We start from the raw sequence: 114038 nt of genomic DNA on the forward strand, positions 1-114038 counted from the left end.
TGGTCGCGTCGCTGGCCGGCCTGCCGGGCGTCGCTGGCGTGCGCCGCGATGGCGTCTCGCTGGACATCAGCCTGCACGGCGCCGCCCATGCCGCACCGGTGCTGCGCTGGCTGGATGAGCAGGGGCACACGCTGGCTCATTTCTCCACCGCCCGTACCAAGCTGGAAGACATCTTCCTTTCCCTGACCGGCCGCAGCTTGCGCGACTAAGGAATTCCGATGACAGCAATTATTGCAATGATCCGCAAGGACCTGATCCTCTACATCAACGACAAGCGCGCGTTGATGCTCAACTTGCTGATGCCGATCGTGCTGGCGGCCTTCTTTGGCTCGCTGTTCGGCGGCGGCGATAGCGGCAACAACAGCAAGATCGAAATCGGCCTGGTGCAGCAGGACAGCAGCGTGATCGGCCGGAAAGTCGGCGACTCGCTGAAGGCCGATGCCAACTTGACCGTCAAGGAAATGAGCCTGCAGGAAGCGCAGGAAAAAGTCCGTTCAGGCAAGCTGATGGTGGCCGTCGTGATCCCGGCCGGTTTCGGCGATGCTGCCGGCCAGTCGCTGTTCCAGTCAGGCAGCAAGCCTGAATTGCCGGTGTATTACGATCCTTCGCAATCGACCGTGCTGGCGATGGTGAAAGGCTTGCTGACGCAGCACGTTATGCAGGGCGTGACTGGTGAAGTGATGGGCGGCAGCGCGACGGGCGCCAAGTTCACCGACGACAGCCTGAAGAAACTGGAGAATTCTCCTGCGAGCGATGAAAAGGAAGCGCTGGTCGGCCTGTTGGGCAGTCTGAAGAAATTCCAGGAGCAGGAAGCGGCCAAACCGGCCAGGGAGTCGAGAGGCGGCGGTGGCTTGAGCGTGCCGTTTACCGCGAAGGATGAAGCCCTCAGCTCAGGCCCGAAGTACAACGGTTACGCGCACTCGTTTGCCGGAATGGGCGTGCAGTTCATCCTGTTCATGGGGATCGACCTCGGGATCGGCATCCTGCTGGCGCGCCGCATGGGGATCTGGAACCGTTTGCTGGCGGCGCCGGTGACCATGTCGCAAGTGCTGCTTGCGCGCGCGTTGTCGGGCGCGATGATTGCCGCCGGCCTGATGACAGCGATCTACTTCTGCGCGATGTTGATCTTTAAAGTGCAGGTAACCAATGTGCCGGGGTTTGCACTGGTGGTGGTGGCCTTCTCGCTGATGACTGCTTCGTTCGGCTTGTTGATTGCAGCGTTCGGCAAGACGCCCGAGGCGGCGCGCGGGCTGGCGGTTTTTGCCACCCTGATCCTGGTGATGCTGGGCGGGGCTTGGGTGCCGACGTTCGTGTTCCCTGCGTGGATGCAGCAGCTGACCATTATTGTGCCGACGCGCTGGGCGGTTGACGGCCTGGATGCCATGACCTGGCGTGGGCTGGGGATGGATGTGGCGCTGCAGACGGCTGGCGTGCAGCTTGCGTTCGCGGTGGTATTCGGGACGCTGGCAATCTGGCGCTTCCGAGCGCAGGCACGCTAATTCGACTAAACCGGTGCCTGCTTTATCGACGCAGGCACATCGCCGCCGTTTGATGCGCGGCGGATCAGGCATGAGCCGTGGATGAATCGGAAAGGCTTGTTGAGGTGAACGGGTGAAGGCGAAAAATGTGATCTTGGCTGCAGGGATGCTAATAGCACAAAGCTCCTTCGCGCTTGGCCAATGCCCTGGTGACGTAAAGGAGTGCGGGCCAAACCCGTTTTACATTCTGGCTGTCGGCTTTACCCAGGTTTGCTCAGAAGCGTATCCTGAACGTTCGCTAGACTACAAAGCCGCGCTTGCGAGAATGGTCTCGGAGAATACCGAGGCATATGCAAAGATCGATGCTGATGCTGAGTTTCAAGGCAAACTACGCGAGTTCAAGCGTGAAGCGCGACGGTTACCCGCCCTGGAATTGGACAAGGAATGTAGAGGACTGCTTTCGGGTGGGGCGACCTCCAGTAACGGCCAATAACGGAAGTTGCGAATCGATTAGGACTTCACATGCAATTTATATTGAGGAAGATGGAATGACATTTGACGAGCCCGCGCCGCGACTCGGATCGCTGGATACTGAACCAGTTTCAGGAGCGACTCCGTCGCCTTCTTATTCCCTTGAACGTTCAGACATCTCGACTGAGATCGTTCTCGATATACTCGGCCGGTATCAGGTGACGCTCGATACTCAAAGTTTTCCAGCGGCTCTGTATGCCGAGTCGCTGATCTACATGCTCTACTGGTTCCATCGCTTGCGTGATCCGATTCGCAAGCATGGCATCGAAGTCAACATTGCCAGCTATCTGAACATCGAACCTCGATCCGAGGTGATCGCTGCACTGCTTTCCCATCAAGAGCTCAAGAGGCGAGCGAAGGACCGAATTGAACAGGGCACCCTCGTTCGCAGGACCGTCGACGTACTAGTGATGCGCGAAAGGCCGAGCGGGAAGGAATTTCTAGTCCTGGACCGGGCCTTTTTCCCCACCGGCATGGCACTGCCAGGCGGTTTGCTCCAGGACGAAGACGAGCTGAACGACTTTGGAATCCCGGGCGACATTTTTGCTGCGCTAAGGATTACCGCATCCAAGGTGCTGCGAGCTGCCGCCATCCATTATGGAATCTCGGAACGCAACGGACGAAAATACTATTTTTCCGCGACCGAGACTGGCGAAGAAGCCCGAGTCTATATGGACAGGACCATATCGCACGGGTTTCGCGATCACCTCAGAGACATTACCGCGCCGTCGGACCCGCGCCATATCGTCGACACCATCGGCCTCCTCGTCGAGATCACGGATACGGACAAGGTTCAGGGCCGTTGGATCACTGAGAGCCTGGTTACCACACCCAACACGAGAAATGGCACATTCGCTTTCAGACATCACAAGCAGATTGTTGCCGCGCTCCTCGCAAAGAACTTCACGAAGACCAAAGGCGTTTCTCATCACGAATGGATACGGAAAGCGGTAACTAGTCCGCTGGACGTTTACCGGGATATCAGGGCACGGTTCAGCCAGAATAATGACAGGCCGGACACGCCGGTCATAGAATTATTGCCGGTCGTCGACTACGTCCGCAGCCAGATGACTTCCCCGTCGGTCGACGAAAGTTGCAGCGGCAACGCGGCACTGGAGATCATGCGAGACCAATTGCTGCACAAGCTTCATCATGTCACGATCGAGAACGGACCGATGTGTCCGTATGCGCCGACCTTGCGCGTCTTGTTCGAAGCAGTAGCCTTCTTCGACGTGGTATGGCGTACCAGAAAAAACTTGAGCACCCACTTTCAGAAGAATTACTGGTACCGCTACGAAAGCCTGATGAGCCGAATCCCGGAAGCAATCATCATTCCGACTTTTGATAACATCTCTGCGACGGACCTCATGAAGGTCCGGGGCGCCCCCATCTATTTCATTGGGGTGTCGACCGAGCCAGTGTATGTGGATGAGTTCTGGCAATCTCCGCTTGAGTTTCTCATCCATGACCTGAACCACGCATGGAAGATGCTCGATATGGATGACAGATTCTTGCGAGCACATCCGGACATGAGCAGGGACGCATTCATGGAGGCGTCCAATCGCTTCATTCGCGACTATTTGCCGACGATCGCCGTTCAGAAATCCGATACGGAGTTGCAGAAAGAGATCAAGAAGCTCAAGAAGATTCTGCTGTTCGAAGTCGGCCACGAAGATGGGCGACCGCTACTGCCAGGCATCATCGCCGAGACGCTTCTGGAAGCCGAGGGATACGAATTTCCGGACAATGTCGTTCGCTACGCTGACCGCGAAAGCCAGGCATATCTGGAAAGACGCATCATAGGTGGAATTACTGCGCTATCCTATGTTCGGCACAAGTTGCAGCACGGTTTCTTCGACCAGACCGACTCGCAGAATATTCAGATCGTCAGCCCAAAATTTCGGACGGTAGAATGGATCGTAACTGCGGCAGTTGAATTGCTGGAGGAAATGCATGCAGTGATCCCCCGAGAAATTCAGGCTGAGGGCTTAACGGAGTACCTGATGCGGCAAGCCTGCTCACGGGGCCCAACAATTCTCCATGCGCCCGAAAACCTGGATCCGGTGATTGAGAACTACGGCGATGGAACAATGTTCGACAGCAGCAGAAAAGTCGCCATCGATGAGGGCGAGCGGGCGGATATTTAATCGCCCTGCGTCAGGTAGACATTACTGAGCCGGTAAGTATCGTCCGCTGAGGGGCTGTACTTGGTTTACAGCCCACGCTTGGTTTGGCTTCCTGACTTCTGGCTGCTAAATGACACTTCTACTATAAGCCTTTGGTGGGCTTCAGGTACCTTTCGAGGTAGCGACCGTTCGCTTGGGGGCGGATGCGTCACTCAGACGAACGAGTACAATCGGCCAACAGCGAAAGTTCATCCTAATTTCGATAAAGATTTTTAATGCGATTTCGAGTAACTTCAATTACCTTCGAGGATGAGGCTAGGATTATTCTGGCGCCATTGTGCAGAATCGAGGATTGGCTAAATGCGGCGATGGCCGATGGAGACTTCGGGCCTGGCTTGGATAGTCTCATGATCGTGCTGATCTCTTACTATGTCGATGAACAAGGGCAGATAAATCAAGTTCCCAAGCCGTCGAGGTTGAGTAGGTATAAAGACCCAATAACTGGGAATGAACAACGCTGTTTGGCTCTGCATGTTTCTGTCGAAGACAAAGCGTTGCTTGCTGTAGGGCAGGAAAAGATGGTTGGCTATCTCAGTCAGTTGATTGCAGAGAAGTTGCCAGAGCGCCCATTACGGCTCCCAAAAGGGCTGGACTATGGCCGCTTAAAAACCGCCATACAGAAATGCGTCAGCTCTTTTGCTGAAGTAAGTTAGTCGGGCCGAGACCGGCCAGAAGCGGACCTCGGTCGAATATTTGAAAGAAGCTTAGTGGCCTATCATGTGTTGATTTTCACAGCGTCGACGACAGTTGAACCTACGGTCGACCTCTACTTAGGGTCTGCACAAACCGTCGATCTCTATTGGGAGTCGGCTGGCCGCGAAATCGGTCTGCGCAGTTGCATTGCGTGGCTTCCGGCCTCCCAAGATAACTGTTCATTCAGCAAACTCGTCGGCGCGAGAAAAGATGGTCGCAGGAATTCGAACCATCGAACGAATTGTCGCCGAGCGTCAGAGGTAATCTAACGCTACCGGCCAATAGTCGATGTCCAACAATTTGCGTAGTTAGTCGGTTTTGTTATACCTGCATCAGCACTAGGAGACAAACAGTGAAGCGCTTTATCGATGCAACGAAGTCGGCAGTGGCCGATCAAAACTGGTACGCGGCGCTGTCTCTTGCGCTTACAATGCCGGACATATGTGGCAGGCTCGAGAATCCGAAGGCGGGATCTCAAGCACGGTTTACAGCGTGGTTCGACAAATTCCTTCTTAAGCGCTACCAGATGAAAGTTGGACCAATGCGTGAGCTTCACACCTTTCTCTGTGGAGCGGATTGTTACGCACTACGCTGCGCGTTTCTTCATCAGGGCGAGTTCGGAATCGATGATCAGCGTGCGCAACAAGCGTTAGAAAGTTTTCATTTCATTGCGCCTCGAACCGGTATGCTCGTTCACAACAACAAATTCAACAATATCCTGCAGTTGCAGGTGGACGTGTTCTGCGTTGATATATGTAACGGGGTGGAAGAATGGCAAGCGTCCGTCGCCGCCGACGCCGACATCCAAGCGCGGTTAGCTAAGCTTGCAACCATCGGCCAGTTGTGAAGGATGGCCTTTAACCGATTCTTTGAGAGTACAGTCGCCGGCAAGCCGATGGCCGCCGCCAACGTTAAACATTCGAAGGGCAGCGAAGGGGCGAGAAGGGCCTCTCGGTGAGAGGCTCTACTGTTGCGGTTACAGGTTTGGTGCCAGCCAGTGCTCAAGCTGGTCCTTGGAAACACCGCGGCGAGCGGCCATGTCCAGCACCTGGTCTTCGTTGATCTTCCCGACGGTGAAGTACTTCGACTGTGGGTGCGCGAAGTAGAAGCCTGATACGGCGGCGCCAGGGAACATCGCGAACGATTCCGTCAGTTCCATTCCGATCTCGTTCGCGTTCAGCACGCGGAACACATCGGCCTTCACAGTGTGCTCAGGGCAGGCCGGATAGCCCGGCGCTGGGCGGATACCGCGATATTCTTCGTTGATCAGCTCTTCGTTGCTCAGCGTTTCATCGGCGGCATAGCCCCACAGGTCTTTACGCACGCGCTCGTGCAGGTACTCGGCAAAGGCTTCTGCCAGGCGGTCAGCCAGGGCCTTCAGCATGATCGACGAATAGTCGTCGTGCGCATCTTCAAATCGTTTCTCGTACTTCTCGATACCCAGGCCCGCGGTTACAGCGAACATGCCGATGTAATCCTGCTTGCCAGAGTCCTTCGGTGCGATGAAATCCGACAGGCACTGGTTCGGGCGCTGCACGCCATCGATCACAGGCTTCAGGCCTTGCTGGCGCAGGCCGTAGTAAGTGAACGCCACTTCCGAGCGCGACTCGTCGGTATAGATTTCGATGTCGTCTTCATTGACGGTGTTTGCCGGCAGGAGCGCGATCACGCCGTTGGCGGTCAGCCAGCGGCCTTCGATGATTTTCTTCAGTAGCGCCTTGCCTTCTTCAAACACCTTCGATGCGGCCTCGCCGACCACTTCATCGGTCAGGATGGCAGGGAAGGGGCCGGCCAAGTCCCAGGTCTGGAAGAATGGACCCCAGTCGATGTATTCGGCGATCGCCGCCAGGTCCACGTTCTTGAATACGCGGCGGCCGACGAACTTCGGGCGCACTGGCGCAAATTCGAGCTTGGCCTTGTTGGCGCGTGCGGCTTCCAGCGACACGGTAGGCAGCGCCTTCTTGTTGGCGTGCTGTTCGCGGATGCGGGCGTAGTCGTGGTCCAGTTCTTCCACGAATTTGCCGCGCTGTTCGTCGGTCAGCAGCGATTGCGCCACCGAGACGGAACGCGAAGCATCCGGCACGTACACGACCGGGCCTTCGTAGTTGTGGGCGATCTTCACCGCAGTGTGGGCGCGGCTGGTGGTGGCGCCGCCGATCAGCAGCGGGATCTTCATCATGCGGAAGTGCTCGTCGCGCTGCATCTCTTTCGCGACGTGGGCCATTTCTTCCAGTGACGGCGTGATCAGGCCGGACAGGCCAATGATGTCGGCGTTTTCCAGCTTGGCGCGCGCCAGGATCTCGGAAGCGGGCACCATCACGCCCATGTTCACCACTTCAAAGTTATTGCACTGCAGGACAACGGACACGATGTTCTTGCCGATGTCGTGCACGTCGCCTTTCACGGTTGCGATGACGATCTTGCCCTTCGGCTTGGCGACGATGCCGGTACGCGCTTCCTCCGCCTTCTTCTCTTCTTCGATGTAAGGAATTAGGTGGGCCACGGCCTGCTTCATCACACGCGCCGACTTCACCACCTGCGGCAGGAACATCTTGCCCTGGCCGAACAGGTCACCGACGATATTCATGCCATCCATCAGCGGGCCTTCGATCACATTGATCGGACGGCCACCGGAAGCGAATACCTGCTGGCGCATTTCTTCCGTGTCTTCGGTGATGAACTGGGTGATGCCGTGCACCAGCGCGTGCGCCAGGCGCTTCTCGACCGGCGCGTTGCGCCATTCGAGGTTGGCAGCTTCCTGCTTGGCGCCGCCTTTCAGCGTCGCTGCGAATTCGATCATGCGCTCGGTGGCGTCTTCGCGACGGTTCAGCACCACGTCTTCCACACGTTCGCGCAGTTCTGCCGGCAGGTCGTCGTAGACGCCCACCATGCCGGCGTTGACGATACCCATGGTCATGCCCGCCTTGATGGCGTGGTACAGGAACACGGTGTGGATCGCTTCACGGGCCGGGTCGTTGCCGCGGAAGGAGAACGACACATTCGACACGCCGCCGGAGATCTTCGCGTGCGGCAGGTTGTTCTTGATCCAGCGCGTGGCCTCGATGAAGTCGACTGCGTAGTTGTTGTGTTCTTCGATACCGGTTGCGATGGCGAAGATGTTCGGGTCAAAGATGATGTCTTCCGGCGGGAAGCCGACTTTCTCGGTCAGCACCTTGTAGGCGCGTTCGCAAATTTCGATCTTGCGCGCGAAGGTGTCGGCCTGGCCGGTTTCGTCGAAGGCCATCACGATCACGGCGGCGCCGTAGCGGCGGCACAGCTTCGCCTGGCGGATGAACTCCTCTTCGCCTTCCTTCATGGAGATCGAGTTCACCACGGCCTTGCCTTGCACGCACTTCAGGCCCGCTTCGATGACCGACCACTTGGAGGAGTCGATCATGATCGGTACGCGAGAGATATCCGGTTCGGAGGCGATCAGGTTCAGGAAGCGGGTCATGGCGGCCTGGGAATCCAGCATCGCCTCGTCCATGTTGATGTCGATGACCTGGGCGCCGTTTTCCACTTGCTGGCGGGCCACCGACAATGCCTCGTCGTATTGCTCGTTCAGGATCATGCGCGCGAAAGCTTTCGAGCCGGTCACGTTGGTGCGCTCGCCGACGTTGACGAACAGGGAGTCGTCGTCGATGGTGAAGGGCTCCAGGCCGGACAGGCGCTGTGCCACAGGCACGTGCGGCAGTGCGCGCGGGGTGGCGGTCGACAGCAGCTTGGCGACGGCTGCAATGTGGTCAGGCGTGGTGCCGCAGCAGCCGCCGGCCACGTTGATGAAGCCCGCGTCGGCGAACTCGCGCAGCAGGCGCGAAGTATCTTCCGGCAGTTCGTCGAAGCCGGTATCGCTCATCGGGTTGGGCAGGCCGGCATTCGGATAGATGCAGACGAAGGTATCGGCGATCTGCGACAGCTCTTCGGCGTAGGGACGCATCAGGGTTGCGCCCAGCGCGCAGTTCAGGCCAATGGTCAGCGGCCTGGCGTGGCGCACCGAGTTCCAGAAGGCCGGGACGGTCTGGCCGGACAGGATGCGGCCGGAGGCGTCGGTCACGGTGCCGGAGATCATCAGCGGCAAGCGCTCGATCCCTGGGCGCTCGTCGAAGTACTGGTCGATTGCGAACAGCGCTGCCTTGCAGTTGAGGGTGTCGAAGATGGTTTCGACCAGCAGCACGTCGACGCCGCCGTCCACCAGGCCGCGCACCTGCTCGTAGTAGGCGGCGACCAGTTGGTCGAAGGTGACGTTACGCGCGGCCGGGTCGTTCACGTCCGGCGAAATCGAAGCGGTCTTGGGGGTCGGGCCGAGCGCGCCGCAGACGAAGCGCGGCTTGTCGGCGCTGGAGTACTTGGCGGTGGCCGCCTTGGCCAGCCGGGCTGCTTCCACGTTCATCTCATAGGCCAGGTGGGCCATGAAATAGTCGTCCTGCGCGATCGAGGTGGCGCCGAAGGTATTGGTCTCGATCAGGTCCGCACCGGCTGCCAGGTAGCGCTCATGGATCTCCTGGATGACGTGCGGCTGGGTCAGCGTCAGCAGCTCGTTATTGCCCTTGACGAACAGCTCGCGGTGGCCGCTCCCTTCGGGCGCGGCGAAGTCGGCGAAGCGTTCGCCGCGATATGCTTTTTCGTCCAGCTTGTACTGCTGGATGATGGTGCCCATCGCGCCATCCAGGAACATGATGCGCTTCGCGAGGATCTCGCGCAGCTGGGCTTCGGTCTTGGAGGTTGGACGGGTCGTGTTAGTCATTTTGATATCGCGGATTGGGCAACGTGGACCTGAAATTATACGGCAAAGCAGCATTTTCCCTCGGCCACCGCCCCCTGCCGCCGAGACAAATTCGGTATTTGCTTATTCGGAAAAGGCATCAACTTTCACATTTGTGCTGAATCAGCACAAATCATGTGTTGCCAGAGTGCTACCAAAGCGTCAGCGGCCCGCCTAAGATGGCTTCATCAACCAACCACTTTGAAGAAGCTTCAAATGCCTATCCTGAATATCACCGTCAGCGGCACCCCGGAACAAGTGCCAGCCGGGAAAGTCACCAGCATCCTGATGAAGCACACCGGCGAAATCCTGCACAAGGCGCCGGCCCTCACTGCGATCGCGGTGCATTACACGCCCCGCGAGCAGTGGTTTGTCGGCGGCGAGTCGTTGGCGGAGCTGGGGAAGGCCAGCTTCTTCTTCGACATCAAGGTGACCGACGAGACCAATACCGCCAACGAGAAGTCGGCCTACATCGCGGCGGTCTACAAGGACTTGCAGGAGCTGCTCGGCGAACTGCATGAAGTCAGCTACATCCACATCGACGACGCGCGCCCGGCAGCCTGGGGCTGGGGCGGCCTCACGCAGCAGTTCCGCGCGGTTCAGAAGATGTTGATGTAAATGCTGGCGGCGTAATCGACGAAGGCGCGCACTTTAGGCGACAGGTGGCGGTTCTGCGGGTAGAGGGCGTACAGCTCGCGCGGCTTGGGTGTATAGCCGGGCAGGACTTCCACCAGTGCGCCGTTCTCAAGCTCTTCGCGAACGATGAAGGCGGCGGCGTTGGCAATGCCAAGGCCGGCCGCTGCTGCCGCTTTCAGGGCGACGTTGGTGTTGGCCTGCAGCGATCCGCGCACAGCGACAGCATGCTCCGCGCCATCCGGGCCGACCAGCGTCCATTCACTGGCGCGCGTCGCCGCCGTGTAGACGAGGCAGTTGTGTTGCGCGAGATCGTCCGGGACGGCAGGTGCGCCGTGCGCGCCCAGGTAGCCGGGGCTGGCGACAAGCACGACCTTGCTGGTGGCGAGGCGGCGTGCGACCAGCGTCGAATCGGGCAAGTCGCGCGCCAGCCGCAATGCGACGTCGAAACCATCCTCGATCAAATCGACCATGCGGTCATTGCATACCAGGTCGACCTGCACGCCGGGATGCTTCGCCATGAAGCCGGGCAGCCATTGCGCCACCTCGATGGTGCCGAAAGCCATCGGCGCATTGATGCGCAGGACGCCGGTGGGTTCGGCCTGGTGGCGGCCGACGTTGCGGTCGGCGTCATCCAGCAGGTCGAGCACTTCGCGCGTGGATTCGTAGTAATCGCGGCCGGCATCGGTCAGGGCGAAGCGGCGCGTGGTGCGGTTCAGGAGCTGGGCGCCGAGGTGTTCCTCGAGCTGGCGCACCTGGCGCGAAACGATGGTGTGGGAAATGCCGAGGGCGTCGGCGGCAGCCGTGAAGCTGCCCAGTTCAACAACGCGGCGGAGCGCACGCAGCGCCGCGAGTTGGTCCATTTACTGGAAGCGCTGCCCGTCGAGCGGGAAGCCTTTGATGAATTCGGCGGCCGGCAGGCGCTTGCCGCCCGGTTTTTGCAGCTGCGTCAGGCGCAGCGCGCCTTCGCCGCAGGCGACGATGATGCCGTGCTGCGCGTCGGCGGCAATCACCTGGCCGGGCGCGGCGCTGCTGCCTTCGTCCAGCACTTCAGCGCCCCACAGCTTGATCACCGTGCCATTCACTTCGCCGTGGGCGCCGGGGAATGGATTGAAAGCGCGGATCTTGCGGCTGATTTCGCGCGCAGGCTGGGTAAAGTCCAGCGCCGCTTCTTCCTTCAGGATCTTGTTGGCGTAGGTGACGCCTTGCTCGGGCTGCGGCACGGCTTCCACCACGCCTTTTTCCATCTTGTGCAGTACCTTGACCATCATCTGGGCGCCCATGGCGGCCAGCTTGTCGTGCAGGGTGGCGGTGGTGTCCTGCGGCGTGATCGGGGTGCGCTCGATCAGCAGCATCGGGCCGGTGTCCAGGCCTTCTTCCATTTCCATGATGGTGACGCCGGTTTCCGCATCGCCGGACTCGATCGCGCGGTGGATCGGGGCGGCGCCGCGCCAGCGCGGCAGCAGGGAGCCGTGGATGTTCAGGCAAGGCTTGATGTCGAGGGTGGAGCGCGGCAGGATCAGGCCGTAGGCGGCGACCACCATCACGTCGTAGTCGGTGGCCAGCAGGCGCTCGTGGGCGGCCTTGGCTTCCGCTGCGCGCTGCGGATCCTTGGCGTCCATGCGCAATGAGAGCGGCTGCAGCACTTCGATGCCGTGCTTGACGGCATATTGCTTGACCGCCGAAGGCTGCAGCTGCATGCCGCGGCCAGCCGGGCGGTCGGGCTGGGTCAGTACCAGGGGAATCTCGAAACCTGCTTCGTGCAGGGCCTGGAGGGCAACGGCCGCAAATTCAGGCGTGCCCGCGAAGATCACTTTCATGCTTCCCCCCGCAGGTATCAGTAACGGCGACCCGAAGCGCGCAACGCTTCTTCGCGCTGCATGCCACGTTCTTCTTTTTGCAGTTTGGTCTTGATACGATTGCGTTTCAAGGGAGACAGGTATTCAACGAATACCTTGCCTTTCAAGTGGTCCATCTCGTGCTGGATGCAGACAGCCAGCAGGCCGTCGGCGTCGATCTCGAACGGCTCGCCCTTGACGTTGTAGGCGCGCACCTTGACTGCCGACGGGCGCTCGACGCCGTCATAGATGCCTGGCACGGACAGGCAGCCTTCGTCGTACACCTGTTTTTCCTCGCTCGACCACAGGATTTCCGGGTTGATGAAGGCGGTCAGGCCGGTTTTGTCTTCGGTAACGTCAATGATGACAACTTGCTCATGCACGTCCACCTGGGTAGCGGCCAGGCCGATGCCCGGTGCGTCGTACATGGTTTCCGCCATGTCTTCCACCAGTTTTGCCAGGCGCTCGTCGAACACGGCAACGGGTTTTGCAACTTTGTGCAGGCGAGGGTCCGGATAGCGGAGAATATTCAGTTTCACGAGAGAATCTTATTTAAACAACAATGATTGTGCGGTAAACGGCGCATATTATGCGTGCACGATTGCTTCTGTGACACGAATTCCTTGCTTGATCAGGGTAATATGGGCAGAATTTGATTTCAGTGAGGCAAGCCTTTGTGGCCTTCCGTCATTGCCGCACCTAACGGATATATCAATGAAAAATTTTAGCACAAGCAGCAGCCGCCTGTTGGCCGCAGCCCTGTTTTGCGGTGTGACGGCCGTTTCGGCCCACGCCAAGACCATCGTCTGTGAATTCAAGCCGAACGCACCGGATAGCCATACCGTCGTCAAGGGAGATACCCTGTGGGATATCTCCGGAACCTTCCTCGACAAGCCCTGGTGCTGGCCGCAGGTTTGGGGCATGAACAAAGAAGAAATCGCCAATCCGCACTGGATTTATCCAGGGCAGATCGTCTGGTTCGACCGAGAGGCCGGCCGCCTGCGCCTTGGCAACAAGGTTGGCGGCGATGGCACCACGGGCGATATGCGCCTCGGCCCGCAACTGCGCACCGAAGGCCTGGGCAAGGACGCCGTCCAGTCGATCCCGTCCGGCGCGATCGAGCCCTTCCTCAGCCAACCGCTGATCATCGAAGAAGATGAACTCAAGAATGCCCCGCGCATCATTGCGACGCGCGGCGCCCGCGTCTTCATCGGCAAGGACGACAAAGCCTATGTCCGCGGCGACCTGAAGGGCAACACCTCGTTCCAGGTGTTCCGTCCGGGTAAGCCGCTGAAAGACCCGGTCACCAAGAAGACCATCGCCCTGGAAGCGTTCTACCTCGGCACCCTGAAGCTGGAAGCCCCGGCTGAAGCAGGCAGCGACGTGCATACCTTCATCGTCGCCAGCGCCAAGGAGGAAATGGGCAAGGGCGACTTGCTGATGGCAATGCCGCCGATGCCGATGCAGAACTACGTTCCGCATCCGCCGGAAGTCGAAGTCAATGCCAATGTGCTGGCCGTGTATGGCGGCGTCACGCACGCCGGCCAGAACCAGGTTGTCAGCATTAATCGCGGAAAGCTTGACGGACTCGATATCGGATCTGTGCTGCAGCTTTACCATAAGGGTGAAGTGGTGGCCGATCCGGGCGCGTCGAAAGGCCCGCTGAATCTGCGCAAACCGACGGTCAAGCTGCCGGATGAGCGAGTGGGCAGCTTGTTTATCTTCCGTGTGTTCAAGCACATTTCTTACGGCTTGATCATGCAGGTGACTGAACCTGTCGTAGTGGGGGATATCGCCAAGACAGCGGAGTAAATTCCATGGCCGTGCAAGTCACGGATGCCCCCAACCCCGCCCGCCAGGACTTCGAGCGCCTGGCGATGTGGCTGCGCCTGGCGAATACGCCGGGCGTCGGCCGCCACGGAGCCTTCAAGCTGCTCCAGCATTACCACTCTCCCCAGGCAGTTTTCACCGCCGCCAATGCCCGTCTCGCTGCGCTTCCCGCACAGGATGACGCTGCGCCGCTGCCATTGCACATGCTGAAGCAAGCCGGTGCCGACATCGTGCGGCCGGGGCGCGAGCGCGCCGCTGCCGGTGCTGCCGAAGACGAGATCTCGCTGGCGGCCGCACGCTGCCTTGCCGGTCCCATGCCGGAGCGGATACACGCGCTGGCGCATGCCTCGCTGGAATGGGCCGCGCAGGCCGGCAATCACCTGGTCTTGCTGGGCGACCCGGAATACCCGCCGACCTTGCAGCACATCGCCGATCCGCCGCTGCTGCTGTATGCCAAGGGCGACCTGGCCCTGCTCCAGCGCGAGGCTGTGGCGGTAGTGGGTGCTCGCAACGCCACCATGCAAGGCAAGTCGAACGCGCGCCAGTTTGCGCGGGCCCTGAGCCAGGCGGACATGCCCGTGATCTCCGGCCTGGCGCTCGGCATCGACGCCGCCGCGCATGAAGGCGGCCTGGAAGGACCGGGCAGTACCGTGGCCGTGATAGGCACCGGCATCGACCGCATCTACCCGCGCCGCAATGCCGACCTGGCGCGCCGGATTGCCGAGGAGGGTTGCCTGGTCAGCGAATTCGCGCTCGGCACGCAGGCGCGGGCCGAGCACTTCCCGATCCGCAACCGCATCATTGCCGGCATGACCCGCGCCACGCTGGTGATCGAAGCGGCCGCACGCTCCGGTTCCCTGATCACCGCGCACGCGGCCGTGAATGCCGGGCGTGAAGTCTTCGTGCTGCCAGGCTCCGTGCTCTCGCCGCAGTCGGTCGGCTGCCATGCCTTAATTAGAGAGGGCGCGCGCCTGGTCGCCACGCCGGAGCAACTGCTGGAAGACCTGGGCTTGCAGGCGCCGGGCGAGCCGGTGCCCCAAATGGACCAGGCCGCAGGCTGGCTGCTGGCAGCCCTCGGCCATGATCCGATTGGCGCCGATGAGCTTGCAACAAGGTTGCAACTTTCGCCAAGTGACATGCAGGCAAGCTTACTTGCACTGGAGCTTGCAGGTGTGGTGGAAAGGCTGCCGGGCGGCGCTTTCCAGCGCCTGAAAGGCTTCTGAACTGCCGTTATGCTTGTGCCCGGCTCACAGATGCTGCTAAAGTAGCGCCATGTTTGACATCCTGGTTTACCTGTACGAGACCTATTACCGCCCTGATGCCTGCCCTGAACCCGCAGCATTGGCAAAGAAACTCTCCGCAGTCGGTTTCGACGACGTAGAGATTTCCGAGGCGCTGGTCTGGCTGAATGACCTCGCCGCCATGGCTGGCGTCGAGCAGTCGCTGACGGCCGCTTCTTCTGGCACGCGCTTCTACGTGCGCCAGGAGCTGGACGTACTGGGCACCCCCGCCGTCGGCTTTATCCAGTTCCTGGAGAGCGCCGGCCTGCTGTCCCCGCTGCAACGTGAAATCGTCATCGAGCGCGCCCTGGCGCTGGACGAGGCACCGGTGTCGCTGGGCAAGCTGAAGATTATCGTGCTGATGCTGCTGTGGAGCCAGGGCAAGGAGCCGGACGCCCTGATGTTCGACGACCTGTTTGGCGCCGAAGAAGACCAGGCGCCTCGCCTGTTGCACTAAGCGCACTCTTGCCGGCGTTGCCCAACGCCGGCCGTTTCCGTAATAATATTTGCAGCATTGTGGCTTTCATACGAAGCCGCAAGCCAGCGCTTACTTGCGAATGTTGTATTATGCGCGCTGCCGCATACACCGACGAGAACTATAAATATGAGTAAAGCCCTCATCATCGCTGAGAAACCTTCTGTCGCGAACGACATCGCGAAAGCCCTTGGCGGCTTCAGCAAGCACGATGAGTATTTCGAATCCGACGACTACGTGCTGTCTTCCGCAGTGGGTCACCTGCTGGAAATCGCCGTGCCTGAAGAGCACGACGTCAAGCGCGGCAAATGGACCTTCACCCATTTGCCGATGATCCCGCCATACTTCGCGCTGAACCCGATCGCCAAGACTGAATCGCGGCTCAAGGTGCTGAACAAGCTGATCAAGCGCAAGGACGTCACTACCCTGATCAACGCATGCGACGCGGGCCGCGAAGGTGAACTGATCTTCCGCCTGATCGCGCAGAATGCGAAAGCCAAGCAGCCGGTCAAGCGCCTGTGGCTGCAGTCGATGACGCCGACCGCGATCCGCGACGGCTTCACCCACCTGCGCAGCGACGACGAGATGCTGCCGCTGGCCGACGCCGCGCGCTGCCGCTCGGAAGCGGACTGGCTGATCGGCATCAACGGCACCCGCGCCATGACCGCCTTCAACTCGAAAGAGGGCGGCTTCTACCTGACCACCGTGGGCCGCGTGCAGACGCCGACCCTGTCGATCGTGGTCGAGCGCGAAGAGAAGATCAAGAATTTCGTCTCCCGCGACTACTGGGAAGTGCGCGCAGAGTTCGTGTGCGCCGCCGGCATTTATGAAGGCCGCTGGCTGGACACCAGCTTCAAGAAGGACGAGAACGATCCGGAAAAGAAGGCCGAGCGCCTGTGGAGCAAGGCGGCCGCCGATTCGATCGCGCTGGCTTGCAAGGGCAAGCAGGGCAACGTCAGCGAGGAGTCCAAGCCGACCACCTCGATGTCGCCGGGCCTGTTCGACCTGACCTCGCTGCAGCGCGAAGCCAACTCGCGCTTCGGCTTCTCGGCCAAGAATACCCTGGGCCTGGCGCAGGCGCTGTACGAGAAGCACAAGGTGCTCACCTACCCGCGTACCGATTCGCGCCACCTGCCGGAAGACTACCTGCCGACCGTCAAGGACACGCTGGAAGTGCTGAAGGACAACCACAACTACAACCAGTTCGCCAAGCAGATCCTGGACAAGGGCTGGGTCAAGCCGAACAAGCGCATCTTCGACAACACCAAGATCAGCGACCACTTCGCGATCATCCCGACCGGCATCCAGCCGAAGGGCCTGTCGGAGCCGGAGCAGAAGCTGTACGACCTGGTGACCCGCCGCTTCATGGCGGTGTTCTTCCCGGCCGCGGAATTCCTGGTCACCACCCGCTTCACCGAAGTGGCCGGCCACCAGTTCAAGACCGAAGGCAAGGTGATGACCAACCCGGGCTGGCTGGCGATCTACGGCAAGGATGCCGCCGGCGACGACGACAAGGAAGGCAGCAGCGGCAACCTGGTGCCGGTGGCCAAGGGCGAGAAAGTCCTGACCGAGAAAGTCACGCCAAACGGCCTGGTGACCAAGCCACCCGCACGCTATACCGAGGCGACGCTGTTGTCGGCAATGGAAGGGGCGGGCAAGCTGGTCGACTCCGACGAGCTGCGCGATGCCATGGCCGGCAAAGGCCTGGGCACGCCGGCGACCCGCGCGGCCATCATCGAAGGCCTGCTGGGCGAGAAATACCTGCTGCGCGAAGGCCGCGAACTGATGCCGACCGCCAAGGCGTTCCAGCTGATGACGCTGCTGCGCGGCCTGGGCGTGAGCGAACTGACCGCGCCGGAACTGACCGGCGAGTGGGAATACAAGCTGTCGCAGATGGAGAAGGGCAAGATCTCGCGTGAAGAATTCATGCGCGAAATCGCCCAGATGACCCAGATCATCGTCAAGCGCGCCAAGGAGTACACCGACGACACGATCCCGGGCGACTATGCGACGCTGAAGACGCCGTGCCCGAACTGCAGTGGCGTGGTCAAGGAGAACTACCGCCGCTTCGCCTGCACCAAGTGCGAATTCTCGATGACCAAGGTGCCCGGCGGCCGCCAGTTCGAGATCGAGGAAGTGGAACAGCTGCTGCGCGACCGCACCATCGGCCCGCTGCAAGGCTTCCGCTCCAAGATGGGCCGTCCGTTTGCGGCGATCCTGCGCATCGTACGCGATGAAGAGATCAAGAACTTCAAGCTGGAGTTCGACTTCGGCCAGAACGACGAGGAAGGCGAGGACGGCGAAGGCGTCGATTTCACCGGCCAGACCCCGCTCGGCCCTTGCCCGAAATGCGCCGGCGGCGTGTACGAAATGGGCCTGGCCTATACCTGCGAAAACCAGGTAGCCAAGCCGAAGACTTGCGACTTCCGTTCCAGCCGCATCATCCTGCAACAGGAGATCCTCCCGGAGCAGATGGCCAAGCTGCTCAACGAAGGCAAGACCGACCTGCTGCCGGGCTTTATCTCGCAGCGCACCCGCCGGCCGTTCAAGGCCTTCCTGGTGCGCGGCAAGGACGGCAAGATCAGCTTCGAGTTCGAAGAGCGCAAGGCCAAGCCGGGTGCTGCGGCCAAGAAGTCGGCAGCGAAGGCTGACGGCGCGGAGGGTGCGGCCGAGGCGGAATCCGCAGCCAAACCGGCCGCCAAGCCAGCCGCCAAGAAAGCGGCCGCGAAAAAGGCCCCAGCGAAAAAAGCTGCAGCCAAAAAGCCGGCAGCGAAAAAGGCAGCCGCCAAGAAAACCGCAGCAGCGGAATAAACCAACGGGACCCGCGCGGTCCCGTTTTACTTTGTTCGACACCATGAAGAAATCCCGCTGGGCGGCGATTGCTGCCACCATGCTTGTAGCCGGCGCGTCGCAGGCCGCCGTCGAGCGCATCGAGATCACCGAACGCGTGCCGTTCGCGCCGGGCGTCAAGTTCGGCGAACACGGCGAGTATGAAAAGCTGCGCGGCATCGCTTACTTCTCGCTGAATCCCAAGGCCACGGCCAACCTGCCCATCGTCGACCTGAAACGCGCCCCGCGCGACAAGCGCGGCATGGTGCGTTTCTCCAGCGAGTTCGTCCTGCTGCGCCCCGTGAGCGGCAAGACCGGCACGCTGGTGTATGACGTCAACAACCGCGGCAATATCGTCGTGCTGGGCCAGCTCAATGGCAAGGCGCCGAAGAACAACGATCCAACGACGGCGGAAGATGCCGGCGACGGCTTCATGATGCGGCACGGCTTCAGCATGCTTTTCTCTGCCTGGACCTGGGACGTGGCGCCGTCGCCCGCCGGGGTGAAGCCCTTGATCTTCAAGGCGCCCGTGGTAAAAGGCCCGCGCGGCATGACGGCCAATGAATTCATCGTCGATGCCCCGGCCGAGGTGGCAAGCTACGCGGGCCTGCGCGGCATCGGCTACGAGCCTGCCATGCCGAACGACCCGGAAGCCGTGCTGACCGAGCGCACGCGCCAGGGCGACATCCGCCGCCCGATCGACCGCAACCGCTGGGAATTCGTGGAGCCGGAGCAGCCGGGCGGCCCGGGCCGCATCAAGCTGCAAGGCGGCTTCCAGCCCGGCACCATCTACGAAGTGCGCTACGAGGCAAAAGATCCGAAAGTGACCGGTGCCGGCCTGGCCGGCATCCGCGACCTGCTGGCCTACTTCCGCGACAACCAGGTGGAAGGCGGCTCCTTGCCCAAGACCGTGCTGATGTTCGGCTACAGCCAGTCGGCGCGCCTGATCGGGCGCATGCTGCACGACGGGCTGAACCTCGATGAGCAGGGCCGCATGGTGTTCGATGGCGCCTTGCTGGAAGTGCCGGGCGCCGGCGGATCGGGCGGTTTCAACAGCCGCTTCGTGCAGGTGACGCGCCACCCGTCGATGCTGGAAGAGCATGACTACCCGACCGACTCCTTCCCGTTCACCAGCACGCCGACGCGCGATCCGGTGACCGGACGCGTGGCGTCCACGCTGGATCACGCGAAGGACAAGCACGGCCGCGTGCCGAAGCTCCTGATTGCCAACACCTCGGCGGAATTCTGGAACCGCGGCGCTTCGCTGCTGACCACCGCTCCGGATGGCGTGGGCGATGCCGCACCGGCCGCCAATGTGCGCGTGTACGGCCTGATGGGCGCCCAGCACTATGTCGGCCGCTCGCGCACCCGCGCACCGTTCACCGCCTGCGTCTCGACCACCAACTACTACCTGTCCTTGCGCGCCCTGATGCTGGCGCTGGACGGCTGGGCCAGCAAAGGCACGGCGCCGCCAGCGAGCGCCTATCCGCGCCTGGAAGACGGCACGCTGGTCTCCGTAGAGGCCTACCGCAAGGCTTTTCCCGCCGTCCCAGGCCTGACACCGCCGGAGCAGAGCCTGCGCGAGCCGCGCCTGGACCACGGCGCGCGCTTCCTGTCGCAGGGCATTGCCGACCTGGTGCCGCCGGCGCAGAAGATGGCCTTTGAAACCCGCGTCCCGGCGCCGGACGCCGACGGCAACGACCGCGGCGGCGTGCGCCTGGTGGAGCTGCAGGCGCCGCTCGGCACCCACACCGGTTGGAACCTGCGCGCGCCCGAGACAGGCTTTGCCTGGGCCACCTCGCGCTACGACGGCAGCTTCGCCCCGTTCGCCCGCACCGAAGCCGAACGCAAGGCCGCCAGCGATCCGCGTCCAAGCCTGCAGGCACGCTACCCCAATCGCGACGCCTTCATCGCCGCCACCCGCGCCGCCGCCGCACGCCAGGTCGCCGCGCGCCTGCTGCTGCAGGAAGACGTGGAACGCACGGTCGCCGAGCGCGCCGGCCTGTACGACCGCATCCTGGCGCGCGACCCGGCCGACCCAAGCTGCAATTACCTGTATCCCAATCAATGAAGAAGCTCAAGCTCCCAAATACTTTCGTCCTGCTGTTCATGATCCTGGCGCTGATCGCGCTGGCGACCTGGCTGGTCCCGGGAGGCAAGTACGAAACGCACCTGGTCAACGGCAAGCAGCTGGTCGACCCGGACACTTTCCATTACATCGAAAGCAAGCCGCAGGGCCTGGCCGCCCTGCTCATGGCACCAATCAAGGGCTTCGCGGAGGCGGGGCTGATCATCGGCTTTGTCATGCTGACTGGCGGCGCCTTCAACGTGCTGCACAAGACGCAGGCGATCGATGCCATGATCAAGTCCATCGCCAAAGCGCATTCGCGTTCGAGCCTGGTGCGCGCGGCCCTGATCCCGGTGTTCGTGACGCTGTTTTCGATCGGCGGCGCCACATTCGGCATGAACGAGGAAGCGATTCCCTTCATCCTGATCTTCGTCCCGCTGGCGCTGGCGCTCGGCTATGACACCATCACCGGCGTATCGATTCCCTTCCTCGGTTCGCAGGTCGGCTTCTGCGCGGCTTTCCTGAACCCGTTCAATGTCGGCATCGCGCAGGGCATTGCCGGCGTACCGCTGTTCTCCGGCATCGGCTATCGCGTGATCGTGTGGTTCATTGCCACGGCCGTCACGATTGTCTTCCTGATGTGGTACGCAGCGCGCATCAAGCGCCATCCCGAAAAGAGCCCGACCTACCTGCTCGACATCGAAAAGCGCGCCGAAGGCGTGGTCGACTTCGGCGGCTTCGAAGGCATGACGGCGCGTCATCGCCTGGTGTTGTGGATCTTTGCCGCCTCGCTGGGCGGCATGGTGTTCGGCGTGGTCAAATTCGGCTGGTTCATCGAGGAGATCGGTGCGCTGTTCCTGGCCATGACCATCGTGGTGGCCCTGATCGGCCGCCTCGATTCCGATGAGGCGGTGGCAGCCTTCGTGCAGGGCGCGAAAGACCTGGTCGGCACCGGCCTGGTCATCGCACTGGCCCGCGGCACCATGGTGCTGGCACGCGATGCACACATCATCGACACCATGCTGCACGGCCTGATGCCGCTGGTCGCATCGTCCTCGCCAGTGTTCTCGGCGCAGAAGATGTTCCTGATCCAGTCGGTCATCAACTTCTTCATCCATTCCGGCAGCGGCCAGGCTGCGCTGACCATGCCGATCATGGCGCCGCTGGCCGACCTGGTCGGCGTGTCGCGCCAGACCGCCATCCTTGCCTTCCAGTTCGGCGAGTTCACCACGCCGATGATCCCGACCTCGGGCATCACGGTCGGCGTGCTGGCGCTGGCGCGCATTCCGTGGCTGACCTGGGCGCGCTGGATGGTGCCGCTGCAGCTGATTTACCTCGTCCTGGCGCTGGCCTTGCTGGTGCCGCCTTGCCTCATGAACTGGTAGGATGGCAGACATGGAAACCATCAAGCATCCGCTCTCCGCGCCCTATGGCACGGTGTATTACGAACTGACCAGCTACCACTTCGGCAAGGCGGGCGGCCCCAAGGCCTATATCCAGGCAGCGCTGCACGCTGACGAAGTGCCGGCCATGCTGGTGGCGCACGAGCTGCGCCAGCGCCTGCAAGCGCTCGAGGAGGCCGGCAAGGTCAAGGGCGAGGTGATCCTGGTGCCTGCGGCCAATCCGATCGGGCTGGCGCAAGTCATCAACGAGCGCCCGTTCGGGCGCTTTGACCTCAGCAACGGCATCAATTTCAACCGCGGCTACCCGCATTATTTCGAGCAGCTGAAGGTCAGGCTGAAGGGCCAGCTGGGCAGTGATGCCGACGCCAACGTGCGCACCATCCGCCGCCACCTGCGCGAACTGGCCGGCCAGTGGCAGCCTACATCGGATGCCACCACGCTCAAGAAAGCGCTGTTTGAAATGGCCATCGATGCCGACATCGTGCTCGACCTGCATTGCGAGAACGAGGGCGAGCTGCACCTGTACGTGGGCACCTCATTGTGCGAGGCGGCCCAGCCGCTGGCCAACCTGATGGGAGCCTGCGCCGTGCTGCACACCACCGGCGCCGGCGGCGAGCCGTTCGACGAAGCTTGCAGCCGCCTGTGGTGGGACCTGGCCGCGCATTTCGGCCCGGACTACCCGATTCCATCGGCCTGCATGGCGGCGACGGTCGAACTGCGCGGGGAAGTGGAAGTCAGCTACGAGCTCGCTGCACGGGACGCGGATGCCATCATCGGCTATCTGCACGTGCGCGGGCTGGTCGACGCGGGTGACGTCAAGGTGCCGCAGCAGGGCTGTGCGCCGACGCCGCTGGAAGGCACGCAGCGCCTCGATGCGCCGCATGCCGGCATGCTGGTCTACCTGAAGGAAGTCGGCGCCGCCGTGCGCGCCGGCGACGTGATCGCCGACCTGATCGACCCGGTCAGCGGCGATACCACCCAATTAAAATCGGAGGTCGACGGCGTGCTGTTCACGCGCCTGTCGCACCGCTACATCATCCGCGGCATGAACGTGGCCAAGATCGCAGGCGACAAGCCGTTCCGCAGCGGCAGCCTGCTGAGCCTCTAAGGCGTTTCGACAATCACGTTTTCGCGTGCGGCCGTGGTGGAGGCGATGATGCGCCACGGTCCGCCGGCCGTCTGGCGCCAGATGGTGATTTCAGCCGCCTTGTGCGGCTTGCCCGTTGCACGGGCGAGGAATTCGCCGCAGGCGATCTGGTACTGGATGCGGCCATCGTCCAGGACCATCCGGCTGGACGATACCGGCCCGCCGGCTTCGCGCCACCAGTCTTCCTTGTAGCTATCGTCCACGCCTGCTTCGTGCAGCGCATCTTCACGATCGAAGCGCATGAAACCGGCGTCCAGCTCGGGGCTCACAAAGGGGTAGGCGATCTCGGGGCGCCACTCGCAGCGTTCGCCCTCAACCACCGTGGTGCCGGCGAAACCGGTCATCGCCTTGCGGTCGGCCGGAATGCGCAAGTCGATATGGAAGTCGGCGGCCTGGAACCACCAGACCGGCGTCACCAGGTCGCTGCTGCCGTCGGCGCGCCAGATGCCCTTGCGGCGCCACAGCCCTTCGTATGCCTGCGGTACGCTCATTTCAAGTCTTCGGTTTCGAAATAGATGGTAGCGCCGACGGCTGCTGTATTCGCCTTCAGCGCCATGGCCAGGGCGTCGTTGCCGGCGGCCTTCATGCCCCATTTGCGCACCTGGACCGCAGCGGTCGGCGCACCCGGCTCGGCGTGGTAGGAAACGATATGGTCGAAGTCGGGACGGCCGTCGATTTCCTTGACGAGGAAGCGCTGTGCGCCGCTGCCGACTTGCATGTAGCGCGACATGCCGGCGTTGCGCGGCTTGCCGTCCAGCTGGCGGAACAACAGCACCTTGTCGATCACTACCGTGGCGCCTTTGTACTGGGCGCTGCCGCCGCGCTCGAAGTGGCCCTGCACCAGGTCGGCCTTGAATTCCTTGCGCGGCGCCTTGGCTTCCGGCGCCAGGGTGCTCAGCTCGAACTTCTCCGGGTCGATGGTCCACAGCGCATCCTTGCCGTCCAGGCGCTTGCGCAGTGCAGCATCGGTGGCCTGGTCGGCAATGTGGACTCGCAGGATCACCTGGTAGTCGTGTGGCGCATGAAACATCGGCAGGTGGGAGGCGTATAGCCCCTCCTGCCCGCCGAACAGAGCCATGCCGTGGGTGCCGTAGGTCTGGTCCGCCGCCTGCGAGGGCAGCAGCGGCAGGGTGCAAGTTGCCAGTATGGCGCCGGCAAGCGCGCGTCGGATGAAATTCATCCGGCCATTCTACCCCTTCAGGTCGGCGGGCACCTTGCCGCCATTTTCCTCCAGCTTGTGCATCACTTGCTTGTGCAGCCAGATATTCATGGCTGCCGAATCGCCGGAGTCGCCGGTGTAGTGCAGCTCCTGCGCCAGCTCCTTGCGGGCCTGCAGGCTGGAGTCGATGTCGAGCAGCTTGAGCAGGTCGACAATCGACGTGCGCCAGTTCAGCGGCTGGCCTGCCTGGGCGGCCTTGGCGTTGAGGATGGCTTCGACGTCGACCGGTTCCGCAGCGGCCGGCGCTGGGGCAGGCTGGGTCGGGATGGGGGCGGGCGTTGCCGCGGGCCCGCTCGGCGCAGTAGAGGGCGCACCAGAGGCCGGTGATGGGGCGGCCTCTTGATGCGACGACGGGAAAATCTTGTGGAAAATCTTGCTTAGGATGCCCATGTTTGCCTCGCTTTCATTTGCGGAAAAGCTTAACAAGCATGGGCTGGACGCAAAGTGCGCTGTCTAACCGTTGGAGCACCTTAGCGCGAGGTGATGTCCACGTTGCCCAGGTTATCGTCCGGCTTGCGGTCGATCAGTTTATTGTCCGGATCGATGCCTGCCTTGGCCGGGCGGCCGTTGACGACCAGCTTGAAGGTCGATTCGTTGCGGTCGACCAGCTTGCGTTCACGCAGCAGGACATTGCCGTCCTTGTCGTCGACGCCGATCTCGATCAGGTCGTGCAACGGGACTTCCTTTTCCGCACCCAGTTCGTCGGAACGCAGCTTGGCGGCATGCACCACCAGCGTGACATCGTATTTGCCGTCCGCGCGCTTCTGGGCGGTGGCGCTGACCAGGCGGTTGTCGAACAGCACGATGGCATTGAACAGGTCATCCACCAGGTAGGCCTGCTCCGGCGGCACGATGCGGCGCAAGCCGTCCACCAGCACCGTCACGCTTGGATACGGATCGCCGTGGTAGGAATACTTGCGCAGTAGTTCCGCCAGCAATTCGTTGACCTTGGCCTCGCCCACGATATCGGCCAGCAGGTACATGGCCAGGCTGCCCTTGTGGTAGTGGATGTAGTCCTGGTCTTCGTTATCGGCCAGCGGCAGTTCCTTCTTGTTCTCGGTGGCGCGGCCGAACAGGTATTTGTTCAGGTCATAGCGCAGGAAGCGGCGCATGCGCTGCGGGCCGAAGCTCTTCTTCATCACCATCAGCGCCGAGTATTCGGCCAGGGTTTCGCTCAGCACCGTGGCGCCGCGCGTGTTGCCCCCGATGAGCTGGTGCGCCCACCACTGGTGCGCTACTTCGTGCGCCGTGACGTAGGTCGGGTAGTCGATGTCTTTCGGGTTCTTGTCGTCCACGCGGGCGATAAAGCCCACCGCTTCCGAATACGGGATGGTGTTGGGGAACGATTGCGCATAGCGCTCATAGCGCGGGAATTCCACGATGCGCACGATCTTGTGCTGGTAGGGGCTGAAGTTGCGTGTGTAATAGTCGAGCGAATCCTTGACGCCCTTGACCATGCGCTCCAGGTTGTACTCGTGGCCCGGCTGGTAGTAGATCTCGATGCCGACATCCTGCCACCAGTCGTGCTTGACCGCGTAGCGGGCAGACTGGAAGGCGTAGAAGTTGAGGATCGGCTGTTCCATCTTGTAATGGAAGTAGCGGCGGCCGTTCTTGCGCCACTCCTTGACCAGCGCACCGGGCGCCACGGCAGTCTGGTCGCCGGCAGTGCCCAGGGTCGCTTCAAAGCCGACCCAGTCGGCATCGGCGCCGATGTAGTTGCTGGCCAGGCCTTTCGGATCGTCGCGCGGGAGCTTGCGTTCCTGCGCCGGCAAGCCGTGTTTCTTGCGGTCGCGCGGATCGGTCAGTTCGGCGTGGCGCTGGTAGCCGATGTGCGGCAGCACGGTGTTGTTGAAGAAGGTACCGTTGTTCATCACCGGCGTGGTCTTGCCGAGGTTGAAGAAGCCTTTCGGTTCGTAGCTCAGTACAAAATCCAGCGTGATCTTTTCGCCCGGTTGCAGCGGCCGCTCCAGGCGATAGCTGTAAAAGCCAAGCTCCGTGTCGTTCAGGACGCGGAACGCCTTGCGGCCGAATTGCAAGGGCTGCAGGTCCGCGTCGGTGTCCTGCTGCACGTAGATGGTGCTGATCGGCTGCAGGGTCTTGTTCTCGAGCTGGTACCAGCCTTTCACTTTCAGGGTGCGCTGCTCAGGGTACATGTCCAGGCCAAGGCGCACGTCGGTGATGCGCGGCTGGGCCACGTCCAGCACCTGCTTGTACTTGCGTTCATAATCGGCGCGCAATGCGTCGCGCCCGAAGTGGGTCTTGAAATTGTTGACGCACAGGTTGTAGGACAGCACGCCGCCGGCACCGACGAACACGGCCAGGCCGACGCCGAAGGCGCCCAGCACCGGCAGCGTCAATCCGTGGCGCGCCAGGCTGACGCGCTGGCGCCATTCCTCGTTGGTGCCGCGCGGCCAGAACACCACGGTCAGCACCATCAGCATCACGGCGGCGCCGGCCCAATACAAGTCGAACCAGCGCTCGCGCACCATGAAGTGGCCGAAGCCATTCATGTCGGAGTAGGGCAGTTCCGGCGTCACGCCGTACATGAGCAAAGGATGGTCGAGACCGAGGGTGGCGAAGGTGATCGTCGCCACGTAGTAGACGATCATCACGAAGTAGGCCACGTATTTGTGGTTCACCAGCACCTGGGTGGCGATCGCCAGCACGGCAATCAGGGCGCAGGCCGGCAGTTGCACGGTGAACAGCCATTCGAAATACAGGCCGGGCTGCAGGTTGAAGTAGCCGCGGAAAAGCTGAATCGACATGCCGACCAGCATGACGATGAACAGCAACAGCGCCTGCACGCCGATCAGGCCAAACAGCTTGGACAGGATGGGCAGCCAGCTCGGCACTGGCATCGCGTCCAGCATTTGCGACATGCGGTGTTCGCGCTCGCGCCACACCAATTCGCCGGCATAGAAGGTGGTCACCACCAGCATGAATAGCGAGAAGGTGTTCGTCACCATTTCCAGCACCAGGTAGGTGACAGGATAGGTGCCGGTGCCGTACATCGAGCCCATGTCCAGCGAACCGGCATACATGGTCAGCACGCCGGCCAATACGATGACGAAGAAGTAGATGTTCTTGGTGGTCTCGCGCAGGTTCAGGTAGCTGAAGCGCATCAGCAGCAGGCCAAGGCTGCGCGCCTTGAAGTCCGGTTTCTCGTTGGTCGAGGCGGCAACCTGGGTCAGGTTGGCCGGCAGGTCGCTGTCGGTGCGCGCCGCTGCGCCGCTATCGACCGTGCTGACGAAGTGGAAGCGCCAGTAGCCAAGCAGCAGCGCCACGAGCGCGAAGGAAGACCAGATCACGCGGTTCAGCAGGAATACGCCTTCCGGCAGCACCAGGCGCACGTTGCGTTCGGCGATCGGCCAGTATTCGGTGAGGCGGATCACGGCAGTGGTGCCGAATGGATCGATCAGCGCGGCCAGCGTCTTGTAGTCAAGGTCGCGTGCCAGGCCCGGCGCCACGATATAGCCAACCAGCATGACCACGCTCGACACGTACACCGGCAGCATGCGCCGCGTCAGCGCCGCCAGCACGAAGAAGATGGCGCCGAAGATGAACAGGTTGGGCAGCAGCGACAGCGCGTAAGGCAGCAGGTAGTGCAGCAGGTTGAAGGGGCCGAGGCGCTCCGGATCGATGCCCGGCACCTGCGTGCCAAGCCACACACCAAGCGGGATCGAGGCGAACACCACGCACAGCACCAGCCAGGCGCCGAGGAAGCGGCCCAGCATGTACTGGAATTTGCGGATCGGGGCGGAAAAGAAGAAGTGGTGCGTTTCGTACTCGAAGTCCTGCTGCACCGAGCGCCCCATCATGGCGGCGACGATGATCACGCCCATGCAGCCGAGGAAGGAGGAGGTCAGCATGATCGAGCGCGGCGCATTGATGAACACGCGGCCGCCGAAACTGACGATGGCTTCCTTGAACACGCCGCCGGCGGCGGCCATCCACAGGACGGCCAGCAGCAGGAACATGCCGAAGTAGACCCAGGTCGAGAACAGCTTCAGGCGCTGCTTCGCTTCAAAGAGGGCGATGGCGAACATGGCGGCCCCGGTCAGTCGCAGGCTTTGCTGACGTCGTGGCGGCCGAGGATGGTCGCGAAATACAGGTCTTCCAGGTCGCCCAGCGCTTCCTCGAAGCCGTCGCCCGGATCGTCGTCGTTGTAGACGTGGATCAGGGTGCGGCCGGACATCAGGCGGGTCGAGATCACGGCATGGCGCTGCTGGAAATAGGACAGCTCCTTCTTGTCGATGAAGCGCGCCCAGATCTTGCAGCTCACGTCATCGATCAGTTGCTGGGTGGCGCCTGCCACCATCAGCTTGCCCTTGTTGATGATGGCCATATTGGCGCACAGGTCGGCCACGTCGGACACGATATGGGTCGACAGGATCACGGTGCGGTCTTCGCCGATATCGGACAAGAGGTTGTGGAAGCGCACGCGCTCCTGCGGGTCCAGGCCGGCGGTCGGTTCGTCGACGATGATCAGTTTCGGGTCGCCCAGCAGGGCCTGCGCGATGCCGAAGCGCTGGCGCATGCCGCCGGAGAAGCCACCCAGGCGCTGGTTGCGCACTTCGAACAGGTTGGTTTGCTGCAGCAGGCCGTCGACCACCTCACGGCGGCGGGAACGATTGGACAAGCCTTTCAGGATCGCGAAATGGTCGAGCATCTCATAGGCGGTCACTTTCGGGTAGACGCCAAAATCCTGCGGCAGGTAGCCGAGCAGGCGGCGGATTTCGTCCTTTTCATCCAGCACATCCAGGTCGCCGAAGAACACCGAACCGGAATCGCACTCCTGCAGGGTGGCCAGGGTACGCATCAGGGTCGACTTGCCGGCGCCGTTCGGGCCCAGCAGGCCGAACATGCCGGACGGGATGGTCAGCGACACGTTGTCGAGCGCGACGACCCCATTGGCATAGGTCTTCGATAAATTCTTGATGCGCAATTGCATGGTGGCTCCGCTAACCCCTTTTCACATGATGGCATTGTATTGAATGCGCGACATATCGGTTGCCCGCATGCGATAGCCCGCACATTCAGCGCCCCAGGATGCACTTTCCGGGGAGCGAAAAGTGCGCTTCCGGCCTTGGTTTAGCACTAAAGTTTCAAGGGTAACAAGTCTGATACCCCCGCGCAAGGAACAAATCTGGACAAAAGTGCTATATAGTTCCTTGACATGCAAGTACACCATCCAAAACTCGACGCTGCTATACAGGAAAAGATCCTGACGGTGACCCGTTGCGGGCTGACGGCCAGCGAGTCCACCGGCTTTTTCCGCACCGCGATCGGGCTGTATTACCTGGCCAGCTTGATGACCAAGGAGCAGCTGGATTTCAAGGCGCTGGACAAGGCCTTCAACCGTTTCGTCTACCGCTCGATAGGCGGCGGGCATAGCATGACCAGCATCCTGCAGTTCCTGAGCGGCGGGAAGGTGGTGGAGGTGTTGGACTCGCCGCGCTTCATGCGGGCCATGGCGGACTACCTGCCGGAAGTGCCGGTCGATTCGATACCCTTCCTGCTGGGCCTGAACCTGGGCGTGGCAAAAGACATCTCCAAAATCGACGCTCGCGGCCCGGTGGCAGACTGGCTGGAGAAGCAGCGCATCCTGCGGGAGGGAAGTTGATTCTTGCTTGGGTTGGCCCCTGCCTTGGAAACCGCGAGTTCTGCCGAATTGCTAGCTTTGAATGCTGCGGCAGGGACGCTGATCGTGTAGCGCTCCAGCTGCGCCCAAGGGCCAATTGGCTATTGGCGTGATTGCGATGAAAAAAATGTTGAAGTATTTTGGTGTCGCGGCGCTGTCATCGCTGGTCACCGCAGTTTATTTTTGGGGGTTCGCGCCGTATCCGTTTTCGTCACAGCCGTGGCTCGGCTCAGGCTATGACTACATTCCGGAACTGGACACCACGGTGACTGTCTGGAGCACGAAGTCGCCAAAGCGTCCTGTCAGCCTCGTTGTCCTTCAGAAGGGCAATCGAATGGAGGAGAAAACATCGGGGCTGATGCGAGACGAGATGACCGGTTTGGTCAATGATTCGTATGCGGTGCTTTTCACGCCCTGCGATGTCGACGGCCGCGGTTCAACAATCAAATATATCGATGGCAGGATTGTGGTGGAGTACTACAACGTCCATCTTATCATTGATAAAGACGCAAAGTCGCTGCAATGCAGCGTGGTGAAAAATAGCTAGTGCCGGGCATATAATGTGGTTTTCCGAACAAGCTGGACGAACCATCATGAACCGCTACCACAATCCCCTCGACCGTTTCATCACTGGCGCCGACAAGGCGTTGCGCGTGCTGGCTGGCGTGCATTCGGCATCGCGCCCGAATCCGGCGGTGCATGCGGCAGATGCGGAGATGACGGAGCAGGAGCATCGCCACAGCGCGGGCCTGATGCGGGTGAACCATGTGGGCGAGGTGATGGCGCAGGCGCTGTACAACTCGCAGGCGCGCTTTGCCAAGAGCGATGAGGCGCGTGCGGCCTTCGACAAGGCCAGCCGGGAAGAGGAAGATCACCTGGCATGGTGTGCGCAGCGTTTGTCGGAGCTGGGCTCGCAACCGAGCTTCCTGAACCCCTTGTTCTATGCCGGCGCTTATGCGCTGGGCACGGCTGCTGCGCTGGCGGGCGATAAGCAAAGCCTGGGTTTCGTGGTGGAGACCGAGCGCCAGGTTGAAGCGCATTTGGCAAGCCACCTGGACCGCTTGCCGCCGCAGGATGCCAAGTCCCGCGCCATCGTGGAGCAAATGCGCGTCGATGAAATCGCGCACGGCAAGGCAGCGGAAGACATGGGCGCCGAGAAAACGCCGCTGCCTATCCAGCTTGCGATGAAAGCCATGTCGAAGGTCATGACTTCGACCACCTATTACATCTGATGGGGCATGTTCAGAAAAATCCGGCAGCTTTCAATGCCCACCCGATAATTGCCAGCAAGTTCGTGACTGTCAGGCCTGCGACCCAATAGATCAGTTTTTCGAAGTCTAGACGTAACTGAAGTTGTTCGGCGTGTATTTCGTTGAAACGTTCGTCGACTTTGCCTCGCAAAAGCGTGAGCTCTTCCTTCAAAGTATCCACAGTCACCTCTAGCTTAACGATACGTGGCTCGTAGTCCATATTGCCTCCCTTGACAGATTTAGACTCTGCCGCAGTTTGTGGCGGGAGGCTTTGAGCTTGGACAGGAAGGAGCGCGGAAAGTTCCGCGTCAGGTAATTGACGTGAATTCGCGGTTGAGCGCCGCGTGGTATTCGCTCAGTGCCTTGGCACGCGGCGTGCCTTCGTTTTCCCAGGCGATGGCGTTGTCGATGCGTTTGATCACGGTCGGCAGGGTGGCGGTCCAGTCATCCTTGCGCAGCAGGCGGCGGCTGGCGGAGTCCAGTTCTTCGGAAGGCGCGTTGCGCCAGCTGATGTGGCGCACCAGGTTCAGGGCGAACGGGGGACACGTCAGCGATTCGAAGGCCAGCGCGCCGACCTGCCGGCCAGTCAACTGCAAGGCGCCGCGCTTGAACCAGACGTAGGCCAGTGCGAGCAGCGCGGCTGCATAGAATAGCAGGATGCCGGCGGCGATTGCCACGTTGCCGTAGCGGGAGAACAGGCCGGCTGGGACAAGGCCGAACAGGGACAGCGCCATCAGCCAGATAAACGGCGCCAGCACCTTGTAGGGGCCGAACGAAGGCGGCGTCCAGCGCTGCGAGGCCGGGGCCGCAGCGACCACCTGCTGTTTCCAGCGCAGCGGGAACAGAGGGCGGTGCGGCAGCAGGGGATTCGGCACAAACGGCTCCTTGCCGCGCAAGGTGTAATGCTCGGCACCGAAATGCAGCGACCAGCGGCCACCCAGGGTGGCCGCCAGCACGCCTTCATTCGAATGCAGCAGCCGCGCCGAGTCGTACAGGTAGAGGCCAGCCATGGCCGCTACCAGCAGGATTTCGGCGTGGAAGGCAATCAATTGCTGGTTTCTTTCTTCTTGAACAGCGACTTCAGGCCAGCGACGGCTGCCACGCCAGCGACTGCAACCAGTTTCCACATCTTGGCCAGGAACAGGGCCGCGGCAGCCCAGAAGCCTTTCTTGGTCGCGATGACAGCGGCGCCGCCGGTCACCAGGGCGGCCAGGCCGAATTCGGCAACGTGGTCGCCCGGCTTGAACTCGGAGTACTTTTCACCGTCGTTGTAATCGAAGCCGGTCAGCACTTTGCGGAAGCTCGCCACGTCGGCGTCCAGCGTTTCAGGCGAGGACACCAGGGTCGCGCTCATCACGCCGCTGCGGCCCAGCAGGCGGATGGTGTAGTTCAGCGAAACGCCGTGATCCGAGCGCAGCTTCAGGCCCCATTCCAGTTGCTTGGTCTTTTCGTCGTAGTGCGGCGGAACGTACCAGCCTTCGGTGTACAGGGCTCCCAGGCCGAGACGCTTGCGTTCTTCGTTGGCTGGCTCGTCGCTTTCCTTCAGGGTTTTCAGCAGCGCGTCGGCATCGATCTTGTCGCCTTCCTTGACGTAGCCGCTCTGGTCGAAGGTGAAGGTGGCCCACCAGCCGCCCTCGGTGTCCAGGATGGTGTAGTTGCCGTCTTCCGGCAGGTTGCCGGTCAGCTCCAGGAAGCGACGCGAGTTCTTGTCGTCCAGGAATTGCACTTTATCGCTTGGCGTTTTCAGGGTGGCCTTGCCGGCGATGGCTTCGGCGCGCGGGCCGGTGTGCCAATCCAGCTTGTCGAATTCCGCCTTGCGCTGCTCTGCAGTCATGTCGGCCATGGCAAATACCGGCACCAGTGCAAGCGCAATCACCCAGTTACGAATCTTCATTGTTATTCCCCGTTGAGTTATTTTGGATAAACCCAAGAGGATAGCAGCAGGGACGCCGTCCAAAATGCGTACTTTCTCACATCCGCAGGCTGCGTTCAATGGCGCCGGAAGCCGCGGCCTTCAGCAGGCGCTGGAATTTTGGGCACTCGGCATGGCTCGGCGCAGGGCAGGCCGCCGCGTGGCGCAACCCTTCGCTCATCGCCTTGAGGCGCTTGGCCAGGGCCTCGATCTCTTCCGCCTTGGACAGAAGGAAGGCGCGGTCGATGGACGTGCCGCCGTCTGGCGTGAACATCGAGCCGATTTCGTCCAGCGACAGGCCGGCTGACTGGCCCAGCGAAATGATGGCCAGCGTGTCGAGCACGCCCGGCGCATAGGTGCGCCGCAAGCCGTTGCGGCCCACCGGCTTGATCAGGCCTTTTTTCTCGTAATAGCGCAGCGTGGAGGCGGCCATGCCCGAGCGCTGCGCGACTTCGGCGATATCCATCAAAAATCCCTTGACTTGAAGTTGACTTCAACTTCTACAGTGTGCACATCAACCACGGAGATTGCAATGGAAATCATCATCATCGGCATTGGCGCCACCATCGTGTTCGACTTGTGGCTGGTCCTGCTCAAGCGCATGGGCGTGAAGACTATGAACATGGCCTTCATCGGCCGTTGGGCCGGGCACCTGGCGCAGGGCCGCTTCGCACATGACTCGATTGCGGCTTCGCCGGCGGTCGGCGGCGAGCACGCGCTGGGATGGCTGGTGCATTACGCAACGGGCGTGGCGTTTGCCGGCGCGCTGGTAGCGGTGGCGGGCCAGGGCTGGCTGCATGCGCCGAGCATCGGCCCGGCGCTGGCAGTCGGCATCGCCACCGTCGGAGCGCCGCTGTTCGTGATGCAGCCTTCGATGGGACTGGGCATCGCGTCCAGCAAAACGCCGGCGCCGCTGAAGAACTGCCTGCGCAGCGTCGCCAATCACACCGTCTTCGGACTTGGTCTTTATCTTTCCGCCTTACTCATAAAAGGAATCGCGCAATGAAGAAACTCGCAGTGATCTACCACAGCGCCCACGGCCACACGGAGCATATCGCCTCGCATATCGCGCAAGGCGCAGCCGTCGTGCCAGGAATGGTGGTGCATGTGCTAAAGGCATCGGAGCTGGCAGCGGCGCCGGATGCGCTCCTGCAGTACGATGGCATGCTGCTTGGCTCGCCGACCTATCTTGGCGGCGTGTCGGGCGTGTTCAAGACCTTCATGGATGCCACCGGCAAGATGTGGCGCTCGCAGCAGCTGAAAGGCAAGCTGGCGGGTGGCTTCACGGTATCGTCGCTGCCAGCGGGGGACAAGCAATCGACGCTGGTGTCGATGTTCACCTTCTGCATGCAGCACGGGATGATCTGGGCCGGCAATCCCATCCTGCCGGAGCAGCATTCAGGCGTGCCTTACGACGAAGCTGCCAATCGCCTGGGGTCTTGGTCCGGCCTGATGGCGCAGGCCGGGCACGGCACGGCGGCGCATGAATTCCCTGCGGGGGACATCAAGACCGCCCGCATGTTCGGGCAGGGTTTTGCCGAGACCTTGATCAGGCTTCGATGATTTCGAAGCTGTGGGTGATCTGCGCCGTCTTGGCCAGCATGATGCTGGCGGAGCAGTACTTGTCGTGGGACAGGGTGATGGCGCGGTCGACCACTTCCGGCTTCAGGTCCTTGCCGGTGACGACGAAGTGGAAGTTGATCCTGGTGAAAACCTTGGGCTCGGTCTCGGCGCGTTCGGCTTGCAGCACCACTTCGCAACCGCGTACGTCGGCACGGCCCTTCTTCAGGATCAGCACCACGTCGTAGGCGGTGCAGCCGCCGGTACCCAGCAACACCATCTCCATCGGGCGCGGCGCCAGGTTATGGCCGCCGCCTTCCGGGGCGCCGTCCATGGCGACCATGTGGCCAGAACCGGTCTGGGCGCGGAAACTCATGCCCGACGGGCCATTCCAGCTAACTTTAACTTCCATCTGAACTCTCCGTTAAATGCGTCCGGGCATTATACGGTCATCATGTATTTCTCGCTCTTCATGCGCCGCTCGGTATACCAGACGCACAGCATGGCCAGCAGCAGGCTGCTGAAGAAGGTCTGCAGGAAGGGCAGCATGCCAATGCTGCCGCCCTTGGCCAGCTCGCGCAGCAGGGTCTGGTTGGACAGCACGGGCACCATGTACATCCACCAGCTATTGGTCAGGTTCATCATCGGCACCAGGATCACCGGAACCAGCGGCACGATCATGGTGAAGCTGACCAGGGTCTGGGCTTCCTTGAAGGAGCGGGCGTTGATGGCCAGGGCGATTTCCAGCGCCGCGGCGAATAGCGACAGGGTGGCGGAGGCCAGGCACACCATGGCCAGGTCGCGCCAGCCCAGGCGCCAGGACAGGCCGATTTCCTCCAGCGGCAGCCATTTCAAAATGCCGTGCGCGATCGCCAGCTCCAGTGTGATGCCGACAATCGACAGCAGCGAAGCCGCCAGCCATTTGCCGACGATCAGGTCGGCCGGCCGCAGGGGCTGCGCCATCAGCACCTCCAGCGAGCGCCGTTCGCGCTCGCCGGCCGTGCTGTCGACCGCGGTGCTCATGCAGAACATGAAGGCCGGGATGAAGAAGATGCCCAGCATGGTGCTGATGGTGTTGGCCGAACGCGAAGCACTGGTGCCGGCATCGTAGCGCTGCACCAGCACCGGGTTCAGGTTGACCGGCGACACGCCGTGCGCCAGCAGGCGCGCACTGGCGATATTGCGGCTGTAATCGCGCAGCACGAATTCCACTTCGTCGATCTTGCGCGAACTGTCGGAGGCGGAGTCGAACCACAGCTCGACCCGCGCCGGGCGCATGGCGTGGTAGTTCTCGGCGAATTCCGGCGTCAGGCGCAGCACGGCCGTCACGGTCTGCTTGCGCAGCAGGGCGTTGATGTCCTCTTCGCCCATGGCTTCAAGCTCGGTGATGTTCACGTTGCGCTGGCGTAGCTGGTTCATCAGCGTTGGCGCCTGCTCGCTGCCGATCACCGCCAGTTCCACGCCTTCGCGCTCCGGCTTGGTGGCGCGGTCGATTTGCCGCTGCAGCATGAAGCCGACCAGGATCGGATACATCAGCACGAACAGCAGCAGCAGGCTGAGGGCGCGGCGGTCGCGCAGGGTCTCCACCAGTTCCTTGCGCAGCACGATGGGGAATTTCATCCTCATAGCTCGATCCCTTCCTCGGTGCCGACCAGGCGCACGAAAGCATCTTCCAGGCTCGGCAAGCCGGCCTGTTCGCACAACTGCTGCGGCGTGCCTTGGGTGACCGTGGTGCCGTTGGCGATCACGATCACGTCGTCGCAGGAGTGGATCACTTCCTGCATCACGTGGGTTGCCATGATCACGCAGCAGCCGTCCGCCTTCAGCGCGGCCAGCGCGCGGCGCAGGGCGCGCGTGCTCATCACGTCCAGGCCCCGGCTTGGCTCGTCGAGCAGCAGGTGGCGCGGCCGGTGCAGCAGGGTGCGCGCCAGGGCGACCTTGATACGCTGGCCTTGCGAGAAGCCTTTTGCGCGGCGGTCGATGATGTCTTCCAGCGACAGCAGCTCGGTGACTTCCTTGGTGCGCTGTTCGATCGCGGCATCGGCCATGTCGTTCAACTCGCCGAAGTAGCGCAGGTATTCGCGCGTGGTCAGGCGTTCATACAGGCCGAACTGGTCGGTCAGCACGCCGACGTTGCGCCGTACCGCCATCGGATCGATGGCGGGATCGACGCCGTCGATGGAGATGGTGCCGTGGTCGCGCTGCAGCAGGCCGACCAGGGTGCGCAGCAAGGTGGTCTTGCCGGCGCCGTTCGGTCCGAGCAGGGCGGTGATGATGCCGTCGCGCGCGGTGAAGCTGGCGCCCGCCAGCGCCTGCACCTTGCCGAAGCGCTTGCAGAGGTTATGGACTTCGATCATGGCTGTGGCCCTGCACTATTGAGCTGGAAAGTCGGCGCCGGGATTTCGTTCAGGCATTCCGCCTTCACCGGGACGCCGGGCTGGTCGAGGAAGCCGCGCAGCAGGCGCGGCATGCATCCGAGCGGCGATACGATATGCCCGCCATTCTTCACGATCAGGTGCTGGGCATTCTTCATGTACTTGCGCGCCGCTTCGGCGCGGCGCGGCGGCGTGACCGGGTCGAGTGCGCCGGACATCAGCAGCACCGGCGCTTCGATCACAGTCGGCTCCTTGTAAGGCACGGCCGGCACGGCGATGGTTTCGCACATTGTCCCGATGCGCATGATCTGCGGCGCGCCGAGGAAGGAGCCTTTTGTATCCTCTTCCAGCAATTGCGGCGTCAGGCGCGGGAAGTCCTCGGCGCAGACCACGGCCAGGTGCAGCGGCATGGCCGGCCCGCCCTCGGAGGAGAAATCGCGCGACACATTGCTGCGCGCGATGAAGGGCTGCCAGCGGTCCTGGTAGGCGCTGTGGATGAGGAAGGGCAGGCGCCGGCTGTCCGCCTGCGAATACAGGATGTTATGCACGGTGCCGATAAAGCGCATGCTGGTCATTTCGACCTTGGTGGTTTCCGCCGTACGCGGATCGGGCAGCGTGAGCGATTGCGGCGCCTTGGCCAGGCGCGCCGCCAGCGCCTCGAACTCGGAGCGCAGGCTGGGGAAGGCGGTGGCGCAGACCGTATCGTCGGCGCACTGCTTGAACAGGGCGTCGAGCGCCGCCTGCGCATCGTGCGCGCCGGCCGGCACCACCTGGTCGGGCGCCGCCACGCCATCCAGCACCAGGGCGCGCACGCTGCCGGGGTACAGGCGGGCATAGGCCTGGGCCAGGCGGCTGCCGTAGGAGCCGCCCCAGACATTGATGCGGCCATAACCGAGGGCGCCGCGCACCGCTTCGATGTCGCGCGCCGCCTGTTCGGTCGTATATAGATTGAAGCGCTTGTTCAACCCCTTGATGCAGGCACGGGTCTCGGCCAGCAATTCGTCTTCCGTGGCCGTTTCGGCATTCTTGCCTGGTTTGCAATCGAGCTTGCCGGATAATCCGGTGCCGCGCTGGTCGATCAGCACGATGTCGCGCGTGGCGCGCACCTTGCGGAAAGTGGTGTTCAGCAAGGGCACCAGGTCGGAACCGGCTTCGCCAGGACCGCCGGCCAGCAGGAACAGCGGATCGCGCCGCGCCGATTCGCGCAGGGCGGGGGCGACGGCAACGTGCAGGCTGAGGGTGGCGCCCGGCGCATGGTGGTCGAGCGGCACCGCCAGGCGAATGCAGCGCAGGGCTTCTTCGGCGCCAGGCAGGTGGCAGCTTTTGCCTGGCTCGGCCTGCGCCATTGCCGGACCAAGGCCAAGGGCTAACAACGTGGCCAGCATAAGCGATCGCATGGCCGTCTCCTCTTGTGATTCTGGGGTTCCATAGTAGCTCGGCAATATCTGCTTAGCAACGGCAACTCGGTACAGGGCGGGGTTGACCCGGCGGGCCCGGCCGGGCTATAATCGCCAGCTTTCCTTTTCGCTCGGGAAAATTAAACAAGAAGGATGCGTCCGCTGAAGCACAGGGGCGGAACCACCGATAGAGCGTTTTTTATCTTTCACAGAAAGTTCAAACATGAAAACTTTTTCCGCTAAGGGCCATGAAGTCCAGCGCGATTGGTTCGTGATTGACGCGACGGACAAAGTCCTCGGCCGTGTTGCCAGCGAAGTGGCACGCCGACTGCGCGGCAAGCATAAGCCAGAATTCACCCCTCACGTTGACACCGGCGACTTCATCGTTGTCGTGAACGCAGGCAAACTGCGCGTGACCGGTACCAAAGCAACCGAGAAGACCTACTACCGTCACTCCGGTTACCCAGGCGGCATCTACGAGACCAACTTCCTGAAGATGCAACAGCGCTTCCCAGGCCGCGCCCTGGAAAAGGCAGTGAAAGGCATGCTGCCGAAGGGTCCTCTGGGCTACGCCATGATCAAGAAGCTGAAAGTGTACGCTGAGGGTTCCCACCCGCACGCTGCCCAGCAACCTAAAGCACTCGAATTCTAAGGAACTGACATGATCGGTAACTACAACTACGGCACCGGCCGTCGCAAGAGTGCAGTTGCTCGCGTGTTCATCAAAGCTGGCACCGGCCAGATCATCGTGAACGGCAAGCCAGCAGCTGAGTACTTCTCCCGTGAAACCGGCCTGATGGTGATCCGTCAGCCGCTGGAACTGACCGGCAACGTTGAACGTTTCGACATTAAAGTCAACGTGCACGGCGGCGGCGAGTCCGGCCAGGCAGGTGCTGTGCGTCACGGCATCACCCGTGCGCTGATCGACTACGATGCAGGCCTGAAGGGCGACCTGGCACGTGCCGGCTTCGTCACTCGCGATGCGCGTGAAGTTGAACGTAAAAAAGTTGGTCTGCGCAAAGCACGTCGCGCAAAGCAATTCTCGAAGCGTTAATCTTTACGCTCTCGTACAAAAAGCCGCTGGTCTCCAGCGGCTTTTTTTATTTTTAGAACCGGTAGCCTGCGGCCGCCGTGTATCAGGTGCCTGACCCTGCGGGTCAGGCACCGTTTTACCGGTTTTGATAAAATGGCCCCCTCACATAAACAACCCACGCAAGGAAAGAAAATGATCAAAGTAGGCATCGTCGGCGGCACTGGTTACACGGGCGTGGAACTGCTGCGACTGTTAGCCGCGCACCCTGAAGTCGAACTGACCGCGATCACCTCGCGCAAGGAAGATGGCTTGCCGGTGGCTGAGATGTATCCTTCCCTGCGTGGCCGCGTGAATATCGCCTTCTCCTCGCCGGACAAGGTCGACCTGACCCAGTGCGACGTGGTGTTCTTCGCCACCCCGCACGGCGTGGCCATGGCGCAGGCGCCGGAACTGCTGGCCAAGGGCGTGAAGGTGATCGACCTGGCGGCAGACTTCCGCATCAAGGACCGAGCCGTATTCGAAAAGACGTACAAGATCGACCACACCGCGCCTGAACTGCTGGAGCAAGCCGTGTACGGCCTGCCTGAGCTGAACCGCGAAGACATCAAGAAGGCAAACCTGATCGCCAACCCGGGCTGCTACCCGACCACCATGCAGCTCGGCTTCGTGCCGCTGCTGAAGGCCGGCCTGATCGATGCCGGCCACTTGATCGCCGACTGCAAGTCCGGCGTGTCCGGCGCCGGCCGCAAGGCGGAAATCGGCACCCTGTTCTCCGAATCGTCGGACAACTTCAAGGCCTACGGCGTGAGCGGCCACCGCCACACCCCGGAAACAGCGGCCCAGCTGCAGCGCTTCACCAGCGAGAAGGTCAACCTGATCTTCACCCCGCACCTGACCCCGATGATCCGCGGCATGCACTCGACCCTGTATGCGCGCCTGACCAAGGAAGTGTCGAACGAAGAGCTGCAAAAGCTGTTCGAAGACGCCTACGCCGACCAGCCGTTCGTCGACGTGATGCCATGGGGTTCGCACCCGGAAACCCGCAGCACCCGCGGCGCCAATATGCTGCGCCTGGCGCTGCATCGCCCGAACAATGGCGACACCCTGATCGTGCTGGTGGTGCAGGACAACCTGGTCAAGGGCGCATCCGGCCAGGCCGTGCAGTGCATGAACCTGATGTTCGGCCTGGACGAAGGCCTGGGCCTGCAAACCATCGCCCTGATGCCTTAAGTGGAAGGCCGCATGGAACAGGCGCGCGTGCCAATGCTGGCACGCGTGTTTGGCCTGGCTGCGGTCCTGGTCGCCGGCGGCGCGCTGGCGATGTGGGGCGTCGACCTGGGCAAGCGCGTGGTTGGCGTATCGAAAGGCGAATCCGGCCCTACCGTTGCAAAGCGACTCGCCGCGGCTGAGCTGGAACTGGCCCGTGTATCGGCTGAGCGCGATGAATTGGCTGCAAAGCTGAAGGCTGTTCCCGTGGCAGCGCCTGCACCGGCCGCTTCCGATGCCGAACTGGCAAAATTGAATGCCGACCTGGCCCTGCTGGAAGAAGCGCTGCCGCCAGCGAAAGCCGGTTCCGGCCTGCTCATCCGCGGCATGCAAGCCCGCATGGCGGCGCCAAAGCTCTTGCATTACACGGTTCTGCTCCAATATGGTGCGAAGAAGAAGGGCCCATCCGCCTTCTCCGGCCGGCTCAAGCTGTCGGTTGCCGTCATCCAGGATGGCAAGAAAGCGGTGCTTGAATACCCGAAGGATGGCGCCGAGCGCTACGACCTGAAAGTGGACCGCTACCAGCGCGTTGACGGCACGCTGGAACTGCCGGAAGGCCTGAAAGTGGTGGCAGTCAAGGTCAGCCTGTCGGAAAAGGGCAAAATCGTTGCCGATGAAACAACGACTGTGCGCAGCCTCTAAAGCGGCCAAGTCCGGCATGGACTATAATGGGACAACTGATTTTAAGTAGGAGTAACACATGACTGCAGTAGCCGAAGACGTGATCCCGGCACCGATCGTTTTCACCGACGCCGCGGCCGAGAAAGTAGCGCAACTGATTGAAGAAGAAGGCAATCCGGACCTGAAGCTGCGCGTATTCGTGCAGGGTGGCGGTTGCTCCGGCTTCCAATACGGTTTCACCTTTGACGAAATCGTCAATGAAGACGACACCACCATGGTGAAGAACGGCGTCCAGCTGTTGATCGACTCGATGAGCTACCAATACCTGGTAGGCGCCGAGATCGACTACAAGGACGACCTGGAAGGCGCGCAATTCGTGATCAAGAACCCATCCGCGACCTCGACTTGCGGCTGCGGTTCCTCCTTCTCCGTCTAAGCAAAGCCATTACGGCTCAGCCCGTGTCACACCGTGGGGTCACACCCCAAGAGTGACACGCTCTCTGCCATTGCACGGACGAGCCCGTGTCACTCTTCGGGGTGTGACCCCATGGTGTGACACGGGCTCGGCCGTTAACGGGGGTAGAGGACGCCGAGGATGCGCTCGCCGCGCGCGCCGGTGACGGAGGGCAGGTTGCCGGGCAGGCGTTCGCCGAAACGGTAGGCCAGCCACGCGAACACCATCGCTTCTACCCGGTTGGGCGGTACGCCCAGCGCGTCGGTGGACTGAACGTTGGTCGACTCTCCCAGTTCCGCTTGCAACTCGCGCATGAGCGTGGCGTTGTAGGCGCCGCCGCCGCAGACGTAGAGTGCATCCGCGCCGTGAGGGGCGACTTCGCGTGCCAGGCTGACTGCAGTCAGGCGCAACAGGGTGAACATCACATCTTCCGGCCTGGCTTCGGCGAAAGCCGCCAGGCGGGTGTCCAGCCAGTCGGCATGGAACAGGTCGCGACCGGTGCTCTTCGGCGCGGGCTGGGCGAAGTAGGGTTCGGCCAGCAACGTGGCCAGCAGGCCGGGTATTTCCTTGCCGGTGGCGGCCCAGGCGCCGTTGTCGTCGTATTCCACGCCTTTGTGGCGCGCGATCCAGGCATTCATCAGCACGTTGCCGGGACCGGTGTCATAGCCGCCAACCGTACCGTCTTTATGCAGCAGGGAGATGTTGGCGATGCCGCCGATATTGGCCAGCACGCGCATCTTGCCTTCCTTGCCAAATAGCGCTTTATGGCCTGCTGGCACCAGCGGGGCGCCCTGGCCGCCAGCTGCGACATCGCGCGAGCGGAAGTCGGCTATCACGTCGATGTCGCTCAGCTCGGCCAGCAGGGCGGCGTTAATGATCTGGCGCGTGAAGCCGAGCTCGGGGCGGTGGCGGATGGTCTGCCCATGCGCACCCACGGCGCGCACGTCAGCCGATTTCATTTCAGCCTTGGCCAGCAGCTCGGCCACGCAATCCGCATAGAGTTCGGCCAGCTTGTTCGCGGCCAGCGCTTCGCGCTCGATTTCGTTAGGAGAGGCGGCTTGCAGCGCCATCAGCTCGTTGCGCAGCGACTGCGGGAACTCCACGTACGCCGCCGACATGGTGCGCGCAGCACCGGCCCAAAAGTCCACGAGGACGCCATCCACGCCGTCCAGGCTGGTACCCGACATCATTCCGATATATAAGCTCATGGTCCTATTGTAGTTCGGGGGCAGTTGAGTCAAATAAAAAAAAGGCGCACCTTTGTGCGCCTTTTATTCCTTTGCCGCCGGATTACTTGGCGGCGAGGGTGTTGGTCTTGTCGTTCGAACGGAGCAGGGCGAAGCGGTGGATCATGTCGCCGGCCACCGATTTGAAGCGCGCCAGTTCGGCAGTCGTCAGCGGGGCTTGGGCCGTAATGTTCAGCTTGTTCGGGTCCTTGGCTTCGCCTGCGACGCGGAATTCGTAGTGCAGGTGGGCGCCGGTCGACCAGCCGGTGGTCCCGACGTAGCCGATGATGTCGCCTTGGTTGACCTTGGCACCCTTTTTCATGCCGGCGCCGAAGCGGCTCATGTGCGCGTAGGCGGTGGAGTAGTTGGCCCAGTGCTTGATCACGACCACGTTGCCGTAGCCGCCTTGCACGCCGGCGAAATCGATCACGCCGTCGCCGGCTGCGCGAATCGGGGTGCCGGTCGCCGCGGCGAAGTCGGTGCCTTTGTGCTGCTTCCAGTTGCCGGAGATCGGATGCGAGCGCATGCCGAAGCCGGACGAAATACGCGAGAATTCCAGCGGCGATTTCAGGAAGGCCTTCTTCAGCGATTTGCCGTCGAAGCTGTAGTACCCGCCGCCCGACTTGGTCAGCGGATCTTCAAACCACACGCTTTGGTAGGTGGTGCCCTTGTTGGTGAATTCGCCTGCCAGGATGCGGCCGGCGCGCACGAACTCGCCGTCCTGCCAGAAGGTTTCATACACCACGTTGAAACGGTCACCGCGCTTCAGGTCGGAACGGAAGTCGATGTTGGTGGAGAACATTTCAATGATCTGCGCGACGACGGTGTCGGGCAGGCTGCTGCCGTCGGAACTCGAGTCGGTCGCGGCATACAGGGATGTGGTGATTTCGCGCGCGCGCATTTCAATGCGGCGTTCCAGTTTCGCGGCGGTCTCTTCAGCCGTGAACTCTGCGTCGCCCGAGCGGGTGACCATAATATTCTTGACGGGATTGTCTTTGCCGTCCACAACGGTGGCCTTCAGCCACAGCAGGTTGCCGTTTTCGTCGGTCTGCGCCTGCACGCGCTTGCCGCTGCGCAGCTGCATGATGGCGCGCGCGGTCTTGTCTTTCTTGATGAAGGTTTCTGCAGCGTCGTCTTCCACGCCCAGGCGATTGAGCAGCGTCGCGAGGGTGTCGCCGGCGCGGATCTTTTCTTCGTGGACGTAAGTCTGGGTAGCTTCTTGCTTCTGCAGGGCGGTAATCTGCGAGCTCAGGTCCGGCAGCTGGATTTCCTGGGCAACGGTCTTCACGGGCAGGTCGCTTGGATCGGGGGCGAGCGGAGCCACGCCAGCAGCACCAAAAGCGCATACGGCAAGGAAGATCGCCGATGCGCTGATGATCCGCGCCTTACGCGTCGAACCTAGCAGATTGTGCAAGCCGGAGCTTGTGAACTTGTTTATAGGGTTCATGCAATCAGTTAAAATTTGCCGCTTGAACTTTCAGGATTCTTGGTATTTTGTTCTAAGTTGTTGATTTAATTCGTTTTCATCGGGCAAGATTGATGGGATCGGGCATTATAACAAAGTCCTGAGCCGTGCCAACAATTTGAGAGAATTTCGCAAAAATGGATACAGACAACAAAATCCTGCCGCTGACCGATAGCGTCCAGGAAGCCCTCGCCATCACCAAGCGTGGTGTGGACGAGCTCATCATCGAAAGCGAATTCGCTCAAAAGCTGGCGCGCTCGGAAAAGACTGGCGTGCCGCTGCGCATCAAATTAGGGCTGGACCCGACCGCGCCTGACTTGCACTTGGGCCACACCGTGGTGCTGAACAAGATGCGCCAGCTGCAGAACCTGGGCCACCAGGTGATCTTCCTGATCGGCGACTTCACTTCGATGATTGGCGACCCTTCCGGCCGCAACGTCACCCGTCCGCCGCTGACCCGCGAGCAGATCGAGCTGAACGCACAGACTTATTTCAAACAGGCATCGCTGGTGCTGGATGCGGCCAAGACCGAAATCCGCTACAACTCGGAGTGGTGCGATCCGCTGGGCGCGCGCGGCATGATCCAGTTGTCCTCGCGCTACACCGTGGCGCGCATGATGGAGCGCGACGACTTTTCCAAGCGTTTCAAGAACGGCACCCCGATTTCGGTGCACGAGTTCCTGTACCCGCTGATGCAGGGCTACGACTCGGTGGCGCTGAAGGCCGACCTGGAGCTGGGCGGTACGGACCAGAAGTTCAACCTGCTGGTTGGCCGCGAGTTGCAAAAGGATTACGGCCAGGAACAGCAGTGCATCCTGACCATGCCGCTGCTGGAAGGCCTGGACGGCGTCGAGAAGATGTCCAAGTCCAAGAACAACTATATTGGTATTACCGAGCCGGCCAACACCATGTTTGCCAAGGTGATGTCGATTTCGGACGTGATGATGTGGCGTTACTACGACCTGCTGTCGTGGAAGTCGATCGAGGAAATCGCGGGCCTGAAGAAGGCGATTGAAGGCGGGGCGAATCCGCGCGATGCCAAAGTGGCGCTGGCGCAGGAGATCGTGGAGCGCTTCCACTCGCGCCAGGCGGCGGAGGATGCGCTGGCCGACTTCGTGAACCGTTCCAAGGGCGGGATTCCGGATGATGTGCCCGAAGTTGCCGTGGCCGGCGCGCCGGTTGGCATTGGCCAATTGCTGAAGCAGACCGGCTTGTGCGCTTCGACCGGCGAGGGCCTGCGCATGATCGATCAGGGCGGCGTGCGTATCGACGGTACGGTGATCAGCGATAAGGCGCTGAAAATTGAGGCAGGCACCTTCGTGCTGCAGGTCGGCAAGCGCAAATTTGCTAAAGTGACCTTGTCGGCATGATCGGGCTTCTGCAGCGGGTTTCGTCCGCCAAGGTTGTTGTCGATGGCGAGACGACCGGCGCCATCGATGGCGGGCTGATGGTGCTGGTGTGTGCGGAGAAGGGCGATACGGAGAGGGAGGCGGACCAGTTGCTGGCCAAGCTTTTGTCGTATCGTGTATTTTCCGACGATGCCGGCAAAATGAACAAGTCGGTGACCGATGTCGCGGGCGGCTTGCTGCTGGTGCCGCAGTTTACGCTGGCGGCGGATACCAACTCCGGCACCCGGCCTTCGTTCAGCCCGGCGGCTGCGCCGGCGGATGGGAAGCGGCTGTTTGAGTATTTTGTGGAGCAGGCGCGTTCCAGGCACGCGGTCGTTGGCACGGGCGTGTTTGGGGCGGATATGAAGGTGTCGTTGACCAATGATGGGCCGGTGACGTTCTGGTTGCAGGTGAGTCCAAAATAAAAACCGGTAAACCTGGGTCTGACCCGCAGGGTCAGACCCAGTCTGAGCCGCTGCCAGGGGTGTTGGTTCTGGGCCTTTGAGGCCGCAGGCAGACGAGCTGACCGGGTCTGACCCTGCGGGTCAGACCCGGGTTTACCGGTTCAAAAAGCAAGCTGGGAGATAAAGATGAAAATCTGGAGCGATTCCTTCAAGGATGGCGCCGCCATCCCCGGCGATTTTGCTTTCGCGGTGCGCGACAAGGCGACGAAAGTGCGCCTGTCATCCAACAAGAACCCCCACCTGGCCTGGTCCGACGTCCCCCCAGGCACCGAATCCCTGGTCCTGCTCTGCATCGACGGCGACGCCCCCACCGACGGCACCCACGTCAACCAGGAGGGCCACACCCTGCCCGCATCGATGCCGCGCGCCGATTTCTACCACTGGTCCCTGATCGACATCCCGCCGAAACGCAGCAGCATCGCCGCCGGCGAATTCTCGAAAGAAGTCACGCCAAAGGGCAAGCCGGCCGGCCTGCCAGCGCCCCTGCGCCACGGCATCAACGACTACACCGGCTGGTTCGCCAGCGACAAGGACATGGCCGGCGACTATTACGGCTACGACGGCCCATGCCCGCCATGGAACGACGAGCGCACCCACCATTACATTTTCCGCCTCTACGCGCTGGACACCCCGCGCCTGGAGCTGGAAGGCCGCTTCACCTGCCAGGACGTGCTGGACGCCATCCACGGCCATATCCTCGACGAGGCGCAGGTAATCGGCAGCTACTCGCTATTTGAATGACAAGAATCCTGCTGATCCGCCACGGCGAAACCGCGTGGAACGCCGTGCGCCGCCTGCAAGGCCACATCGACATCCCCCTTAGTCCTACCGGCGAACGCCAGGCTGATGCCCTGGCGCGTGCGCTGGCGGCCGAGCCGCTGGAGGCCATCATTTCCAGTGACCTGGGGCGCGCCCTGCAAACCGCGCAAGCGGTGGCGGCGCACCATCCCCACCTGCCCCTGCACACCGACCCCGGCCTGCGCGAGCGCGGCTACGGCGCATTCGAAGGCCTCTTATATACAGAGATCGCCGAACGCTACCCCGTGGAGTTCGCGGAATGGCAGGCGAGGGACGTGGATGCCGTGATGCCGGCCGGGGACCGCGTGGCGGAAAGCTTCCGCCAGTTCTTCCAGCGTTGCCAGGACGGCATCGCGCGCTGGGCCGAACGCTATCCACAACAATCCATCCTGATCGTCGCCCACGGCGGCGTGCTGGAATGCGCCTACCGCGCTGCCCGCGGCCTGTCGATCGACGGCCCGCGCGATTTCCAGGTCAAAAACGCCAGCATCAATCGATTTACCTTTGATAAAGGGGTGTTGTCGCTTGAGCAATGGGGCGAGGTTGCGCACCTGTCCGCCAGCCTGGACGACATTGTTTAAAAAAGTGATTAGTTTTTGGGCAGCGCATCGGTTAAAATAGCCCCCTTTCCCGCACTGTCTTACGGATTTGTTAAGTGAATATCGGACCTCACGAGCTCCGCAATAACGTCTTTGTCGCGCCCATGGCTGGCGTGACGGACCGCCCGTTCCGCCAATTGTGCAAGGAACTGGGCGCGGGCTACGCCGTGTCCGAGATGGCCGCTTCCAACCCGCGCCTGTGGGCCAGCGAGAAGTCCTCGCGCCGTACCGACCACACCGGCGAGATGGAGCCGAAAGCCGTGCAAATCGCCGGCGCGGTGCCGGAAGAACTGGCGGAATGCGCCAAGTTCAACGTCGACCGCGGCGCCCAGATCATCGACATCAATATGGGCTGCCCGGTGAAAAAGGTGTGCAACAACTGGTGCGGTTCCGCCCTGTTGCAGCACGAAGACCTGGTCCAGCGCATCCTGGAAGCGGTGGTGCCGGCGGTGAACGTGCCGGTTACCCTGAAATTCCGCACCGGCTGGAACCGCGAGAACAAGAACGCCCTGCGCATCGCCCGCATCGCCGAGCAAGCCGGCATCCAGATGCTGACGCTGCACGGCCGCACCCGCGCCGACGGCTACACCGGCGACGCCGAGTACGACACCATTGCCGCCGTCAAGGCTGCAGTCAGCATCCCGGTGGTCGCCAACGGCGACATCACCACCCCTGAAAAAGCGCGGTATGTGCTCGACAAGACCGGCGCCGACGCCGTGATGATCGGCCGCGCCGCCCAGGGGCGCCCATGGATCTTCCGCGAAATCGACCATTTCCTGCGCACCGGCGAACACCTGCCGGCGCCGCTGGTGGCCGAGGTGCGCAAGCTGATGGACGAACACCTGCAGGCCCACTACGCCTTCTACGGCGAATTCCTGGGCGTGCGCACCGCGCGCAAGCACATTGGCTGGTATGTGCGCGACCTCCCGGGCGGGGAGGAGTTCCGTCAGGAGATGAACCGCCTCGAGTCGACCGCAGAACAACTGCGCGCAGTCGACAGTTTCTTCGAATCCCAATGGAAGTACGGCGAGCGGTTACAATACCGCCTCGCCGAAGAACCGCTGGCTGCGTGAACCGCGCCTGCATTGGCAAATATTTAGCAAGATCGATAAAAAAATGAGCAAAGAAAGCATTCAGGAAGTAGTCCAGAAAAGCCTGGAAGACTACTTCAATGACCTGGGCGAGCAGCAGGCATCGAACGTGTACGACATGGTAGTGATGACCGTTGAGCGTCCGATCCTCGAAGTGGTGATGGGCCGCGCCGACGGCAACCAGTCGCACGCAGCCCAGATGCTGGGTATTAACCGCAATACTTTGCGCAAGAAATTACAGGAACACGGCCTGCTGTAAGGCTGATTCCGCGTCCCGGTCCCTTTTGGCCGCGACGGGCCGTGGGGCTGGATGGTTTGTACCGATTTCCGTAACCTTCCCCCCACAGCTATGATCAAACAAGCTCTCATCTCCGTATCCGACAAGACCGGCGTGCTGGATTTCGCCAAGGCCCTGTCGGCCATGGGCGTCAACATCCTGTCCACCGGCGGCACCGCGAAACTGCTGGCCGATAACGGCGTGCCGGTCACCGAAGTGGCCGATTACACCGGTTTCCCGGAAATGCTGGATGGCCGCGTGAAGACGCTGCACCCGAAAGTCCACGGCGGCATCCTGGCCCGCCGCGACTTCCCTGAGCACGTCGCCAAGCTGGAAGAGCACAGCATCCCGACCATCGACATGGTGGTGGTGAACCTGTACCCGTTCCAGGCGACCGTGGCCAAGGCCGAGTGCTCGCTGGAGGACGCGATCGAGAACATCGACATCGGCGGCCCGGCCATGCTGCGCTCCGCTGCCAAGAACCACAAGGACGTGGTGGTGATCTGCGATCCGACCGACTATGGCGTGGTGCTGGCGGAGATGAAGGGCACCGACAACGCACCGGGCTACGTGTCGTACGAAACCCGCTTCAACCTGGCCAAGAAAGTCTACGCGCACACCGCGCAGTACGACGGCGCCATCACCAACTACTTCTCCAGCCTGGGCCCGGACCGCAAGCACGAAACCCGTTCCGCCTACCCGGCAACCCTGAACGTGGCCTTCGAAAAAGTGCAGGACATGCGTTACGGCGAAAACCCGCACCAGTCGGCTGCCTTCTACCGCGACCTGGCTCCGGTGGCCGGCGCGCTGGCCAACTACCGCCAGCTGCAGGGCAAGGAACTGTCCTTCAACAATATCGCCGACGCTGACGCAGCGTGGGAGTGCGTGAAATCCATGGGCTCCACCGCCTGCGTGATCATCAAGCACGCCAACCCGTGCGGCGTGGCCCTGGGCGCGAATGCGCTGGACGCCTACCAGCGCGCGCTGAAGACCGACCCGACTTCCGCTTTCGGCGGCATCATCGCCTTCAACGTGGAAGTGGACGGCGCAGCGGCAACCGAACTGGCCAAGCTGTTCGTGGAAGTGCTGATCGCTCCTTCCTTCACCGCGGAAGCGCGCCAGATCATGTCGGCCAAGCAGAACGTGCGCCTGCTGGAAATCCCGCTGGGCGAAGGCGTGAACGCCATGGACTTCAAGCGCGTGGGCGGCGGCCTGCTGGTGCAGTCGGCTGACTCCAAGAACGTGCTGCCTTCCGAGGTGCGTGTCGTGAGCAAGCTGCAGCCTACCCAGCAGCAGCTGGCGGACCTGATGTTCGCATGGCGCGTGGCCAAGTACGTGAAGTCGAACGCCATCGTCTTCTGCGGCAATAACATGACCCTGGGCGTGGGCGCGGGCCAGATGTCCCGTATCGATTCCGCGCGCATCGCATCGATCAAGGCGCAGAATGCAGGCCTGTCGCTGCAGGGTTCCGCCGTGGCTTCCGACGCATTCTTCCCGTTCCGCGACGGCCTGGATGTGGTGGTTGATGCGGGCGCGACCTGCGTGATCCACCCAGGCGGCTCGATGCGCGACCAGGAAGTGATCGACGCCGCCGACGAGCGCGGCGTGGTGATGCTGTACACCGGTACCCGACATTTCCGTCACTAAAAACCGGTGGTTCGGTGCCTGACCCGCAGGGTCAGGCACTGGTACGCGACCGTCGCGTGCAGGTGTCAGACCCTCGGGTCTGACACCGGTCTACCGGTTTCTGCCGTAAAATCCGGGAATGATAATTCTCGGCATCGACCCCGGCTTGCGCACCACTGGCTTTGGCGTCATCCAAAAAGTGGGCAACAAGCTGCGCTACATCGCCTCCGGCACCATCAAGAGCGGCGAGGGCGACCTGCCGCAGCGGCTAAAGGTCATCCTCGACGGCGTCGCCGAAATCGCGGCCACCTACAAGCCCGATTGCGCCGCGATCGAAAAAGTCTTCGTCAACGTCAACCCGCAATCCACCTTGCTGCTCGGCCAAGCCCGCGGCGCCGCGATTTGCGCCTTGGTGACGCACGAACTCAAAGTCGCCGAATACTCGCCAACCCAGCTGAAGCAAGCCGTCGTCGGCACCGGCCGCGCCACCAAGGCGCAAGTGCAGGACATGGTCGCGCGCCTGCTGGCGCTGCCCGGCCTGCCCGGCACCGACGCCGCCGACGCCCTCGGCATCGCCATCTGCCACGCCAACAGCCAGGCCACGCTGGCCGTCGTCACCAACGCCCATCCCGCCCTGTCTGGACTGCGCATGAAGCGCGGCCGCCTGGTGGGCTAATCGCATTCAAAGGAACACCATGATCGGACGTCTCACCGGCATCCTGCTCGAAAAGAATCCCCCGCAACTGCTGGTAGACGTGCAAGGCGTCGGCTATGAAGTCGACGTGCCGATGTCTACCTTCTACAACCTGCCCGGCGTGGGCGAGAAAGTCAGCCTGTTCACCCACCTGACGATCCGCGAAGATGCGCACCTGCTGTTCGGCTTCGGCAATGCCGAAGAACGCGCCGTATTCCGGCAGTTGATCAAGATCAGCGGCATCGGCGCACGCACTGCGCTGTCGATCCTGTCCGGCCTGTCGATCGCCGACCTGGCGCAGGCCGTCACGCTGCAAGAAGCCGGCCGCCTGGTGAAGATACCCGGCATCGGCAAGAAAACCGCCGAACGCCTGTTGCTGGAACTGAAGGGCAAGCTGGGCGCCGACATCGGCGCTGCCGGCGCGCACCCGGTCCACGATTCGCAAGCGGACATCCTGAATGCGCTGCTGGCGCTGGGCTACTCCGACAAGGAAGCGTTGCAGGCGCTGAAGACCGTACCTGCCGGCTCCTCGGTTTCCGACGGCATCAAGCAAGCGCTGAAAGCTTTGTCGAAAGGCTGAGAGCTGTCGAGGAATGAGGTCTCATGAAAATTGAGAGAATCCACGAGCGTCTGGCAAGCGCACTCGATCGCGAAGAGAACACGTTCATTTCCAGCGAGGTATTCGACATTAGCCTCGTCGATGGCGATATCCGGCTTAGCACCCGGACCGTAGAACCGTTCACCAAACGCTACGACGCGGATGATGAATGTGATGATGACGTTGAAGCCTACGGAGCATTTGTCGATGGTGGGCTGGCCGGCAAGATCGAGTTGGCAACAAGCTGGAATGACCTTGGGTCGATCGAGCACATCGTCGTCTCCCGCACGTTTCGCCAACGCGGTATTGCGACTGCGCTGATTCAGTTCGCCAAATCGTGGGCCCAGGACAGGCAGCTCAAGGGCCTGCGACTGGAAACCCAGACCAACAACGTCGCCGCCTGCAAACTCTATTTGCGGAATGGCTTCGAGGTGGGCGGCTTTGACCGATTCGTTTATCGCACCCAAGAGCAGGTCGCCAACGAGACCGCACTCTATTTGTACTGGTTTCCCGAACAGCGGACGTCGGAGTTGCAAAAAAGATAGTATGCTTCGGGTTTTCGAAATCAACTGAACGCCGCATGACATCGACTGTCCGCAAGTCCTTCCTCGCCTTACTGTTGTGCGCACCAATGCTCGCAAGTGCAGGCTCCAAGACATTGTCGGTTGCCTTCTTCGATTACTCGAACGGGATCGGCAAGACATCGTTCAAAGCATTGCGCGCGAGCGGATACGAACACCAATGCTGGCAAGAGAGCTTTGGAGAAATCGAAGGCATTGACACCGCTTACATAGAGAAACCACCGGCGAACCTTCAAAGGGACTTGCTGTTGCGCGCGGTACGCGGCGACGCAGCTGCTGCCGAACAATTTCGCCTGCAGCTAAACAACGCAAGGCTCAGCGGCGCCTATGCGTTTGTTCCTGATCCATCAGGAAGCTTTGCCACCATCTACGGCCTGGGCTATCAATCGATCGCTGTTACGTCGTCGGCCTCTGTTCGTCTTCCGGAAGATGGCAAGCCGATCGCGAACACCACGTTTTCCAAACGCCTGTGTGAAGCCAGCAAGGCGATGGACTGAACCCAGTTGTTTGATCGAAGCGGGGCGTGATAATCGGATGCTTTTAACTTTTCGTTGGGAGTGAAATGCTGCGTCTTTCTTTTTTCGTTTTTTTGACCCTTATCGCATCTGGCGTGCATGCCGAAGAAGATCCGTTTGCTGACCTGAAAAAGGGACAGCCTAAAGCTGTCGGAGCACTCGCCGAACGAATCGCCATGTGCACTCATTTCGCCGGCGAAGAACCTTACGACGCTGAGCGCCGGAAAGAGATTGCTGAGGCCATGAATACGTACCGCTGTGGAAAGATCGAGAGGGACGAGGCGGTCCTGCGCAAGCGCTATAAGGCCAATCCTGGAGTTTTGGGGGCGCTTCAAAGAGCCCATGAATGGTAAGAGCTAAATTACTTGCGCATCCCGTCCACCCAAGCCCATGGAGGCCTGAGGGCGCTGTGGGCTCTAGCCAGTGGTCCAGGGGACTGAGAACAGCATTGCCGCCGCGGTTGAGGAGGTGGCTTTTTCTGTTGTTCTTGTTCCTTTTCTTTGTTTCCTGACTCAAGAAGAACGAGCGATCCAACGGGGCTTAAAAGCTTTATATGCTGACATTGATGACGCAATTGTCTAACCCTCAGTTCCAACGGTCGCTTAACGGCGCCGCTGAACAGTCACGTTAAACCTACACTCATGCCCTTTAATCCTCCACCTATCTTTTGCAGTGAATCTTGTGAAAAGGCAGAACTGGTTCGCTCCTTTGGTGAGTGCCCTGACTGCAAGCAGAGCTGGAATGGTAATGCCGGAGACGGTACCGAGCACTACCGTAACAATGCCTGGAGCATCTGCAACTGGTGTTCAAATAATCAGCATCGTTGCGCGCATTGTGGCAAGGTTGTACCAAACGTCTAACCTTCTGCTCCAGCGGACGCGCTACAGCGGGCGAGGCCCGCTACCGCACAGCTGATCAATCACGTTGGATCCAGGTATGAAAATCCGAGGCTCAATTAAGAAGAACAATTGGGGTGAATCGCGGGAGGCCTTCTATCGTCAGGAGGCTAACAATATCGCGTACTCACTTAAGGGGAAGCTTGCAGTGCGTGGCGCCGATGTGTTTTTGCAGCAAGGCGGAAGTGAGGTGCACTTAGTTACCGAACGACAGACCACTGCACTCTGGTTCGATGTATGGACTGCGCTCAAAGAAAAATTTCCGGGCTTTTAGCATGAACGCCTTTGGCCCTACATCTCGATCAACTGCATCGCCACGTTAGCGGGAAAGTGTGGTGGAATTTAGTGAGCCTTTCTGAAACTTGGTAAGTTAAGATATGCCGACTTTTTCAGGAGCCTATTGATGTCCTTACGCCCAATCCTTGCCGCAGCGCTGCTGCTGCAGGTCTGCTTCGCACACGCTAACAATACCTCCCTGGAGGTGCTGCTGGATGCCCAATTGGCGCCCATGTTCAAGTCCGGCGCTCCCGGCGCCGCTGTCATTGTGATGCGAGATGGCGAGACGGCCTTCCGCAAAGCATATGGCCTGGCCGACCTCGACAAAAAGGTTCCGCTGCAAGCGGACATGCAGTTGCGACTGGGCTCGATCACCAAGCAGTTCACGGCAGTGGCAATCCTGATGTTGGCGGAGCAAGGCAAACTTTCGCTGCAGGACGACATTACGCGGTTCGTGCCGGACTATCCGACCAAGGGCAAGTCCATCACCATACACCAGCTGCTGCAGCACAAGTCCGGCATCCACAATTACACGGACATGCGTTCGTTCTGGTCGGTGGCGCGCAAGGATATGAGCGTCGCGCAGATGATCGACTTCTTCAAGGATGAGCCGCTGGACTACGCACCTGGCGAACGCTGGGCCTACAGCAACTCTGGCTACTTCCTTCTTGGCGCAGTTATCGAGAGAGCTTCCGGCATGCGCTACGCCGATTTTATTGCGCAGAATATCTTTGAGCCATTAGGTATGGTGGATACGGCCTACGAAGGCGCGGAGCGCAGCGCGAAGCGCCGCATTACAGGCTATCGCGGCGGCTTTTTCTCAGCCTATAGTCCGGCCGATCAAATCAGCATGTCGCTGCCCTATGCGGCTGGAGCGTTGGTTTCCACCGTTGACGATCTGGCGCGTTGGGATGCTGCCATCAGCGCTGGCAAGCTGCTGACGGCGGAAAGCTGGAAGCAGGCTTTCACGCCATGCACTCTGCCTGGTGCGGCGGCATGCAATTATGGTTTCGGTTGGACCATTGGCAAACTGCGCGGGCACCAGGAAATAGCGCACGGTGGCGACATCCCAGGCTTTAATGGCTACGTCATTCGACTGCCGGACGATAAAGTCTTTGTGGCTGTATTGAGCAATGGCGAACGCTCTTTGCTCAATTCGGAAGTGGTGGCGAAGCATGCTGCTGCCATTGCCATTGGCGATCCATTCCCTGAGCGGAAAGTCATCGCTCTGGCGCCGGAGGCGCTGGACGCTTTCGTCGGCACTTATAAGCTGCCCGACAACAGCACGCGCACGGTGCGCCGCAAAGGGGCAATGCTGACGTGGCAGCGCGAAGGCCGCCCGGCGACGGACCTGAAGCCGTATGCATCGACCAGCTTCTTCATGGAGGGGACGATGAATAGCGTTGAATTCCGGCGCGATGCCGGCGGCAAAGTTACCAGCCTGTTGATGCAGCAGACCATTGGCGACCAGGTTGCCGAGCGCATTGCGGATTAAGCGAATCGCGAATACGTTTTACCCGGATGCGGGAACCTCTATCGATCAATGAGGTACTTGACCGGCTTGACGAACTTGCTGGCTCCGACATCTGCGTTCGAGGGCTGCTGACCTTCGAGTTCGAAGATATTTCGATCACACATTCACCGCGCGCCGGGGGGGCGTGGAGGCGACGGGCTTCAATTTTGAAGTGCTCCCGTAAATGCATGACAAGTCATTCAACCGGGACGCGCTGATGCGCTCCGGTGTATCCTTGTGGACGTCCTAACCCACTCACTCTGCTGACTGTGCTTCCATCAATCGGGTGGCGATACGCGGCTTGCCGCGCGCAATCCACGATATCTGCTGGAGGCGGGCCGTCTCAAGTCAAGCCACTGTGGCTGGGCGTCAAGAGGAACCCGCGACATGTCACGCAACCTGTCCAAACAGCGAGGTCAACAATGAGCGAGCAGAAGACTGATCCTTCATGGTGGCAAACACTGCCGGGGGTGCTCACGGGAATAGCTGCAGTCATCACCGCTGTGGGCGGTGCGATTGCTGTGCTTCATCAGAACGGGCTCCTCGGCAAAGGAACTTCCAGCGCTGTGTCATCGGCTGATCATCGTGAGCAGAGCCCTTCCGCAAAGATCAGCCCCAGCGCGCCAGAAGCTCCCAAAGCGAACTCACAGCCCGCTGAATTGGGGGCGACCCGTGCCGGGCACTACGCTTTCAAGCTGCTGGATACCAAAGTGGAACCGTACTCAACGGACAAGGACGGCAAACTCCAAAAACTCGCCCTCCGACTCTCCATTCGAGTAACCGATGTTATGGGTATGAGTGACTATGTCGATAGAAGGACAATCCAGCTTTCGGTTGATGGCGCGCAGTTAATTCCGGAGAATTCGATCAATTTCTCGGTGTATGATCGACAGTCTGTCGACACAGAGGCCCTCTTCATCATGCCGGCCAATGCCTCGGCTATCGCGTTGTTGCTCGGTCGGCCAGAAGACACGGTTACGCGACTTCCTTTGCATCTGAACCTGAACACGAATCGTTGAATGCTGGCCTCCCGCTTTACGTTTAATGTAAATCTTTGGAGGAGCAAAATGATTAAGCGAAAAGTTGTTCGTGACTTGATCAGGCGGCGCTTGGTCCCCATGGTTCTTCTTTCGTCGCTAGGGATAAACGGTGCCATTGCGCAGGGCCCTCAGTATGTCGAGGAAAACACCGACAGGCCTGGACAGGACTACCGGAGCTTCGATGTGCCGAAACCGGTTCCAGGAACCTTCGGAGGCACGTGGGATGTCTGCCAGCGCATATGTGAGGGGGATAAAACGTGCCGTGCATGGACCTATGCCAAGCCGGGCATTCAGGGGCCGCTCGCGAAATGCTGGTTGAAAAGCTCTTTGCCGAATGCTCTTTCAAACAATTGCTGCATATCGGGGGTGGTGCCAAGACCACAGGAACCTGGTATTGATCGACCAGGCGGCGACTATGCAAACTTTGAGGTTCCGACCGGATTGACCTCGGAATGCCAGCACGCCTGTGAAAAAGACTCCAAATGCACGGCCTGGACCCAAGTCCGAGCGGGCGTACAAGGGCCTAACGCAAAATGCTGGCTCAAGAACACGATTCCGCCGGCGACCAACAATGTGTGTTGCTGGTCGGGTGTTGTGGAGCGGCCACCAATAGTGAGATAAATTGTGGATCACAAGGGACACAGTAATGGCTGACAGGAAGGGGCTTCCCCTTTGGTCAAGGGGACTGGGCTACGGCCAGCCTCTTCCTTTCTGAAGTGCTCCCGAAAATGCATATCAATTCAATTAACCGGGACGCGTTGGATTGCCTCCACGCTGCGGATTGAGTCAGCAGGTTGTCTCTCACGTTAGAGAGGAGCCGATGCGAGATCCGGCAAGAATTGACACGGTCCTATGCGAAGGCCTCAAACGTCTCGCGAAAATGCTCATTGAGCAGAAATGAGAGGAGAACCAATGTTTCCAGCTAGTGAATGGGTAGAGCGGCTATGAGCAGTTTTCGCTGACCAGCTCCAACCATGACGACGCTCGGTGCATTCGCTGTCATCTTCGACTCCGCGAATCGAGTTCTGCTCTGCCATCGAACGGACCGTGATTTGTGGAACCTTCCGGGCGGGCGCGTGGGTCCTGGCGAAGCGCCGTGGGAGGCTGTGGTTCGCGAGGTACGCGAGGAAGTGGGGTTGGAAGTACGTGTGGAAAAGCTGCTTGGCGTCTATTCGGTTCCTTCGCGGGACGACCTGGTTTTTAGTTTCAGGTGCCTGCTCGTGAGCGGGGAACTTGGTACTTCTGACGAGGCGGACGATGCGGCATGGTTCGCGTGCAGCGATATTCCCGCAAATACTTCTAGGCGACAGGTCGAGAGAATCCGGGACGCCTTTGAGCATCCGGGTGAATTGCTGTGCCGCGATCAGCCATAATGAACGGGTGAAAATTGTCGGCAAGGACAGCGCCAACGGCGCTCCTTGCCAGAGGGGAATGTCATGCTCAATCGAGTCAACGACGCAATCCGGACGCACTACGCCCGTTCCGATCTAGGGAACGCCATCCTTGCAGCGCTGGAAAAGGCCGGCAAGGACCTGAATCACCTCAAGCCCGAAGAGCTGGCGCCGGTGGACGAATTTCATATCCGCGGCAGGACAGCGACGCTTGAACTTGCGAGGGCGGCTTCGTTGGATGAGTCGAAGCGGGTGCTGGATGTCGGCAGCGGTATCGGCGGCACCTCGCGATGCCTGGCTAAGGAATTTGGCTGCCGCGTCACTGGCATCGACCTGACCGAGGAATACTGCAATGCTGCGGCGCTGCTCAGCGCCAAGGTCGGTCTTGCGGATCTTGTCGACTTCCGCCAGGGTGACGCAACCAGGCTGCCGTTCGATGACGCGTCGTTCGACGTCGTGTGGACCGAACACGTGGCGATGAATATTCCGGACAAAGCCCTGCTGTACCGGGAAATGCACCGGGTTCTCAAGCCGGGTGGCACCCTCGCGATCTACGACATTCTCGCCGGCCCGTCCGGTCCTGTTCTCTTTCCGGTTCCTTGGGCGCGCACACCCGATACCAGTTTCCTGGTGCAACCTGATGAACTGCGCCGGCTGTTGGAGGCAGAGGGCTTCAAGGTGACCCATTGGTCGGACACGACCGATGCGGCGCGCACCTGGTTCGTGGCGCTTGCCGAGAAAATACGTCGTGAAGGGCTGCCGGCAGTTGGTTTCCATATCCTTCTCGGACCTGATTTTCCGGCCATGGCCCAGAATCAGCGACGAAATCTCGAGGAAGGTCGGATTGTTCTCGCTCAAATCATCGCAAGCAAATGAAAACCATGGAGGCATCGTGACAGTCAAACGCATGGACAATGTTGGCATTGTGGTAGAGGACCTGGACGCCGCCATTGCATTTTTCGCCGAGCTTGGCCTCGAACTTGAGGGGCGTGCGCCAGTGCAGGGCGATTGGGCCGATGGCGTCACAGGTCTGCATGGCATGCGTGTCGAGATTGCGATGTTGCGTACGCCGGACGGCCATAGCCGGCTCGAGTTGTCCCGCTTCCTGGCGCCGGCGGTGGTTGCCGATCACCGTGCCGCGCCGGTGAATGCCCTTGGCTACCTGCGCGTGATGTTTGCTGTGGATGACATTGACGATACGCTGGAGCGGCTTGGCAGGCTGGGGGCGACAGTCGTCGGTGAAGTGGTCCAATACGAAAACGTGTACCGGCTCTGCTACATTCGCGGACCGGAAGGAATCCTCATCGGACTGGCCCAGGAGCTTGGCCAGGGGTGAGGCCGGGGCGGGCGGACTGCGTGCTAGAATTTGCAAAAAAATTAACCAGCGCCCACATGTCCCGCCGAAGCAAGTTCCTGCCCTTATTGATCCTTCCCTGCCTCGTCCTCCTTTCTGCCTGCGGCCAGAAGGCTGGTGGCGTATCCGATGAAGATATCAGGGTCTCCAGCCTCGAACCACTGCCAAGCATTGCAAGGTCCATGGTCGGGAAGGAGCGCCAGATCAAGCCGAGCGAGCCGGATTACGTTCCCGAGCCGATAGCGCAGTCGCTCAAGGCTCAAGTTGCGAAATGGCCGAAGGGGGAGAAGATTGCAGAAGCTCTTGGCTATTGTTCCGGCGCGCTGGTTTCCGAGCGCCTTGGCGCGAAGTCGGCCTGCGCAGGTGCTGATTTGATCTCCCCGGAGAGTTCGTGCATCGAAAAGCATGGCTATGGCAGGAAATCCATAGGCCAGACGCTTACCGCCGACCGCCAGGACCTCAATGGCGACGGCATCAAGGATTACATCATCTCCGACCGTTACTACTGCCAAAGCCTGTCCGCAAACGCGGCCAATGTGCACTTCGTGATGCTGTCGAATTCAAAGAAGGACTTCACGCTGGCTTATGCGGACTGGGCGTCGCTAGGCCTTGTCGTGGTGGATGACAAGGTCAAGGGCAGGCTGGTCTTGCTCGAGCAGGCCGTCAGGTCATACGGAACTTTCTCGACCATTTATGAGTTGATTGATTCGAAGTATGTTGCGAAAGCCTGCGTCCTGCGCGACGATGATGGCTACAGTGCCTGCGAAATTGTTGCGCCTCAAAGCAGGTTTAATTGAATTCGCCATGACTTGTCCAGCGCGATCAATTGGCTTGTTGCGCGCGCGGTGCTCTATACTCGCCACGATTTTATAATTCGCGCCGCGTATGGAACACCTGAAATGACCAACATCACTGCTACCCAAGTCCCTCCACGAATCCGTCGAAGGCAAAGCCTGGCGCTGGTGCTGCTGGTGGCGAGCGGGGTCATCAATTACCTGGACCGCGCCACCCTGGCGGTGGCCAACGAGTATATCCGCGCGGACCTCGGCCTGTCGCTGGGCGAAATGGGTTTGCTGCTGTCGGCATTCTCGTGGAGCTACGCCTTGTGCCAGCTTCCGGTCGGCGCACTGGTCGACAAGATCGGTCCGCGCTGGCTGCTTGGGCTGGGGCTGGTGCTGTGGTCGGTGGCCCAGGCAGCCGGCGGGCTGGCCTCGACTTTTGGCTACTTCGTGCTTGCGCGCATTGCGCTCGGGGTCGGGGAGGCGCCGCAATTTCCTTCTGCTGCACGCGTGGTAAGCAATTGGTTCCCGCTGCGCTCGCGTGGGACGCCGACGGGTATCTACAATTCCGCCTCGCCGTTGGGCGTTGCCCTGGCGCCGCTGTTGCTGCCGCCACTGATCGCGGCGACCAGCTGGCATTGGGCGTTTTACGCCACCGGCGCGCTTGGCCTGCTGGCTGCAATCGTCTGGGTGAGCGTCTATCGCGACCCTGTGCGCGAGGAATTGAGCGCGGAGGAGCGCGCCTACCTGGAGGATGGTGAAGCCAGCGAAGCCGCACCCAAAACCAGCTTTGCCGGCTGGCTGGCGCTGTTCCGCCATCGCGTGACGTGGGGCATGATGTTCGGCTTTTTCGGCTCGGTATACCTGAACTGGGTGTACTTGACCTGGCTGCCCGGCTACCTGCGCACCGAGCGCCATATGGACCTGGCGCATGCGGGCTTCGCATCGGCAATACCTTTCCTGTGCGGTTTTGCCGGCGCGCTGATCGCTGGTTGGTCTTCCGACCGCATCGTGCGTTTTGCGAACACCCCGATTTCGGGGCGCCGCAATGCGGTGGTGCTGGCGACGCTGGGCATGGTGATATTCACGATTCCTGCAGCGCTGGTGGAGAGCAATGTCCTGGCGGTGGCGTGCATTTCCATTGTGATCTTCCTTGCCAACGCCTCTTCGGCCTGCGCCTGGTCGCTCGCCACGGTGGCGGCGCCTCGCAGCCGCATCGCTTCGCTCGGCGCGATCCAGAATTTCGGCGGCTTCCTCGGCGGTGCGCTGGCGCCGGTGCTTACCGGGTATATCGCGCAGCAATGGTCCTTTGTACCGGCGCTGCTGGCCGGTGCCGCAATTGCCTTCCTTGGCGCCATGTCGTACCTGTTCCTGGTCGTGCGCCCCATTCCGGAAAACGACGGAGACAGTATTCATGCGTAAGGCTGCTTTCGCTCTGGGTGGGGCGCTGATTGGAATGGTCGCGGTGTCGTGCTGGATTGGCGGCGTCATCGGCTGGCAGCAAAGCGGGCAATGGCCGGCGTGGCTGGCGGTGCCGCTCGGCGTGGGCATGGGACCGGTCTATCTCGCGGCCGACCTGATGACCCTCGCAGATGGCAGGGCGCAGGACATGATCGCTCTGCCGCAATCGCTCCTTGGCGGCCTGGCCGGTGCAATCCTGGGCTTGGCGGCGGCCCGCATTCGCCGCTGAGAGGGCGGCGAGCAATTTTTTGAGAGAATTCGATGCGCTGCGGGCGCGTACAATCTTGCACCCATTCCCGCAAACGCGGCAGCGCTGCACTCAAAATGAAGACTCAATTTTTTACCGCGACAAGCCTTGATGGCTTTATCGCTACCGAAGACGATTCCCTGGACTGGCTGTTCCCGCTTGGCGATATCAATGACAGCAGCTATCCCGAGTTCATCGCCCGGGTTGGCGCCATCGCGATGGGCTCGTCCACCTACGAGTGGATGGTGCGCAATGCCGCAACGGTGGCGGCGGAAACGGGATCGCCTTGGCCCTATACGCAGCCGACATGGGTCTTTTCGTCGCGCACCTTGCCGTCGATTCCCGGCGCCGACCTGCGCTTCGTGAAGGGCGACGTCCGACCGGTGCACGCAGTCATGCGCGAGGCTGCGGGCGACAAGAATATCTGGATCGTGGGCGGCGGCGACCTGGCGGGGCAATTCCATGACGCCGCACTGCTGGACGAATTGATCGTCCAGGTGGGGTCGGTCACGCTGGGGCATGGCAAGCCGCTGTTTCCGCGGCGCCTGACCAACCCGCCGATGTTGCTGCAGTCGGCGCGGCAGATCGGCACCGGCATGGCCGAACTGCGCTACCTGGTCCCGGGACGCTGATCGCATGATTATCCGGCCTTATCAAGCTGCAGACTGGCAAGGCATCTGCGCGGTGCACGATGCCGCGCGCAAGTTCGAACTCGATTCCAGCGGCCTGGCAGATGCATTCCTGACGCTGGAGCAAACCGGCGAGGCAGAGGGGCTGTTCGAGGCGACGCTGCTGGTGGCGGAAATCGCCGGTGAAGTTGCAGGCTTTGCCGGCTTCACGGAAGATGAAGTCACCTGGCTGTACGTCGATCCTGCCCGCTACCGGCAGGGAATCGGCCGTGCGCTGCTCGACGCAGTACTGCGCGAGTCGGGCAGGGCCTTGTCGCTGGATGTACTGGTTGGTAACACGGCCGCCCTGGCCTTGTATCAAAGCGCTGGCTTCAAGATCGTTGACACGATCAGCGGCAAGCTGGCGGGCAACGAGCAGTTCGCCGCGACTGCACATGTACTTCATAACTCAAACTCACTACTGGGGAAATCAATTGCTGGACAGGACTAACTACTTCGTCAAGGAGCACGTCGGCGTGCTCAAGCTTTCGGACGCTTACGACATCATCGACCCCGATACCCAGCAGAACCTGGGCGTGGCACAGGAAAAACTGAGCTTCCTGGTCCATGCGCTGCGCCTGGTGATCGACAAGCGCATCCTGCCGACCAAGGTGGAAATTTCCGAGCAGGCCAACGGCCCTGCGCTGCTCACCATCAAGCGCGGCGTAACCTTCCTGCGTTCCCGCATCGAGATCCTGGACCGTTCGGGCCAGGCGATCGGGTACTTCAAGTCCAAGCTGTTCAGCCTGGGCGGCGGCTTCTTCGTCTACGACATGCGCGACCAGCTGATCGCCGAAGTGAAGGGCGACTGGAAGGGCTGGAACTTCAAGTTCCTCGACGCCAAGGGCAACGAGAAAGGCACCGTCAGCAAGAAGTGGGCTGGCATCGGCAAGGAATTGTTCACCAGCGCCGACAACTACATGATCTCGATCGCGGAGGACTTCAAGGCCAATTCCGGCCTGCTGCTGGCCGCCGGCCTGGCGATCGACATCGTCTACAAGGAGCGTTAAGCGCTAGCCCGGCCGCTGGATCACCTCTGCGGCAGTCCTTCACGACCGGCCGTGCTAGACTTTGGCGAATATTCGAGGAGATTTCTCATGACTATTCGTCAACTTTTGGCGGTGCCGCTGGGCGGCTTGCTGTTGGCAGCGGCGCCTGCGGCCTGGAGCCAGCAGGCCGCGCCGGGGCAGGACAAGCCGGAAGCCCGGCAGCCGGCCAGGGCAACAGTAAAAGGCGAACCTTCCACCGCTGCGCGCAAGGCCACCGGGTTGCAGGAGCCGAAGAAGGATGGCCAGCCTGACCGCCGTGAGAAGGCGATGCAGGTGTCAGGCAGCCTGCAGAAAAAAACCAACGAAACGGCAAGCGCGGCCGCTTCCAACATGAAGTGAGCCCCGGGCTGTCCGGCCTTGATAGAATCATGCCTTGAACCTGTTTTTCGAGCTGGCATGAGCATTCAAACCGACAATTTCACCGAGCAGCGCATCATCGATGCGGCGCCATCTTCGCCCAACGAGGAGGCCATCGAGCGCGCCTTGCGTCCCAAGCATCTCGATGAATATGTCGGGCAGTCCAAGATCCGCGACCAGCTCGAAATCTTCATCTCGGCCGCCCGCAAGCGCAGCGAGGCGCTTGACCATACCTTGCTGTTCGGCCCCCCGGGCCTGGGCAAGACCACGCTGGCCAATATCATTGCGCGCGAAATGGGCGTTAACCTGCGCCAGACATCCGGCCCGGTGCTGGAGCGCCCGGGCGACCTGGCGGCGATCCTGACCAACCTGGAGGCGAATGACGTCCTGTTCATCGACGAGATCCATCGCCTGTCGCCGGTGGTCGAAGAAATCCTGTACCCGGCGCTGGAGGACTACCAGATCGACATCATGATCGGCGAAGGCCCGGCGGCGCGCAGCGTCAAGCTGGACCTGCAGCCTTTCACCCTGGTCGGCGCCACCACCCGCGCCGGCATGCTGACCAACCCGCTGCGCGACCGCTTCGGCATCGTGGCGCGGCTGGAGTTCTACACTACCGAGGAATTGGCAAGGATCGTCGCCCGCAGCGCGGCGCTGCTGAAGGCGAATATCGACGAAGGCGGCGCGCTGGAAATCGCGCGGCGCGCGCGCGGCACGCCGCGCATCGCCAACCGCCTGCTGCGCCGCGTGCGCGACTACGCGGAGGTGAAGGGCAACGGCGACATCACGCGCGAGCTGGCCGATGCGGCGCTGCGCATGCTCGACGTCGACCATGTGGGCTTTGACGTGATGGACCGCAAGCTGCTGGAAGCGGTGCTGTACAAATTCGGCGGTGGCCCGGTCGGCATCGGCAACCTGGCGGCTGCCATCGGCGAGGCCGCGGATACTATCGAGGACGTTTTGGAACCATACCTGATCCAGCAAGGCTTCCTGCAACGCACGCCGCGCGGGCGCGTCGCCACGGCGCAGGCCTACCAGCATTTCGGCGTGACCCCGCCGCGCAGCAACGCCACCGGAGACCTGTGGGATGCGTAAGCTCGCAGCGCTGGGCGCGGCGGCGTTGGCCGCGCAGATCGCATCGGCTGCCATGCCCGTGCAGGGCTACACGATCAAGGCAAGCTACCCGCACGATCCGCAAGCCTTCACCCAGGGCCTGTTCTTCAAGGACGGCTTCCTGTGGGAGAGTACCGGCCAGTATGGCGCGTCCTCCGTGCGCAAGGTGGAACTGGCCACCGGCAAGGTGCTGCAAAAGCGCGACCTGCCGGAGAAGGTGTTCGGCGAAGGCATTGCGCCGCATGGCGACAGCATTGTCGGCATCACCTGGATGAACCAGGCCGGCTACGTGATGGACCAGGGCAGCCTGTCCATCAAGGGCACCTTCAATTACCTGGGCGAAGGCTGGGGCATCACCAGCGACGGCGAGCGCCTCTACATGAGCGACGGCACGCCGGAAATCCGCGTGCTGGACCCGAAAACCTTCGGCGAGCAGCGCCGGATCAAGGTCACGGCCGACGGCCAGCCGCTGGCGCAGATCAATGAGCTGGAGTGGGTCGATGGGCAGATCTATGCCAATGTCTGGCAGACCGACCGCATCGCCCGCATCGACCCGTTCAGCGGCCATGTGCTGGGCTGGATCGACCTGTCCGGGCTGGCCGCTACCGCCAGGGCGGGCAGCGATGCCGACAATGTCCTGAACGGCATCGCCTACGACGCCAAGTCGCACCGCCTGTTCGTGACCGGCAAGCGCTGGCCGAAGCTGTTCGAAATCGTGCTGCGGCCACTAAAAAAATAGTAACTGTCGGTAGGCTTGCCTCATGGGATATTCCGCGCAAGAATAGGGTGAAAACTCAGCCTTGCGGAGGCTTGCCGTGCTCGCACGTTCCAGCAGCTTGTTCTGGAAGCTGTTCCTGCCAATCGCCTTGCTGCTGGCCGGGTGTGGTCTGGTCATTTCGGCATTATTGCCAATCCTGATCAGCGAGAACGCCGAGCGCGACGCTGTCGATTCGGCGCAGGCCACGGTGCGGCAATTCCTCATGCTGCGCAAGTACTACACTGAAAACGTGGCGGCGCGGGTGCTGGCGCAGACCGACATGCAGGTCGACCCGGACTATCGCAGCAAGGAAAACGCGATTCCGCTGCCGGCCACGATGATCCACGAGCTAAGCGACCTGATGCAGGGCGGCGGCACGGTGGTCAAGCTTTACAGCCCCTTTCCTTTCCCGCAGCGGCGCGAGCGCGCCAGCGACCAGTTTGCGCGGGACGCCTGGACCTACCTGCAGAAGACTCCCGACGGCGTCTTCTCCCGCACTGAAACCCTGCACGGCCGCACGACGGTGCGCGTGGCGCTGGCCGACCGCATGAGCGCCGATGCCTGCGTTTCCTGCCATAACAGCCATCCGCAAAGTCCCAAGACCGACTGGAAGCTGGGCGATGTGCGCGGCGTGCTGGAGGTGGATTCCACGCGCGAGGCGGCCAGCGCCACCCGCGTCGTGAGCTGGGTGCTGATCGCATTCGGCTCCGTGCTGGTGCTGATGGCGGCGGCGCTGCGCGTGTTTTACCAGCGTAACGTGGCGCAGCCGCTGCACCGGGCGCTGGACTCGGCGCGCGCGCTGGCCGATTCGCGCGCCGGCCATGTGGCAGCGGTGCAGGCTGTCGCAAGCGGCAATCTCGATCACGGCTTGACGCCGGCGCCGCTGCCGCAGCTGGACCTGGCCGGCGTGGCGCACGATGAGGCGGGCGACCTGCTGCTGTCGGTGGCGGCGCTGGCCGAATCGCAGCGCAGCTTCGACGAGGCCTTCGCCAAAATGACCGAAGCGCTGCGCGCCAGCAAGCTGGCCGACCGTGCGCGCGACTGGCTCAAGTCGAGCCAGAATGAACTCAATATCGTGATGCGCGGCGAGCAGGAGCTGGCGGTGCTCGGGCAGCGCCTCCTGGACTTCCTGGCGGAGCGCCTGGGGGCGCGGGTCGGGGCGCTGTACGTCGATGAAGCAGCGGGGGCGGGCATGTGCCTGCTGGCCGGCTATGGCCTGGCGCAGGAGCGCCATCCGGCACGCATTGCGCCGGGCGAGGGACTGGCGGGGCAGGCGATCCGCGACGGCAAGCGGATACTGGTCGACGCGGCGCCGCCCGGCTACCTGGAGATCGGCTCGGCTCTTGGCAGTGCGGAGCCGTCCTGCGTGCTGGTGCAGCCGCTGCAGCATGGGCGCAATATGGTGGGGGTGATCGAGCTGGGCGCCTTCCGGCACTTCAGCGATAACGAGCTGGCTTTTGTCGACCTGTGCGCGGAGGCGATCGCGATCGGGCTGGAGGTCAACATCACGCGCCATCGCACGCGCTCCTTGCTGGCGGAGACGGCGCAGCAGGCGGAGGAACTGCGGGTGCAGCAGGAGGAGCTCCAGCAAAGCAATGCGGAGCTGGAGGAGCGCGCCGACCTGCTGGAGCGCCAGCGCGAGGAAATCCAGCGCGTCAGCGCTTACAAGAGCGAGTTCATGGCCAATATGTCGCACGAGTTGCGCACGCCCTTGAATTCCATGCTGATCCTGTCGGCGCTGCTGAAGGAAAACAAGGCGAACAACCTGAACGAACGGCAGCTTGAATATGCGGGAACCATCCACAATTCCGGGCGCGACCTGCTAAACCTGATCAACGATATCCTGGACCTGGCCAAGATGGAGTCGGGCAAGGTGGAGCTGAACGTCGAGCCGGTGGAGCTGGCCGGCCTGTGCGACGACCTGCTGGCGCAGTTCCGGCCGCAGGCGGAGCAGAAGGGCCTGGCGCTGCGGATCGAGCGCCTGCCCGGCACGCCGGCAGCCGCAATGATGGATGGGCAGCGCGTGCAGCAGGTACTGCGCAACCTGCTGTCCAATGCGCTCAAGTTCACGCACCAGGGCAGCGTGGCGTTGCGGATCTCCGTTGTGGAAGACCAGTTGTCGTTTGCGGTCAGCGACACGGGCATCGGCGTGCCGGCGGATAAGCAGGTGACGATCTTCGAAGCGTTCCGGCAGGCAGACGGCAGCATCAGCCGACATTATGGCGGCACGGGGCTGGGCCTGTCGATTTCGCTGCAGCTCGCGCGCATCATGGGCGGGGCGCTGCACCTGCACAGCGTCAAGGGAGAGGGAAGCACGTTCACTTTCATGCTGCCGCTGCTGCAGGGCTCCGGCCCGGCAAGCGCCGGACCGGCAGCCGCTGCGCCGCCCGCCGCGGCGCCGGGCGATGGCGTGCGCCGCATCCTGATCGTGGAAGACGATCCATTTTTCGCCAGCCTGCTGGCAGATTTCGTGCGCGCCCGCGGCTACACGCCGCTGGTCGCGCCGGACGGGGAGCAGGGCCTGCAACTGGCACGGCATGAAGCGCCGCATGCCGTGCTGCTGGACGTGATGATGGCGCGCATGGATGGCTGGGAAGTGATGCGCGAGCTGCGCGCCGATCCCCGTACCAGCCACCTGCCGGTGCACTTCATCTCCTGCCTTGACGAAATCCAGCGTGCGCGCGACCTGGGAGCGCTGGGCCTGCTGACCAAGCCGGCCAGTCCCGAACAGCTGTCGCAAGTATTCGAGACCATCGAGCAGGCCTGGGCCGGTGCGCTGAAGCGCGTGCTGGTGGTGGAAGACGACGAAAGCCAGTCAAGCAGCCTCGCCGCCCTGCTGGCGGGGCGCCACGTGGAAGTCGTGCGCTGCCTGTCCGGGCATGAAGCCATCGAGCTGCTGGCGCGAGGCCACTTCGACTGCATGGTACTGGACCTTGGCCTGCAAGACATGTCCGGCTACCAGGTGCTGGAGGCGATGCAGGCCACGCCCGGCCTGCGCCACTTGCCGGTGGTAATTCACTCCGGCCAGGACCTGACGCGCGAACAGCTGCGCATGCTGAACCGCTACGCGCGCAGCGTGATCATCAAGGGCACGCACAGTCCCGAACGGCTGCTCAGCGAAGTGCAGTTGTTCCTGCACAGCGTGGAGCAGGGCGGCCATGCCACGCGGCAGGAGGCCCTGGCCCTGGCCGGCAGCAGGGTGCTGGTGGTGGACGACGACATGCGCAACCTGTTCTCCCTGGCCAGCCTGCTCGGCGACCGCGGGGTGGAAGTGCTGGAAGCGGAAAATGGCCAGGAAGCGCTCGACAGGCTGGCGTCGGAAGGAAGGGTGGACGCTGTGCTGATGGATATAATGATGCCGCAGATGGATGGTTACGAAGCGATGCGGCGCATCCGCGCCGATGCCCGCTTCAGGGATTTGCCCATCATCGCGATGACCGCCAAGGCGATGCCGGGCGATCACCAGCATTGCCTGGAGGCGGGAGCCAGCGATTACCTCGCCAAGCCGATCGATACCGCGCAGCTTTTGTCGCTGCTGCGGGTCTGGATTAGACGCTAGGGGAGCGCATGGAACTGAACATCCCGGTGCTGCTGGTCGACGACCGACAGGAGAACCTGACAGCGCTGGAAGCATTACTGGAAGAGATGCCGCTGTCCCTGCACCTGGTGAAAGCCATGTCCGGCAACGAAGCGCTGCGCCAATCCCTCCGGCACGATTTTGCCGTGGTGCTGCTGGACGTGCAGATGCCGGAGATGGATGGCCTGGAAACGGCCGAACTGCTGCGCGCCAACCCCCGCACGCGCCACCTGCCCATCATCTTTGTTACCGCCGGCCTGCATGACCGCGTGCGCCAGTTCAAGGGTTATGAAATGGGCGCGGTGGATTTCCTCAACAAGCCGATCGAGCCGGCCGTGCTGCGCAACAAGGTGGCCGTGCTGTGCGAGCTGTATGCGAAGGTGCAGGAGCGCACGCAAGCCCTGCACGAATCGGAGCGGCGCCTGCGCATGGTGATCGACAGCGCCTGCGAAGCCTTCATCGGCACCGACAGCCAGGGCATGGTCACCGACTGGAATCATGCGGCGGAAGACCTGTTCGGGTGGCGCCGCCATGAAATGCTGGGCCAGCCCGCCGGCAAGGTGCTGTTGCCGGCGCAGGGTTGCAGCCAGCGCGCACGCCACCGCACCGGGCGCGAGTTCGACGTCGAGGTGTCGCAATGGCAGGTGCCGCAATCGCAGCCGCCCGTCTTTGCGGCGCTGGTGCGCGACATCACGCAGCGCAAGAAGGCGGAGGAAGCGCGCAGCTGCGAGCTGCGCCTGGCCCTGCAGCAGATCGTCGAGCAGGAAAAGATGGTGGCGCTGGGCAGCATCGTGGCCGGCGTGGCGCATGAATTGAATACGCCGGTCGGCAACCTGGTGCTGCTGGCATCGACCCTGCGCGACCGCGTGGATGAACTGGCCGGCAATGCCCTGGCGGGCAAGCTGACGCGTTCCTGCCTGGTGCAGTCGGCCGGCGATTGCCGCGAGGCGAGCGAGGTGCTGATCCGCAGCGCCGACCGCGCGCGCGAATTGATCGAGAGTTTCAAGAACGTGGCGGTGGACCAGACCAGCCAGCGCCGCCGCCGATTCGACCTGCATACCTGCCTGCACGATATCCTGGTCACGCTGGGACGCATGATGCGGCAGGCGAATGTCACTGTGGAGCTGCAAGTGGCGCCCGGGGTGCTGATGGATTCCTACCCTGGACACCTGGAGCAGATCCTGAACAACCTGATCGTCAACTCCATCCTGCACGGTTTCGAGGGGCGCGGCTGCGGCAAGGTGTCGATCGCCGCCAGCGTAGCGGGCGACCATGTGCGGCTGGTCTACAGCGACGACGGCGTCGGCATCGCGCCTGAGCTGCAACAGAAAATCTTCGAGCCCTTCTTCTCCACCAAGGTCGGCGCCGGCGGTTCCGGCCTCGGCATGTACATCGTGAACAACCTGGTATGCGGTGCGTTGCAAGGCAGCGTAAGCCTGACCAGTGCGCCGGGCCAGGGCGTGCGCTTCGAATTCCGGCTGCCGCTGACGGCCGGCTAGTCCAGCCCTCGCGCCATGACCGGCAGCAGGGCGCCAGTCACGGCGGCCGAAGCGTCGGACAGCAGGAACAGCACCACCTCGGCTAGCGCTGCCGGAGCGACCCAGCGGCTGGTGTCGGCGTCCGGCATGGCCGCGCGGTTGGCCGGCGTGTCGATGATGCCGGGCAGGATGGCGTTGACCGTAACGCCGCGTGCGAGCAATTCTTCGGCCATGGCTTCGGTCAGGCGGGCCACGCCGGATTTGGCGGCGGCGTAGGCGCCCATGCCGGCCTGGGCGCGGCCGGCGGCCATGGCGCCGATATTGACGATGCGGCCGCGTCCCTGGCGCAGGAGGTGCGGCAGCGCTGCCTGCGATGCCAGCAGGGTGGTGCGCACGTTCATGGCGTACATGCGGTCCCAGGTTGCGATGTCGCCGTGCTCCACGGATTCCCAGGCAAAGCCGCCCGCCACGTTGACGATGCCATCGAGGCCGCCGAAGCGCTCGGCTACGCCGTCGATGCAGCGCCGGGCCGCGTGCGGGTCGCACAGGTCCGCGCCACCGCAGGCCAGTGCGCCAGCGGGCAGGCCGGCGGCGGCGGGCGCCTGGTCGACCAGTGCCGCCTGCGCGCCGCTTGCCAGCAGGGCGTCGCCGATGGCGCGGCCGAGGGCGCCGAAGCCGCCTGTCACGACGTATCGGGCCTTATTCATCGCTATAAATCTTTCCCCCGAATTTCAGGGCGCTGTACTCGCGCTTCGACTGCAGCAGCGGGTAGAACATCTGCCTGTCCCAGCGCTCGGCGCCGAAAAGCTGGTCGTCGCGCAGCCCGTATTGGGCCGGATAGCGGCGCGTGATGTGGGCGGTGCCGAACAGCACGTCCCAGAAGAACAGCAGGTTGCCGAAGTTGCCCTTGTAATGGCCGATGCCGTCGGCGTTGGTGATGGCGTGGTGGGCGCGGTGGGTGGCCGGGGTGGAGATGGTGCGCTCCACTACCCACATCAACGGACGCAGCGCGCGCACCTTGTACAGCGGTTCATCCCAGGCCCAGGCGCAGTGGGCGCCGAGGATGACCGCCTGCTTGACCACGACGTAGGCGAAATACATCCAGCCGCAGCCCAGGTAGACCATGGCGCCGGCAAACCAGATGCCCGGCATCATCAGGTAGTAGAAGAAGTTGTTGCGGTAGGCGATGCGGATGCTCATGTAAGAGGCCGAGTGGTGGGCGCGGTGCAGGGGCCACAGCAACGGCGAGTGCGAGATGCGGTGCCACCAGTACTGCGTCATGTCGTCGCCCACCAGCAGCAGGCCGGCCCAGGCCCACCAGGGCAGGCCGGCCCAGGCATCGCGCATGCCGGGCGCCAGCCACTGGCCCAGCGCGCTGGTGGCGAAGAGGATCAACGGCTGGGTAATCAGCAACAGGCTGACTGTCATGCCTACTTCGAGCGCTGTATCATTGGCGCTGGCGTGCACCGTGTCGCGGTAGCGGCGGCTGGCGAATTCCGCCAGGGCGAGGCCCGTGATCACCAGTGCGAGCAGCGTGTACATCATGGTGTTGTCCATATGGCTGGTCTCCTTTGGCAACCATGATGCAGGGCTGCGCCGGCGAAGATTGTTCAATTCCGGGCAATTCAGGATTTTTTTGCATGCAGATATTCTTCAACAACCCCTGGTTCGCGCGATTGCCGGCGGCGCAGGCCAGCGCCTTGCTGGCGGTGACGCGCGGCGTGCGCCTGGTGCAAGGCGAGGTGCTCTACCTGCAGGGTGAGCGGACGTCCGGGGCGCAGGATGGGCTGTGGGGCGTGGTGCGCGGCGCGGTCCGGCTGTCGGTCATGCATGCGGACGGCAACGAGGCGATCGTGACCCTGGCTGAAGCGGGCAACTGGTTCGGCGAAACGGCCCTCCTGGCGGACTTGCCGCGCAGCGCCACGGCAACAGCGCAGGAGGACACGGAACTGCTGGCGGTCAGCGCGGAGCGTTTTGCGGCCTTGATGCAGGACGTGGTGTTTGCCAACGCCATGGCCCGGCTGGAGGCGGAGCGGCTGCACGCCGCTTTCGGCCTGATCGCCGACATGGCGATGCACAGCACCCGCACCCGCCTGGCGCGGCGCCTGCTGATGATGGCGCATGGCGAGCTGACCCAGGCTGCCAGCGCGCGCACCACCATCGCCGCTTCACAGGACCAGATCGCGATGATGCTCGGCGTCGGGCGCACCACCCTGAACAAGGAATTGCAGGCGCTGGCCGGCTGCGGCGCGATCGGGCTGCGCTACGGCCAGATCGAGCTGCGCGACTTGGAAGCGCTGCGCGCGGCTGCGGCCTGAGGCTGCGCCAGCGGGGCCGCGCCGGCGGGTTACTGGCGCGGCATTTCCGTGCCGGCCAGTTGCGCCAGGATTTCCCGCGCCGCCTGCAGCACGCGCTGGGCGCCGGGCGAGAGGGTGCGCCCGCGCAGGCGGATGGTGGCAATGTCGGCCCACAGCGGCGGCAGCGGCACCTGGACCTGTTCCAGCCGGCCTTCCGCGGCCGCCTCGGCCAGCGCCGCATGGCTGGAGATCAGCAGCAGATCGCTTTCGGCCACCACGTCGACCAGGGTATGCACGCTGTCGCAACTGAGCATGATGGGCAGGTCGCGCCCCGGCGGCAGGCGGAACAGCTTGTTCATCTGCGTCATCAGCACTTCGGGAATGGTGGGCGCCGCCATGCCATAGGGCAGCAGCTCGGGCGGGGTGACGTCGTCGCGCCCCAGCAGCGGGTGGCCGGGGCGGCAGTAGATGCCGCCGTACTGGCGGCATTCGTGGGTAATGATCAGGTCTTCGGCCGGCTCGATCAGGCGCACGTCGGACATGAAGAATTCCATTTCCTCGCCGCGCAGGTGGTCCAGCAGATAGGTCGAGGTGTTGATGGTGACCGACAGGCTGATGCCTGGCTGGTCGGCGCGCACCTGGCGCAGCATGCGCGGCAGCAGGGCGCCCGAGTGCAGGGGGCCGATGCCGAAGGCCACATGGCCGCTGTCGCCATTTCGCAACAACGATAAATCGTGTTCCATGTTGCGTACATCAAACAACAAGCGGCGCGCGTGGTTGAAGAAGGCGGCGCCGGCCACCGTCACCGCCACGTTGCGGTTGCCGCGGTCGAACAGCAGGAATCCCAGTTCGTCCTCCAGGGTCTGCACGGCGCGCGACAGGGCGGGCTGGCTGATGCTGATCTTCTCGGCGGCCCGCACGAAATTGCCTTCGTCGGCCACCGCCAGGGCGTAGCGCAAGCGCTTGAAATCCATGGAAAACTCCTAGTATGCGGAATATGCATTGTGCGGATAAATACAATGCATTGGACGAATAGTAGTGTCAAACACATACTCGTTTCAAGACAGCGTTAAATAAAACGCGGCGCAACTGGAGACACTGTGATGAAAGTTCAGGAATTCGACCCTGCCGTCGTAGGACGCGGCTCGCCATCGCTGCTGGACAGGCTGGAAGTGCAGCGCGCGGCCTTCAATGCCGACATGGTGCCGCCGGCCGCCATCCGGCGCGAGCGGCTTGACCGCCTGCAGGCGCTGGTGGCCGACAACGAAGCGGCCATCCTGGAAGCGATCGATGCCGACTTTGGCGGGCGCGCGCGGCAGGAAATGGTGCTGACGGAGCTGTTCGTCGTGCTGTCGGCCATCCGCCAGCAGCGCCGCAAGCTGGGGCGCTGGATGCGGCCGCGCCGCGTGGCGACGCCGCTGCACATGCTGCCCGGCTCGAGCCGGATCATGCCGCAGCCGCTGGGTGTGATCGGCAATATCGTGCCGTGGAACTACCCCTGCCAACTGGCGCTGGTGCCGGCGGCTGCCGCCCTGGCGGCGGGCAATCGCGTGATGATCAAACCCAGCGAGCTGACGCCGGCCTTTTCGCGCCTGCTGGCGCAACTGGCGGCGCGTTATTTCACCCCGGCCGAGCTGGCCGTGGTCGAAGGCGGCGTTGAGGTCAGCCGCGATTTTGCGGCGCTGCCGTTCGACCATCTCATTTTTACCGGCTCCACCGCGGTAGGACGCCAGGTCGCTGTCGCCGCGGCGCACAACCTGACACCGGTGACGCTGGAACTGGGCGGCAAGTCGCCCGCCATCATCGACGAAAGCTGCGACCTGGCGCAGGCTGCGCCGCGCCTGGCTTTCGGCAAATTGTTCAACGCCGGCCAGACTTGCGTGGCGCCCGACTACGCGCTGGTGCCGCGCGCGCGCGTGGACGAATTCGTGCGCGAACTGAGCGCGGCGGCGGCGGCGATGTACCCGCAGTTTGCCGGCAACGAGCAGTACACCAGCATCATCAGCGAGCGTCATTTCCAGCGGCTGGAGAAGCTGGTGCGCGAGGCGGAAGAGCAGGGCGCGCGCGTGCTGCGGCTGGGCGGTACCGAAGCGGGGCAAGCGGGCGAGCGGCGCATGGCGCCAGTGCTGCTGCTGGACGTCACGTCCGAGATGGCGGTCATGCGCGAAGAGATCTTCGGCCCGCTGCTGCCGGTGCTGCCCTACGACACGCTGCAGCAAGCCATCGCCTTCATCAACCAGCGCGAGCGCCCGCTGGCGCTGTACTGGTTCGGCAAGGAGCGCCGCAACTGCACCAAGGTGCTGCGCTCGACCATCTCGGGCGGGGTCACCGTCAACGACGCGCTGTGGCATGCGGCGCAGGAAAACCTGCCGTTCGGCGGCGTCGGCGCCAGCGGCACGGGCGCCTATCACGGCGAGCATGGCTTCCTCGCGTTCTCCAAGCAGAAGCCGATCTACCGGCAGGCGCGCCTGAACGGCTTCGGCCTGTTCCGCCCTCCGTATGGCCGCGTCTTCGACACGCTGGCCGGTTTCCTGAAACGCCATATGTAATGGATTAGCGTATGCAAGCCTTGATGCAGGATCAGCCGCTGCTGATTTCCTCGATGATCGAGCACGCGCGCCGCGTGCACCCGCGCGCCGAGATTGTCTCGCGCACTTGTGAAGGCACGCTGCACCGCAGCAGTTACGGCGAAGTGGAACGGCGCGCGCGGCGCATTGCCAATGCGCTGCTGGCGCTGGGCGTGGGCATGGGCGACCGGGTCGGCACGCTGGCCTGGAACACGCATCGCCACATGGAGCTGTACTTTGGCGTGTCGGGCATGGGTGCGGTGCTGAACACCATCAACCCGCGCCTGTTCCCGGAACAGGTGGAGTACATTCTCAATCACGCGCAGGACCAGGTGCTGTTCTTCGACACTACCTTCGCGCCCTTGGTGGCCGCGCTGGCGCCGAAGCTGGCAGGTGTGAAGGCATTCGTCTGCATGACCGACCGCGCGCATATGCCCGCCGGCCTGCCGGCGGGAACGCTGTGCTACGAGGAGCTGGTGGAAGGCGCCAGCGATGATTACGCCTGGCCGCAGTTCGACGAACGCACGGCGTCGGCGCTGTGCTACACCTCCGGCACCACCGGCAACCCGAAAGGGGTGCTGTACTCGCACCGCTCGGCCTACCTGCACTCGATGGGCCTGTGCGCTGCGGGCAGTGCAGCCATTTCGCACCGCGACAGCTGCCTGGTGGTGGTGCCGCTGTTCCATGTGAACGCCTGGGGCATGCCGTACGCCGGCGCCATGAGCGGCGCCAAGCTGGTGCTGCCCGGGCCAGCGCTGGACGGCAAGAGCATCTACGACTTGCTGCGCGACGAGCGCGTGACGATGGCGCTGGGCGTGCCGACCGTCTGGCTAGGCTTGCTCAACCATATCGACAGCGAAGCGCGGCCGGCGCTGCAGGAGCTATGCCTGGAGCGCATGCTGTGCGGCGGCTCGGCGATCCCGCCGGTGATGTTCACGCGCTGCCGCAACACGCTGGGGGCGACCCTGATGCAGGCCTGGGGCATGACGGAGATGTCGCCGCTGGGCACCGTGTGCTCGCTGTTGCAATCGCACGACAAGGCCAGCGAGGAAGAAAAGCTGCGCGTGCAGGCGCGCCAGGGCCGGCCGGTGTGCGGCGTGGAGCTGGCGCTGAAGGACGAAGCGGGCCGGCGCCTGCCGCACGACGGCGTGGCGACGGGGCGCCTGATGGTGCGCGGGCCGTGGATCCTGTCGGCCTATTACGGCAGCGATGCCTCGGTGCTGGACGAGGAAGGCTACTTCGATACCGGCGACATCGCCAACATCGACCGCGATGGCTATCTTCAGATAACCGACCGCGCCAAGGACGTGATCAAGTCCGGCGGCGAATGGATTTCATCGATCGATGTCGAGAACGCAGTGATGGGCCATCCCGATGTGATGGCTGCCGCGGTGATCGGCATCCCGCATGAAAAATGGCAGGAACGCCCGTTGCTGGTGGTCGTTCCCCGCCATGGCAGTTCCCCCACACGCGATGAAGTGTTAGGCTACCTTGCCAGCCGCGTAGCCAAGTGGTGGCTTCCCGACGACGTGGTTTTTGTCAGCGAGCTTCCGTATTCCGCCAACGGCAAAGTGCAGAAGATGAAGTTGCGTGAGGAGTTCAAGCAGTTAAATAAGCCTGTATAAGAAGCTGTAAAAACCATTAGGAGACACTAGGATGACGAGGAAGTACAACCGTATCATGGCGCTCGCCGTGGCGGCGGCGCTGGCAACCCCACTGGCGCACGCAGATACCTTCACCACCGACAATGGACTGGAAGGACGCTGGTCCCTGAACATGTCGGTCGGCACCAGCATCCGGATGAAGGATGCAGACAAGAACCTGATCTCTGTACCCAATGGCGGCACGGCGGGCGCCGGCGCCGACGACGGCAACCTGAACTTCAAGAAGCACGATGCCTATTCCACCGTCGGCAAGCTGACAGGCGAACTGGAACTGAAAGGCGATACCTACGGCATGTTCGTGCGCAGCTTCGCGTGGTACGACCGCGTCCTGAAAGGCAAGGAGATGCCGCACGGGCATTTCAACAACGGCTACAAGCAGAACGGAGAACTGAGCGACACCGGCTTCGACCAGCTGTCCACCTTCGACGGCGTGGCGCTGGCCGACGCCTATGTGTTCGCCAACTGGGACCTGGGCGGCAAGGCGCTGAGCGCCAAGCTGGGCAACCAGGTGATCAACTGGGGCGAATCGCTGTTCGTGCCGGGCATTAACGCCATGGGCGCCTTCGATACCAGCGCCGCGCGCCGCCCGGGCGCGCAGGTCAAGGAAGTCCTGCGTCCGCAGCCGGCCCTGATGGCTAACCTGGGCCTGGGCAACGGCGTGTCGGTGGAGGCCTTCTACAACCTGGGCTGGCGCCAGAACGTGGTCGACGGCTGCGGCACCTACTGGTCGGCGGCCGATTCGCTCAACTGCAACAACGGCACCGTGCTGTTTGGCGACGGCACCAAGCTGAACGACCAGGGCCAGTACAACGGCGCGCCGTTCCTGGCCGCGCTGCCTGCTGCGCTGGACCCGGTGCTGGCCTCGCTCGGCCTGTCGCGCAGCATGCCGCTCAACTTCCGCATGACCACCGCGGAAAAGATCAAGCCGAAGAAGTCCGGCCAGTTCGGCGTGTCGAGCCACTACTTTGCCGACGCCATTGCCACCGACTTCGGCGTCTATTTCGCGCGCTACCACAGCCACTCGCCGATCGTCTCGGTGGTCAAGCAGCCGTCGGCGCTGCCGTCGGTATGGTCGGGCCGCCTGGCGCAACTGGTCAAGGCCGTGCCGTCGCTGGCGCCGGCACTGGGCACGCTGGGCGTGCTGCCGGCCGGGAATATCGTGTGGGACTACAGCGGCGAGAACGTGAAGACCCTGGGCCTGTCGGCAGCCACCGAAGTGGGCGGCTTCTCGCTGTTTGGCGAAGTGTCGCGCACCAAGGACATCCCGGTGCAGATCAACGCGATCGACCTGCTGGTCGGCACTGCGCTGGGCATCGGCCCGCAGGCCAAGCTGGCGGTCATTGCGCGCAACCCGGCGGTGCCGACCGGCACCGTGATCCACGGCTATGACCGCAAGGACAAGACGCAGGCGCAGGTGTCGTTCATCCGCCAGATCCCGCAAGTGCTGGGCGCCGATTCGCTGACCCTGCTGGGCGAAGTGGCGGGCCAGAAGTGGAGCGGCATCGGCGACCCGAACACCAGCACCCGCTACGTGCGCGGCTTCATGTACAACTTCGGCCCGACCGCGGCGCTGGGCGGCACTTGCGGGCCGGCCGGCATCCAGCCCAATGCCTCCTACTGCGAGAACGAAGGCTATGCCACCAGCAGCGCCTGGGGATATCGCCTGTCGGCCGAAATGCTGTTTCCGAACGTGGTGGCCGGCGTCAACTTCAAGCCGCGCCTGTACTTCGCGCATGACGTGAAGGGTTATGCGGCCGACAACCTGTTCGTCGAAGACCGCCAGACCCGCAGCGTGGGCCTGCGCGCGGACTACAACAACCGCTACTACGCCGACATCAGCTATACCAGCTATAACAAGAGCGCCAAGTACGACCAGTTCCACGACCGCGACAACATGCAGTTCGTGATCGGCGCCAACTTCTAATAAAGACACAGGAGACATGTAGATGAAGATGATGAAGCAAAGCTTGCTGGCCGCAGCGCTGGCGTGCATCGCGGGCAGCGCCCTGGCCGGCCTGCCGCAGGCGGAAGCAGACCGCCTGGGCAAGGACCTGACGCCGGTCGGCGCGGAGAAGGAAGGCAACAAGGCCGGCACCATCCCGGCCTGGACCGGCGGCATCACCAAGGCGCCGGCCGGCTTCGACAGCAAGAACGGCTACGCCGACCCGCTGCCGAACGAAGCGCCCCAGTACACCATCACGGCCGCCAACATGGACAAGTACAAGGACATGCTGGCGCCGGGGCAGATGGAGATGCTGAAGCGCTACCCGAGCTACAAGATGAATGTCTACAAGAGCTACCGCACGGCAGGCTACCCGCAGGCGGTGTACGACAACATCAAGGCCGAAGCGACGAAGGCCGAGCTGACCGGCGGCGGCAACGGCGTGACCGGCACCGCCAAGACCACGGTGCCGTTCCCGATCCCGAAAACCGGCGTCGAGGTGATCTGGAACCACCTGATGCGCTACCGCGGCGGCACCATCGAGCGCTACACCGCCGAATTCCCGGTGCAGACCAACGGCGCCTTCACGCCGGTGACCCGCACCGAGAAGGTGGCCTTCGCCCAGGGCATGCCCAACCCCGAGCCTAACCGCCTGGTGTACTACATGGCGACCCTGACCGGCCCGTCCTCGGTGGCCGGCGACGCGCTGCTGGTGGTGGACCCGATGGACCAGGTGAAGGAATCGCGCCTGGCCTGGACCTACAATCCTGGCCAGCGCCGCGTGCTGCGCGCGCCGAACGTGGCCTACGACTCGCCGGGGCAGGGCGCGGACGGCTTGCGCACCACCGACGACTACGACGGCTTCAACGGCGCGCCCGACCGCTACGACTGGAAGCTGGTGGGCAAGAAGGAGATGCTGGTCTCCTACAACAACTACAAGATCACCAACAAGGCGATCAAGTATGCCGACATCGTCCGCCCCGGCCATATCAACCAGGACTTCGTGCGCTACGAGCCGCACCGCGTGTGGGTAGTGGAAGCGACCCTGAAGAAGGACAAGCGCCACATCTACGCCAAGCGCGTGTTCTACGTGGACGAGGATAGCTGGGAAGTGCTGCACACCGATTCCTACGACGGCCGCGGCGAACTGTGGCGCGTGCACGAAATCGGCGGCATCCAGTACTACGATGCGCTGACCCACTACTTCGCCTACGAAGTGTTCTACGACCTGCAGGCACGCCGCTACCTGCTCTCCGGCATCTCCAACCAGGAGAAGCCGATCAAATTTGGCGTCAAGCTCGATCCGTCGAACTTCACGCCAGATACGCTGCGCCGCTCTTCCAACTAAGGACGGCGTAGCGGGTTTGGGGGTGTCTCTTCGGGCGCTTGCGTTCACAGGGAGCGCTGCGCCCATTTTTTCGCAGGTAGAGCATGAATATAGTATTGAAACAGGCCGCTGCTGCGCTGCTGGGCGCATTGGCGGTGGCGCCGGCCGTGGCGCGCGATCCGCTGCAGACGCCGGCGCGCATGTCGGCGCGGGCGCCGAAAGCCATGCTGACGGCCATGGCGCTGGCCGGCCAGCGCACGGTGGCGGTGGGCGAGCGCGGCATCATCCTGGTGCGCGATGGCGGCGCCAATGCGCCATGGCAGCAGGCGAAAGTACCGGTGTCGGTCACCTTGACCAGCGTGGCGTTTGCCGATGCTTCCAACGGCTGGGCCGTCGGGCACGATGGGGTGATCCTTTCCACCAATGACGGCGGGGCGCAATGGAGCACCCGCTTTGACGGCAACCAGGCCAATGCACTGATGCTGGCCGATGCCAAGGCGGCAGTCGAGAAGGCGCAGGCGGCCGGGGCGGGAGCGGGCAAGGCGGCGCTCGCCGATGCCGAGAACGCGCTGGGCGATATCGAAGCGGCGGCCAAGTTCGGCCCGTCGCGCCCTTTGCTGGGCGTATGGTTCCGCGATGCCAGGACCGGCTACGCGGTGGGCGCATACGGCCAGGCTTTCCGTACCACGGACGGCGGGGCACACTGGAATTCCATGGGCGCGGGCCTGCCCAATCCTGAAGGCTTGCATTACAACGCGATTGCGGGCGGGCCTGGCAATGTGTTGGCCATCGCGGGCGAGGGCGGCTACGTGTACCGCTCGGCCGACGGCGGCGCAAGCTGGCAGCGTATCGAGACCGGCTACGGCGGCCAGCTGTACGGCGTGATCTTCACCGGCCGCAGCGTGCTCGCTTACGGCTTTGGCGGCCATGTGTTCCGCAGCGAAGATGGCGGCGCCACCTGGCGCGAAACGCCGGCCGTGACGAAGAAGAGCCTGGTGGGCGGCGCCCTGCAGGGCAACAGCATCGTGCTCGCGGCACAAGATGGCGCGCTGCTGCGCAGCGACGACGATGGCGTGAGCTTCCGCGTTATGCGCCAGGGCGATGCGGTGCCGACGGCCGGCATGCTGGCTGTGAATGGCACGGTGCTGCTGTCCGGCGTGGGTGGTGTGCGAGAGGCGGCGAAATGAAGCGCGAAGACGAAAAATCCTGCAAGGTGGCCGAGGAAGGACACCAGCGCTTCACCTCCGTCGAGCACTGGCTGGAGCCGCGCCTGTTCAAGCACCGCCTTGTGATCATGGTGGCTTTCCTGCTGGCGTCGGTGCTGTTTGCCTGGCAGGCGGCGCTGCTGAAACCGGACGCCAGCTTCCAGAAGATGGTGCCGGCCACCCACCCCTTCATCGCCAACTACCTGAAGTACGAGAACGAGTTGCGCCCGCTGGGCAACAACATCCGCATCGCGGTGGAGGCGACCAAGGGCGACATCTACAGCAAGGAGTATCTCGATACGCTGAAGGCGGTGACCGACGAAGTGTTCTACATCCCCGGCGTGGACCGCGGCAACCTGAAGTCCCTGTGGACGCCGAACGTGCAGTGGATGGAAGTCACCGAGACGGGCTTGAACAGCGGCCAGATCATCCCGCAGGGCTTCGACGGTTCGCCGGCCATGCTGGACGAGGTGCGGGCAAACGTGGCGCGTTCGGGGCGCATCGGCAGCCTGGTGGCGGCGGACCAGAAGTCCACCATCGTGCAGGTGCCGCTGCTGGAGATCGATCCGGACAAGGGCACCAAGCTCGATTACGGCCTGTTCTCCGAGCGCCTGGAAAAGCTGGTGCGCGACAAGTACGAAGCACAGGGCGTGAAGATCCACATCGTCGGCTTTGCCAAGGTGGTGGGCGACCTGATTCACGGCGCCAAGGCGATCGGCCTGTTCTTCGCGATCACCTTTGCCATGACGGTGGCGCTGCTGCTGTGGTATTCGCACTGCTGGAAGTCGACCCTGGTGACGGTGTTCTGCTGCTCGCTGGCGGTAATCTGGCAGCTTGGCATCGTGCGGCTACTGGGCTTCGGGCTCGATCCGTATTCGATCCTGGTGCCGTTCCTGACCTTTGCCATCGGCGTCTCGCACGCGGTGCAGAACATCAACACCATGGCCAGCGAGCGCCTGTCCGGCAAGTCGGCCACCGAGGCTGCCAAGCAGACTTTCCGCCAGCTGTTCATTCCCGGCACCATTGCGCTGCTGTGCGATGCGGTGGGCTTTTCGACCCTGCTGGTGATCGAGATCGGCGTGATCCGCGAGCTGGCGATTTCGGCCTCGGTGGGCGTGGCGGTGATCGTGCTGACCAAGATGTTCCTGCTGCCGGTGCTGATGTCCTACGTGGGCGTGACCGATGCCTGCCTGCGCAACCAGGCCCGGAAGGCCAAGCGCAAGCACCGCTTCATGCGCATGCTGTCGCGCATTGCGGAGCCCAAGTACGCCAAGCTGGCGGTGCTGGGCGCAGTGGCGGTGTTTGCCACAGCGTTTGCGCTGAACCGCGACCTGAAGATCGGCGACCTCGATCCGGGCGCGCCGGAGCTGCGCGCCGACTCGCGCTACAACCGCGACAACGCCTACATCACCGGCCATTACTCGACCAGCTCGGACGTGTTCGTGGTGATGGTAAAGACGCCGGCCGGCGAGTGCGGTGCCTACCCGACTGCCGAAGTGGTGGACCGCTTCCAGTGGGAGATGGAGAACGTGCCGGGCGTGGAGTCGACCACTTCGCTGTTCACGGTGCAGAAGCGGATCATCTCCAACGTCAATGGCGGCAGCCTGAAATGGCAGGCGCTGTCGCGCAATCGCTTCGTGTCCAATTCGGCGCAGCGCATGATTCCGTCCGAGTTGTACAGCAACGACTGCTCGATGCTGCCGGTGCTGGTGTTCCTGGCCGACCACAAGGCCGACACGCTGACGCGGGTGGTGCAGGCGGCGCAGGCGTTCGCCAAAGAGAACAACACGCCGCAGGCGGAGTTCATCCTGGCGGCCGGCAATTCGGGCATCGAGGCGGCCACCAATATCGTGATCAAGCAGGCCGAGATCACCATGCTGGTGCTGGTGTACGCCATCGTGGCGCTGCTGGTGTGGTGGGAGTTCCGCTCGCTGCGCGTAACCATCTGCATAATGGTGCCGCTGTATATCACGTCCGCGCTGTGCGAGGCCATTATGGCGCGCCTGGGGCTGGGGGTGAAGGTGGCGACCTTGCCGGTGATTGCGCTGGGGATCGGCATCGGCGTGGACTACGGCATCTACATCTACAACCGCCTGCAGTGCTTCCTGGACCGCGGCATGGAGCTGAAGGAGGCTTACTTCGAGACGCTGAAGACGACCGGCGTGGCGGTGGCGCTGACCGGCGTGACGCTGGCGCTGGGCGTGCTGACCTGGGTCTGGTCGGACATCAAGTTCCAGGCCGATATGGGCCTGCTGCTGATGTTCATGTTCCTGTGGAATATGGTGGGGGCGATTGTGATGATTCCGGCGCTGGCGTCGTTGCTGCTGCCTAAGCGCTAAACCGGGTAAACCGGGGTCTGACCCGCAGGGTCAGACCCCCTACGGTCTTCGGGCCCTCGACGGTGGGTCAAACCCTGGTTTACCGGTTTTACTCCTGGCGCTCCCAAGTCTGCGACCGGCCCAGCATCGGAATACCGATATACCCGCGCACTTTCAGCTTCTTGCCGCCATCGGCAACTTCCAGCTTGCTCTTATAAACCTTGCCGTTGTTCGGGTCGAGAATCTCGCCGCCGTTGTATTCGCTGCCGTCCTTCTTCAGGCCGGACACGATCACCATGCCGACAATCGGCTTGTCCTTGCGCGCATCGGTGCACTTGTCGCACACCGGATTCTGTTCTTCCGCCGGGCCGCGGTACAGTTTTTCGATCTTGCCCTGCAGGGCGCCGTTTTCCTCGGTGATGCGGATCAGGGCCTTCGGCTTGCCGCTGACGTCATCGATGTTCTTCCACAGGCCGACAGGAGAGGGATCTTGGGCAAATGCCGGAGCGGCAGCCAGCAAGGCTGCCGCAGCCAGCGCCACTGTGCGGGTTAGGCGCATGGGGGTGTCTCTTATTTAGATTTGGGGAAAATCAGTGTAGCAAAGGACCCGGCAGGGCACCGTACGGTCATGCTATTTTTTTTGGAGGGAAGACTCTAGAAAATTGAAAGTCGGGGTCAGGTCTGGCAATCCGCCACATTTTTCGCATCGCGGAAAATGTGGCGGATTGCCAGACCTGACCCCGACTTTTAAATCAGGACTTGAAGTTGCCGTCGTTGCGCGGAAGGGGGCTGCTGCACGAGGCCGGGGTGCTGAACTCGCGGTTGCCGGAGGCGGTGGCCTGGCTGCCTTCCCAGGTCGCCGTGCTGCCGTTCCATTTGACGTATTTGTACTGGATGGCGCTGGCCGCTGGCAGCGTGACGGTGCCGCTCCACGGTACGTTGGCGCCGCTGCCCTGGATCGCCAGCGCAAAGCCGCTGGCCGGTGCCCAGTTGCCAAGGCGTGTGTCGTTGCCGACCACGTACAGGTTCTGCCCCATGACGGTATTGGCGTTGGCGATGGTGAAGGTGACCTGGCAGGACGATGCCGCCGTGGTGGTCACTGCCAGCGCGGCGCTGGCTGCCGAAACGTTGCCGGCGGCGTCGATCGCCTTGACGGTGTAGCTGTAGCTGGTGGCGGGGGCCGCTGTGCTGTCGACGTAGCCGGTGCCGGTGGCGGTGCCGAGCAGGCTGCCGTTGCGGTAGACGTAGTAGCCGGTCACGCCGGCGTTGTCGGTGGCGGCGCTCCAGGCGAGGCTGACGCTGGTGGCGCCCACCGCGCTGGCGGCCAGGCCGTCCGGTGCGCCGGGCGGCGTGCTGTCGACATTGCACGGGTTGCTGCCGCTGGTGACGGCGCCGCCGGCCACGCTGGACAGGCCGGTGCCCAGCGCGTAGTTCTTGCCGCCGTTGTTGTCCCAGCTGCCGCTGCCGTTGTTGAACACGGCCTGCCAGCTGCTGGCCGAACCGAGGCTGGCGGTGTAGGACAGCCAGCCGCTGCAGGCTGCGGCCATCGGCACGCCGGGCACCGCGGTCCAGGCGCCACCGGTCGGGCTGTAGTGGATGTTGGCGCTGTTCCAGCCGCTGGGCAGGCGGTAGTAGACGGTGGCGATATTGCCGGCGGCCGTGGTGAGCGTGCGGGCGGCGGAAGCCGGGCCGGTATTGCCGGCGGCATCCTGCGCCTTGATGGTGTAGCTGTAGCTGGTCGAAGGTGCCAGCCCGCTGTCGGTGTAGCTGGTGGCGGCGGTGGCGCCGACCTGGCTGCCGTTGCGCAGCACCAGGTATTGCGCGACGCCGTAGTTGTCGCTGGCGGCGGCCCAGGACAGGGTGGCGGCTACCTGCGTGATGGCCGATGCCGTCGGCTGGCCCGGGGCGGTCGGTGCCTGCGTGTCGGCGGCCAGCGTGGTGACGGCCAGCGCCGGGCTGGCGGCGGACTGGTTGCCGGCGGCGTCGATGGCGCTTACCGTGTAGCTGTAGGCCGTGGCGGGCGCCAGGCCGCTGTCGCTGAAGCTGGTGCCGGTGGGCGAGCCGGCCAGCACGCCGTTGCGGAATACCTTGTAGCCGGTAACGCCGATACTGTCGCTGGCCGCGCTCCAGGCCAGGCTTACCGAGCGGTCGGTCAACTGGCTGCCGGCCGGCTGGCCGGGTGCGCTGGGCGGCGTGCTGTCGATCGTCAGGAAGGGATAGACGCCGTTGACGGTGCCGTTGATGTCTTCCGTGTAGCCGGAGCCGGTGGCCACGGCGCGGTAGCGGCCGGCGCCGACGAACACTTGCTGGATCTCCGAGCGCGTGACGTTGCCCAGCGTGTCGGTCATCTCGACGTAGTAGTCCAGCAGCTGGTTGCGGTAGCCCGGGATATAGGCGTAATACAGGTCGCCGCTGTCCTGCGCCGGCAGGGCGGCGATGGTGTCGCGCGTGGAGGGAATCCAGGCCACGCCGTTCATGTCCGGCTGCAGCTCGCGCACCTGCATCGTCACGTCCTGCCAGGCGCCGACATTGGCCGGGTTGATAGAGAGGCCGGGCTGGCCGGCCAGGGCGGCCGGATCGTACACCTTGTACGTGTCGTCGGCCGCGTCGATATTGTTGCTGGCGTGGACCCGCACATTGACCTTGGCGCTGGCGATGCCCGACACGTCGTGGCCGTAGGTGTAGACGGCGAAGTCATTGCTGTAGTGCTGCACGGTCCAGCCTTCGGCCTTGGAGGCGTTGACCGAGCCGGGATTGTAGGGATAGCGCTGCGGCCACCACACGGAAGGGCCGGTGCGGTCTTGCGCCAGGTGCGCCTGCACATAGGGGCGCGAGAAGGCTAGCGAATTGTTGAAGGCCAGGGTCGGCTTGACCGAGTCGTCCTTGTTTTCATCGTAGTAGCCGAAGCCCGAATCCATGGCAGGCAGCAGGAAATACCAGGCAAGTTCCGCCGGGTTGGCGCCGCCGGCGTAGTCGTTGGCGCCGTCGCCCTTGACCGGGTAGGACAGCATCCACGGGTTGAGCTGGTTGCCGGCGTGCGTGACCTGCTTGTCCAGCGCGGTGCTGGGCGACCAGTGGTTGGGGTGGCCGTCCAGCCAGATCTGCTCGGCGGTCTTGGCGTAGTTGAGGGCGGCTTGCAGCAGGGCGAAATTGCGCTCCAGGTAGTGCCAGCCGTATTCGAAGGAGACGGTGGCGCCTTCCTGCTGCCCTTTCAGGTTGGTCTTGGGCGCCAGGTTGTTGCCGGTGACGCGGTTGAAGTCGGCGAACTGGCCTTTCCATATCAGGAAGGGCAGGTGCCAGTGGTACCAGGTGGGGTCGGACGAAGAGTCGCGCGTGTCGATCCAGGAGCCGTCCTGCACGTGCTGCACGTCGCTCTCGGGAATCGGCTTGGCGCGCAGGTACTCGTCGATGCCGAGGCAGTAGCCGTTGCCGCTGCAGGTGGTCGAGTGGCCGGCTTGCCAGGTGCTGAGCGCACCGGCGCGGCCGCCGGAATTGTCGCCGTCGTGCGCCACCACGAAGAACTGGCGTCCTTCCAGGCTGGTGTAGGGCGCCAGCTCGTCGACCGTGACCGCGCCTTCCCACCCTTCCAGCCAGGAGCCGTTCTGGCTGACGGGGATGCCGGCCAGGCGCGTGACGGCGCCGGTGGCGGGGTCGACGTGGCGTACCCAGTGCGGGGTGGAGGCAAAAGGGAATTTGTTGACCACCACTTGCTGCTCGTGGGCCATATTGGCGGCCACCCAGCTGCCGCTAGCGGAGGTGTTGCGCAAATCGGCGCGGTTGGGCGGGGAGGTCAGGGTGTCGACGCTGGCGTCAAAGCTGGCGTAGGGGTAGTCCTTCAGCGTGCGCGAAAAATGGTTGTTGCCTATCACCGACCACTGCACGCCCAACTTGGCCAGGGTCGGGATCAGGCGCTCCGAAAATCCCAGCTCGGTAGGAAAGAAGCCCTTGGAGGCGACGAAGCCGTTGCCGAGGAAGTAGGGCTGGGCCAGCGTGACGTTCTGGTAGACCAGGTCCTTCAGGAAGTAGTCGGGGCCTACCAGTGGGCCCATGCTGTGGTGGCCGGTGAAGTGCACGGTGTCGAGCGTGCGGTAGTTGTTGGCGGTCTTCAGCGAGTTCCAGGTATTGAGCCAGGACGCGCCCCAGTTGCTGTTGCTGTAGCCGGGAACGTTCTGCGCGCTGGCGAGGCTTTGCACGTTGTTGATGACGGCGCCGGACATGGTGACGTGGACCTGGCCCTTGCCGCCGGACCAGCTTTGCATCTCGTTGGCTACCTGCATCGGCCAGTACTGGTATGCGCCAGTCTTGGCGTCCGGCGTGTAGTAGGCCACCAGGTCGTCGTGCGGCATGATGGCGCCGCCCAGCGAGGCAGGCAGGTAGTAACTGTAGCCGGCTGGCGGGTTGTTTTTCAGCTTGATGACGTCAGCGTCATAGGTGTAGCGCACTGGCGCGCCGACGGGCGTGGCGTTGTACTTGGCCAGCGGATCGACGGCGTAGAAGGGCCAGAAGTTCGGCATGTGGTTGTGGTACACGTGGGCGGCCGGGATGGTGCCGGCGCCGGCGTGGCTGGCGGCGAACAAGGCCGCGAGGACGGCGGCCAGGGGTTTCAAACGCGATTGCATGCACATCTCCTTTCACAGGTTGGAACTGCGGAACGGGTGCGCAAGGGCGCCTCGCCAGTGGGGCGATAGCGGCTATCGGGTGGAGCGTCTCAGTGCGTGGTGCCCTTTGCGGGACTGCTTGGGTGTGGATGTACTATTACTACCACTGAGGCGTGATGCGCAGAGGTAGAGAGGGGTAAACTACGGATTGTTTGACTACATGTCAACACGAATGATGTAGTTTACCTACAGTTCGGGGTAAAAAATGCCCGGCTGGGGCCGGGCATTGCTTTCATCTTGGGTGGCGGATTGCCAGACCTGACCCCGACTTTTAAGCTGGGAGCTTGGCCAGTTGTTCCTGCATCTTGGCCAGGGTGGCGCCGAAGGTGGCGACGCGCTCTTTTTCCTGCGCCACTACGGCGGCTGGGGCGCGGGCGACGAAGCTTTCCGAGGACAGCTTGCCGTTGGCCTTGGCGATTTCGCCTTCCAGGCGGGCGATCTCTTTCGACAGGCGTTCGCGCTCCGCTTTGACGTCGATTTCGACCTTCAGCATCAGCTTGGTGGTGCCGACCACGGAGACGGCGGCCGGCGATTCCGGCAGCACGTCGACGATCTGCACTTCCGACAGCTTGCCCAGCATCTGGATGTATGGGGCGAAGGCGGCCATGCGCGCTTTGTCGGCGCCGGTCGCTTCCACGATCAGCGGCACGCGCACCGATGGCGCCAGCTTCATTTCGCCGCGCAGGTTGCGGGTGGCGTCGGTCAGTCCTTTCAGTTCGCCCACCCAGGCTTCGGCTTCGGCGCTGATCGCCGCTTCGTTCGGCAGCGGGTAAGCCTGGGTCATGATCGATTGGCCATCGCCGCCTTTGCCGGCCAGCGGGGCCACGGTCTGCCACAGCTGCTCGGTGACGAACGGGATGATCGGGTGCGCCATGCGCAGGATGACTTCCAGTACGCGCAGCAGGGTGTGGCGGGTGGCTTGCTGCTGGCCCGGCGTGCCTTGCTGGACCTGCACCTTCGCCAGTTCCAGGTACCAGTCGCAGTACTCGTACCACACGAACTGGTAGATGGTGGAGGCGATGTTGTCGAAGCGGTAGTCGGCAAAGCCCTTATGCACTTCCTGTTCGGCGCGGTTGAGGGCGGAGATGATCCACTTGTCGGCAGCGGACAGGTCGGCTTCGTTGGCGGAGCAGTCGTGGCCTTCGGTGTTCATCAGCACGAAGCGGGTGGCGTTCCACAGCTTGTTGCCGAAGTTGCGGTAGCCTTCGCAGCGGCCCAGGTCGAAGTTGATGTTGCGGCCCAGCGAGGCGTAGGAGGCCATGGTGAAGCGCACGGCGTCGGTGCCGTAGGCTGGAATGCCTTCCGGGAATTCCTTGCGGGTGGCTTTTTCAATCTTCTCGGCCTGCTTCGGGTTCATCAGGCCGGTGGTGCGCTTGGCCACCAGCTCTTCCAGGCTGATACCGTCGATCAGGTCGATCGGGTCCAGGGTGTTACCCTTGGACTTGGACATCTTCTGGCCTTGCGAGTCGCGCACCAGGCCATGCACGTAGACCGTTTCGAACGGCACCTTGTTGGTGAAGTGGCTGGTCATGATGACCATGCGCGCAACCCAGAAGAAGATGATGTCGAAGCCGGTAACCAGGACCGACGAAGGCAGGAAGGCCTGCAGTTCAGGCGTTTCGTTCGGCCATCCGAGGGTGGAGAACGGCACCAGGGCGGACGAGAACCAGGTGTCCAGCACGTCGTTGTCGCGGGTCAGGGCGCCGGTCACGCCCTTGGCGGCGGCTTGCGCTTTGGCGTCTTCTTCGCTGCGGGCGACGTAGACGTTGCCTTGCTCGTCGTACCAGGCCGGGATCTGGTGGCCCCACCACAGCTGGCGCGAAATACACCAGTCCTGGATGTTGTTCAGCCACTGGTTGTAGGTGGTGCTCCAGTTTTCAGGGACGAACTTGATCTCGCCGCTGGAGACTTTTTCCAGCGCGACTTCGGTGATGGATTTGCCCGGGTTGAAGGTGCCTTCAGGAGCCGGTTTGCTCATGGCGACGAACCATTGGTCGGTCAGCATCGGCTCGATCACGACACCGGTGCGGTCGCCGCGCGGCACCATCAGCTTGTGCGGTTTCACTTCGACCAGGAAACCTTGTGCGTCCAGGTCGGCGACGATCTGCTTGCGGGCGGCGAAACGGTCCATGCCCTGGTAGGCGGCCGGGCCGTTTTCGTTGATCTTGGCGTCGAGGGTCAGGATTGACGGCATATCCAGGTTGTGGCGCTGGCCGACGGCGTAGTCGTTGAAGTCGTGCGCTGGGGTGATCTTGACGCAGCCGGTGCCGAATTCCTTGTCGACGTATTCGTCGGCGATCACCGGGATTTCGCGGCCGACCAGCGGCAGCTTGAGCATCTTGCCGACCAGCGCGGTGTAGCGCTCGTCGGTCGGGTCGACTGCCACGGCGACGTCGCCCAGCATGGTTTCAGGACGGGTGGTGGCGACCACCAGGTGGCCGCTGCCGTCGGCCAGCGGGTACTTGATGTGCCACATCGAGCCGTCTTCTTCTTCCGAGACGACTTCCAGGTCGGAGACGGCAGTGCCCAGCACCGGGTCCCAGTTGACCAGGCGCTTGCCGCGGTAGATCAGGCCTTGCTCGAACAGGCGCACGAACACTTCGCTCACCACTTTGGAGCGTTCGGCGTCCATGGTGAAGTATTCGCGCTGCCAGTCAGGCGAAGTGCCCATGCGGCGCATCTGGCCGGTGATGGTGGAGCCGGACTTTTCCTTCCATTCCCAGACTTTTTCGACGAATTTTTCGCGGCCCAGGTCATGGCGCGACACCTTCTGCGCGTCCAGCTGGCGCTCCACCACGATCTGGGTGGCGATGCCGGCGTGGTCGGTGCCCGGGATCCAGGCAGTGTTGTGGCCCAGCATGCGGTGGTAGCGGGTCAGGCCATCCATGATGGTCTGGTTGAAGGCGTGGCCCATGTGCAGCGTGCCAGTGACGTTCGGCGGCGGCAATTGGATGCTGAAGGACGGCTTGCTCAGGTCGAGGGAGGCTGCGTAGTAACCGCGCTTTTCCCACTCGCTGCGCCAGAACTGTTCAATGTCGGCAGGCTCGAAAGACTTGGCTAATTCCATGATTTGGGCTGTAAATTTGGCGAAAACTTTCATTATAAGGTAGATTGCTGGGGACATGGACGCCAGCAATTCCCCTCCGCCCCGCAAGCGCGGCCGCCCTGCGCAGGCCGCTTCCGACAGCCTGAAAACGCTGCTTATTGCCGTCTCGGCAAGACTTTTCCGCGAAAAGGGATTCGATAACACCACCGTGCGTGATATTGCGGCCGCGGCGGGCGTGCAGGCGGGGTCGTGGTTTTATCACTTCAAGTCCAAGCAGGACATTCTTCAGGCGGTGATCGAGGAGGGCATGCAGCAGGCCCTGGCTCGCATCGAGGAGGTGGCTTCGCTTGGCCTGCCGCCGCGCGAGGCGTTCCGGCGGCTGGTGCATACCCATCTCGAGACCTTGCTGTCGCCGGGACAGGATTTCGTCTACGTCATGCTCTACGAGTGGCGCGCGCTTTCCACTGAGGGGCAATTGCGCATCGTCGCGGCCAAGGATCGCTATGAGGCGTTGTGGGATGCGGTGCTGCACGAACTGCAGGCTTCCGGCGAGTGGCCGGCGCCGGGCAAGCTCGATCGGTTGTGGCTGTTCGGGGCGCTGAACTGGTCGGCGCAGTGGTACCGGCGCGAGGCCGGCGTCAGCATCGATGAACTGGCCGAGTCCGCTATTCGCTTCCTGCTTCGGTAGCTCCTCGCGGGTCCCTCTGTGGGAAGTGCTGAAATGGCGTTGCAAGGTGCTGAAAAGTACTGAAATTTGAACTTCCCTCGAATTTCTCCCTCTAAGGGATTTTCACCTTGGGAGATTTCAGCATGAGCCAACACGTAAGTGTGACAGTCACACTGCCTACCCTGCGCGACTTGCTCGACTATCAGGCAGAAAAGGCCAGCGATCAGGATTTCTCGGGGCTGGTCGACCGTGCGATGCATGTCGCCAAACCAGTTTGCCAGGGCGAGCCTTGGTACCGTGCGCAATGCATGGGAGGCCATCTTGGTTCAGCTCCCGGGCCAACTCAACTGGACCCCAGCAACCCGATTGCGCTTTTCCGCTGAAGCCCAAGCTCGCCGGAAAGCATACCGCGAGGCTGCACGAGCGAGAGAGGAAGCGATGTGCACATCTCGCGTTGAGAAGTGCTGAAATCGTGTTGCGAAGTGCTGAAAACTGCTGAAAATCTGATGCACCCGAAAACTCCCCCTCTGGAGTGATTTCAGTCCGCGCGATTTCAGCACCTCCCACAGACAGTGTCCGAACGAAGGCCCGCCGCCCGAAGCGTTGCGCGGTCCTTGACATTTTATGTCATGCTTTTATACTAATGACATAATATGTCTAACCACCCACAACAAGGAGTGACTCTATGGACGAAGTGATGGGCCGGATGCTGGCGATCGAGAGCGCGCTGTCCGCCCAGGTGGGCTCGCTGTCGGTGAGCGCCAACCTGCTGGCCCCCAACGAGCCGGATGGCGTGCCGGTCATGCGGATGTGCATCGAGGGCCAGGAGGAGATTCCTGTCTTCGTCACCGCTTCGCCGCACCAGGTGCTTTGCATCTGCTACCTGTGGACCGAGCGCGAAGTGCGCCCCGAGCGCCGCGCCGAGATGCTGGAAGCGATGATGGACCTGAACATCGCCATCCCGCTGTCGAATTTCGGCCGCATCGGCGAGCACTACGTCATCTTCGGCGCGCTGGCCGCCGACGCCTCGCCGGAGAGCATCGCCACCGACGTGGCGATGGCTGCCGACAACGCGCTGGAAGCCCTGGAAGTGTTCAACGAATTTCTAATGTGAGGAGCCCATCATGGCTGTTTTTTCCAAAGTGCTGACCATGTTGCGAGGTAACCTGCGTGAGCTCGGCCAGAGCATCGTCGACAACAACGCCTCGACCATCTACGAACAGGAAATCGTCGAAGCCACTGCCCACGTGGCCTCCGCAAAGAACGACCTGACGGCCGTGATGGCCAAGGAAATGCAGGCCGACCGCGAAATCGAACGCCTGCGCGCCGAACTGAAAAAATACGAGGACCTGGCGCTGCAGGCGCTGCAAAAGGACGAGACCAGCCTGGCCGAGGAAGTCGCCGCGCGCGTGGCCGACCTGGAAGTGGCGCTGGCCGAACAGGAAGAGGCGCGCGCCCAATATGCCGGCCACATCGCGCGCCTGAAGGACATGATCCGCAACGCCGAGGCTACGCTGCGCGAGCACGAGCGCCAGCTGGCCATGGCCAAGACCACCGAGAGCGTCTACAAGGCCACCGCCACCATTTCCCAGAACATGGGTTCGAGCGGCTCCAAGCTGATGACCGCCAAGGAATCGCTGGAGCGCATCCGCCAGCGCCACCAGGACATGGCCGACCGCATGCAGGCGGCCGAAGTGCTGGAAGGAGAGTTCGGCAGCAAGGCGCTGGAGAACAAGCTGGCGCAGGCGGGCATCGGCGAGCGCGCCAACCGCAAGGCCGAAGTGATGGCTCGCCTGCAGGCGCGCGTCCGGCCGGCCCCGCCGGACCAGGGCTGACGCGCCATGGTCCGCAGTTCTTCCCGCTGGTCAGGATCGGATGCGGCCTTGCGCGCGGTCCAGGTGGCCTTCGACGTGGAGACGCAGGTGATCGATGCGGTGCGCCTCGCCGCGTTCAAGAGCCAGCTCTCCACCTCGGACCAGATCCGCAAGATCCTCGGCCTGCCGTATTCCAGCAAGCCGGTTCGCCCGCGCCTGACGGTCAGCCTGTCGGACGCCGATTACGCGCTGCTGGCCGAACGCCTGGGCGTCGACGCAGCCGACCGGCGCCGCATCAAGGAAATGTTGCATGAGCAGTTGATAACATTTGCATTAAAGCAATCGAAGCACGAGAATAGTTAGTAATTTGACCACCAAGAAGGGCACTGAATGAGCACCTGGCAAATCCTGGCCAGCTTTCCAACCGCCATCCCCAGCGTCCTGCTGATCATCCTGCTGGTGTACTGGACCTTGTCGTTGGTCGGTGTGTTGGACCTGGGCGAGAACATCGAAGGCGACGCCGACCACGCCGACCTGGAAACGCTGGCCTTCTGGCTGGTGGCGCTGGGCCTGGGTGGCGTGCCGTTCTCGATCGTCGCTACGCTGCTGGTTTTCTTCACTTGGCTGCCGACGGCCCTGCTGCACGAATACGTTCTGGCGTGGCTGCCGGCCGGGGTGCTGCAATGGGTCGGCGGCGCCGTCATCCTGCTGGCGGCGGCGGGGTTCAGCGTGTGGCTGTCGGCGCGCGTGGTCAAGCCTTTGCGTGCGCTGTTCGTCAAGCACCATGCGCCGGAAAACCGCAGCCTGGTCGGCCACACCTGCCGCATCGTCACGCTGTCGGTGGACGAAAAATTCGGCCGCGCCGAAGTGGAGAGCAGCGGGGCCAGCCTGAATATCCGCGTCTGGGCCAGTTCGCCCAACTCACTGGGCAAGGATGCTCTCGCAGTGATCGTCGCCTACGACGAGGCATTGCAGCAGTACGAAGTACAGGCCGCCAGCGCGGCAAATTAAATAACAACACCAACACAAACCTGAAGGAAATCCATGGACATCATGTTGATTGCAGCCGCCATCGGCGTCGTCGTTTTGCTCGGCGCCCTGGCAATGTTCGCGCGCTTCTACCATAAAGTCGAACAGGGTCACGCAATGATCATCAACACCCTGCGCGCCGAGCCGGACGTCAGCTTCACCGGCGGCATGGTCTACCCCATCATCCACAAGAAGGAACTGATGGAGATCTCGCTCAAGACCATCGAGATCGAACGCCTTGGCAAGGACGGCCTGATTTGCCGCGACAACATCCGCGCCGACATCAAGGTCACCTTCTTCCTGCGCGTGAACAAGACCAAGGAAGACGTGCTGAAGGTCGCCCAGGCGGTCGGCTGCGCCCGCGCTTCCAGCCAGGAGACGCTGGAAAACCTGTTCTCGGCCAAGTTCGCCGAGGCCCTCAAGACCGTCGGCAAGTCGATGGACTTCGTCGACCTGTACCAGGCACGCGACCGCTTCCGCGACGACATCATCCGCCAGATCGGCAGCGACCTGTCCGGCTACATCCTGGAAGACGCGGCCATCGACTATCTCGAACAGACTTCGATCGAGAAGCTGGACAGCCATAACATCCTGGATGCCCAGGGCATCAAGAAGATCACCGAACTGACCGCGATCGAAAGCATTCGCACCAACGAATTGAAGCGCGACGAGGAAATGCGCATCAAGAAAAAGGACGTGGAAACCCGCGAAGCCATCCTGGAACTGGAGCGCCAGCAAGCCGATGCCGAGGCCCGCCAGAACCGCGAGGTCACCAGCGTGCGCGCCCGCGAACAGGCGGAAGCCGAAAAGGTGCAGTCCGAAGAACGCGCCAAGTCCGAGCTGGCTCGCCTGCAGGCCGAACAAGTCGTGCTGGTGCAGCAGGAAAACACCACCCGCGAGAAGGAAGTGGCGGAGAACAACCGCAAGCGCGCTGTCGCCATCGAGGAGGAGCGTGTCACCCGCGCCCGCCTGCTGGAAGTGGTCGCGCGCGAAAAAGAAGTCGAACTGCAGCGCATCGATAAAGAGAAGGCGCTGGAAGTGCAGAAGAAGGCCATCGCCGACGTGATCCGCGAGCGCATCGTGGTCGAACGCACGGTGGCCGAGCAGGAAGAAGCGATCAAGGACGTGCGCACCATCGCCGAGGCCGACCGCGGCAAGAAGTCGGTGGTGATCGCCGCCGAAGCCAGCGCCGAAGAGAAGCTGCTGCTGGCCGTCAAGGCCGCCGAAGCGGAAGAGCGCGCGGCCAAGCACCGCGCCGCCCAGGAACTGACCCTGGCGGAAGCGGCCCTGAAAGTCGCCGAGAAGGAAGCCGAAGCCAAGAAGCGCCAGGCGGAAGGCACGGAAGCGGAAATCGCCGCCCCTGGCCTGGCGGAAGCGAAGGTCATGCTGGCGTCGTCCGAAGCGATCGTCAAGCAGGGCGCGGCCCAGGCCGAAGCAACCCGCCTGCGCATGGAAGCCGAAGCCAAGGGCAAGGAACAAATGGGCCTGGCCGAAGCTGCCGTGAAGACGGCCGATGCGGCTGCCACCGCCACCCTGGGCACGGCGGAAGCCAAAGTGATCGAGGCGCGCTTCGAAGCCGAGTCGCGCGGCCTGGCGCAGAAGTTCGAGTCCATGTCCGCGATGAGCGCCGAGACCCGCGCCCACGAAGAGTTCCGCATGCAGCTGGAGCTGGCCAACGAGCAGGCCCTGAAAGGCATCGATGCGCAGACCATGATCGCCCGCGAACAGGCAGAAGTGCTGGGCAAGGCCCTGGGCAACGCCAAGATCGACATCGTCGGCGGCGACGGCAACTACTTCGACAGCTTCGTGCGTGCCCTGTCGGTTGGACGCGGCATCGATGCGGCCATCGAAAAGAGCAAGACCTTGCAGATCGGCCTTAAAGACCACCTGAGCGGGGAACGCGACATGCTGAACGACTTGCGCGGCCTGGTCGGCGCGCTGGGCGGCTCCTCGGGCGAGCTGCAGAACCTGACCGTGGCTTCGCTGCTGGCCAAGGTGTCGCGCGAAGGCACCCAGCAACAGCAGCACGCCCTGAACAATCTGATCGCTGCGGTACCTGAGCTGAAAGGCAAGCCATGATCTGCCCGGCCTGCGCACATACCCATTTCCAGCCGACCCGCATCGAAGGCGGCCTGCCCGCCGAGCGCTGCGACGCCTGCGGCGGCGTGCTGGTGGAACTCGAACGCTATCGCGCCTGGCGCAAGGCCATGCCCGAGATGGCATTGGCCGCGGCCGCGTGGGAGCCCAGCGTCACCGATGGCGCGGTCCGGCTCTGCCCCAAGACCGGCCGCCTCATGACGCGCCTGAAGGTGGACAGCCAGCATCCGCTGCGCCTGGACTACAGCGCGGCAGCCCAGGCAATCTGGCTCGACGCCGGCGAGTGGGACACCCTGGTGTCGCTCGGCGTCCATGGCCAGCTCGATGAAATCGCCTCCGACCGCTGGCAGGCCAGCGTGCAGAAGGCCGCATCGCGCGAGCGCATCGAGCAGGCCATGCAGGCGCGCTTCGGCGACGACCTGGCCGAGCTGGCCCGCATCCGCGCCTGGCTGGACGGCCAGCCGAACCGCCGCGAGATGCTGGCCTTCCTGGGCGCACCGAAAGACTAAAAGCGACTGAAGCACGAGATCATGAGCCAAGAACAAGCAGCACCTGCGGGTGCCGAGGCGTCCCTGCGCCATTCCAGCAGCTTCGACCTGCTGCGCAAGCGGCTGGCCGGCCAGGGCAAGTCCCTGCTGGAGAAAGCCACCGCGCTGAACGAAGCCAGGCTGGCCGAATTCGGCCGCGAAGAGATGGCGCTGCGGGCCCGCACTCGCGCCCGCACCGACAACAACTGCACCGCACGCGACCTGGTGCTGGTCGGCGACGTGCTGCTGTTTGGCTATAACGTCTTCATCGGCCTGCGCCAGGAAACCCGGGTGGCGGACGTCTTCGCGCTGTACCGCCTGCGCCAGGACGGCGCCGAAGTGGAGCTCGACCCGCTGGCGCTGGACGGCAGCTTCCTGGCCGACCCGCGCTTCGTGGCCGAATTCAAGGAACTGTATAACTACTACCGCAACGCCCAGCTGGTGCAGTTGCGCCTCAACCAGGGCAAGCTGCTGGCCGCCTTCAAGATCGGCGAGCGCCAGAGCGACCTGCGCGTGTTCCGCTGGCAGCTGGACGAGCAGGGCGCGGCCACCTACATCGACAACCGCGGCGAACGCGATATCGCCTTGCCGCCGCCGCATGATTTCGAGTGGACCGCCACCACGCGCGACCAGCACGTGGTGGGCCAGCACCCGCACGTCAACGTGCTCGACACCCTGTTCGTGGAAACGGTGGGCGGCGACCTGACGGTCAAGATCGAGAACAACACGGAAACGGGACTGGGCATCCACAGCGAGCCGGTCGACGATCCCAACCAGTCGCTCAGCGACGCCGAAATCGCCTATGCCGCGCTCGGCGACTTGATCCTGCTGCGCATCCGGCCCTACCGCGAAACGCAGGTGCGCTACCTGGTGTATTCGCGCCTGAGCCAGCAGGTGCAGCGGGTCGACAGCATCGGCGCCTCCTGCGTGCAGCTGCCGGAAGACCACGGCATCGTGTTCCCCGGCGGCGTGATCCTGCAGGGCGGCGAGTCGCGCCTGTTCTCCGGCCTGCCGGACGGCCTGCAATTCGAGCGCCGCGTGCTGGCGCCGAACGGCGAAGATGTGCTGTACGTCTTCTACGAAGTGGTCAGCGGCACCTATGTCCTGCTGACCTACAACCTGATCAACAAGACCCTGTCGCAGCCGCTGGTAGCGCACGGCTACGCGCGCTATGCCGATGGCAGCATGCTGCTGTTTACCGCCGAGAGCGAGGAGCCGACCCGCAACCACCCGATGCAGTGGTGGCAGACGCCGTTCCTGAGCGAGGAATTTGCCGCCCGCGCCGCCCCGCGCCAGGGGTTCTTCGGCAAGATCGGCAACCGCGAGCTGGTGCGCGGGCTGTCCGAGCTGTATTCGATCGGGCGCATGGTGCGCGAGCAGGGCGAGGCCGGCGGCGATGCGCTCCCAGGCCGCGCCGTTTATGAAAGCCTGCTGCGCCAGTGCCGCCGGGTGGCCGACGCCTTCCACTGGCTCGGCGCGCCCGAAGCCAAGGGCGTCGGCGCCGACCTGGGCGGCCTGTCCGAGGTGGCCAATGCCACCATGGACGAATTCGACAAGGTCGCGGCAATCCAGCGCGAGGCCGCGCGCGTGCTGCAGCAGGCAGCGCAGGAACAGCGCCAACTGCTGGCGGAAACGGCAAGCCGGCTGTGGCAGTCGCCCACCGAATTCATCGAAGCCCTGGAACAGATCCGCCTTGCGCGCGGCCGCCTGGCGACGCTGAAGGAGCAGCGCTACATGGACGTGGCGCACCTGGCCGAATTGGACAGCGAGCTTGGCGCGGAAGAGGCCCGCGTGGGCGAGCGCACCGTGCAGTTCTTGTCGCAGGCCAATGCCTTCGCCAAGCTGGAAGCGGAACTGGCGAAACAGCGCGAACAGCTGCCGCAACTGGGCACCACGGCCGAACTGGCGCCGCTGAACGAAGCCCTGGACCGCACCGCCCGCAGCCTGGACGGCTTGAACGAGTTGCTTGGCACCCTGGCGGTCGGCGACGCCACCTTGCGCACCCAGATCCTGACGGCCATCTCGCGCCTGTACGCAGGCGTCAACCAGCTGCGCGCCGAAGTGCGACAGCGCCGCAAGCAGCTGTCGCAGGCAGAGTCGGCGTCCGAATTCGCCGCCCAGTTCCAGTTATTCAGCCAATCGGTGGAAAGCAGCCTGGAACAGGCCGACACGCCGGAGCGCTGCGACGAATTGCTCACCCGCCTGCTGGCCCAGCTGGAAACCCTGGAAGGGCAGTTCGCCGAACAGGAAGATTACCTGGCCGAGATTGCGCACAAGCGCGAAGCCGTGTACGAAGCGATGGAAGGGCGCAAGCAGTCGCTGCTCGATGCGCGTGCACGCCGCGTGCAGGCCATCGGCGATGCCGCCCGCCGCATCCTGGCCGGCGTGCCCAAGCGCCTGGCCCAGTTCAGCGAGCCGGCCCAGATGGAAGCGTATTTCGCTTCCGATGCCCTGCTGGGCAAGCTGAAGGCCAGTATCGAAGAATTGCGCAAGCTGGGCAACGCGGTCGCGGCCGACGACTTGAGCGGGCAGCTGAAAAGCCTGCGCGAACAGGGCCAGCGTGCGTTGCGCGACCAGAATGAACTGGTGACCGGCAATGTCATCAAGCTGGGACGCCACGACTTCACCGTCAACCGGCAAGCGCTGGAGCTGGCCATCGTGCCCCACCAGGGCGGGCTGGCTTTCCACCTGGCCGGTACTGACTACTACGCGCCGCTGCAGGACGAGCGCCTGGACGCCCTGCGCCCATGGTGGTCGCAGGAGACCCTGGCCGAGACGGCGCAGGTGTACCGCGCCGAATACCTGGCCTACCAGTTCGTGCTCGCCGTGCGCGCCGGCACGGCCGGCATCGACTGGCAGCAATTGCAGGAAGCGCTGGCGCAGCCGGACAACGCGGTGCTGGACGAACACGTGCGCCGCTTCGCCGCGCCGCGTTATCACGAGGGCTACCAGAAAGGCCTGCACGACCACGACGCCGCCGCCATCCTGCGCCAGCTGGTCCCGCTGTGGGAAGGCGCCGGGCTGCTGCGATTCAGCCCGCTGGGTCGCGCCGTCGCGCTGCTGTACTGGACCGACGTGAATGCCTCGCCAGCCTCACAGTCGCTGCGCCACCAGGCGGAACAGGCCGAGTTGATGCGCCGCCATTTCAATAGCGAACGCCTGTGGGACAAGTTGGCGGTGCAAGTCGAGCAGTCGCTGGAGCGTTTCCTCGAGGCCGAACAGCTCGACATCGACGCCTGGCTCGATCACGGCAGCGAAACCCGGGCCCTGCTGCTGCAGCAGGCCGCGCGCTACCTGCTGTCCGAGCTTGGCACGCCCGCTGGCGCCGACCAGCCCTGGCTGCTTAGCCGGACCGGCAGCGAACTGGCCAGCGGCCTGTCCCAGCACCTTGCTCGCCACAATATCGCCGCGCCCTGGCAGGCGCCTGCCTTGTCGTGGCGCGAACGCTGGACGCTGGCCACCGAATGGCTGCACGGTTACGCGAGCCAGCATGGCCACGAATTGTCGCTGCTGCCCGAGGCGGCCGCCAGCCTGCTGTGCAACCTGCCGCGCCGCGTGGTGCAGGCCAGCGTCGACGCCCATGTCGCCGGACTGCTTGGCGAGCATGCCCGCATCGACAACCGGACGCTCAAGCTGCAGCTGAACGACTTCCTGCGCCGCCTCGAACATCACGAGGCCGTGGTGGTGCCTGCCTTCCGCTCGCTGCAGCAATTGCGCCAGCAACTGGCGCAAGAGGAAAACGCCCGCCTGCGCCTGGACCAGTTCCGGGCCAAGCCGCTGTCCAGCTTCTTCCGCAACCGCCTGATCGACGAAGCCTACCTGCCGCTGGTCGGCGACAACCTGGCAAAGCAGATCGGCGCCGCCGGCGACCAGCGCCGCACCGACTCGATGGGCATGCTGTTGCTGATTTCCCCGCCCGGCTACGGCAAGACCACGCTGATGGAATACCTGGGCGAGCGCCTTGGCATGATCTTCGTGCGCATCAATTGCCCGGTTCTCGGCCATAACGTCACCTCGCTCGACCCGGCCCTGGCCAGCAACAGTGCCGCCCGCATGGAACTGGAAAAGCTCAATCTCGGCCTGGCGATGGGCAACAACGTGATGCTGTACCTGGACGACATCCAGCACACCAATCCCGAGTTCCTGCAGAAGTTCATCGCCCTGGCCGACGGCACGCGCCGCATCGAGGGCGTGTGGCGCGGCGAGAGCCGCAGCTACGACCTGCGCGGCAAGCGCTTCGCCGTCGTCATGGCGGGCAATCCGTACACCGAGTCCGGCGACGTGTTCAAGATTCCGGACATGCTGGCCAACCGCGCCGACATCTACAACCTGGGCGACGTGTTGAGCGGGCGCGAAGAATTGTTTGCCCTCTCGTACATCGAGAACGCACTGGTGGCGCATCCGGAATTGCAGCCGCTCGCTTCGCGCGACCCGCAGGACCTGTACCTGCTGGTGCGCATGTCGCAGGGCGAGCCGGTGGCGGCATCGGAACTCAAGCATGCCTACACCTCGCAGGAGATCGACCAGATCTGCGCGGTCCTGCAACGCCTGTCCAAGGTGCGCAATGCGCTGATGAAGGTGAACCTGGCCTACATCGCGTCGGCCGCGCAGGACGACGCCTACCGCAGCGAGCCGCCGTTCAAGCTGCAGGGCAGCTACCGCAACATGGCCAAGCTGGCGCCCAAGGTGTCGGCCCTGATGCACGACGCCGAACTGGATGCGCTGCTGCGTGACCACTACCGCGGCGAGGCGCAGACCCTGACCACCGGCGCCGAAGAGAACCTGCTGCGACTGGCGCACTTGCTGGGCCAGCCGACCGGCGCGGAACAGGCCCGCTGGAACGAATTGGTGGAGGAATTCGTCCGCCTGCGCAAGAACGGCGGGCAGGCGGATGGCGAAACGCGGGTGGCAGATTACCTGGCCGAAATCGGCGCCGGCATCGCCGCCCTCGGAGGCCGCATGGCGCCGCAGGTCCAGGTGCACGTGCCGGAACAGGAGCGGCTGCACGAACTGCTGCAGCGCCTGGCCGACAGCTATGAAAAGGTCCTGCTGCCCATGATGAGCGCAATGAACTACAAGATGCGGCTCGACCACGGCATCTGGGACGAGGTGCGGGCCACCAGTTCCATCGTGAAGGACATGGAGCACCGCCTGCGCTACCGGGGCAAGAAGGGCCCGCCGCCACCCAAGCAGCAGCGCGAGCCGGCTATTGAGCCGCCGGCCGACTGAGGCCTTGCATCACCCGGCGTACAGCGCCTGATGGCTGGCGCGCAGCACGTGCTTCTGGATCTTGCCGGTGGAGGTCATCGGCAAGTTGTCCACGATGGCGATGTGCTTGGGAATTTCGAAGCCGGCCAGCGTGCCGCGGCAATGCTCGCGCAGGCTGTCGGCGTCCGCCGCCTGGCCGGGCTTGAGGCAGACGAAAGCAGTCACGGCTTCGATCCATTCCTGGTGCGGCAGGCCGACCACCGCTGCCACGGCCACGGCGGGGTGGCCGAGCAGCGCCTCTTCCACGCGGATGGCAGGGACATTCTCGCCGCCGGTCTTGATCATGTCCTTCAGCCGGCCCTTGAAGTGCAAGTAGCCGTCCTCGTCCCACATGCCCAGGTCGCCGGTATGGTGCCAGCCGAAGCGGCGCGTGGCCGCCGTGGCTTCGGGATCCTTGAAGTAACCCAGCATGGCATTGGGGCCGCGGTGCACGATTTCGCCGATCTCCCCCTTGCCGAGCAGGCGTCCGTCGGCATCCATGATGGCGGTGTCGTTGACGGGCGTCGCTTGCCCCCAGCAATTGCCGGTGCGGTGCTGCTGGTCGGGCGGGAAGTAGACTGTCATCGGGAACATCTCGGTCTGGCCGCTGCCCAGCGCGAAATGCGGGCAGAAATCCTGCATCAGGCGCCGCAGCAGCTCCGGCGCCATCGGCGCCATGGCGTAGATGGCCAGGCGCAGCGCGGACAAGTCGTGCCCGGCGCGCGAAGGGTGCATCAGCATGGCACCGTACATGGCCGGCAGGGCTGCCACCAGCGTGACACGGTCGCGCGCCAGCGTGGCCAGCACGGCGGCCGGATCGAAGCCGCGCGAGATCGAGATGGCGGCGCCGCATGCCAGCCCCGCTGCGGCCATGCTGAACTGGGCGCAATGGAACAGTGGCAGGATCGCCGACAGTACGTCCTGCTGCACGATCGATACAGTCACCGCGTTCGACATCACGGCCGCCAGCACCGAACGGTGCGAGTGCATGGCGCCCTTGGGGTTGCCGGTGGTGCCGCTGGTGTACATGATCAGCGCCAGGGCATTCTCGTCGAGCGCCAGTTCGGCGGCGGTGCCCGGTTGGCCTGCGATCGCTTGCGCCAGCGTGCCGTCGCCGCTGTCGGCCCCCGTCGCGCAGCGCAGAAGCGGCAGGCCAAGCGCGGGAAGAGCGGCGTTCCAGGCGGGGTGTGCAGCCAGTTGGCCATCCACCACCATCAGGCGCGCTTCGGCGTGCCGCACAATATAGGCCACCTCCGTCGGGGATAGCATGGCGTTGATCGGCACCCACACCATGCCTGCCTTCAGGATGCCGAATGCAGCCACCACGAACTCCATCGAATTGGGACTCAGCATGGCCACCTTGTCGCCCGGCTGCAGGCCGCTGGAAAGCAGGTAGTGTGCGAGGCGGTTGCTGTCCTCGTCCAGCTGGGCATAGCTCATTCGCTTGCTGCCTTCCAGCAGTGCCGTCGCCGCGCCGTTGCGGCGCGCGCTGCGGGAAACCAGCCTGCCAAGGGTGTCCTGCATGCGCTCATTCATTGCCAGCCTCCACGAATAAATCGATCATTGGCTCAACGCCCGGCGTCACCAGGTATTGGGAGAAGTCGGTGATGCCGCCGGCGCGCAGCACTTCCTCGTCGATGAAGAAATTGCCGTTGGTCGAGCGGCTGTCGCGCGTCAGGATCTGGTGCGCCGCATCGGCCATGATCTCCGGCTTGCGGCCGTATTGGCCGCCGCCGGGCAGGGCCACGTTGAGGGCGGCCGTGGCGATAATGGTGCGCGGCCATAGCGCATTCACGCCGATTCCATCCTCGGCCAGCTGGGCCGCCAGGCCATGCACGATCATGCTCATCGCGTATTTCGACGTGGTGTAGGCGGCGTGACGCGCGAACCATTTCGGATTCATGTCGATCGGCGGCGACAGCGTCAGGATGTGCGGGTTGCTCGATTGCTGCAGGTGCTCGATGCAGTGCTTGGCGCAGACAAAGGTACCGCGCACGTTGATGTCCATCATCAGGTCGTAGCGCTTCATCGAGGTGTTCTGCGCGTTGGTAAGGCTGATGGCGCTGGCGTTGTTGACCAGGATGTCAATGCCGCCGAATTCGGCGACGCCTTTTTCGATAGCCGCAACGACCTGCTCCTCTTCCCGGATATCGACCGCCAGCGGCAGCGCCTTGCCGCCTGCCGCGCGGATCTCCTCCGCGGCGGAGTAAATGGTCCCTGGCAGGCGCGGATCGGGTTCGGTCGTCTTCGCCGCGATGATCACGTTCGCGCCATCGCGCGCCGCGCGCAAGGCGATGGCTTTGCCGATGCCGCGGCTCGCGCCGGTGATGAACAGGGTCTTGCCTTGCAGTGTATTCATGGCTTCTCCGTCAATGTGTGATCTCCAGCAGCAGCTGCCCGGTCGCCACCTGCATGCCGAGCGCGGCGCCGAGCGTGGCAACCGTCCCGTCACGGCTTGCCAGCAGGCTGTGCTCCATCTTCATCGCCTCCAGGGCCAGCAGCGGCTGGCCGGCGCTGACTTTCTCGCCTTGAACGACATGCAGCGCGACCACGCGGCCGCTCATGGGCGCTTCGATACGGCCGTCGTCGGCGCCATTGCCGGCAACGCGCGGTTGCGCGTCGCACAGGTCGTGCAGCGTATGCTCGATGCCGTCCAGCAGGAAGTACAGCCCGGCGCCGTCGGCGGCGAAATGCAGCGTGGCGGGCTGGCCATCGAGCGACAGCTGCAGCGTGCCGGCGGAGGCCTCTGCGATTTCGACGCGCGCAGGTGTGGCGCCAGCACTGGATTCAACGCGCCAGGCGGCTGGGCCGTTAGCGCTGGCATGGGCCCGCTGCGCGGCGCCGTCCAGCGTGAAGCGCAAAGGCTGGGCATAGGCTTGGCTGGAGCTCCAGCCGTGCAGCTCATCGGGGTAGCGGCGCACGTGGCGTTGCGAGCGGTGCCATGCCAGGAGGGCGCCTGCCGCCGGCAGGACGCGCGCCGGATCGGCTGCCGCCCCACGCTGGCCTGCCGGCAGATGCTGCGCGATAAAGCCGGTGCTGGCCTGGCCTGCCGCGAAGGCAGGATGCGCCACACATCTCGCGAGGAAAGCACGGTTGCTAGGAATGCCGAGCAGCACGCATTCGTCCAGCGCGCGGCGCAGCCGGAGCAAGGCGTCAGCGCGGTCGCGCCCATGGGCAACCAGCTTGGCCAGCATTGAGTCATAGTACGGCGGCACCCGCACACCGTCGGCCAGCGCGTGGTCGCAGCGCACGCCTGCCGGCGCGCTCCAGCGCAGCACCTTCCCGCTTTGCGGCAGGAAGTCCTGTGCCGGGTCTTCCGCGCATAGCCGCACTTCAATGGCATGGCCGCCAACCGCTCGCCGCGCGTCGAGCTCGGCCTGCGTCAAAGGCAGCGGCGCACCCGCCGCCGCCAGCAGCTGCCACTCCACCAGGTCGATGCCGGTGATCGCTTCCGTCACCGCATGCTCGACCTGTAGGCGGGTGTTCATTTCCATGAAATAAAACTCGCCGTCGCGGTCGAGCAGGAATTCCAGCGTGCCTGCGCCGACGTAGCCAATGGCGCGCGCAGCAGCCACGGCCACCGCGCCCATGCGCTCACGCAGCTCCGGCGATACGGCCGGCGAGGGCGATTCCTCGATCAGCTTCTGGTGCCGCCGCTGGACCGAACAATCGCGTTCCCCCATGTGCACCACGTTGCCATGGCTGTCGGCAAACACCTGGATTTCGATGTGGCGCGGCTCGATGACGGCGCGCTCGAGGATCACTTCCGCGCTGCCAAAGGCGTGCAGCGCCTCCGAGCGCGCCGATGCCAGCGCGGCGCCGAATGCGCCCGCCTCGTCCACCCGCCGCATGCCGCGCCCGCCGCCGCCGGCGGCTGCCTTGATCATCACCGGGTAGCCGATGCGGCGCGCTTCGGCGGCCATGCGCTGCTCCGTCTGGTCCTCGCCCTGGTAGCCCGGCACGCAGGGCACGCCAGCCTCCAGCATCAGCCGCTTGGCGCCGGCCTTGTTGCCCATCGCCCCGATCGCTGCGGACGGCGGGCCGATGAAGGCCAGCCCGGCATCGGCGCAGGCCTGCGCGAATTCGGCACTCTCGGCCAGGAAGCCGTAGCCGGGGTGTATGGCGCCGGCGCCGCTGGCCTTGGCCGCCGCCAGCAGCGTCGGGATGTTCAGGTAAGAATCGGCCGGTGCGGCGCCGCCGATGCGCAGCGCCGCGTGCGGGCCGTCGGCCGCGTCGATCGCGCAGTGCGGCGCGCCGGCATCGGCGTCGGAATACACCGCCACGCAGCGGTAGCCCATGCGCCGCGCCGTGCGCATCACGCGCAGCGCGATTTCGCCGCGGTTGGCGACCAGGATGGTGTCGAAGGCGTTCACGCTTTGCGACCCGGCAGGATGTCCATGTATTTGCAGATGATGCCCAGCATGACTTCGTCGGCGCCGCCGCCGATGGACGTCAGGCGTCCGTCGCGGTAGAACTGCGACACCGGGTTCTCCAGCGTGAAGCCCATGCCGCCCCAGAACTGCATGCAGCCGTCGGTGATCTGGCGCGCCAGGCGGCCCGCCTTCAGCTTGGCCATCGAGGCCAGCTCGGTGACGTCGGCGCCGCCGATATACATGCCGCAGGCGCGGTAGGTCAGGGCGCGCAGCGATTCGAGCTCGGTCTGCATTTCGGCCAGCTTGAAGTGCACCCACTGGTTGTCCAGCACGCTGGCGCCGAAGATCTTGCGCTCGCGCGTGTAGTCGATGGTGGCGTCGATGCAGTTCTGCATCTGCTGCACGATATTGGCCGCGCACCACAATCGCTCTTCCTGGAATTGCAGCATCTGGTAGGTGAAGCCCTTGTCTTCCTCGCCCACCAGGAAGCGCTGCGGCACCCGCACCTCGTCGAAGTGGATCAGGCCCGTGTCGGAGGAATTCATGCCGATCTTGCGGATCTTCTTGCCCACGCTGATGCCCGGCGTATCCATCGGCACGATGATCAGCGACTTGTTGCGGTGTGCCGGGCCGTCGCCGGTGATGGCGAGAAGGCACATCCAGTCCGCCTGCAGGCTGTTGGTGATCCACATCTTGCTGCCGTTGATGATGTAGTCGCCGCCGTCCTTGCGCGCCGTGGTGCGGATGGCCGCCACGTCGGAGCCGGCGCCCGGCTCCGATACGCCGACGCAGGCCACTGCCTCGCCGCTGATGGCCGGCGCCAGGAATTCGCGCCGCAGCGCGTCCGAGCCGAAGCGCGCCAGCGCCGGCGTCGCCATGTCGGTCTGCACGCCGATCGCCATCGGCACGCCGCCGCAGCGGATATGGCCCAGCGCTTCGGCCATCGCCATCGAATATGAATAGTCGAGGCCCAGGCCGCCGAATTCGACCGGCTTTGACACGCCCAGCATGCCCAGCGCGCCCAGCTTGCGGAACACCTCCTTGGCGGGGAAGATCTCCGCCGCCTCCCATTCGTCGACGAACGGGTTGATGTCGGTCTCGATGAAGCGTTTCAGGTTGCGCTGCAGTTCCAAGTGTTCGTGGCTGTATTCCATGGGGTCTCCAGTATTTATGGTCGGGCGATGCCGAATTGCACCGGCCGCAGCTCGCGCCGGCGCGCCTCGTCGCACACTGCCAGCACGCAGGCCAGCACCTTGCGCGTGTCGCGCGGATCGATGACGCCGTCGTCCAGCAGGCGTCCGGATGTCGTGAAAGCGTCGGTCTGGCGCTCGAAGGTGTCGATCACCTTTGCGCGCATGGCGGCAATGGCCGCATGGTCGACTTCCTGGCCCTTGCGCCGCATGCTGCCCTCCATCACGATGGCCATCGTGGCCGCGGCCTGCTCGGCGCCCATCACGGCGGTGCGCGCATTGGGCCAGCTGAAGCAGAAGTCCGGCATGAAGCCGCGCCCGGACATACCGTAGTTACCGGCGCCGAAAGAAGCGCCGCAATGCACGGTGATGCGTGGCACGTTGGCGTTGGCCAGCGCCTGGATCATCTTCGAGCCGTGCTTGATCATGCCGGCCTGTTCGTACGCCTTGCCGACCATGAAGCCGGTGGTGTTCTGCAGGAACACCAGCGGCGTGCCGGACTGGCAGCATAGCTGGATGAAGTGCGCCGCCTTGGTGGCGCCGGCCGGGTCCAGCGGGCCGTTGTTGGTGATGATGCCGACTGCCATGCCGCAGATGGCCGCATGGCCGGTCACGGTGGCCGCGCCGTAGCCGGGCTTGAATTCCAGGAAAGCCGAACCGTCAACGATGCGCGCGATGACTTCTCGCATATCGAGGGGCTTGCGCTGGTCACTGGGAGCGATGCCGAGCAGTTCAGCGGCGTCATAGAGTGGCGCTTGGTAGCCGCCGCCCGCCACGGCCGGCGCCGCAGCCCGGGGCGCGCCGCCATTCCAGCCCAGGCTGGCTACCAGTTCACGTGTGATGCGCAGCGCGTCGGCATCGTCCTCAGCCAGGTATTCGGCCAGCCCTGACACTGCGGCGTGCATCTGCGCGCCGCCCAGTTCTTCCTCGCTGGCGATTTCGCCGGTGGCTGCCTTCAGCAGCGGCGGCCCGGCCAGGAAAGCCTTGGCGCGCTCGCGCACCATCACCACGTAGTCGGAGAGGCCGGGCATGTAGGCGCCGCCCGCCGTGCTCGAGCCGTGCACCACGCTGATCACAGGCAGTCCCGCCGCAGACAGGCGCGCCAGCCAGTAAAAACCGCTGCCCCCATGGATGAAGGTTTCGACCTTGTAGTCCAGCAGGTTGGCGCCCGCGCATTCGACCAGGTGGATGAAGGGCAGCTTCTGCGCCAGCGCCACTTGCTGCAGGCGCTGGAACTTCTCTATCCCCATCGGCTGCACCGCACCGGCATCGATGCCCGAATCGTCGGCCACCACCATGCAGCGCACGCCGCCGACGAAGCCGATGCCGCCCACCAGGCCGCCGCCAGGCACCGAGCGTTCGGGATCTGGATGGTCCAGGCAGTAGCCGGCCAGCGTCGCCATTTCCAGGAATGGGGCGCCGGCATCAAGCAAGGCGCCCAGGCGCTCGCGCGGCAGCAGCTGGCCGCGCTTGGCGAACAGCGGCGCCGAGGCGGCCGACTTGTCGCGCGTGCGCGCCTCCAGTTCGCGCAGGCGCCCCAACTGCACTTGCAGCGCAGCGCTGTTGGCCTGGAAGGCTTCGCCCTGCGGCACGACGCGGCTCTCCAGCGCGGGCATTATTCGCCCTCCAGCACGCGCGGCGCGGCAGCCAGGTGGAAGCCGTTGAAGGCCGCTGTCGCCCCAGCCTGGCGCGGCCGAGGCATCGGCATGCCTGGCCGCACGTTGGGCCGGCCGCCGTCGACGCGCAAGGTGGCGCCGGTGATGAAGGCTGCCGCATCGGATAGCAGGAAGGCAATCGCCGCCGCCACTTCCGACTCGGTACCGAAACGGTGCAGTGGCACGGTGCGCGGAAAGGCGCGGATGGTGTCACGCATCTCCGGTGGATACTGGTCCATGCCTGAAGAAGCGATATAGCCCGGCGCCACGGCATTCACCCGCACCCCGTATTGCGCCCATTCGAAAGCCGCGGTCTCGGTCAGGCTCACCATGCCGGCGCGCGCCGCGCCCGAATGGCCCATATCGGGCATGCCGCCGAACATGTCGGCCACGATATTGACGATGGCGCCGCCATGTTCGGCCATGCTCTGGTTCAGGCATTCGCGCGCCAGCAGGAAGCCGCCGGTCAGGTTGGTCTGCACCACCGCCTCCCAGCCCTTTTGCGAAATCTCGCGCAGCGGCGCTGGGAACTGGCCGCCTGCATTGTTGACCAGGCCATGAACCAGGCCATGCTCGGCCACCACCGTAGCCACCAGTTCGCGCACCGCTTCTTCGCTGCGGATATTGCAGCTGTAGCCGTAGGCCGCGCCGCCTGCGCGGGCGATTTCGGCACGAACGGCATCGAGCTTGGCCGAATCCCGCCCCACCAGCAGCACGCGCGCCCCCAGCGCCGCCAGCTCATGCGACGCACAGCGCCCGATGCCGCTGCCGCCGCCCGTCACGACAATGGTGCGGCCCTCGAACAGGCCGGGTTTGAAGATCGATTGATACATTCAGCTTCCTTTCAGGACCAGCCGAGCTGGCGCGCAGCCAGGTCGTTGAGGATTTCTTCGGCGCCGCCGCCGATCATATACACCTTGGCGTCGCGGTAGACGCGTTCCGACACCGTGCCGCGCATGAAGCCCATGCCGCCCAGGATCTGCACCGCCTCGCCGGAGCAGGCCTGCATGGTTTGCGCCGCGAAGGTCTTCAGCATGCATACCTGCGCCACCGGCTGCTCGCCCCCATCCATGCGCGCCACGATGCTGTCGATGAAGGCGCGCGTGGCTTCGATGCGCGTCGCCATCGCCACCAGCTTGTGGCGCACGGCCTGGTGCTGCACCAGCGTCTTGCCGAAAGTTTTGCGCTGCTGCGCCCACTCCACCGCCTCGTCAAGGCAGGCTTGCGCCAGGAAGCAGGCGTGCATGGCCAGCATCAGGCGTTCATCGTTGAAGTTGCGCATCAGCAGCGCAAAACCGGCGTGTTCCGCGCCCAGCAGGTTCGCGGCAGGCACGCGGCACTGGTCGAAATGCAGTTCGGCGGTATCGGAGCACCACCAGCCCATTTTCTTCAGCGGGGTGCGCGCCAGGCTGGGCGTGTCGCCGGGCACCAGCAGGGCGCTGATGCCAGAGGCGCCAGCACCGCCGGTGCGCACAGCCACCGTAATCCAGTCCGCGCGCATGCCCGAGGTAATGAAGGTCTTGCTGCCATTGACGATGTAATGGTCGCCATCGCGCACGGCCGTAGTCGCCAGGCTGGCCACGTCGGAGCCGCCGCCCGGTTCCGTCACCGCCAGGGCGCTGATCTTCTCGCCGGCAAATATGCCGGGCAGCACACGCGCCCGCAGTGCCGCCGAACCGCCATGCACGATGGGCGGCGCGCCGATGCGGTGGCTGAACAGGGAAGCCAGCAAGCCGCCGCAGCCGGTGCGGCACAGTTCCTCGTTCAGCACCTGCAGCTGGCGATAGCTGGCTGGAATGCCGCCCTCCGGTTCCGGAAAGCCCAGGGCCAGCAGCCCAAGCTCGCCAGCCTGTTTGTACAGTGCGCGAGGGAAGGTGCCTGCCTCCTCCCAGTCGTTGACGTGTGGCCGCAGCTCCTGCTCGACGAAACGTCGCACCGTGGCGCGCAGTGCCTCTTCCATCATGTCCTCCGGCTGGTAAAGTTGGGCGGCACCGCAACCGGCATCGCCAGCAGCCACTGCGCCATGCCTTTGCCGAGCGGGTCATGGCGCAGCGACGCCATCCCGCCGCCGCCCAGAGCCTGTTCGCACACGAAGTTAAGAGCATGAATTCCAGGCAGCTCATAGCGCGTCACCGCACCGCGCACCTTGTCGGCCAGGTACGCCGCCACCGCATCCGGCGTGAGCTGCTCACGGAGCAAAGGCAGGTCGTCCGGATGGCGCGCGATCACGCCGATATTCGAGGTATCCCCCTTATCCCCGCTACGCGCCCAAGCCAGCTCGATCAGCGGCACCACGCGCCACCCCTCTCCAGTTGGGCTCGTGTCACACTTGGGGTGTGACCCCAGGGTGTGACACGAGCTCTGCCGTGCAGGGCCGCTATGCTCGAGGCCGTGTCCCTCTTGGGGACTCGGCGTCCCCGTGATGACCCCAGGGTGTGGCACGGGCTGGGCCGTGCCGTCGGGCAGGTGGACGGTCGGTGCCAGGCGAGTTTTGTCGAGCAGGAAGGAAAACTGTTTGATGGCGGGCGAGACGGCAGGTCGGCCGCCGAAGCCGGTAGTGCCGGGGCCCCAGGAGGTGCCGGCCGGGGCGATCTCGCGCGCGAAGATTTCAAGCGCGGCGCGCTGCGGGTGCGCTACCGCCAACCACATTACTGCCTGGCCGAAGCCTTCCTTCGCGCCCAATACATCGATATGGGTTGCCGAATAGTCGCCCAGGCCGGCGCGCGCGAACATCGCCCGCGTGCGCGCCAGGATCGCTTCGGCGCTGCGGCGCGCCTTGCGCCCCGCTTCGTGGCCGACCACAGTCAGTTGCGCAGCACTGCGGAAGCCGTCGGCATAGGTGGCGCTGACTTTGTAAGTCGGCGTTGGCGCCTGGCCGCGCGCACCTTGCACCAGCACGCGCTGCGGGCCTTCGGCTTGCAGGGTGACGGCGGTGAAGTCGCATACAACGTCGGGCAGCAGGTAGCGCGAGGGATCGCCAATCTCGTACAGCAACTGCTCGGCCGCTACGGCCGGGGTCACCAGGCCGCCGGTGCCTTCCGGCTTGCCCAGCACGAAGCTGCCGTCGGCGCGGCATTCCACTACCGGATAGCCGCTGTTGGCCCAATCGGGCACCTGCTCCCAGTCGGTGAACAGGCCGCCGCTGCCCTGGCAGCCGCATTCGATCAGGTGCCCGGCCAGGCTGCCGGCGGCTAACCGGTCGTAGTCGTCGGGCGCCCAGCCGAATTCGTGCATCAGGGCGCCCAGTGTCACCGCG

Annotated in this window: 103 protein-coding genes (2 of these 103 running past the window's edge); 70 read left to right on the forward strand and 33 right to left on the reverse strand. The window is 63.2% G+C overall.

Going from position 1 to position 114038, the window contains the following annotated elements; translation table 11 throughout:
- The 6 genes from ACN9MW_RS06300 to ACN9MW_RS06325 form a co-directional block, all read left to right on the forward strand.
- Positions 1-209 carry the final stretch of an ABC transporter ATP-binding protein gene (locus ACN9MW_RS06300; RefSeq protein WP_426168731.1) on the forward strand. 712 nt of this gene lie to the left of the window's left edge, so only the last 209 of its 921 coding nucleotides appear in the window; the start codon falls outside the window, past its left edge; it ends in the stop codon at positions 207-209.
- 9 nt (positions 210-218) lie between these two features.
- Complete coding sequence (locus ACN9MW_RS06305; protein ID WP_426168734.1) at positions 219-1499, forward strand: ABC transporter permease; 1281 nt, start codon at positions 219-221, stop codon at positions 1497-1499.
- Positions 1500-1611: 112 nt separating this feature from the next.
- Entirely contained in the window at positions 1612-1971 is a 360-nt protein-coding gene (locus ACN9MW_RS06310; protein WP_426168736.1) for a hypothetical protein, read from the forward strand.
- Between the two features lie 55 nt (positions 1972-2026).
- Complete coding sequence (locus ACN9MW_RS06315; protein ID WP_426168739.1) at positions 2027-4156, forward strand: hypothetical protein; 2130 nt, start codon at positions 2027-2029, stop codon at positions 4154-4156.
- A 386-nt stretch (positions 4157-4542) separates the two neighbouring features.
- A complete protein-coding gene (locus ACN9MW_RS06320) occupies positions 4543-4848 on the forward strand; it encodes a hypothetical protein (protein ID WP_426168742.1) in 306 nt (101 codons plus the stop codon).
- Between the two features lie 392 nt (positions 4849-5240).
- Positions 5241-5735 (forward strand): hypothetical protein, encoded by a 495-nt coding sequence (locus ACN9MW_RS06325; protein ID WP_426168744.1) that lies wholly within the window; start codon positions 5241-5243, stop codon positions 5733-5735.
- Positions 5736-5864: 129 nt separating this feature from the next.
- On the opposite strand, the gene metH is transcribed toward ACN9MW_RS06325, so the two are convergent.
- Positions 5865-9563: a methionine synthase gene (metH, locus tag ACN9MW_RS06330; protein WP_426172126.1), complete on the reverse strand. Its 3699-nt coding sequence runs from the start codon at positions 9561-9563 to the stop codon at positions 5865-5867.
- 303 nt (positions 9564-9866) lie between these two features.
- Here metH and ACN9MW_RS06335 point away from each other — a divergent pair, with 303 nt between their 5' ends.
- Positions 9867-10268: a tautomerase family protein gene (locus ACN9MW_RS06335; RefSeq protein ID WP_426168746.1), complete on the forward strand. Its 402-nt coding sequence runs from the start codon at positions 9867-9869 to the stop codon at positions 10266-10268.
- Here ACN9MW_RS06335 and ACN9MW_RS06340 read toward each other — a convergent pair.
- Genes ACN9MW_RS06340 through def form a run of 3 tightly spaced genes read right to left on the reverse strand, consistent with a single transcriptional unit; the run spans position 10250 to position 12660 of the window.
- Complete coding sequence (locus ACN9MW_RS06340; RefSeq protein ID WP_426168749.1) at positions 10250-11146, reverse strand: LysR family transcriptional regulator; 897 nt, start codon at positions 11144-11146, stop codon at positions 10250-10252. The genes ACN9MW_RS06335 and ACN9MW_RS06340 overlap by 19 nt on opposite strands.
- The gene (fmt, locus tag ACN9MW_RS06345; RefSeq protein ID WP_426168751.1) at positions 11147-12103 is read right to left on the reverse strand and encodes a methionyl-tRNA formyltransferase; all 957 of its coding nucleotides are present in this window, start codon (positions 12101-12103) and stop codon (positions 11147-11149) included.
- Positions 12104-12120: 17 nt separating this feature from the next.
- A complete protein-coding gene (gene def, locus ACN9MW_RS06350; RefSeq protein ID WP_426168754.1) occupies positions 12121-12660 on the reverse strand; it encodes a peptide deformylase in 540 nt (179 codons plus the stop codon).
- A gap of 175 nt (positions 12661-12835) precedes the next feature.
- On the opposite strand from def, the gene ACN9MW_RS06355 reads away from it, so the two are divergent.
- From ACN9MW_RS06355 to ACN9MW_RS06385, 7 genes are all read left to right on the forward strand, one after another.
- On the forward strand, positions 12836-13933 hold the full coding sequence (locus tag ACN9MW_RS06355) for a LysM peptidoglycan-binding domain-containing protein (protein ID WP_426168756.1): 1098 nt from the start codon (positions 12836-12838) through the stop codon (positions 13931-13933).
- 5 nt (positions 13934-13938) lie between these two features.
- Entirely contained in the window at positions 13939-15174 is a 1236-nt protein-coding gene (gene dprA / locus ACN9MW_RS06360) for a DNA-processing protein DprA (RefSeq protein WP_426168759.1), read from the forward strand.
- Between the two features lie 49 nt (positions 15175-15223).
- On the forward strand, positions 15224-15688 hold the full coding sequence (locus ACN9MW_RS06365; RefSeq protein ID WP_426168762.1) for a DUF494 family protein: 465 nt from the start codon (positions 15224-15226) through the stop codon (positions 15686-15688).
- 147 nt (positions 15689-15835) lie between these two features.
- The gene (locus ACN9MW_RS06370) at positions 15836-18517 is read left to right on the forward strand and encodes a DNA topoisomerase III (protein WP_426168765.1); all 2682 of its coding nucleotides are present in this window, start codon (positions 15836-15838) and stop codon (positions 18515-18517) included.
- 43 nt (positions 18518-18560) lie between these two features.
- Entirely contained in the window at positions 18561-20606 is a 2046-nt protein-coding gene (locus tag ACN9MW_RS06375; protein ID WP_426168768.1) for an alpha/beta hydrolase domain-containing protein, read from the forward strand.
- Entirely contained in the window at positions 20603-21988 is a 1386-nt protein-coding gene (locus ACN9MW_RS06380) for a YfcC family protein (RefSeq protein ID WP_426168770.1), read from the forward strand. Before ACN9MW_RS06375 ends, ACN9MW_RS06380 begins: the two co-directional genes overlap by 4 nt.
- Before the next feature lie 10 nt (positions 21989-21998).
- A complete protein-coding gene (locus tag ACN9MW_RS06385) occupies positions 21999-23114 on the forward strand; it encodes a succinylglutamate desuccinylase/aspartoacylase family protein (protein ID WP_426168773.1) in 1116 nt (371 codons plus the stop codon).
- On the opposite strand, the gene ACN9MW_RS06390 is transcribed toward ACN9MW_RS06385, so the two are convergent.
- From ACN9MW_RS06390 to ACN9MW_RS06410, 5 genes are all read right to left on the reverse strand, one after another.
- A complete protein-coding gene (locus ACN9MW_RS06390; protein ID WP_426168776.1) occupies positions 23111-23644 on the reverse strand; it encodes a hypothetical protein in 534 nt (177 codons plus the stop codon). The two genes, ACN9MW_RS06385 and ACN9MW_RS06390, sit on opposite strands and share 4 nt — an antisense overlap.
- A complete protein-coding gene (locus ACN9MW_RS06395) occupies positions 23641-24333 on the reverse strand; it encodes a hypothetical protein (RefSeq protein ID WP_426168778.1) in 693 nt (230 codons plus the stop codon). Before ACN9MW_RS06395 ends, ACN9MW_RS06390 begins: the two co-directional genes overlap by 4 nt.
- Before the next feature lie 9 nt (positions 24334-24342).
- Positions 24343-24762 (reverse strand): DUF3597 domain-containing protein, encoded by a 420-nt coding sequence (locus ACN9MW_RS06400; RefSeq protein WP_426168780.1) that lies wholly within the window; start codon positions 24760-24762, stop codon positions 24343-24345.
- A gap of 80 nt (positions 24763-24842) precedes the next feature.
- Positions 24843-28418, reverse strand: coding sequence for a M1 family aminopeptidase (locus tag ACN9MW_RS06405; RefSeq protein ID WP_426168782.1), 3576 nt, complete (start codon positions 28416-28418; stop codon positions 24843-24845).
- Between the two features lie 11 nt (positions 28419-28429).
- Positions 28430-29323, reverse strand: a complete 894-nt coding sequence (locus tag ACN9MW_RS06410) for an ABC transporter ATP-binding protein (RefSeq protein WP_426168785.1) — start codon at positions 29321-29323, stop codon at positions 28430-28432.
- A gap of 225 nt (positions 29324-29548) precedes the next feature.
- Between ACN9MW_RS06410 and ACN9MW_RS06415 the strand changes: the two genes are divergently transcribed.
- The 3 genes from ACN9MW_RS06415 to coq7 all read left to right on the forward strand — a co-directional run bounded on the left by ACN9MW_RS06415 (position 29549) and on the right by coq7 (position 31245).
- Positions 29549-29995, forward strand: a complete 447-nt coding sequence (locus ACN9MW_RS06415) for a hypothetical protein (protein WP_426168788.1) — start codon at positions 29549-29551, stop codon at positions 29993-29995.
- A gap of 127 nt (positions 29996-30122) precedes the next feature.
- Positions 30123-30560, forward strand: coding sequence for a hypothetical protein (locus ACN9MW_RS06420; protein ID WP_426168791.1), 438 nt, complete (start codon positions 30123-30125; stop codon positions 30558-30560).
- Between the two features lie 46 nt (positions 30561-30606).
- Positions 30607-31245: a 2-polyprenyl-3-methyl-6-methoxy-1,4-benzoquinone monooxygenase gene (gene coq7, locus ACN9MW_RS06425; protein WP_426168794.1), complete on the forward strand. Its 639-nt coding sequence runs from the start codon at positions 30607-30609 to the stop codon at positions 31243-31245.
- 10 nt (positions 31246-31255) lie between these two features.
- On the opposite strand, the gene ACN9MW_RS06430 is transcribed toward coq7, so the two are convergent.
- The 4 genes from ACN9MW_RS06430 to ACN9MW_RS06445 all read right to left on the reverse strand — a co-directional run bounded on the left by ACN9MW_RS06430 (position 31256) and on the right by ACN9MW_RS06445 (position 33641).
- Positions 31256-31483 carry a hypothetical protein gene (locus ACN9MW_RS06430; protein ID WP_426168797.1) on the reverse strand — a complete coding sequence of 76 codons (228 nt, stop codon included), beginning with the start codon at positions 31481-31483 and terminating at the stop codon, positions 31256-31258.
- Positions 31484-31571: 88 nt separating this feature from the next.
- Positions 31572-32312 carry a hypothetical protein gene (locus ACN9MW_RS06435; protein WP_426168800.1) on the reverse strand — a complete coding sequence of 247 codons (741 nt, stop codon included), beginning with the start codon at positions 32310-32312 and terminating at the stop codon, positions 31572-31574.
- On the reverse strand, positions 32309-33157 hold the full coding sequence (locus ACN9MW_RS06440; RefSeq protein WP_426168802.1) for a DUF2167 domain-containing protein: 849 nt from the start codon (positions 33155-33157) through the stop codon (positions 32309-32311). Before ACN9MW_RS06440 ends, ACN9MW_RS06435 begins: the two co-directional genes overlap by 4 nt.
- 76 nt (positions 33158-33233) lie before the next feature.
- Entirely contained in the window at positions 33234-33641 is a 408-nt protein-coding gene (locus ACN9MW_RS06445) for a helix-turn-helix domain-containing protein (protein ID WP_426168805.1), read from the reverse strand.
- Between the two features lie 66 nt (positions 33642-33707).
- Between ACN9MW_RS06445 and ACN9MW_RS06450 the strand changes: the two genes are divergently transcribed.
- Complete coding sequence (locus tag ACN9MW_RS06450) at positions 33708-34181, forward strand: DUF2938 domain-containing protein (protein ID WP_426168808.1); 474 nt, start codon at positions 33708-33710, stop codon at positions 34179-34181.
- Positions 34178-34738 carry a flavodoxin family protein gene (locus ACN9MW_RS06455; protein ID WP_426168810.1) on the forward strand — a complete coding sequence of 187 codons (561 nt, stop codon included), beginning with the start codon at positions 34178-34180 and terminating at the stop codon, positions 34736-34738. Before ACN9MW_RS06450 ends, ACN9MW_RS06455 begins: the two co-directional genes overlap by 4 nt.
- On the opposite strand, the gene ACN9MW_RS06460 is transcribed toward ACN9MW_RS06455, so the two are convergent.
- Genes ACN9MW_RS06460 through ACN9MW_RS06475 form a run of 4 tightly spaced genes read right to left on the reverse strand, consistent with a single transcriptional unit; the run spans position 34725 to position 38507 of the window.
- Complete coding sequence (locus ACN9MW_RS06460) at positions 34725-35147, reverse strand: OsmC family protein (RefSeq protein ID WP_426168813.1); 423 nt, start codon at positions 35145-35147, stop codon at positions 34725-34727. The two genes, ACN9MW_RS06455 and ACN9MW_RS06460, sit on opposite strands and share 14 nt — an antisense overlap.
- Before the next feature lie 29 nt (positions 35148-35176).
- Positions 35177-36355 (reverse strand): ABC transporter permease, encoded by a 1179-nt coding sequence (locus ACN9MW_RS06465; RefSeq protein WP_426168815.1) that lies wholly within the window; start codon positions 36353-36355, stop codon positions 35177-35179.
- Between the two features lie 2 nt (positions 36356-36357).
- A complete protein-coding gene (locus tag ACN9MW_RS06470; RefSeq protein WP_426168818.1) occupies positions 36358-37092 on the reverse strand; it encodes an ATP-binding cassette domain-containing protein in 735 nt (244 codons plus the stop codon).
- Positions 37089-38507 (reverse strand): alpha/beta fold hydrolase, encoded by a 1419-nt coding sequence (locus ACN9MW_RS06475; RefSeq protein WP_426168821.1) that lies wholly within the window; start codon positions 38505-38507, stop codon positions 37089-37091. The genes ACN9MW_RS06470 and ACN9MW_RS06475 overlap by 4 nt, the downstream gene beginning before the upstream one ends.
- A gap of 223 nt (positions 38508-38730) precedes the next feature.
- Here ACN9MW_RS06475 and rplM point away from each other — a divergent pair, with 223 nt between their 5' ends.
- The 5 genes from rplM (at position 38731) to erpA (ending at position 41863) form a co-directional block, all read left to right on the forward strand.
- Positions 38731-39159, forward strand: coding sequence for a 50S ribosomal protein L13 (rplM, locus tag ACN9MW_RS06480; RefSeq protein WP_028102306.1), 429 nt, complete (start codon positions 38731-38733; stop codon positions 39157-39159).
- Positions 39160-39168: 9 nt separating this feature from the next.
- Entirely contained in the window at positions 39169-39561 is a 393-nt protein-coding gene (rpsI, locus tag ACN9MW_RS06485; protein ID WP_028102305.1) for a 30S ribosomal protein S9, read from the forward strand.
- A gap of 171 nt (positions 39562-39732) precedes the next feature.
- The gene (gene argC / locus ACN9MW_RS06490) at positions 39733-40770 is read left to right on the forward strand and encodes an N-acetyl-gamma-glutamyl-phosphate reductase (RefSeq protein ID WP_426168825.1); all 1038 of its coding nucleotides are present in this window, start codon (positions 39733-39735) and stop codon (positions 40768-40770) included.
- Positions 40771-40782: 12 nt separating this feature from the next.
- Entirely contained in the window at positions 40783-41448 is a 666-nt protein-coding gene (locus ACN9MW_RS06495) for a DUF6776 family protein (protein ID WP_426168828.1), read from the forward strand.
- Between the two features lie 58 nt (positions 41449-41506).
- Positions 41507-41863, forward strand: a complete 357-nt coding sequence (gene erpA, locus ACN9MW_RS06500) for an iron-sulfur cluster insertion protein ErpA (protein ID WP_028102302.1) — start codon at positions 41507-41509, stop codon at positions 41861-41863.
- A gap of 134 nt (positions 41864-41997) precedes the next feature.
- Here erpA and ACN9MW_RS06505 read toward each other — a convergent pair whose 3' ends face one another.
- Together ACN9MW_RS06505 and ACN9MW_RS06510 are read right to left on the reverse strand one after the other, a co-directional pair.
- Positions 41998-43089, reverse strand: coding sequence for an anhydro-N-acetylmuramic acid kinase (locus ACN9MW_RS06505; protein ID WP_426168831.1), 1092 nt, complete (start codon positions 43087-43089; stop codon positions 41998-42000).
- An 82-nt stretch (positions 43090-43171) separates the two neighbouring features.
- On the reverse strand, positions 43172-44554 hold the full coding sequence (locus ACN9MW_RS06510; RefSeq protein ID WP_426168833.1) for a peptidoglycan DD-metalloendopeptidase family protein: 1383 nt from the start codon (positions 44552-44554) through the stop codon (positions 43172-43174).
- Between the two features lie 155 nt (positions 44555-44709).
- Between ACN9MW_RS06510 and tyrS the strand changes: the two genes are divergently transcribed.
- The 30 genes from tyrS (at position 44710) to ACN9MW_RS06660 (ending at position 71180) form a co-directional block, all read left to right on the forward strand.
- Positions 44710-45942, forward strand: coding sequence for a tyrosine--tRNA ligase (gene tyrS, locus ACN9MW_RS06515; protein ID WP_426168836.1), 1233 nt, complete (start codon positions 44710-44712; stop codon positions 45940-45942).
- Positions 45939-46385: a D-aminoacyl-tRNA deacylase gene (dtd, locus tag ACN9MW_RS06520; protein ID WP_426168838.1), complete on the forward strand. Its 447-nt coding sequence runs from the start codon at positions 45939-45941 to the stop codon at positions 46383-46385. The genes tyrS and dtd overlap by 4 nt, the downstream gene beginning before the upstream one ends.
- A gap of 165 nt (positions 46386-46550) precedes the next feature.
- Entirely contained in the window at positions 46551-47165 is a 615-nt protein-coding gene (locus ACN9MW_RS06525; protein ID WP_426168841.1) for a YbhB/YbcL family Raf kinase inhibitor-like protein, read from the forward strand.
- A complete protein-coding gene (locus ACN9MW_RS06530; protein WP_426168844.1) occupies positions 47162-47803 on the forward strand; it encodes a histidine phosphatase family protein in 642 nt (213 codons plus the stop codon). The genes ACN9MW_RS06525 and ACN9MW_RS06530 overlap by 4 nt, the downstream gene beginning before the upstream one ends.
- Positions 47804-47877: 74 nt before the next feature.
- Positions 47878-48894 carry a tRNA dihydrouridine synthase DusB gene (gene dusB, locus ACN9MW_RS06535; RefSeq protein ID WP_426168846.1) on the forward strand — a complete coding sequence of 339 codons (1017 nt, stop codon included), beginning with the start codon at positions 47878-47880 and terminating at the stop codon, positions 48892-48894.
- A 43-nt stretch (positions 48895-48937) separates the two neighbouring features.
- Positions 48938-49171 carry a helix-turn-helix domain-containing protein gene (locus ACN9MW_RS06540; protein WP_028102293.1) on the forward strand — a complete coding sequence of 78 codons (234 nt, stop codon included), beginning with the start codon at positions 48938-48940 and terminating at the stop codon, positions 49169-49171.
- Positions 49172-49261: 90 nt separating this feature from the next.
- Positions 49262-50836: a bifunctional phosphoribosylaminoimidazolecarboxamide formyltransferase/IMP cyclohydrolase gene (gene purH / locus ACN9MW_RS06545; RefSeq protein ID WP_426168849.1), complete on the forward strand. Its 1575-nt coding sequence runs from the start codon at positions 49262-49264 to the stop codon at positions 50834-50836.
- Positions 50837-50954: 118 nt separating this feature from the next.
- Entirely contained in the window at positions 50955-51491 is a 537-nt protein-coding gene (gene ruvC, locus ACN9MW_RS06550) for a crossover junction endodeoxyribonuclease RuvC (protein ID WP_426168851.1), read from the forward strand.
- Positions 51492-51510: 19 nt separating this feature from the next.
- Entirely contained in the window at positions 51511-52089 is a 579-nt protein-coding gene (gene ruvA / locus ACN9MW_RS06555; RefSeq protein WP_426168854.1) for a Holliday junction branch migration protein RuvA, read from the forward strand.
- Between the two features lie 23 nt (positions 52090-52112).
- Positions 52113-52652, forward strand: a complete 540-nt coding sequence (locus tag ACN9MW_RS06560) for a GNAT family N-acetyltransferase (RefSeq protein WP_426168856.1) — start codon at positions 52113-52115, stop codon at positions 52650-52652.
- 35 nt (positions 52653-52687) lie between these two features.
- On the forward strand, positions 52688-53185 hold the full coding sequence (locus tag ACN9MW_RS06565; protein WP_426168858.1) for a hypothetical protein: 498 nt from the start codon (positions 52688-52690) through the stop codon (positions 53183-53185).
- A 65-nt stretch (positions 53186-53250) separates the two neighbouring features.
- Positions 53251-53556, forward strand: a complete 306-nt coding sequence (locus tag ACN9MW_RS06570) for a hypothetical protein (RefSeq protein ID WP_426168860.1) — start codon at positions 53251-53253, stop codon at positions 53554-53556.
- Between the two features lie 583 nt (positions 53557-54139).
- Positions 54140-54373, forward strand: coding sequence for a hypothetical protein (locus ACN9MW_RS06575; protein ID WP_426168863.1), 234 nt, complete (start codon positions 54140-54142; stop codon positions 54371-54373).
- Positions 54374-54502: 129 nt separating this feature from the next.
- Positions 54503-55870 carry a serine hydrolase gene (locus tag ACN9MW_RS06580; RefSeq protein WP_426168865.1) on the forward strand — a complete coding sequence of 456 codons (1368 nt, stop codon included), beginning with the start codon at positions 54503-54505 and terminating at the stop codon, positions 55868-55870.
- A 440-nt stretch (positions 55871-56310) separates the two neighbouring features.
- Positions 56311-56907 carry a hypothetical protein gene (locus ACN9MW_RS06585; protein WP_426168868.1) on the forward strand — a complete coding sequence of 199 codons (597 nt, stop codon included), beginning with the start codon at positions 56311-56313 and terminating at the stop codon, positions 56905-56907.
- Between the two features lie 99 nt (positions 56908-57006).
- The gene (locus ACN9MW_RS06590; protein ID WP_426172128.1) at positions 57007-57549 is read left to right on the forward strand and encodes a PAN domain-containing protein; all 543 of its coding nucleotides are present in this window, start codon (positions 57007-57009) and stop codon (positions 57547-57549) included.
- Positions 57550-57902: 353 nt separating this feature from the next.
- Positions 57903-58301, forward strand: coding sequence for an NUDIX hydrolase (locus ACN9MW_RS06595; protein WP_426168871.1), 399 nt, complete (start codon positions 57903-57905; stop codon positions 58299-58301).
- A gap of 63 nt (positions 58302-58364) precedes the next feature.
- Positions 58365-59195 carry a class I SAM-dependent methyltransferase gene (locus tag ACN9MW_RS06600; RefSeq protein WP_426168873.1) on the forward strand — a complete coding sequence of 277 codons (831 nt, stop codon included), beginning with the start codon at positions 58365-58367 and terminating at the stop codon, positions 59193-59195.
- A gap of 16 nt (positions 59196-59211) precedes the next feature.
- Positions 59212-59655, forward strand: a complete 444-nt coding sequence (locus tag ACN9MW_RS06605) for a VOC family protein (protein WP_426172129.1) — start codon at positions 59212-59214, stop codon at positions 59653-59655.
- 56 nt (positions 59656-59711) lie between these two features.
- Positions 59712-60470 (forward strand): hypothetical protein, encoded by a 759-nt coding sequence (locus ACN9MW_RS06610; RefSeq protein ID WP_426168876.1) that lies wholly within the window; start codon positions 59712-59714, stop codon positions 60468-60470.
- 102 nt (positions 60471-60572) lie between these two features.
- Positions 60573-61874, forward strand: coding sequence for an MFS transporter (locus tag ACN9MW_RS06615; protein WP_426168878.1), 1302 nt, complete (start codon positions 60573-60575; stop codon positions 61872-61874).
- Complete coding sequence (locus ACN9MW_RS06620; protein WP_426168880.1) at positions 61867-62142, forward strand: hypothetical protein; 276 nt, start codon at positions 61867-61869, stop codon at positions 62140-62142. The genes ACN9MW_RS06615 and ACN9MW_RS06620 overlap by 8 nt, the downstream gene beginning before the upstream one ends.
- Before the next feature lie 95 nt (positions 62143-62237).
- Entirely contained in the window at positions 62238-62792 is a 555-nt protein-coding gene (locus ACN9MW_RS06625; RefSeq protein WP_426168883.1) for a dihydrofolate reductase family protein, read from the forward strand.
- A 4-nt stretch (positions 62793-62796) separates the two neighbouring features.
- The gene (locus tag ACN9MW_RS06630) at positions 62797-63279 is read left to right on the forward strand and encodes a GNAT family N-acetyltransferase (protein WP_426168886.1); all 483 of its coding nucleotides are present in this window, start codon (positions 62797-62799) and stop codon (positions 63277-63279) included.
- Positions 63263-63838: a phospholipid scramblase-related protein gene (locus ACN9MW_RS06635; RefSeq protein WP_426168888.1), complete on the forward strand. Its 576-nt coding sequence runs from the start codon at positions 63263-63265 to the stop codon at positions 63836-63838. Before ACN9MW_RS06630 ends, ACN9MW_RS06635 begins: the two co-directional genes overlap by 17 nt.
- A gap of 87 nt (positions 63839-63925) precedes the next feature.
- A complete protein-coding gene (locus ACN9MW_RS06640; protein WP_426168890.1) occupies positions 63926-64216 on the forward strand; it encodes a hypothetical protein in 291 nt (96 codons plus the stop codon).
- 57 nt (positions 64217-64273) lie between these two features.
- On the forward strand, positions 64274-65329 hold the full coding sequence (gene ruvB / locus ACN9MW_RS06645) for a Holliday junction branch migration DNA helicase RuvB (RefSeq protein WP_426168893.1): 1056 nt from the start codon (positions 64274-64276) through the stop codon (positions 65327-65329).
- Complete coding sequence (locus tag ACN9MW_RS06650; protein WP_426168896.1) at positions 65322-66086, forward strand: glutaminyl-peptide cyclotransferase; 765 nt, start codon at positions 65322-65324, stop codon at positions 66084-66086. Before ruvB ends, ACN9MW_RS06650 begins: the two co-directional genes overlap by 8 nt.
- Positions 66087-66162: 76 nt before the next feature.
- Positions 66163-69663 carry a response regulator gene (locus tag ACN9MW_RS06655; protein ID WP_426168898.1) on the forward strand — a complete coding sequence of 1167 codons (3501 nt, stop codon included), beginning with the start codon at positions 66163-66165 and terminating at the stop codon, positions 69661-69663.
- Positions 69664-69671: 8 nt separating this feature from the next.
- Positions 69672-71180: an ATP-binding protein gene (locus ACN9MW_RS06660; protein WP_426168901.1), complete on the forward strand. Its 1509-nt coding sequence runs from the start codon at positions 69672-69674 to the stop codon at positions 71178-71180.
- Here ACN9MW_RS06660 and ACN9MW_RS06665 read toward each other — a convergent pair.
- Together ACN9MW_RS06665 and ACN9MW_RS06670 are read right to left on the reverse strand one after the other, a co-directional pair.
- A complete protein-coding gene (locus ACN9MW_RS06665; protein WP_426168904.1) occupies positions 71177-71866 on the reverse strand; it encodes an SDR family NAD(P)-dependent oxidoreductase in 690 nt (229 codons plus the stop codon). The two genes, ACN9MW_RS06660 and ACN9MW_RS06665, sit on opposite strands and share 4 nt — an antisense overlap.
- A complete protein-coding gene (locus ACN9MW_RS06670; protein ID WP_426168907.1) occupies positions 71859-72716 on the reverse strand; it encodes a sterol desaturase family protein in 858 nt (285 codons plus the stop codon). The genes ACN9MW_RS06665 and ACN9MW_RS06670 overlap by 8 nt, the downstream gene beginning before the upstream one ends.
- An 83-nt stretch (positions 72717-72799) precedes the next feature.
- Here ACN9MW_RS06670 and ACN9MW_RS06675 point away from each other — a divergent pair, with 83 nt between their 5' ends.
- The gene (locus ACN9MW_RS06675) at positions 72800-73477 is read left to right on the forward strand and encodes a Crp/Fnr family transcriptional regulator (protein ID WP_426168910.1); all 678 of its coding nucleotides are present in this window, start codon (positions 72800-72802) and stop codon (positions 73475-73477) included.
- 29 nt (positions 73478-73506) lie between these two features.
- On the opposite strand, the gene ACN9MW_RS06680 is transcribed toward ACN9MW_RS06675, so the two are convergent.
- Positions 73507-74430 (reverse strand): LysR family transcriptional regulator, encoded by a 924-nt coding sequence (locus tag ACN9MW_RS06680; protein ID WP_426168913.1) that lies wholly within the window; start codon positions 74428-74430, stop codon positions 73507-73509.
- 129 nt (positions 74431-74559) lie between these two features.
- On the opposite strand from ACN9MW_RS06680, the gene ACN9MW_RS06685 reads away from it, so the two are divergent.
- The 6 genes from ACN9MW_RS06685 (at position 74560) to ACN9MW_RS06710 (ending at position 84500) form a co-directional block, all read left to right on the forward strand.
- Entirely contained in the window at positions 74560-76005 is a 1446-nt protein-coding gene (locus ACN9MW_RS06685; RefSeq protein WP_426168915.1) for a coniferyl aldehyde dehydrogenase, read from the forward strand.
- Between the two features lie 11 nt (positions 76006-76016).
- Positions 76017-77648, forward strand: coding sequence for a long-chain-fatty-acid--CoA ligase (locus ACN9MW_RS06690; RefSeq protein ID WP_426168917.1), 1632 nt, complete (start codon positions 76017-76019; stop codon positions 77646-77648).
- A 31-nt stretch (positions 77649-77679) separates the two neighbouring features.
- Positions 77680-79611 (forward strand): DUF1302 domain-containing protein, encoded by a 1932-nt coding sequence (locus ACN9MW_RS06695; protein WP_426168920.1) that lies wholly within the window; start codon positions 77680-77682, stop codon positions 79609-79611.
- 22 nt (positions 79612-79633) lie between these two features.
- Positions 79634-80977 carry a DUF1329 domain-containing protein gene (locus tag ACN9MW_RS06700; RefSeq protein ID WP_426168923.1) on the forward strand — a complete coding sequence of 448 codons (1344 nt, stop codon included), beginning with the start codon at positions 79634-79636 and terminating at the stop codon, positions 80975-80977.
- A gap of 83 nt (positions 80978-81060) precedes the next feature.
- Positions 81061-82143, forward strand: a complete 1083-nt coding sequence (locus ACN9MW_RS06705; protein ID WP_426168925.1) for a WD40/YVTN/BNR-like repeat-containing protein — start codon at positions 81061-81063, stop codon at positions 82141-82143.
- Positions 82140-84500 (forward strand): efflux RND transporter permease subunit, encoded by a 2361-nt coding sequence (locus ACN9MW_RS06710; protein ID WP_426168928.1) that lies wholly within the window; start codon positions 82140-82142, stop codon positions 84498-84500. Before ACN9MW_RS06705 ends, ACN9MW_RS06710 begins: the two co-directional genes overlap by 4 nt.
- 88 nt (positions 84501-84588) lie before the next feature.
- On the opposite strand, the gene ACN9MW_RS06715 is transcribed toward ACN9MW_RS06710, so the two are convergent.
- The 3 genes from ACN9MW_RS06715 to ACN9MW_RS06725 form a co-directional block, all read right to left on the reverse strand.
- Positions 84589-85038 carry a DUF2147 domain-containing protein gene (locus ACN9MW_RS06715; protein ID WP_426168931.1) on the reverse strand — a complete coding sequence of 150 codons (450 nt, stop codon included), beginning with the start codon at positions 85036-85038 and terminating at the stop codon, positions 84589-84591.
- A gap of 193 nt (positions 85039-85231) precedes the next feature.
- Positions 85232-89098, reverse strand: coding sequence for a carbohydrate binding domain-containing protein (locus ACN9MW_RS06720; RefSeq protein WP_426168933.1), 3867 nt, complete (start codon positions 89096-89098; stop codon positions 85232-85234).
- A gap of 310 nt (positions 89099-89408) precedes the next feature.
- Entirely contained in the window at positions 89409-92204 is a 2796-nt protein-coding gene (locus tag ACN9MW_RS06725; protein WP_426168935.1) for a valine--tRNA ligase, read from the reverse strand.
- Positions 92205-92259: 55 nt separating this feature from the next.
- Here ACN9MW_RS06725 and ACN9MW_RS06730 point away from each other — a divergent pair, with 55 nt between their 5' ends.
- From ACN9MW_RS06730 to ACN9MW_RS06770, 9 genes are all read left to right on the forward strand, one after another.
- Positions 92260-92871 (forward strand): TetR/AcrR family transcriptional regulator, encoded by a 612-nt coding sequence (locus ACN9MW_RS06730; protein WP_426168937.1) that lies wholly within the window; start codon positions 92260-92262, stop codon positions 92869-92871.
- A 122-nt stretch (positions 92872-92993) separates the two neighbouring features.
- Entirely contained in the window at positions 92994-93233 is a 240-nt protein-coding gene (locus ACN9MW_RS06735) for a hypothetical protein (protein ID WP_426168939.1), read from the forward strand.
- A gap of 302 nt (positions 93234-93535) precedes the next feature.
- The gene (locus ACN9MW_RS06740; protein ID WP_426168942.1) at positions 93536-93964 is read left to right on the forward strand and encodes a DUF2170 family protein; all 429 of its coding nucleotides are present in this window, start codon (positions 93536-93538) and stop codon (positions 93962-93964) included.
- Between the two features lie 10 nt (positions 93965-93974).
- A complete protein-coding gene (locus tag ACN9MW_RS06745; protein WP_426168944.1) occupies positions 93975-94685 on the forward strand; it encodes a PspA/IM30 family protein in 711 nt (236 codons plus the stop codon).
- 6 nt (positions 94686-94691) lie between these two features.
- Complete coding sequence (locus tag ACN9MW_RS06750) at positions 94692-95027, forward strand: hypothetical protein (protein WP_426168947.1); 336 nt, start codon at positions 94692-94694, stop codon at positions 95025-95027.
- A 27-nt stretch (positions 95028-95054) separates the two neighbouring features.
- A complete protein-coding gene (locus ACN9MW_RS06755; RefSeq protein ID WP_426168950.1) occupies positions 95055-95675 on the forward strand; it encodes a ubiquinone biosynthesis protein in 621 nt (206 codons plus the stop codon).
- A 33-nt stretch (positions 95676-95708) separates the two neighbouring features.
- Positions 95709-97772, forward strand: coding sequence for a flotillin family protein (locus ACN9MW_RS06760; RefSeq protein ID WP_426168953.1), 2064 nt, complete (start codon positions 95709-95711; stop codon positions 97770-97772).
- A complete protein-coding gene (locus ACN9MW_RS06765) occupies positions 97769-98299 on the forward strand; it encodes a zf-TFIIB domain-containing protein (protein WP_426168956.1) in 531 nt (176 codons plus the stop codon). Before ACN9MW_RS06760 ends, ACN9MW_RS06765 begins: the two co-directional genes overlap by 4 nt.
- 21 nt (positions 98300-98320) lie before the next feature.
- A complete protein-coding gene (locus ACN9MW_RS06770) occupies positions 98321-103546 on the forward strand; it encodes a DNA repair ATPase (protein ID WP_426168959.1) in 5226 nt (1741 codons plus the stop codon).
- A gap of 9 nt (positions 103547-103555) precedes the next feature.
- Here ACN9MW_RS06770 and ACN9MW_RS06775 read toward each other — a convergent pair whose 3' ends face one another.
- The 8 genes in view from ACN9MW_RS06775 to ACN9MW_RS06810 are tightly spaced (at most 53 nt apart) and all read right to left on the reverse strand, a layout consistent with a single transcriptional unit that may run on beyond the window.
- The gene (locus ACN9MW_RS06775; RefSeq protein ID WP_426168961.1) at positions 103556-105100 is read right to left on the reverse strand and encodes a class I adenylate-forming enzyme family protein; all 1545 of its coding nucleotides are present in this window, start codon (positions 105098-105100) and stop codon (positions 103556-103558) included.
- Entirely contained in the window at positions 105093-105923 is an 831-nt protein-coding gene (locus tag ACN9MW_RS06780) for an SDR family oxidoreductase (protein ID WP_426168964.1), read from the reverse strand. Before ACN9MW_RS06780 ends, ACN9MW_RS06775 begins: the two co-directional genes overlap by 8 nt.
- Before the next feature lie 10 nt (positions 105924-105933).
- Complete coding sequence (locus ACN9MW_RS06785) at positions 105934-107880, reverse strand: biotin carboxylase N-terminal domain-containing protein (RefSeq protein WP_426172131.1); 1947 nt, start codon at positions 107878-107880, stop codon at positions 105934-105936.
- A gap of 53 nt (positions 107881-107933) precedes the next feature.
- Positions 107934-109091 carry an acyl-CoA dehydrogenase family protein gene (locus ACN9MW_RS06790; RefSeq protein WP_426168966.1) on the reverse strand — a complete coding sequence of 386 codons (1158 nt, stop codon included), beginning with the start codon at positions 109089-109091 and terminating at the stop codon, positions 107934-107936.
- Between the two features lie 14 nt (positions 109092-109105).
- Complete coding sequence (locus ACN9MW_RS06795) at positions 109106-110743, reverse strand: acyl-CoA carboxylase subunit beta (protein WP_426168969.1); 1638 nt, start codon at positions 110741-110743, stop codon at positions 109106-109108.
- Positions 110743-111615 carry an SDR family oxidoreductase gene (locus ACN9MW_RS06800; RefSeq protein WP_426168971.1) on the reverse strand — a complete coding sequence of 291 codons (873 nt, stop codon included), beginning with the start codon at positions 111613-111615 and terminating at the stop codon, positions 110743-110745. The genes ACN9MW_RS06795 and ACN9MW_RS06800 overlap by 1 nt, the downstream gene beginning before the upstream one ends.
- 11 nt (positions 111616-111626) lie before the next feature.
- Positions 111627-112745, reverse strand: coding sequence for an acyl-CoA dehydrogenase family protein (locus ACN9MW_RS06805; protein ID WP_426168974.1), 1119 nt, complete (start codon positions 112743-112745; stop codon positions 111627-111629).
- Positions 112742-114038: the 3' portion of an acyclic terpene utilization AtuA family protein gene (locus tag ACN9MW_RS06810; RefSeq protein ID WP_426168977.1), read on the reverse strand. 506 nt of this gene lie beyond the right edge of the window; the window shows 1297 of its 1803 coding nt (coding positions 507-1803); the start codon falls outside the window, past its right edge; it ends in the stop codon at positions 112742-112744. Before ACN9MW_RS06810 ends, ACN9MW_RS06805 begins: the two co-directional genes overlap by 4 nt.

This window comes from Pseudoduganella sp. R-34, from assembly GCF_049904655.1.
In the GTDB taxonomy this organism is placed as follows: domain Bacteria; phylum Pseudomonadota; class Gammaproteobacteria; order Burkholderiales; family Burkholderiaceae_D; genus Rugamonas.

Excerpts from the sequence above, each read along its gene's own strand:
- ACN9MW_RS06305 (WP_426168734.1), top strand. The coding sequence starts at position 219 with ATGACAGCAATTATTGCAATGATCCGCAAGGACCTGATCCTCTACATC.
- ACN9MW_RS06315 (WP_426168739.1), top strand. The coding sequence starts at position 2,027 with ATGACATTTGACGAGCCCGCGCCGCGACTCGGATCGCTGGATACTGAA.
- ACN9MW_RS06320 (WP_426168742.1), top strand. The coding sequence starts at position 4,543 with ATGATCGTGCTGATCTCTTACTATGTCGATGAACAAGGGCAGATAAAT.
- metH (WP_426172126.1), bottom strand. The coding sequence starts at position 9,563 with ATGTTCCTGGATGGCGCGATGGGCACCATCATCCAGCAGTACAAGCTG.
- ACN9MW_RS06335 (WP_426168746.1), top strand. The coding sequence starts at position 9,867 with ATGCCTATCCTGAATATCACCGTCAGCGGCACCCCGGAACAAGTGCCA.
- ACN9MW_RS06340 (WP_426168749.1), bottom strand. The coding sequence starts at position 11,146 with ATGGACCAACTCGCGGCGCTGCGTGCGCTCCGCCGCGTTGTTGAACTG.
- fmt (WP_426168751.1), bottom strand. The coding sequence starts at position 12,103 with ATGAAAGTGATCTTCGCGGGCACGCCTGAATTTGCGGCCGTTGCCCTC.
- ACN9MW_RS06355 (WP_426168756.1), top strand. The coding sequence starts at position 12,836 with ATGAAAAATTTTAGCACAAGCAGCAGCCGCCTGTTGGCCGCAGCCCTG.
- dprA (WP_426168759.1), top strand. The coding sequence starts at position 13,939 with ATGGCCGTGCAAGTCACGGATGCCCCCAACCCCGCCCGCCAGGACTTC.
- ACN9MW_RS06365 (WP_426168762.1), top strand. The coding sequence starts at position 15,224 with ATGTTTGACATCCTGGTTTACCTGTACGAGACCTATTACCGCCCTGAT.
- ACN9MW_RS06370 (WP_426168765.1), top strand. The coding sequence starts at position 15,836 with ATGAGTAAAGCCCTCATCATCGCTGAGAAACCTTCTGTCGCGAACGAC.
- ACN9MW_RS06375 (WP_426168768.1), top strand. The coding sequence starts at position 18,561 with ATGAAGAAATCCCGCTGGGCGGCGATTGCTGCCACCATGCTTGTAGCC.
- ACN9MW_RS06380 (WP_426168770.1), top strand. The coding sequence starts at position 20,603 with ATGAAGAAGCTCAAGCTCCCAAATACTTTCGTCCTGCTGTTCATGATC.
- ACN9MW_RS06385 (WP_426168773.1), top strand. The coding sequence starts at position 21,999 with ATGGAAACCATCAAGCATCCGCTCTCCGCGCCCTATGGCACGGTGTAT.
- ACN9MW_RS06390 (WP_426168776.1), bottom strand. The coding sequence starts at position 23,644 with ATGAGCGTACCGCAGGCATACGAAGGGCTGTGGCGCCGCAAGGGCATC.
- ACN9MW_RS06395 (WP_426168778.1), bottom strand. The coding sequence starts at position 24,333 with ATGAATTTCATCCGACGCGCGCTTGCCGGCGCCATACTGGCAACTTGC.
- ACN9MW_RS06400 (WP_426168780.1), bottom strand. The coding sequence starts at position 24,762 with ATGGGCATCCTAAGCAAGATTTTCCACAAGATTTTCCCGTCGTCGCAT.
- ACN9MW_RS06405 (WP_426168782.1), bottom strand. The coding sequence starts at position 28,418 with ATGTTCGCCATCGCCCTCTTTGAAGCGAAGCAGCGCCTGAAGCTGTTC.
- ACN9MW_RS06410 (WP_426168785.1), bottom strand. The coding sequence starts at position 29,323 with ATGCAATTGCGCATCAAGAATTTATCGAAGACCTATGCCAATGGGGTC.
- ACN9MW_RS06415 (WP_426168788.1), top strand. The coding sequence starts at position 29,549 with ATGCAAGTACACCATCCAAAACTCGACGCTGCTATACAGGAAAAGATC.
- coq7 (WP_426168794.1), top strand. The coding sequence starts at position 30,607 with ATGAACCGCTACCACAATCCCCTCGACCGTTTCATCACTGGCGCCGAC.
- ACN9MW_RS06430 (WP_426168797.1), bottom strand. The coding sequence starts at position 31,483 with ATGGACTACGAGCCACGTATCGTTAAGCTAGAGGTGACTGTGGATACT.
- ACN9MW_RS06440 (WP_426168802.1), bottom strand. The coding sequence starts at position 33,157 with ATGAAGATTCGTAACTGGGTGATTGCGCTTGCACTGGTGCCGGTATTT.
- ACN9MW_RS06445 (WP_426168805.1), bottom strand. The coding sequence starts at position 33,641 with ATGGATATCGCCGAAGTCGCGCAGCGCTCGGGCATGGCCGCCTCCACG.
- ACN9MW_RS06450 (WP_426168808.1), top strand. The coding sequence starts at position 33,708 with ATGGAAATCATCATCATCGGCATTGGCGCCACCATCGTGTTCGACTTG.
- ACN9MW_RS06455 (WP_426168810.1), top strand. The coding sequence starts at position 34,178 with ATGAAGAAACTCGCAGTGATCTACCACAGCGCCCACGGCCACACGGAG.
- ACN9MW_RS06460 (WP_426168813.1), bottom strand. The coding sequence starts at position 35,147 with ATGGAAGTTAAAGTTAGCTGGAATGGCCCGTCGGGCATGAGTTTCCGC.
- ACN9MW_RS06465 (WP_426168815.1), bottom strand. The coding sequence starts at position 36,355 with ATGAAATTCCCCATCGTGCTGCGCAAGGAACTGGTGGAGACCCTGCGC.
- ACN9MW_RS06470 (WP_426168818.1), bottom strand. The coding sequence starts at position 37,092 with ATGATCGAAGTCCATAACCTCTGCAAGCGCTTCGGCAAGGTGCAGGCG.
- ACN9MW_RS06475 (WP_426168821.1), bottom strand. The coding sequence starts at position 38,507 with ATGCGATCGCTTATGCTGGCCACGTTGTTAGCCCTTGGCCTTGGTCCG.
- rplM (WP_028102306.1), top strand. The coding sequence starts at position 38,731 with ATGAAAACTTTTTCCGCTAAGGGCCATGAAGTCCAGCGCGATTGGTTC.
- rpsI (WP_028102305.1), top strand. The coding sequence starts at position 39,169 with ATGATCGGTAACTACAACTACGGCACCGGCCGTCGCAAGAGTGCAGTT.
- argC (WP_426168825.1), top strand. The coding sequence starts at position 39,733 with ATGATCAAAGTAGGCATCGTCGGCGGCACTGGTTACACGGGCGTGGAA.
- ACN9MW_RS06495 (WP_426168828.1), top strand. The coding sequence starts at position 40,783 with ATGGAACAGGCGCGCGTGCCAATGCTGGCACGCGTGTTTGGCCTGGCT.
- erpA (WP_028102302.1), top strand. The coding sequence starts at position 41,507 with ATGACTGCAGTAGCCGAAGACGTGATCCCGGCACCGATCGTTTTCACC.
- ACN9MW_RS06505 (WP_426168831.1), bottom strand. The coding sequence starts at position 43,089 with ATGAGCTTATATATCGGAATGATGTCGGGTACCAGCCTGGACGGCGTG.
- ACN9MW_RS06510 (WP_426168833.1), bottom strand. The coding sequence starts at position 44,554 with ATGAACCCTATAAACAAGTTCACAAGCTCCGGCTTGCACAATCTGCTA.
- tyrS (WP_426168836.1), top strand. The coding sequence starts at position 44,710 with ATGGATACAGACAACAAAATCCTGCCGCTGACCGATAGCGTCCAGGAA.
- dtd (WP_426168838.1), top strand. The coding sequence starts at position 45,939 with ATGATCGGGCTTCTGCAGCGGGTTTCGTCCGCCAAGGTTGTTGTCGAT.
- ACN9MW_RS06525 (WP_426168841.1), top strand. The coding sequence starts at position 46,551 with ATGAAAATCTGGAGCGATTCCTTCAAGGATGGCGCCGCCATCCCCGGC.
- ACN9MW_RS06530 (WP_426168844.1), top strand. The coding sequence starts at position 47,162 with ATGACAAGAATCCTGCTGATCCGCCACGGCGAAACCGCGTGGAACGCC.
- ACN9MW_RS06540 (WP_028102293.1), top strand. The coding sequence starts at position 48,938 with ATGAGCAAAGAAAGCATTCAGGAAGTAGTCCAGAAAAGCCTGGAAGAC.
- purH (WP_426168849.1), top strand. The coding sequence starts at position 49,262 with ATGATCAAACAAGCTCTCATCTCCGTATCCGACAAGACCGGCGTGCTG.
- ruvC (WP_426168851.1), top strand. The coding sequence starts at position 50,955 with ATGATAATTCTCGGCATCGACCCCGGCTTGCGCACCACTGGCTTTGGC.
- ruvA (WP_426168854.1), top strand. The coding sequence starts at position 51,511 with ATGATCGGACGTCTCACCGGCATCCTGCTCGAAAAGAATCCCCCGCAA.
- ACN9MW_RS06560 (WP_426168856.1), top strand. The coding sequence starts at position 52,113 with ATGAAAATTGAGAGAATCCACGAGCGTCTGGCAAGCGCACTCGATCGC.
- ACN9MW_RS06565 (WP_426168858.1), top strand. The coding sequence starts at position 52,688 with ATGACATCGACTGTCCGCAAGTCCTTCCTCGCCTTACTGTTGTGCGCA.
- ACN9MW_RS06570 (WP_426168860.1), top strand. The coding sequence starts at position 53,251 with ATGCTGCGTCTTTCTTTTTTCGTTTTTTTGACCCTTATCGCATCTGGC.
- ACN9MW_RS06575 (WP_426168863.1), top strand. The coding sequence starts at position 54,140 with ATGAAAATCCGAGGCTCAATTAAGAAGAACAATTGGGGTGAATCGCGG.
- ACN9MW_RS06580 (WP_426168865.1), top strand. The coding sequence starts at position 54,503 with ATGTCCTTACGCCCAATCCTTGCCGCAGCGCTGCTGCTGCAGGTCTGC.
- ACN9MW_RS06585 (WP_426168868.1), top strand. The coding sequence starts at position 56,311 with ATGAGCGAGCAGAAGACTGATCCTTCATGGTGGCAAACACTGCCGGGG.
- ACN9MW_RS06590 (WP_426172128.1), top strand. The coding sequence starts at position 57,007 with ATGGTTCTTCTTTCGTCGCTAGGGATAAACGGTGCCATTGCGCAGGGC.
- ACN9MW_RS06595 (WP_426168871.1), top strand. The coding sequence starts at position 57,903 with ATGACGACGCTCGGTGCATTCGCTGTCATCTTCGACTCCGCGAATCGA.
- ACN9MW_RS06600 (WP_426168873.1), top strand. The coding sequence starts at position 58,365 with ATGCTCAATCGAGTCAACGACGCAATCCGGACGCACTACGCCCGTTCC.
- ACN9MW_RS06610 (WP_426168876.1), top strand. The coding sequence starts at position 59,712 with ATGTCCCGCCGAAGCAAGTTCCTGCCCTTATTGATCCTTCCCTGCCTC.
- ACN9MW_RS06615 (WP_426168878.1), top strand. The coding sequence starts at position 60,573 with ATGACCAACATCACTGCTACCCAAGTCCCTCCACGAATCCGTCGAAGG.
- ACN9MW_RS06620 (WP_426168880.1), top strand. The coding sequence starts at position 61,867 with ATGCGTAAGGCTGCTTTCGCTCTGGGTGGGGCGCTGATTGGAATGGTC.
- ACN9MW_RS06625 (WP_426168883.1), top strand. The coding sequence starts at position 62,238 with ATGAAGACTCAATTTTTTACCGCGACAAGCCTTGATGGCTTTATCGCT.
- ACN9MW_RS06630 (WP_426168886.1), top strand. The coding sequence starts at position 62,797 with ATGATTATCCGGCCTTATCAAGCTGCAGACTGGCAAGGCATCTGCGCG.
- ACN9MW_RS06640 (WP_426168890.1), top strand. The coding sequence starts at position 63,926 with ATGACTATTCGTCAACTTTTGGCGGTGCCGCTGGGCGGCTTGCTGTTG.
- ruvB (WP_426168893.1), top strand. The coding sequence starts at position 64,274 with ATGAGCATTCAAACCGACAATTTCACCGAGCAGCGCATCATCGATGCG.
- ACN9MW_RS06650 (WP_426168896.1), top strand. The coding sequence starts at position 65,322 with ATGCGTAAGCTCGCAGCGCTGGGCGCGGCGGCGTTGGCCGCGCAGATC.
- ACN9MW_RS06660 (WP_426168901.1), top strand. The coding sequence starts at position 69,672 with ATGGAACTGAACATCCCGGTGCTGCTGGTCGACGACCGACAGGAGAAC.
- ACN9MW_RS06665 (WP_426168904.1), bottom strand. The coding sequence starts at position 71,866 with ATGAATAAGGCCCGATACGTCGTGACAGGCGGCTTCGGCGCCCTCGGC.
- ACN9MW_RS06670 (WP_426168907.1), bottom strand. The coding sequence starts at position 72,716 with ATGGACAACACCATGATGTACACGCTGCTCGCACTGGTGATCACGGGC.
- ACN9MW_RS06675 (WP_426168910.1), top strand. The coding sequence starts at position 72,800 with ATGCAGATATTCTTCAACAACCCCTGGTTCGCGCGATTGCCGGCGGCG.
- ACN9MW_RS06680 (WP_426168913.1), bottom strand. The coding sequence starts at position 74,430 with ATGGATTTCAAGCGCTTGCGCTACGCCCTGGCGGTGGCCGACGAAGGC.
- ACN9MW_RS06685 (WP_426168915.1), top strand. The coding sequence starts at position 74,560 with ATGAAAGTTCAGGAATTCGACCCTGCCGTCGTAGGACGCGGCTCGCCA.
- ACN9MW_RS06690 (WP_426168917.1), top strand. The coding sequence starts at position 76,017 with ATGCAAGCCTTGATGCAGGATCAGCCGCTGCTGATTTCCTCGATGATC.
- ACN9MW_RS06695 (WP_426168920.1), top strand. The coding sequence starts at position 77,680 with ATGACGAGGAAGTACAACCGTATCATGGCGCTCGCCGTGGCGGCGGCG.
- ACN9MW_RS06700 (WP_426168923.1), top strand. The coding sequence starts at position 79,634 with ATGAAGATGATGAAGCAAAGCTTGCTGGCCGCAGCGCTGGCGTGCATC.
- ACN9MW_RS06705 (WP_426168925.1), top strand. The coding sequence starts at position 81,061 with ATGAATATAGTATTGAAACAGGCCGCTGCTGCGCTGCTGGGCGCATTG.
- ACN9MW_RS06710 (WP_426168928.1), top strand. The coding sequence starts at position 82,140 with ATGAAGCGCGAAGACGAAAAATCCTGCAAGGTGGCCGAGGAAGGACAC.
- ACN9MW_RS06715 (WP_426168931.1), bottom strand. The coding sequence starts at position 85,038 with ATGCGCCTAACCCGCACAGTGGCGCTGGCTGCGGCAGCCTTGCTGGCT.
- ACN9MW_RS06720 (WP_426168933.1), bottom strand. The coding sequence starts at position 89,098 with ATGCAATCGCGTTTGAAACCCCTGGCCGCCGTCCTCGCGGCCTTGTTC.
- ACN9MW_RS06725 (WP_426168935.1), bottom strand. The coding sequence starts at position 92,204 with ATGGAATTAGCCAAGTCTTTCGAGCCTGCCGACATTGAACAGTTCTGG.
- ACN9MW_RS06730 (WP_426168937.1), top strand. The coding sequence starts at position 92,260 with ATGGACGCCAGCAATTCCCCTCCGCCCCGCAAGCGCGGCCGCCCTGCG.
- ACN9MW_RS06735 (WP_426168939.1), top strand. The coding sequence starts at position 92,994 with ATGAGCCAACACGTAAGTGTGACAGTCACACTGCCTACCCTGCGCGAC.
- ACN9MW_RS06740 (WP_426168942.1), top strand. The coding sequence starts at position 93,536 with ATGGACGAAGTGATGGGCCGGATGCTGGCGATCGAGAGCGCGCTGTCC.
- ACN9MW_RS06745 (WP_426168944.1), top strand. The coding sequence starts at position 93,975 with ATGGCTGTTTTTTCCAAAGTGCTGACCATGTTGCGAGGTAACCTGCGT.
- ACN9MW_RS06750 (WP_426168947.1), top strand. The coding sequence starts at position 94,692 with ATGGTCCGCAGTTCTTCCCGCTGGTCAGGATCGGATGCGGCCTTGCGC.
- ACN9MW_RS06755 (WP_426168950.1), top strand. The coding sequence starts at position 95,055 with ATGAGCACCTGGCAAATCCTGGCCAGCTTTCCAACCGCCATCCCCAGC.
- ACN9MW_RS06760 (WP_426168953.1), top strand. The coding sequence starts at position 95,709 with ATGGACATCATGTTGATTGCAGCCGCCATCGGCGTCGTCGTTTTGCTC.
- ACN9MW_RS06765 (WP_426168956.1), top strand. The coding sequence starts at position 97,769 with ATGATCTGCCCGGCCTGCGCACATACCCATTTCCAGCCGACCCGCATC.
- ACN9MW_RS06770 (WP_426168959.1), top strand. The coding sequence starts at position 98,321 with ATGAGCCAAGAACAAGCAGCACCTGCGGGTGCCGAGGCGTCCCTGCGC.
- ACN9MW_RS06775 (WP_426168961.1), bottom strand. The coding sequence starts at position 105,100 with ATGAATGAGCGCATGCAGGACACCCTTGGCAGGCTGGTTTCCCGCAGC.
- ACN9MW_RS06780 (WP_426168964.1), bottom strand. The coding sequence starts at position 105,923 with ATGAATACACTGCAAGGCAAGACCCTGTTCATCACCGGCGCGAGCCGC.
- ACN9MW_RS06785 (WP_426172131.1), bottom strand. The coding sequence starts at position 107,880 with ATGCGCACGGCGCGGCGCATGGGCTACCGCTGCGTGGCGGTGTATTCC.
- ACN9MW_RS06790 (WP_426168966.1), bottom strand. The coding sequence starts at position 109,091 with ATGGAATACAGCCACGAACACTTGGAACTGCAGCGCAACCTGAAACGC.
- ACN9MW_RS06795 (WP_426168969.1), bottom strand. The coding sequence starts at position 110,743 with ATGCCCGCGCTGGAGAGCCGCGTCGTGCCGCAGGGCGAAGCCTTCCAG.
- ACN9MW_RS06800 (WP_426168971.1), bottom strand. The coding sequence starts at position 111,615 with ATGTATCAATCGATCTTCAAACCCGGCCTGTTCGAGGGCCGCACCATT.
- ACN9MW_RS06805 (WP_426168974.1), bottom strand. The coding sequence starts at position 112,745 with ATGATGGAAGAGGCACTGCGCGCCACGGTGCGACGTTTCGTCGAGCAG.